Below are 115343 nucleotides of genomic sequence, written 5' to 3'. Positions count from 1 at the left end.
GGCGATTTCACGCAGCGCGCCCAGTTGGTAGAGCATGTCGTCGACCAGCTCCTGGGCCGAGGCATTGATGTGTCGCCGGCCGAAACCGACCAAGTCACGAAAGCCCGGGTGTGCCCCGACCGCCACCCCTATCGCCTTGGCCCGCTCGACAGTGCGGCGCATGGTGCCCGGGTCGCCGGCATGGAAGCCGGTGGCGATGTTGGCCGAGCTGATGAAACCCATCAACTCGTTGTCGACGCCGTCACCAATGGTCCACGGGCCGAAGCCCTCGCCCATGTCCGAATTGAAATCCACCACCTGCATGAACGTATCTCCTGGTGCTTGTGACTGCCTGAATGCCACGTTAGATTCTCCTCACCCCCTTGGGAAGATCTATAAACAGATAGGGTGTCTTCTGAAAATCAGATACACCGGGAGCCAACCGTGTCACTGACCCTGCGCCAGGTCCGCTACTTCGTCGCCACTGCCGAGATCGGCCAGATTTCTCAGGCGGCGATCCACCTGAACATCTCTCAATCGGCCGTGACCACGGCGATCAAGGAACTGGAGGCGATGCTCGGTGTGCTGCTGTTCCAGCGCTCGGCCCAAGGTATGAGCCTGACCGAGGCTGGCCGGCATTTTCTCAACCGGGCCTATGTGATTCTGCGCAGCGTGGACGACGCGCTGAACAGCCCGCTGCCTGACGTGCGCGCCAGCGGCCTGCTGCGCCTGGCCGCCAGCTATACCGTGATGGGCTACTTCCTGCCGCACCACCTGCAACGGCTGGAACACTGGCACCCGGACGTGACCCTGCACGTGCATGAACAGGAGCGCAGCGCCATCGAACAGGGCCTGCTTGAGGGCCGTTTCGACATGGCTGTGGTGCTCACCGCCAACCTCACCCACCCGGACATCGTCTCGGAAACCCTCTTCAACTCCGAACGCCGACTGTGGCTGCCCGGCCACCACCCGCTGTGCGAGCGCTCTGCGGTGAGCCTGGCGGATGTGGCCGGCGAACCGTTCATTCTGCTGACGGTGGACGAGGCCGAACAAAGCGCCATGCGCTACTGGGAGCAGGCCGGGCAGCGGCCCAGCGTGCGCGTGCGGACCAGCTCGGTGGAGGCCGTGCGCAGCATGGTGGCCAATGGCAGCGGCGTGGCGATCCTCTCCGACCTGGTGCACAGGCCCTGGTCGCTGGAAGGCAAGCGGATCGAGACGGTGACCATCAGCGACCCGGTGACGCCGATGAGCGTGGGCCTGGCCTGGCACCGCGAGCGGGCGTTCAGCCCGGCCATGCAGGCGTTGCGCAACTACTTCCACAGTGCGTTTCTGGCACCGCAGCAGCTGTCGGCGCGGCGCTGACCCTTTTCCCCCTGGGAACACGCCGCGCAGGCATTGCGAACGTTCCGCGTGCGAAGCCGTCATAACTGTGGCCGGTGCCGACACACAGAGAGGACGCGAGATGACTCAACCCGACCCGTCATACATCCAGTGGCTCGAAGACCGTTCCATGCTCAAGGCCTCCCAGCAGCGGGCCCTTTTGTATTCGGGGCAATCGCGCCTGTGGCAAAACCCCTATGCCGAGGCCCAGCCCCGCCGCGCAACCGAGATCGCCTCGGTGTGGCTCACTGTCTACCCTGACGCTATCATCGCCCCCGATGACTGCTCGGTGCTCTCGGCCCTGGCCCACGAAGCCTTGTGGAAGCGCTTGTCGGAGATCGGCATACAAGGCGTGCACACCGGCCCGATCAAGCAGTCAGGCGGCGTGCGCGGCCACGAGTTCACCCCCAGCGTGGACGGCAACTTCGACCGCATCAGCTTCGACATCGACCCGCTCTACGGCAGCGAGCAGGAGCTGATCCAGATGAGCCGCATGGCTGCGGCGCACAACGCCGTGACCATCGATGACCTGATCCCCTCGCACACTGGCAAAGGCGCCGACTTCCGCCTGGCAGAACTGGCCCACGGCCACTACCCCGGGCTTTACCACATGGTCGAGGTGCGCGAAGAAGACTGGCCGCTGCTGCCCGACGTACCCGCAGGGCGCGATTCGGTCAACCTGCTGCCGGCCGTGTGCGATGCGCTCAAGGCACGCCATTACATCGTCGGCCAGTTGCAGCGGGTGATCTTCTTCGAACCTGGGGTCAAGGAGACCGACTGGAGCGTCACCCCGCCGGTCACCGGCGTCGACGGCAAGACCCGGCGCTGGGTGTACCTGCACTACTTCAAGGAAGGCCAGCCGTCGCTCAACTGGCTCGACCCGACATTTGCCGCCCAGCAGATGATCATCGGCGATGCCCTGCATGCGCTGGACTGCCTTGGCGCGCGTGGCCTGCGCCTGGACGCCAATGGTTTTCTCGGGGTGGAAACCCGCCTTGAGGGCACTGCCTGGTCCGAGAGCCACCCCCTGTCGATCGTCGGCAACCAGCTGATTGGCGGCATGATTCGCAAGGCGGGCGGTTTCAGCTTCCAGGAGCTGAACCTGACGATCGACGACATTGCCCTGATGTCCAAGGGCGGCGCCGACCTGTCCTACGACTTCATCACCCGCCCGGCCTACCAGCACGCGCTGCTGACCGGCGACACCGAATTCCTGCGCCTGATGCTCAAGGAAATGCACAGCTTCGGCATCGACCCGGCTTCGTTGATCCATGCCTTGCAGAACCATGACGAGCTGACCGTCGAACTGGTGCACTTCTGGACCCTGCACGCCCACGACATGTACCTGTACAAGGGCCAGACCCTGCCCGGCAACATCCTGCGCGAGCACATTCGCGAAGAAATCTACGAACGTCTGTCGGGCGAACATGCCCCTTACAACCTGCGCTTCGTCACCAACGGCATCGCCTGCACCACCGCCAGCCTGATCACGGCCGCCCTCGGCATCCGCGACCTCGATCAGATCAACGCAGCGGATATCGAGCGTATCCAGAAGATTCACCTGCTGCTGGTGATGTACAACGCCATGCAGCCTGGCGTGGTGGCGCTGTCCGGCTGGGACCTGGTCGGAGCCCTGCCCTTGCCCGCCGAGGCGGTGGCAGAACGCATGCTCGATGGCGACACCCGCTGGATCCACCGCGGCGGCTACGACCTGGCCGGCCTTGCCCCGCACGCCGAGGCCTCGGTGCGCGGCATGCCCCGTGCCCGCGCGCTTTACGGCAGCCTCGACAGCCAGCTGGAACACCCCGATTCATTCGCCAGCAAGGTGAAGAAGCTGCTTGCCGTGCGCCAGGCCTACGGTATCGCCACCAGCCGCCAGGTGCTGGTACCCGAGGTCAGTAGCCCTGGCTTGCTGGTGATGGTGCACGAGCTGCCGGCCGGGCGCGGGGTGCAGATCAGCGCGCTGAACTTTGGCCAGACGGTGATCAGCGAAACGCTGCACTTGACCGGCTTCACGCCGGGGCCGGTGGTGGACATGATCAATGAAACGGTCGAGGGCGACTTGACCGAAGATGGGCGGCTGGTGGTGAACCTGGACCCTTACGAGGCACTGTGCCTGCGCATCGTGAACAGCAGCGGGCATGTCTGAACGGTCGCGGCCACCTTGCTTTTACCGCTTCACAGGCTTAGTTTCCGGGTGACTTCATTTTCCCGTGCCCAGGAGCAACTTCCATGTACACCGGCATCGTCCAGGCCGTCCGCCCTCTGCTTGCGGTGAACACCTACCCAGGCCACAAGCAGTTCACCCTCGACCTCACCCCGGAGCTGCTCGACGAACTCAAGATCGGCGCCAGCGTCAGTGTCGAGGGGACCTGCTTGTCGGTTACCGAGATCGACGGCACCGAGGTGAAATTCGACGCCATGAACGCCACCCTGGAGCGCACCAACCTGCGCTGCTTGAAGGCTGGCCAGGGCGTGAACATCGAACGCTCGGCCAAGATGAACGCCGAGATCGGCGGCCACTTGATGGCGGGCCACATCGCCACCACCGCCGAGATCGTCGAGCTGTCGATCGAACCTACCGGTGCGTTCATCAAGTTCCGCATGCCGCCCGAGTGGGCCAAGTACGTGTTCCCCCGCGGGTTCCTTGGTGTGAACGGCTGCAGCCTGACCGTCGCTGATGTCGAAGACACCGTCATCACCATCAACCTGATCCCCGAAACCTTGCGCCAGACCACCTTCGCCAACTACCAGGCCGGTGAGCTGCTGAACATCGAAGTGGACCACCAGACCATGGTGTTGGTCGATGTGGTCGAACGCACCCTCAAGGGTACCCTGGCCCGCGAAAAGCTGTTGCCCTGAACATGCTGCCCAACGCGTTGACATCGCACAGTGCGCGGCGGCTGAAGCTGCGCAGCCTGCGAGGCCGGGTGGGCCTGGGGCTGGTGGCCGGGCTGTCGGTGCTGGCCGGCATGACCGATGCCATCGGCCTATTGGCCCTGGGCGACTTTGTTTCGTTCATGAGCGGCAACACCACCCGCCTGGCCGTCGCGATCAGTGAGGCGGATGCGGCCATGGTGCTGCGCCTGAGCGGGGCGGTACTCGGCTTCGTCGCCGGTAATGCACTGGGCGTGTTGCTGGCCCGCAGCTTCCGGCGCCGGGCCTGGCCGGTACTGCTGGTGGTCGCGGGGCTGCTGGGTGGCGCTGCGGCCTGGCCGCTGGCCGCGACCTTTCCGGCGTTGCTTGCGGCGACGCTGGCCATGGGCATGATCAATGCGGTGGTCGAGCAGGTGAATGGCCTGCCCATCGGCCTGACCTATGTCACCGGTGCCCTGTCCCGCTTCGGCCGCGGCCTGGGCCGCTGGGTGCTGGGCGAGCGGCGCAATGGCTGGCGGGTGCAGCTGGTGCCTTGGGCCGGCATGCTGCTGGGCGCCGCCCTTGGCGCCTGGCTGGAGCACCGCTTGGGCTTGCAGGCGCTGGCGGGCAGTTGCGCGCTGGCGTGCCTGCTGGCCCTGGTGACGCGGTTCATTCCGCGCTCATGGCAACTGGGCTACATGCCACGCTGATCAGATGCTGCGCGTGATACGGCCATCGACCTTGATGCAATAGACGATAGAAAAACTACTGACCAGATGCCTGCGCCTGTTGCAACAACCAGCTGCGCACCCTCTCCAGTGCTGGCGCTTGATAGGCATTGCGCGGCCAGACCAGGTAAAACGCCTGCTCCAGCACCAATTGCTGCTCGAACACCAAGGCCAACCGCCCTGCTTCAATGTCGTTGCGTACGAAGAAGTCGCTGGCCAAGGCGAGCCCCTGCCCGGCCACTGCAGCATTGATCGCCAACGATGTCTGGTTGAAGCGCACATTCTTGGCCCCAGCCAACAGCGGCTGCGCAAAGACCTCGCCGATAAAGGTTGGCCAGAAATTGTGCGCATCGTGCAGCAGCGCGAAGCGGTGCAAGTCGTCAAGGGAAGCCGGCTTGCCCAGTTGCGCTAGTAGCCCAGGGCTTGCCACGGCGACGATGCGTTGCTTGAGGAAAGGTTCGACATGCAAGGCCGGGCCGAACGGCGGGCGGCCGTAGCGCACCGCGATATCCACGCCCTCAGGGCGGAACTGCGAGAGGCGATCAGTGGCCAGTACCTGCAGGTCGATATCGGGGTGGTCATGGGCAAGTGACGCCAGCCGAGGGATCAGCCACTTCGCCGCAAAGGTGGGCGTAACGCTGACCGTCAGGTGGGACCCATCGGGGCGCAGCGCCTGGGTAGCCGAAGCGATCAAAGCGAACGCACTGCGGATATCGGCGCTGTAGCGCTGGCCGGCGCCGGTAAGGCTCAGGCCCCTGGGCAACCGTTCGAACAGTTTGACCCCAAGGTTCGCCTCCAGCCCGCGAACCTGCTGCGCCACCGCCGCCTGGCTTACCCCCAGCTCGTCCGCTGCCAGGCGGAAGTTGAGGTGGCGTGATACCACCTCGAACACCCGCAAGCCATTGAGTGGCGGTAGCGCCGAAAAGCCCTCGGCCATATAAATTATCTACTGAGTAAAGGGCCTTGTACCTTACTCGATACGCGGATGTTGCTGCACCAGCAATTTGCGTTTGGCCTCAAGCTCTGCAATCTGCGTGTCGATGTCTTCGATTTTCTGCTCGATGTTGTCGTGGTGCTCCTGCAGCAGCTCGCGTGCTTCCTCGATGTCAGACGCGGCAGGCGCCGCACCGCGCAGGGGTTTGTTGGCGGTTTCCTTCATGGTCAGGGCGGTGACCAGGCCGACGGCCGCAATCACCATCAGGTAGTAGGCCGGCATGTACAGGTTGCCCGTGCTTTCTACCAGCCAGGCGGCCAGGGTCGGGGTAAGGCCGGCGATCAGTACCGAGATGTTGAACGCGCTGGCCAGGGCGCTATAACGAATGTGCGTTGGGAACATCGCTGGCAATGTCGAGGCCATTACGCCGATGAAGAAGTTCAGCAGCACGGCAATGATCAGCAGCCCGGCGAAAATCAGCCCAAGCACGCCGCTGTTGATCAGCATGAAGGCTGGGATAGCCAGCGCGAACAGGCCGACACTGCCGACCATGATGAAAGGCCGGCGCCCGAACTTGTCACTGAGCAGCCCGATGATCGGCTGCACGAACAGCATGCCGACCATGATCGCGATGATGATCAGCACCCCGTGGTCTTCGCTGTAGTGCAGGTTGTGCGACAGGTAGCTGGGCATGTAGGTGAGCAGCATGTAGTACGTGACGTTGGTGGCGATCACCACGCCAACGCAGGTCACCAGGCTGCGCCAGTGCTGGGTGGCCACCTCTTTGAACGACACCTTGGGGCCGGAGGCCAGGCCTTCGCGGTCGCCTTGTTCGAGCTTTTCGACGTGCTGCTGGAATGCCGGTGTCTCTTCGAGCGCGTGGCGCAGGTAGAGGCCGATGATGCCCAGCGGCAAGGCCAGGAAGAACGGCAGGCGCCAGCCCCACTCAAGGAACTGCTCCTCGCCCAGCACGGTGGAAATCAACACCACCACGCCCGCACCGAGAACAAACCCTGCGATGGAGCCAAAATCCAGCCAACTGCCGAGGAAGCCGCGCTTGCGGTCGGGCGCGTACTCGGCGACGAAAATCGAAGCCCCGGTGTATTCACCGCCTACCGAGAAGCCCTGGGCCATCTTGGCCAGCAGCAACAGGATCGGCGCCCAGATGCCGATCGAGGCATAGGACGGTATCAGGCCGATGGCAAAGGTACTCAACGACATGATCACGATGGTGGCGGCGAGAATCTTCTGCCGGCCGAACTTGTCGCCCAGTGCCCCGAAGAACAACCCGCCCAGCGGGCGGATCAGGAAGGGTACCGAGAACGTGGCCAAGGCGGCGATCATCTGCACGCTGGGGTCGGCGTTGGGGAAGAACACCTTGCCGAGTGCGTAGGCGACGAAGCCATAGACGCCGAAGTCGAACCATTCCATCGCGTTACCCAAGGCGGCGGCGGTGATCGCTTTGCGCATCTTGGCGTCGTCGACGATGGTGATGTCTTTCAGGCCGATCGGTTTGACGCTTTTCTTGCGAGATTTCATGCTTATATCCCTGTCGCTGAATGCTCTATGGCATCAGAGACTAAGGGACACTAAATAATTCAGCGCTTAATGAATTTTTGTAGTTTCAGGGCGGGCTGGGGGCTTGTAGGAGCGGCCTTGCGTCGCGAAAGGGCTGCGTAGCGGCCCCAGGTTCTGTGGCGCAGCAAAAATCGCCGGGGCCGCTACGCGCCCCTTTCGCGACGCAAGGCCGCTCCTACAGGCCGCCCCCACAAGGCAGCCGGCCCTATCAGATACCTTCGCGCGCCAGGTCCATGGCGAAGTAGGTCAGGATCAGGTCGGCACCCGCCCGCTTGATGGCACCGATGCTTTCACGCATCACGCGCCCTTCATCGATGGCACCGGCCAGGCCGCCAAACTTGATCATCGCGTATTCACCACTGACCTGGTAGGCCGCCAGTGGCAGGCGCGAAGCAGCGCGGATGTCGGCGATCACGTCAAGGTAGGCGCCGGCCGGTTTGACCATCAGCACATCGGCCCCTTCCTGCTCGTCGAGCAACGATTCGCGCACGGCTTCGCGGCGGTTCATCGGGTTCATCTGGTAGCTCTTGCGGTCACCTTTGAGGGCGGTACCGCCAGCCTCGCGGAACGGGCCATAGAGCGACGAGGCGAATTTGGTCGAATAGGCCATGATTGCCGTGTCATGGAAGCCTGCGGCATCCAGCGCACCCCGAATCGCCTGGACCTGGCCGTCCATCGCCGCCGATGGCGCGATGAAGTCGGCGCCGGCGGCGGCCGCGATCACGGCCTGCTTGCCCAGGTTGACCAGGGTGGCGTCGTTGTCCACACCGTGGTCGTGCACCACACCGCAATGGCCGTGGCTGGTGTATTCGCAGAAGCAGGTGTCGGACATCACCACCATTTCCGGCACGGTGTCCTTGCAGATCCGCGCCATGCGCGCCACCAGGCCGTTTTCGTTCCAGGTGTCACTGCCGACCTCGTCCAGGTGGTGCGAGACGCCAAAGGTCATCACCGACTTGATGCCGGCACGGGCGTAGCGCTCGATTTCTTGCGCCAGCAGTTTTTCAGGGATGCGATTGACACCCGGCATGCTGGTGATCGGCACGAAATCATCGATGCCTTCTTCGACGAAGATCGGCAGGATCAGGTCTTCAAGGCGGAACTCGGTTTCCTGGAAGATCGAACGCAGGGATTCGTTCTGGCGCAAGCGACGAGGACGAACGGAGGGGAAACGGTTGGACATGACAGCTCCAGGGAATATGGACGGCGTACACCATATGCCTGTTGAGCCCCAGTGAAAAGGCTGAATGAAGAGATTGTGTCTTGCATCAAGGGTAATAGCCTGGATTAGTCGTGCCTCTTCGCGGGTAAACCCGGGAAGAGGCCGGTATAGGCACTTCACTCCACCAACCGCGGCGCCCCCACATCTGCCGCCTGCCGATCCAGCCCATGCGCCTCAAGTATGCGGGCAATCTCGCCACTGCCATGCAACGCCTGGATGTTGGCATCGAGCGCCTTGCCCAGTTCGACGTTGCTCAGCATGTAAGGGATGCTGGTCTGCCCCGGTTGCTCGGTCGCCTTGACCCGTGGATCCGGCTCGGACACTTTGATGCTGGCGCCCTTGTACGCCCCCTTCTGCTGCGAGGCGACGGCCACCGCATGGCTGTCGATGCCGGCCTCGATGCGCCCCGAGGCCAGGTCCTGGGCCATGGCCACCGGGTTGGGGTACAGCACCAGGTCGTCGCCCAGCACCGTCTTCAGGTCACTGACCCACAGGTAGCCCTGCACCGTCCCCACGCGCTTGCCCTCCAGCTCGCTGACCTTGGCATAGCCCTGGGGCGAGATGATGCCCATCACGTCCAGGTACAACGGCGCCGACAGCCCCAGCACCTTGCCGCGCTCCGCCGTGCGGTACCAGTCGCCAATGACCACGTCGGCACGGCGGGCCACCACCGACTGGATTGCCGCCGAGGGGTCGAGCACGCTGGCCTTGATGGTCAGGCACTCCCGGGCCGCGATCTGCTTGATGATCTCGCCATCAACGCCGCCCAGTGCCTGGCCGGTGCCAGGGATCGAGTACGGCGGGAAGACCCAGGCCGCGACGGTGAGCACACCAGGGGTCAGGGTTTCGAACGTGTGGGTGGGTTTGCACTCGGCCATGGCCTGGGCGCTGCCGACCAGGGCCAGGCACAGGCTCAGGCAACGGGTAACGCGCTTGAATGGTTTCATCACGGGTACCTTTCAGGAAGTGAATGTAAAAGCAGCATCAGCAAGCAGGTTGCACGCCGGGCGCCAAGCGTCGCTCCAGGGCAGCCACGCCCAGGCTGGCCGGCGCGCAGACTGCCGCGTACATCAGCCCGGCCAGCACCAGCACCGGCATGTACTGGAACGTCGAGGAGCCGATGGCCGAGGCGCGGCTGACGATCTCAGGCAAGGCGATGGTGAAACACAGCGAAGAAGCCTGGAACATCATGATCGAGAAGCCGAGCAACGACGGCAGCGCCACCCGCAAGGCCTGGGGCAGGATCACATAGCGCAGGGCATCGACCCGGTTCAGGCCAATCACATCAGCCGCCTCGTGCTGGCCACGGGCAACCGCCTCGATGCCGCCGCGGATGATCTCGCTGGTGTACGCCGCCGTGCAGTACGCCAACGCCAGCACGGCCGCCCAGAACGAGGTCAAGGTCAGGTTCACCGACGGCAGGCCGAAGTAGAAGTACTGCAACAGGATCAATGCCGGCGCACCCCGCCCCAGTTCGACGATGATCAACGTCGGGTAGCGTATGGCCTTGCCCCTGGCGACTACGCCCAGGGCCAGCAGCAGCCCCAGCGCGATGCCCAGCAGCAGGCTGACGGCGGTCACCTGCAACGACAGGACAAAGCCCTTCCATAACTCCGGAAACCACTGCGCCCACAGTGTCACCAGCGCGTTCATAGGCTGATCCTCCGTTGCAAGGTGCTCGACAACCAGCGCGAAGCCAGCGCCACCGGCACGCTGAGCACCAGGTACACCAGCGCAGCCGCGCTGTACACGCCCAGCCCCTGGAAGGTCTGCTGCGAAACCTGGTACGCCTGGAAGCTGATATCCGCGACACCCAGCGTCGACGCCACTGCAGAGTCCTTGAGCAGGCCGATGGCGTAGGTGGCCGCTGTCGGGATGGAAATGCGCACCAGCTGCGGCAACACCACATCGAAGAAACGCTGCGGCGCTGACAGGTTGAGCACATGGGCCGCTTCATACTGGCCATCGGGGATCGCCGCAAAGGCGCCCCGATAGACCTCGGCCATCTGCGCGGCGGTAATCAGGCCAAGGCCGACCACCGCTGCGACAAACGGCGACAACGTGACATAGCCGCCGCCAATGCCGAAAAAGATGAAGAACAGCCAGACGATCGGCGGGATCGAACGCAAGGTCAGCACCAGTGCCGCGCCCAATACCCGCAACGACGGCACCTGTGACATGCGCAGCGCGCACAGCGGGAACCCCAGCACCACACCGACGGCAAAGGCGCAGACGGTCACACCCACGGTCCACGGCACGCCCGTCAGCAGCATCATGAGGATATCGTTCATCAGCGGTTCCTCACGGCCTGGAGGAACTTGCTCACCCGTTCATGGCGTGGCTGGCGCATCACCTGGGCACTCGGGCCCTGTTCGATGATGCGGCCCTCGGCCATGACCACCACACGGTCGGAGACGGTCTCGGCAAAGTGCATTTCGTGGGTCACGACGATCATCGACATGCCCTCCCCGGCCAGCTCCTTCATCACCGCCAGCACCTCCAGGCCGAGCTCCGGGTCCAGTGCCGATGTCGGTTCATCGAACAGCATCAACTGCGGCTCCAGCGCCAAGGCGCGGGCGATGGCGATGCGTTGCTGCTGCCCGCCCGAACAGCGCGCCGGATAATGCCCGGCTTTGTCCGCCAGGCCCACGCGCTCCAGCAACTGCATCGAGCGCGCATCGGCCTCGCGCTCACTGCGCCCCAGGGTACGGACCTGCGCCAGGCTGACATTGCGTAGCACCGTCAGGTGCGGGAACAGGTTGAACGACTGGAACACCATGCCGATACGCCGGCGCAGTTTCAAAAGGTCCGCCCGCGCCATCGGCGTGGCGGCGTCGATGTCCAGCTCATCAAGGCGGATACGCCCACGCGTCGGCGGCTCAAGCTGATTGATGCAGCGCAACAAGGTGCTCTTGCCCGAGCCGCTGGGGCCAATGATGGCCACGACCTCGCCCTTGCTCATCTCGAAGTTGACGTCGTGCAGCACCTCGTATTTGCCAAACTGTTTGTAAAGCGCTTCCAGGCGCAGAAACGCAGGCTTCACTGCAGGCACTGGCGGCACCTGACGCAGGGGGATACTCATCGGGTTCATGTGCAGGCCCTCCCCTCAATAGCGGTCGTCGTCGACCAGCGGCGTGCTCGACAGCTTGACCGCACCCTGGGCGGTGATCAGCACCTGCTCTTCAAGCTTGACGCCCTCGCGCCCGCCTTGCTCGCCGATGTAGCTCTCGACCGAGACCACCATGTTCTCCTCGAACACGCCGTCGTAGCCCCATTCGGCAAAGTCCACGGCGTAGGCCACGCTGGGGTACTCGTCGACCAGGCCCACCCCGTGCAGCATCATCATGTAGCGGTTGTGCTCGAACCGCTGCGGCACCGGCCAGCAGTGCGCGGCGAACTCGCGGAATGAAAGCCCCGGGCGCAGCAGCTGGAGGTTATGGCTGACCTGCTGCGAGGCAATGTCGAGCAGCGCACGCTGGGCCCCGGTCACTGGTTTGCCAGGGCAGACGAAGCTGCGCGAGATGTCCGACAGGTAGCCGCCGGGGCCGACCATGTCGGTGTCGAAGCAGACCATCTCGCCCGCCTCGATGACTTTGTCGGTGGCGTCCTGGAACCACGGGTTGGTGCGCGGACCGGAGCTGAGCAGGCGGCTCTCGGCCCACTCGCCGCCCTGGGCCACGTTGGTGCCGTGGAGGATGCTCCACAGCTGGTTTTCGGTAATACCCGGCACCAGGCTGGCCCGCATGCGGGCGATGGCCAGGTCGCACACGGCCATGGACACCCGATGGCTGGCGATTTCCTCGGCGGACTTGATCAGCCGCGCCTGCTCCATCAACGGCTGGGCGTCGAACAGCGCGATGCCTTTGGCCTTGAGCTTCTCGGCCCCCCAAGGGTCGCAACGGTCAACCGCCAGGCGGCGATTGCCGCCACTGTGGCGCAGCATCAGCTCGGCCACTTCCGCCGCCCACAAGGCCGCCTTCTCATCGACCCTGGGGCCGGCCAGAAAGTACAACCAGGGCAGCGCCGGGCGGATCTCGTCGATGGTCTCGACGTGCTCGCTGTTGTGCCGGCTGCTGGTGAACTCGAACAGCACCACCGGCCCTTCCGTGGGCACGAACACATAACGGCTGGGCGAGTGCATCACCCACAGGCCAAGGTTGTTGGTGTCGGTGGCATAGCGGATGTTGATCGGGTCGGCGAGCAGAATGCCGCCATAGTCGTGCGCACGCAGTTGCTGGCGAATACGCTGCAGGCGGTATTCGCGCAGGGCCTTGCGGTCGATGGCGGCCTGGGCCGCGAGCAGGCCGCTGTCTACCGGTGCCAGGGCATGGCCGGTGACGCTGGCGTCGGTGCGAAACTGCAGGGATGACGGGGCGAGCAGGCAGGGCTGCTCGGTCGGTTGGGTACCGATGTGCATGGTTACACTCTCCACTGGATATCGTTGTCGTTGTTGGAGCCAGGGCAGTAACAGCGGGTGGTGCTGGGTTTATTGTTTTAAGGTGCAGCGTACCGATCAGAGGTCTTTCACCAGGCGCAGCGCGTCATAGATGGCCGCGTGGGTATTGCGCGAGGCCACCGCGTCGCCGATGCGAAACAGCTGGAAGCGCCCGTCGTTGCGCCGGGCCACGGTTTGCGGGCGGCCGGCAATGAGGTCCATGTACTCCACCGCCCCTTCATTGCTGGACAACGGGCACAGCTGGAAATACAGCTCGTCCAGCGGGCGGGTGCCATGGTTGACCACCACCTGGTCGACTTGCCGGGTCTGGCGCAGCTCGCTGTAGTCGGTGCCGATGCTGGCCAGCAGGCCGCCTTCGCCCTTGTGTACCGCCTTCAGCCGCCAGGTGACGGTGAAGGTCGTGTCCAGTTGCTGCAGGGTGCGCATGTAGGGCACCAGGTTCATGCCCATGACTTCTGGCGAGAAGGTTCGGTCGGGGGTCATGATCTCGGTGCGTGCGCCGCTTTGCGCAATGAACTCGGCGGCCTGCAGGGCGGCATGGTCCCCGGCATCGTCATACACCAGCACGTTGCGCCCAGGCTTCACGTCGCCGGAGATGATGTCCCAGCTCGACACCACCAGGTCGTTGCCGTGTTCCAGCACTTCGGTATGGGGAAGCCCACCGGTGGCGACGATGACCACATCGGCGGCCTCGTCGAGGATGATCTGGCTGTCGGCCCACACGTTGTAGTGGAAGGTCACGCCCAGGCGCTCGCACTGGGCCAGGCGCCAGTCGACGATGCTGATCATTTCCTTGCGCCGCTCGGACTGCGCGGTCAGGCGGATTTGCCCGCCGGCCTTGTCGGCCACCTCGTACACCACCACTTCATGGCCACGCTCGCCCGCCACCCGCGCCGCCTCCAGCCCTGCCGGGCCGGCACCGACGATGACCACCTTGCGCCGCACCGGCGCCTTGGCGATGTCGTGGGGCATGCTGGTTTCGCGCCCGGTGGCGGCGTTGTGAATACAGTAGGCGGCACCACCGTGGTAGATGCGGTCCAGGCAATAGTTGGCGCCGACACAGGGGCGGATCTGGTCTTCGCGGCCTTCGATGATCTTGCGCACGATGTGCGGGTCGGTCATGTGCGCGCGGGTCATGCCGACCATGTCCACCAGGCCTGCGGCGATGGCATGGCGGGCCGTGGCAACGTCCGGGATTTTCGCCGCATGGAAGGTCGGGAAGCCGGTCAGCGAACGGATCTCGCCAGCGAAGTCCAGGTGCGGGGCGTTGCGCATGCCCTGGATCGGGATGATGTCGGTAAGGCCTGCGTCGGTGGCGATATTGCCGCGTATCACGTTGAGAAAGTCGATCATCCCGCTGTTTTTGAGCAACTGCGAAATCTGCAGGCCTTCCTGCCGGGTCAAGCCGCCGGCCAACACTTCGTCGCCGGTGTAGCGGATACCGACGATGAACGCGTCGCCCACCCGCTGGCGAATCGCGGCGAGCACTTCGAAGGTGAAGCGCAGGCGGTTTTCCAGGGAGCCGCCGTAGACGTTCTGCAACTCGTTGGTCAGCGGTGACCAGAACTGGTCCATCAGGTGGCCGTAGGCCTGCAGCTCGATGCCGTCGAGCCCGGCGGCCTGCATGCGTTCGGCAGCGTCGGCGTAGTCCTTGATGATGCGCTCGATGTCCCAGATCTCCAGGCGCTTGGGGAAGGCCCGGTGCGCCGGCTCCTGGTTGTGCGACGGTGACACCACTGGCAACCAGTCGCCTTTGTCCCAGCGGGTACGCCGGCCCAGGTGGGTGAGCTGGATCATCACCGCCGCGCCATGCTCGTGGCACTCGTCGGTGAGGTCTTTCATCCAGCCGACCACCTCGTCCTTGTAGGCCAGCACGTTGTTGAACACTGGCGGGCTGTCTCGGGAAATGGCGGCGGAGCCGGCGGTCATGGTCATTGCCACGCCGGCCTTGGCGCGCTCGACATGGTAGGCACGGTACAGCTGCTTGGGCATGCCGTCTTCGGGGTAGGCCGGTTCGTGGGAGGTGGTGATGATGCGGTTGCGCAAGGTGAGGTGCTTGAGTTGGTACGGCTGAAGCAACGGGTCATTTGACATGATTGTTCTCGCGTTCAGGGCATCAGGCAAAAACGACATTAGCCCCCATGTACATAGGTGTCAATTAATTAGACACAGGTGTACATTGCGCTTGCCAGCCTGCCCTGGATACGAAAGAATGCGCCCATGAACATGACTTCGAAGACCCCAGAACTCGCCGCCCGCGGTTCGCTCGAAAGCTGGCTGAACGCCGCTTACGAAACCCTCAAGGAATCGGGGGTGGATGCTGTGCGGGTATTGCCGCTGGCGAAAAAACTCAACCTTGCCCGCACCAGTTTCTATTGGTACTTCGAGGACCGCGAGGCGTTGCTGGCAGCGCTGATCGAGCAGTGGAAGCGCAAGAACACCAGCAACCTGGTGAGCCATTCACAGGCGTATGCGGCGTCGATCAGCGAGGCGATACTCAATGTGTTCGATTGCTGGCTGAACAGCGAACTGTTCGATTCGCAGTTCGAATTCGCCATGCGCAGTTGGGCCCTGCAGTCGGAGCAGGTGGCCGCCGAGATCGTCGAGGCCGACGCCCTGCGCATGGAGGCCTTGAAACAGATGTTCGACCGCTTTGGCTTCAGCGAGGACGCCGCCGCCACGCGCGCCCGCTCGATCTACCTGGCGCAGATCGGCTACATCAGCATGAAGACCTACGAACCGCTGGCGCTGCGGATGCGCTTCATTCCAGAGTACCTGCGGATTTTCACCGGGGTAGAGCCTGAGGCCCATGAGCTGGAGCGGTTCTACCAGCGCAACGGGTTTGTGCCGCCAGCGAACTGAACCTCGCCAGCGCCACAGGGTTGGGCCGCCAGGCGGCCCCAATGGACTACTGCATCCAGGGCGGAGGGGGTTCTTCACCCTTGACCGGGCCACGCTCGGCGTCCGCCAAGGCGGCGCGGCGGCGGGCGTCATCGAACCGCGCGGCTTCGATTTCACGCAGCACGCCGTCCACGTCGGCTTGCTCGTCGTCGTCAGCGAACACGCCGGTCAACGGGCTGTCCGCTTTCAGTTCGCCCGCTTCGAACAACGCCCACATTTCCTGGGCATAGCGGGTGTCCTTGAGCTCCGGGGCGAAGCGGCCGAAGTAATGGGCCATGTTCGACACATCACGCTGCAACATGCTGAAGGCATGGTTGTTGCCGGCTGCATCCACCGCTTGTGGCAAGTCGATGATCACCGGGCCGTCAGGGCCGAGCAGCACGTTGAACTCGGAGAGGTCGCCGTGCACCAGCCCTGCGCAGAGCATCAGGACGATCTGGCGGATGACGAATGTGTGGAATTCGCGGGCTTCTTCGGCTTCCAGGTGCACATCGTTGAGGCGCGGGGCGGCGTCGCCGTCGGCGTCCGTCACCAGCTCCATCAACAGTACGCCATCCTGGAAATCGTAAGGCTTGGGCACCCGCACACCGGCGCTGGCCAGGCGGAACAGGGCCGCCACTTCAGCGTTCTGCCAAGCATCTTCGGCCTCTTTACGGCCGTACTTGGAGCCTTTGGCCATGGCGCGGGCCTGGCGGCTGTTACGTACCTTGCGGCCTTCCTGGTACTCGGCGGCCTGGCGGAAACTACGCTTGTTGGCCTCTTTGTAGACCTTGGCGCAGCGCACCTGGGTACCGCAGCGCACCACGTAGACCGCAGCTTCCTTGCCGCTCATCAGAGGTCGCAGTACTTCGTCGACCAGGCCGTCTTCGATCAGGGGTTCGATTCTTTTTGGAGTCTTCATCAGGCTTGAGTTCTGGGGTCCTGTGGCCGAGCCGTGGAGGTGGCGGCCATCCTCTCACAGCCTGATGGATCTTGCTCGTCTGAGATGCAACGTTCGTCTGTTACCGGCCGCCTAGGCGCCCTGCCCCACGGTGCTGCCTGGCGCCACCCGCGCCCGTCGGCGCGTGATCAGCAACCCCGAGCACACCACGAAGACCGCCAGCACCAGGGTGGAAACCACCTCAAGGCGATGGTCCGGGCGCAACAGCATCACCACCAGCACGCTGCTGATGAACAGGATCACCGCCCAGGTCAGCCATGGGAACAGCCACATGCGGTAGTTCAGTGTCTTGCCTTGCGCAGTCAGGCGCTTGCGCAGGCGCAGCTGGGAAATGGCAATCACCAGGTACACCAGCAAGGCGATGGCGCCGGAGCTTGCCATCAGGAAGCCAAACACCTTGGCCGGCACCAGGTAATTGGCGATCACCGCCAGAAACGCCGCACCGGTGGACAGCAGCACCGCGACAATCGGCGTACCGCTGCGGCTGGTCACTTGGGCACAGGCCGGCGCATCACCACGACGGCTCAGCGAATAGACCATGCGCGACGCGGTGTACAGCGACGAGTTCAGGCAGCTGGTGACCGAGGTCAGCACGACGAAGTCGATGATGGCCTTGGCATGCGGCACACCAAGCGTATCCAGCACCGTGACGTAGGAGCCCTCGGTGGCCAACCGCGGGTCGGTCCAGGGCACCAGCGCGATGACGATGAAGATCGACAGGATGTAGAACAGCGTGATCCGCCAGATCACCGAGTTGGTGGCCTTGGAGATATGCTTGCCCGCCTCGTCCGACTCGGCGGCGGCAATGGTCACCACCTCGGCCCCAAGGAACGAGAACATGGTGATCAGCATGGCACTGAGTACCGCGCCGAAGCCATTGGGCATGAAGCCGCCGGTGTCCCACAGGCGCGAAACACCGCTGACGCCGGCGCTGGGCAGCAGGCCGAAAATGGCGCAGGCGCCCAGAATAATGAAGGCGACGATGGCAATGACCTTGACCAGCGCCAGCCAGAACTCGAACTCGCCGTAGTTCTTCACGCTGAACAGGTTGGTGGCCGTCAGCAGCAGCGTGATCACCAACGACAGCACCCAGATTTCCATCTGCGGCACATAGGTGTTGATGATGGTGGCGGCAATGTTGGCCTCGATGGGGATGATCAGCACCCAGAACCACCAGTACAGCCAACCGATGGTATAGCCGGCCCACTTGCCGATGGCGAGGTCGGCATAGGTGGAAAACGAGCCGGTATCCGGTGAGGCGACCGCCATTTCGGCCAGCATGCGCATGACCAGCACCACCAGCCCACCGGCCAGGATATACGCGAGGATGGTGGCGGGCCCGGCCTCGGCGATGGCCCGACCGGAGCCGACGAACAGGCCGGCGCCGATCACCCCGGCGATGGACAACATGGTGACGTGCCGCGATTTCAACCCATGACTCAAATTGTTCTTGTCTGTTTGCATGGCCTTACCTTCTTGTTCTTGTCATGCCCGCGCTGCGCCGTCTAGCGAACACGGGCGCGAAAAAGCCCACCCGGCCCTAAATGGTGAGTAGGGCCAGGCGGGTTGAGTAAAACGAAACGCAGATCCGCTGGGGTTGCCGGCCTGCTCAGCCGGCAGCGCGCTGCTTGCCGGCCAGGTCTGGCTTGGGCAAGCCGCCCCCCTGCAGGGCGACTTGTGCGCAGACCTTCTCGACGATGTAGGCGCCGATCGGGATGGCCGAGGTGGCGGCAGGCGATGGCGCATTGCAGACGTTCACGCTGCGCGCCGAATTGACGAAGAGGAAATCGTCGATGAGCTTGCCATCGCGTGACACCGCCTGTGCCCGGACACCCGCCGGGTAAGGTGTGAGGTCATCCTTGGTGATGCTCGGGCAGTACTTCTGCACCTGCTTGAGGTAGCCGCCCTTGAACAGTGAATTCTTCATCTCGATCAGGCCCGGGCGCAGGTTCTTGGCCAGCACCTTGAGGATGCCGGGAGTGGTCAGGGTCTGGAACATGTCCGCCACGCTGACGTCGGCCTTGCGGTAGCCTTCGCGCTTCATCGCCAGCACCGCGTTGGGGCCCACGGTCACGGTGCCGTCGATCATGCGCGTCAGGTGCACGCCCAGAAACGGCATGGACGGGTCCGGAATCGGGTAGATCAGGTGGTTGACGATCTGGTCGTGCTGCTTGGGCAGCAAGTAGTACTCGCCGCGGAACGGGCAGATCACAAAGTGGGTGCGGATGCCAAGCATGCTCACCACGCGGTCGGCCATCAGCCCCGAACAGGTGACCAGGAAGCGGCTGTGCACCTCGTCGCTGCGGGTACGCACGACCACTTCGCTGGCGCGCTCCTCGAGGCCGACCACTTCGGCGCTGTAGCGGATCTCGCCACCGGCACGCTGGAACTCACGGCCCATGGCCGCCGTCACCTCGGCATAATTGACGATGCCGCTGGAGGGCACGAAGATCCCGCCCAGGCCGACGATATTGGGCTCGCGCTCATGCAGCTCGTCGGCCGACAACCACTGGCGCTCCAGGCCATTGGCCGCGGTGCGTTCCCACAACGCCTTCATGCGTTGCATTTCCAGGTCGTTGGTGGCCACCAGCAACTTGCCGCATTCATCGAAGGCGATGCCGTGCTGGGTGCAGAAGGCCTTGGTTGCCTTGTTGCCTTCCAGGCAGAAGCGTGCCTTGAGGCTGCCGGGGGTGTAGTACACCCCGGCATGGATCACCCCGCTATTGTGCCCGGTCTGGTGGCGCGCCGGGCCGGACTCCTTCTCCAGCAGGAGAATCTTGGCGTCCGGGTACACCTTGATCAGGTGCATGGCGGTGGACATGCCCACAATGCCACCGCCGATGATGATGAAATCGTACACAGTGTTACCTCCCGCGCCGTGTTTACTGGCCGCGTTGGTACAGCGGCTTGGGGAAGGCGACATAGCCGCGTTGGCGCATCAGCTCGCGGCGCAGGCCGTCGTGCGGTGTGAAGCGGTCGCGGCCGTGGAGCCAGAACAGATTATTGATCAAGACGAAGCTGCCCACCGCCACCGGCACGGACAGTTTCTTGTCGCTGCCCTCCAGCGATTCGGACAAGGCGTTCAACCAGACGCCTTCCTCGAAGTTTTCCGGCTGCACGAACTGGTCGATGTAGCGCATGGTCGGCCGGCCTTCAGCGTCGTTGTCGAATACCGAATGGAACACGTCCTCGGCCACGTTCTTGCTGGGCGGCGCGGTCCAGCGCATCTCGCGGCGCGCCAGCGGGTGGCGGAAGAACGCCTCGCACTGCTCCCAATCGTCCAGGTGCAGCAGCAGCGAGTTGCCGCCTTCCATGTTCCTTTCGTCGATTTTCAGCATCAGCACGTAGTCGGTGATCTGGTTCACGAAGGTGCCGTCGTTGTGCAGCTCCATGACGCGGTGCGGCTGGCGCAGGTAGCTGTCGGAGTTGTCGCTGTTCACCACCACGAAGCGGGCGTAGTACTGGCCGCTCATGGCGTCGTAGTTGGAGCGGCCGATCAGGTGCGCACAGGCGGTGGTGAACTTGACCATGTCCTCGGCCTGGCTCACGTCATCCAGCCCCAGCGGGGTGATCAGCATGCCGCCGCTGGCGCGGTCGAGGATGGTGTTGAGCAGTACCGGGCGCAGCGTGCCCTGGCACAGCTCGTCGAGGATCTCGCCCACCCGAAAACGCAGAAACGACTTGTATTCCAGCGCCTGCACCGGCCACTGGGCCACAGCCTCGACGAACGCCTGCACGGTCTCGCGGGCAAAGGTCAGTTCAAGCAGACGAGGCGACTGCTTCGACGGGGCGATGGTGTAACCACGCGGTTCGAGCGGCAGCGGCAGCACAGGTTGGTTGATCTGCGTAAAAGCGTTCATGGCGAGGTCCTGGCAGAAAAAGGAGATAGCACGGTCCAGTCGTGATCTGGATCAGTGCGGGCGAAGCAAAAATATCGCCACCCAATGAAAATGTCTACATTTTTATAAAACGAAGACACTTAGACAGTATGTCCATTGTTTTTCGTCCGCCAGCGGTTTCGGTATGATCGGCAAAACGTTTTGAGGAACAGGACTTTGGAAGCGCTCGCTCCCCGACAAAACTCAGCATTCAGCGGGTATGAGAGGCTCAAGAAGGACATCATCCGCGGCGTGTTCAAGCCTGGGGAGAAGCTCTTGATGAGCACCCTCAAGGACCGCTACGAACTGGGAGTGGGGCCGCTGCGCGAGGCGCTTTCGCAGTTGGTGGCCGAGCACCTGGTGATTGTCATCAGCCAGAAAGGCTACCGTGTCGCGCCCATGTCACTGGCGGAGATGAACGACATCTACGATGCCCGCGCCAACCTGGAAGCCATGATCATCAGCCTGGCCATCGAACGCGGCGATGACGCTTGGGAAGCGTCGGTGCTGGCCTGTTCGCATACCCTGGCCAAAGTGGTGGAGGTGAAAACCCGCGAGCAACGGCTGGATGTGTGGGATGAACGGCACAAGGCGTTTCACACCGCCATCGCCTCGGGGTGCGGCTCCAAGCACCTGCTGCAGGCCCGCACCTACCTGTTCGACCAGGCTGAGCGTTACCGCCATTTGTGGCTGACGCAGACGGTGTTTTCCGAGCAGGCGCTTGAACTCAAGCGCCAGGAGCATTCGGCGCTGGTCGAGGCGATCCTGGCCCGCGATGCCAAGCGCGCCAGCGCCATGATGCACTCGCACCTGATGACCCCGGTGCCGATCATTGCGCAAATCATGCACACCGAGGGCATCGGGCGGTCGTAGCGGCGGCCTTCAGGCCGCTGCCTGGCGCTGGGACACATGGTGCCGGAGCTTGTCGAACACCCAGTTGTACACCACGGTGTAGGGCAGGATGATCACAAAGAAGCCCAGCTCGACCATGAACGCCTGCAGCAGCGAAATATCCAGCATCCAGGCCGCCACAGGCAGGCACCACACCACCAACCCCGCCTCGAAGCCCAGGCCATGCACGACGCGCGCACGGGCTTTCCAGTCAACCCGCTCGGTCTGCACGAAGCGGTCGACCAATGCGTTGTAGACCATGTTCCACACCATGGCGATTACCGACAGGGTGACCGCCAGTGTGCCCGCGGTGGCCAAAGACTTACCCAGCACCCAGGACAACAGCGGTGCGCACAGCAGCACGGCGAACACTTCATAACCCACCGCATGGACCATACGCTCGGTGAAAGAGACCTTTTTCATTACTAGTTCCATCGATTGCTTAAGACGTGCTTTCTATTTTCTTTGATAGAACAGATACTCGCGACATAGCACCCATCGATTTTATCAATACCTATGCGCTACTCACCGGAAGCCTTGCTTGCCTTTGTCGAAGCTGCCTCACTCGGCTCGTTTTCTGCGGCGGCGCGCAAACTCAAGAAAAGCCAGTCCACCGTCAGCATCGCCATTGCCAATTTCGAGGCCGATATCGGCTGCCCCCTGTTCGACCGAGGTGGGCGCCACCCCACGCTCAATGCCGCAGGCCGCCAGGTGTTGCCGCACGTCGAAGCGATCCTCGATGCCAGCGCCGGGCTCGACGCCCTGGCGCTGAGGTTGGGCGAGCATGTTGAAGCGCTGGTCTCGGTGGTGATGTCGGACAGCTACAGCGTCACGTTCCAAAGTGCGGTCATGGCCGGCTTCGCCGACCGCTACCCGCACACCGAACTGCGCTGCGGCCCGTCTGAAGACGCTGATGTGATCGAGCTGGTGCAACTGGACATGGCCCAGATCGGCATACTGGCCGCACAGCCCCACTACCCTGCCGACGTCGCCGTGGCGCGCCTGCCTGAACAGGCGGAGTTTTGCGTGTATGTCAGCGCCGACCACCCGCTGGCGGCCCTGCGCACGGTGCAGCGCCAGCAGCTGGAGAGTGTGCGCCAGCTGTACATCAAGACGTACGCCCCCAGCTTGCATCACGACCGCGGCCAAGCCTGGTCGGCACCGGATTACCTGACCTTGCTGGAGTTCGCCGACCGTGGTTTTGGCTGGGCAGAACTGCCCAAAGCGCTGGTCACCCGCTTTGGCAGCGGCCTGGTGCAATTGCAGGTGGCCGGTTACCCGCGGCGGGTCGACATGGATATCGCCTGGTCACGCCGCCGCGCCCTCGGCCCGGCCGGGCAGTGGCTGGTGCAGCAGTTGCTGGGCCGATAGGCCGCCGCCACAGAACCCCAGCGGAATAATTGCCCGCACCCGTGCACCCACGCGCAACAAGCAGTACACCCACCGACAAGTCAGCCGCCCCCTCCCCCCGTAGCCTGTCACCACGCGCCGAGCTCTGCGGCACGCACCCAAAGCACAACAAGAAACGTTGGTGACCCATGAAAACAGTAGATCCGATCACCCTTGCGGTTGTCCGGGGTGCGCTGGAGACAGCGCAGCGGGAAATGACCTTGACCCTGGAAAAGACTGGCCGCTCCAGTGTGTTCAACCTGGCCCACGACTACTCGAACTCGCTGTTCGACCACCTCCCCGAAATGATCCTGCAAGGCCAGGACATCCCCATCCATCTGGGTTCGCTGATCCCCGCGATGAAGTGCGTGGCCGAATGCTTCGGTGACGACATCGCCGAAGGTGACGTGATCTACCACAACGACCCGGCGTACAAGGGCAGCCACATCCTCGACTGCTGCATGTACAAGCCGGTGTACTACCAGGGCGAGCTGGTGTTCTGGACCGTGTGCAAGGGCCACCTGACCGACATCGGTGGGCCGGTACCCGCTGGCTACAACCCGGACGCCAAAGAGATTTACGCCGAGGGCCTGCGTATCCCGCCCGTCAAGCTGTGGGAAAAGGGCAAGCGCCGGGAAGACGTGATCAACTTCATGCTCACCAACATGCGCGCCCGCCCTTACCAGGAAGGCGACCTCAATGCCCAGTACGGGGCCTGCAAAGTCGGTGAACGGCACTTGCTCGACTTGCTCGACAAGTACGGCGTCGAGCAAGTTCGCGCGTGCATTGCCGAGCTGAAGAACATGGCCGACCGCCACATGCGCGCCCTGCTGCGCGACGTGCCGGACGGCCAGTACAGCGGCACCGCCGTGCTCGAAGACTCCGGCCACGGCCTGGGCGAGCTGGCCATCACCGCCCATGTCGAGATCCGTGGCGACCAAGCGCACGTGCGTATCGAAAGCCCACCGCAGGTGCCCTACTTCATCAACTCCTACGAGGGCAACTCGGTTTCCGGCGTGTACCTTGGGCTGATGATGTTCGCCCAGGTCGCACCGCCCTACAACGAGGGCCTGTATCGCTGCGTCACGGTCGATGTCGGCGCCAAGGGCACCCTGTGCAACGCCCAGGAGCCGGCACCGCACGTCAACTGCACCACCACCCCGATGGAAACCCTGGCCGATGCCGTACGCACGGCGCTGGAGCAAGCCTCGCCGCAGCGGGTCACCGCCTCGTGGGGCCATACCAGCGGCATCAACATCGCCGGCCACGACCCGCGCAACGACAACAGCGAGTACGTCACCATGGTACTGGCCTCGATCATTGCCGGCGCCGGCGCCAACAAGGTCATGGATGGCTGGCACGCATGCGGGCCGTTGTGCTGCTTTGGCGCGCTGATGAGCGGCGACATCGAGTTGCTCGAGCACGCCTACCCGGTGCTTATCCACCGCTACAGCCTGATGGCCGACAGTGGCGGTGCCGGTGAGTTTCGCGGCGGTTCCGGCACCCGCCTGGAGATCGAACCGCTGCAACACGCGATGACCGTGGTCGGCTTCGGCGAAGGCCGCCAACTGCCCACGGCCGGCGCAGCCGGAGCACGCAATGGCCTGCTCGCACCCAAGCTCGGCCGGTTGATCCACCAGCACGCTGATGGCACACAAGACCACTACACCCAGAACCCCATGCTCACCCTGCAGCCCGGCGAGCGGATCATCAACATCAACCCTGGCGGTGGTGGCTACGGCGACCCGTTGCGCCGCCCGGTAGCTGCCGTGCTGCAAGACCTGCGCAACGGCCTGGTGTCGCCCCAGGGCGCAGCCCTGGACTACGCAGTAATCGTCGATGCCGACGGCCAGCTCGACGAAACCGCCACCCGCCTTGCCCGCGACCTGCACTGACCGGAGACCCATCATGCGCAATCAATATCGCCTGGGCATCGACGCCGGCGGCACCTTCACCGACTTCATCCTGGCTGACTGCGACGGTGGCGTGCAGCTGTTCAAAGCCCCATCCACGCCGCAGGATGGCACCCTGGCCATTCGCGCCGGCCTGGCGCAGATCGCCGACGCCACCGGCCGCACGCCGGCCGAGATCATCGCCAACTGCGACCTGTGCATCAACGGCACCACGGTCGCCCTCAACGCCCTGATCGAGCGCACCGGGGTCAAGGTCGGCCTGCTGTGCACCGAAGGCCACGAAGACAGCCTGGAGATCCGCCTCGGCCACAAAGAAGAGGGCCACCGCTATGACGCCCACTACCCGCCGGCGCACATGCTTGCCCCGCGACACCTGCGCCGCCCCATCGGCGGCCGGATCCTCGGTGATGGCCGCGAACACACCCCGCTGGACGAACGCGCGGTACACGAGGCCATCGATTACTTGCGTGCCGAAGGCGTGCAGGCGGTGGCCATCTCCTTCCTCTGGTCGGTGCGCAACCCCAGCCATGAGCAGCGCGCCGCCGAGCTTGTACGGGCGGCGCTGCCCGGGGTGTTCGTCTGCACAGGCGTTGAAGTGTTCCCGCAAATCCGCGAATACACCCGTACCTCCACCACCGTGGTCAACGCCTACCTGAGCCCGGTGATGGCGCGTTACGTGGCACGCATCGACAGCCTGTTCGAGGAACTGGGCGCGCAGCAACCGGTACGCTACTTCCAGTCCAACGGCGGCCTGGCACCCGGCCACCTGATGCGTGAGCGTGCGGTCAACGCGATCAACTCGGGGCCTGCCTCGGCGCCCCAGGCCGGGCTCGCGGTAGCGCGCCCGTTCGGCATCGACAACGTCATCACGGTGGACATGGGGGGCACCTCGTTCGACATTACCCTGACCAACGCCGGGCGCACCAACTTCAGCAAGGACGTGGACTTTCTGCGTCAGCGTATCGGCGTGCCGATGATCCAGGTGGAAACCCTGGGCGCCGGTGGTGGCTCCATCGCTCACCTCGACGAATTCGGCATGCTCCAGGTCGGCCCACGCAGCGCCGGCGCCACGCCCGGCCCGGTGTGCTATGGCAAAGGCGGCACTGAACCCACCGTCACCGATGCCAACCTGGCCCTGGGTTACCTGCCCGATGGCGCATTGCTCGGTGGCAGCATTCGCTTGAACCGCCAGGCGGCGCTGGACGCCATCCGCATCAAGGTCGCCGAGCCGCTGGGCATCAGCGTGGAACGCGCCGCGTTTGGCATTACCACCCTGGTCAACCTGAACATGGTCAACGGTATCCGCCGGGTGTCCATCGAACGCGGCCACGACCCTCGCGACTTCGCCCTGATCGGGGCGGGCGGCGCGGCGGGCATGCACGTGGTGCGCCTGGCCGAAGAAATCGGCATGCACACCGTGCTGATCCCCAAAGTGGCCTCAGGGCTGTGCGCCTTCGGCCAGATCCTCTCGGATGTGCGTTATGACCAGCTGACCAGCCTGTCGATGCGCCTGGACGCGCAGCACGCTGACCTGGCGCAGCTCAACCATGCCCTCGCCGAGCTGCGCCAGCAGGGCCTGGCGAACCTGCGCGAAGACGGTTTCGGCGACCAGGCCAGCAGTTGCCACTACACCCTGGAAATGCGCTACCGAGGGCAGATCCACGAATGCAGCGTGCAGCTGGAACGCCACGCCCTGGACAGCAACGGGCTGGCAGCACTGATCGAGGCTTTCCACGTGCGCCACCAGACGCTCTATTCGTACAGCGAACCAGAGAGCCCGGTAGAGCTGGTCAACCTGGAGTGCTCGGTCATCGGTCACCTGCCCCGCCCGCCACAGCCAACGCTGCAAGGGCCGGCCCAGCCACCGGCGGCAGCCCCGGACAGCGAGCGCCCGATGCTGTTCAGTGCCGACAGTGAGTGGCAACGCACGCCGGTGTTCAACGGTAACCGCCTGCTGCCTGGGCAGACCGTGCAGGGACCCTGTGTGATCAAGGAGGACACCACCAACATCGTCGTGCCGCCAGGCTGGCAAGCTTGCCTGGAGCCGTCTGCCACCTACCGGGTGACACGCGGCGCTTGATCCGAAGGTCGGCACGCGCCGATCATGGGCGTGATACCTGCCCGGCCGCTTTGCGCAGCCGGGCTTTTTTGCACAATAACAAGAGCTGCTTGAGTAGCTTGCCTGCAGTTCCTTTTTTCAATGCTGCCCTCTTTGAAAAAGGACCCACCATGCCCACAGAACTCTCGACCCACGGCTGGGCGCAGCCCGAACGCCAGGCACGCTGGGCCGAAGCGATCAGTGATACGTACTTCCCGTTGAGCCTGGAATTTGCCGCCGAACAGCCATTCGACGGCCACTTACAGCGCTGGAGCACGCCCACCACCCCGCTCAGCCTGTCACGCCTGCGCTCCAGCCAGCTCGGCTATTCACGCAACAAGGCGCACATCGGCCAGGACTCTGACGCGTTCTACCTGGTTACCGTCCCTAGCCGCAGCGAGGTGCATTTCGAGCAGGATGGCCACCAACTGAGCTGCCGCCCTGGCGGTTTTATCGTCGAGCGCGGCGACGCCCCTTACCGCTTCCACTACCGCGCGGACAATGACCTGTGGGTACTGAAGCTGCCGGAGCGTGCGCTGAAGGCAAACCTGCTCGGGCACAGGCGCTACACCCGCCACTGCTTCGACGCCAGCCAAGGTTTGGGGCGCATCTTCGTCGAGCAGCTGGACCTCTGCGCGCGCCACTTCGACGCCAGCCCCGCAGCGGCACGCCACCTGCTGCTGGAGCAAGCAAGTGCGACTCTGCTGCTGGCCCTGCAACAGGATGAGCGCGTGCTGGGCAGCGAAGGCTCCAACCTCAGCACGCTGCACCTGACCCGGGTGGAGCGCTATGTACTGCAAAACCTCGGCGACCCCGAGCTTTCACCGCAAGCCATCGCCAATGCCTGCGGCCTGTCACTGCGCTACCTGCATAAACTGTTTTCGATCACGCCCTACACCCTCGGCGAATGGGTGCGCCAACAGCGCCTGGAGGCGGTGCACCAGCAACTGCGCGACCCGCACTGCCACCTGGCGATCGGCGAGCTGGCGTTTCGCTGGGGCTTCACCGACCAGGCCCAGTTCACCCGCGCCTTTCGCCAACGCTATGGCTGTACCGCACGCGAGGTGCGCGCGGTGCGCACGCACTGAATGCGGCAGCGCAAGGATGCGCCGGCTTCAGCCGCCAACAGGGGTATCGACCAGCTTCCAGCTGTCGTCGGGGTCGAAGCGCTTCATGGCCTTGGCGAGCTTCTCTCCTTCTGGCCCCAGGTCCTTTTCGAAGACCTGCCCGTCGTGGCTGATCATGAAACTCATCACCCCGCTGTCGTCATATTTGGCAGGCCAGGCAACCAGGGCGAAACCACGGCTCATCTGGTTGCCGATCAGGTAGCTGTAGGCGCCCCCGGGCGCTGACGGGCCTTGTGCAGCGAGGATGCGGAAACGGTAGCCGTACCAGTCATCACCGACCACATCCCGGCCGAACAGTGGCCCCAATGGGCTGACCTGGCCATCGCCGGCATCTTCCCAGTACAGGCCGTCGTGCTTGCCGGGCGTACTGAGGATCTTCTGTGCATACTCGAGCGCACCGTTGCCATTGCGGTCCTGCGCGGCGTAATCGAGCTGCGCGTCGTGGTAGGCCAGCACCGACTGCAACGCCGCCAGCTCGTTGCGGCCGATGCGCCTGGCGCGGATTTCGGCGCTGCCGGCCTTGAGGTCGAAACGCCAACCGCGGCTGCCTTGGATAATGGGAATGGGCAGTTTCCATCGTTCGTGCCCCACCGCCAGGATGGCCTGGTGCTCATGGGGCCTTTCAACGCGGTGCGCTTCGCGGTACTGCTGCAGGAACGCATCCACGTCGCTGCGCTGTACGCCGCCGCTGGGAATATAGGTTCGCCAGTCATCCCCCAGCAACTGTGCCAAGCGTGTCTCGTCGGCGTGCTCCTTGCCCAGCGCTACAACAAAGGCTTCGGCGGCCTTTTCGGGCGTCGGGAAGGCCTCCTGCGCCGTCACCAGGCACGAGCTCGCCATCCCTGCGACCAACAACCAGCAACGGGCACAGGCAACCCACCCTGATCGACTGTTCATCGACGGCCCCCTCCACCACGGCGCATGGGCGCACTGGGCCTGGAAATCTGATGCCCGGCGGCTCGCGCAGTGTGCGGCCGCTGGGCAAACGACTGGCTGATGCGACCTCGGTCGGCCTGCGCACGGGTGCTCGATGGCGAGCGCACGCCATCGAAGGCGTTATTGCGGGCACGGCCAGCGCTGTTGGCCGGCCGCGCTTGCGCCACCTGCTGCCTGGCCTGCAGGTTGTCACGGTTACTGCCCGCCTGCGCTCGCCGCTCGGCAGGCCGTGGGGTGTTCGCCTGCGCCTCGCGCACCCGGTCGCGCGCCTCGCGGTTGCTGGTGGCAGGCCGTTCGATGCCTGCCCTGTCCATCGAGGCGCGCGCCTTGTCCCGTGCCTGGGCACGCTGGGCGTCGTCACCCCGGAAGGCGGTGCGCTGCGCGGCGCCGTCCAGTTGCCGGCCATATTGCTGACGGCTGCGTGCATCGCGGTATGGCACGCCTTCGCGATTTACCGCATTGTGCTGCCACTTGTTCTGGTTGTTGCTGATGCGATTGTTGACGTTGATGTTGTTGTAGCGATTGACGTCGATATCGATGTCGTTGTGGCCCCAGTCGCAATTGCCCCACAGCGAACTGACAATCGCTACGCCGGTACCGAACGCCAGCCCCGCCACCAGTGCGGAGCCTGCGTAATACATCGGCGGCGGCGGGTAATACACCGGCGGTGAGGCCGGGTAGGCCCAGGTGCCGTAGGCGGTGGTCGGGTTGTAGCTGGGCACGTACACCACCTGCGGTTCGGCAGGCTCGATGATGATGGTGGTCGGCGCGCTGCTGGCCGGAGCACTGGCCTTGGGCGCCGGTGCCGCCTGCACAGTCACCTGCTGGTACTGGTTGCTCTGCAGGTTACCGGCAGCCTGGGCCTGGTGACGCAGGCGCTGCACGCCATTCATGACATCGTCGGGTTGCGCGAGGAAGGCATCGCCCAGACGCTGGACCCAGACCGGGTCCTGGCCGAGGGTTGCCAGCACCTGCGGGAAGGCGACCAGCGCCTGCACACTCGGGTCCCAGGCCTGGTTGGCCACTTGCTTGACCGCAGCGTCGCCAGTGGCCTTAGGGTTGGCCTTGGACCAAGACACCGCCTCGGCCACTTGCCCGGGGTAGGTCGCCGCCATCAGCACCTGCGCCAGCAGCGCATCCGGGTAAAGAGCAAGGGGCGCCAGCATCTGGTCCAGTTGCTCCTGGGTGAACACCGCCTCCTTGGCGGCGACTGCGGCGGTTTGCGGCGCCGCAGCATCCTCGGCCTTGACCAGCCCCGGTACGCCTTGCAGGCACAGCACCGCCGACAAGACCCCGAACAATGGCATGCGCATGACTTATCCCTATGTGGTCGAACCGCGTGGGTTAACGGTAGCAAAGCTCAGCCGTATTGCCCGCCAGAAGGTGCTGTCGATAGTCACTATCGAGCAAGGCAATTTCTACTGATCGAGGATGCCCAATAACCTTGCTCCATCACTTCGATCCCTGCGCCCCCCAAACTCTGGAGCTGCTCGATGAACACCTCGGCCCGCCTGTTGCTCACTGCCCTGATTGCCACCGCCATGACCGTGTTGAGCGGCTGCGCCAGCCACCCTGAACTGCGCGCCTACACCGCGGAGGAAACCCGGCAGTTGCAACTCGAAGCGTTGCAACGCCAGGGCCTTTCCCTGGACGAATACGAACAACGGCGGTTGGTGATCCAGCGCGCTGGCAGCGATCAAGTGGTGACAGAGGTTGCCGAACGCTCCCCCTCCAGCCAAGGCTAGGCCTGGCCACGTTCAGTGCGCGCGAAAATTCCAGATGATTTCCACCACCCGCGACGCCAGAACCAGGTACAGCAAACACAGCGCAACCTGCAGCGCCGTGTGATACGGCAGCTTGGCCAAGCGGTGCAGCGTATCGCTGACATTCAACAGCAGCAGCAATGCCGACACGATGATCAACCCCCAGCCGGTCACGCTCGGTACCCACAGCCCGAGGAACACGGGGTCGCTGTTGTGCAGGGCATCCGTACCGGCGGCAAACAGCAGGCCGCAGACCAACAGGTTCTTGAAATTGTCAAAAACCTTGGTGCTCAGGTCCGCATCCAGCAGGTCGAGGTATTTTCGCCACAGTCTGCGCATGGCCTGGGCCTTGGAGTGGAAAGTGTTCAGGCAATTCTAGAAGAGAATGTGCGACGCTCGGGCGTAAACGCACGATCAGCGCTAGCCCTGCCGCCTGAGTGGCGCGCCGAACGGTTTGCACCCTTGGCCGACACGGGTATCCTTGGGCGCTCTACAGCAAGCCTTCCAGGACGGTGACCATGACCAGGCCCCTTCTGTTGCTGAGCGCGGCGCTGCTGTTCAGCGCCGCGCTGCAGGCCCAGCAGATACAGCGCCAATTGGGCGATTTCGACTTCAAACTTGGCACTACGCCGACGCGCAGCATGGCCCAGGGGCTTATTTCGCCGAGCGCCGTGGGGGCGTTTCATGGCGGCCTCGACCTCAGCCACCTCAACGGCTGGTACTTGGGGCAATACGCCCCGAGCATGGGCCTGTCGCCCGACTCCACCCTGCGCCTGGACAGCTACATGGGCTACCAGCACCACTTCGACAGCACCCTGGGCTATGAAGTGGGGTTGATCCACTACAGCCAACCCAACCTCTCAGGCCCTGACAGCTACGCCGTCTACGGGGGCATCTCGGTATACGGCAGCCGTTTTGGTGGCGCGTTGCGTGACAACCCCGACAACCGCACCAGCACCCTGTTCGCCGACCTCGGTCAACTGCCCCTGCTCGACGCCGACTTTACCGTCAAGCTGGCCCATCATCGCTTGGGCACGCCGTTCACGATTGGCGATGGCAGCCAGGTCAGCGCGTTTTCCGACTGGTCGCTGGAGCTGTCGCGGCCTTGGCTGGGCATCGACCTCAATTTGATCTACAGCAACTCCAACCTCAGCGGTACCGGTTGCGATGCCTATGCCGGTATCAATGCGTATTGCGAGAGTGTGGTCACGTTCAAGGCGCAGCGCAGTTTCTTCTAGCCTGAGGCGCTGATCAGTCCGTTGCCGCCACGGCCTCGATTTCCATGAACATCCCGTCCAGCGCCAAGCGCGGTAGCGGTATCTTGGCCGGCGATATACAGCAACTCGCACGGGGGAAGAAAGGCCCGAGTATCAGACCTCGCGTTAGCTTGGGGTCAAGAACGCCGTAAGACTTTTCTGATAGCGAAGTCGGAGCATTGAACCACGTGTGTGTTTTCAGCGAGGTCTGTCAGCCGCTAGATTGCAAGCCCCGGCACGGAGGCCAGCCTGCAACAAGGAAAGCGACAATGACCAAGCATCATTTTCAACTCGCCTACACCATCAACCCACGGCATGAAGGCGATGAGGACGAAGCCGCGAGCGCACGCCTGCATTTGCGCAAGATCGGTTGGGATACCGTTGAGCACATTGAAACCACGCTGTTGGGTGTGGTTCACCTCTACCATGCGACGACGGCGGACCGGATCGACGAGGCCGAGAAGCAGATACGCGACCGCATCCACGAAGAGCTCAAGAGCTTGCGTGTGCTGTCGCGCGTCAGGTTTCACGGCTGCTTGATGGTGGATGGCCTGGGCCAGGCCATCCGTTTCAGCATCCTGCCCTGAGGCGTTGACGGTGGCCGCATCAGGCGCCCCCGCGCCTGATGCTCTGGCTATTACTTTTCCTGCAATACCGCCCTGCCCTTCACTGCGCGCGGCCCGCGCCAAGCCCAGAACAGCAAGCCTGGCAACGGCGCATAGACCACGAATACGACCCAAAGCATCTTGCGCTCGGCGCGCCGGTCACTGCCGATGATGTGCCAGATGGCCCAGATTTCCAGAAGAATCACGACGGCTGCGAGGATGATCCAGATCGTTCCGATTTCCATGAGCGCTCTCCCATTGGCGTGTAATGCGTTGGGCTGTGGCAGGCGCTGAGGGTTCAATTTGGTTAGAAGGTCCGCCGTCAGGGTTTCGGCGCCTATGAGATCGAGCGCCGCGCGGGCGGCGCTCGATCTCATAGGCGCTGGAAAATTCAAGCCATGCACTCCCCCCGCCCAATTGCCTGAACACGACCTCAAATACGACACCCCCACCCCGGAGATTGTCTTTCCCCCTGCCACCGAGCACACTCCCCAGGCCAGCCAGGAAGCGGAGTCCAGAGTGCCCACCCCACGTCAGTTCAGCAAAAAGACCAGCACCAGCAACATGCTGCGGCTCAAGTCCACCACCGCAAATGCCCAAGCGCCCTATCGGGTCGACTTCGTATTGCTGGAACACTTCTCCATGGCCAGCTTCACCGTGGCCATGGATGTGCTGGTCACCGCCAACCTGCTGCGCACCGACAGCTTCCAGTTCACCCCGCTGTCGCTGGACGGTGACCGGGTGTTGAGCGACCTGGGGCTGGAGTTGGTGGCCAGCGACCTGTCGGCCGAAGCACTGCGCGAGCTGGACCTGCTGATCATCTGCGGCGGCCTGCGTACGCCGCTCAAATACCCTGAACTCGATCGACTGTTGCACGACTGCGCGGCCCATGGCATGGCCCTGGGCGGCCTGTGGAACGGCGCCTGGTTCCTCGGCCGCGCGGGCGTGCTGGATGACTATGGCTGCAGCATCCACCCCGAGCAACGCGCCAGCCTCTCGGAGCGCAGCCCGCAAACCCGCATCACCCCGGCCAGTTTCACCCTCGACCGTGACCGCCTCAGCGCCGCCAGCCCCAATGGCGCCATGGAGCTGATGCTCGGCCTGGTTCGCAGGCTCTACGGCGACGGCCTGGCCGAAGGCGTCGAAGAAATCCTGTCGTTCTCGGGCGCGCGCTATCGCCAGGTCGGCCCGGGGGCGAAAAAGTCCATGAGCCTGCACATGCGCACCATCGTCGAGCTGATGGAGAACAACCTCGAAGAAACCCTCAGCCTCGATCAGCTGGCCGCCTACAGCGGGCGCTCGCGGCGCCAGATCGACCGCTTGTTCCAGGCCCAACTGGGCACCTCGCCGCGGCGCTACTACATGGAATTGCGCATCACCAAGAGCCGCCGCCTGCTGCAGTACTCCGACCTGTCGGTGATGGACGTGGCAGTGGCCTGCGGGTTCGTTTCGGTGTCGCACTTCAGCAAGTGCTACGCCGCATACTTCGGCTACCCGCCGTCACGCGAGCAACGGCTGGGCGAATGACACCGCTCAGGCGCGGATGTAGCGAATGACCGCGTCACCGATCATGGTCTTGTGGCGCTGCTTGATGGCTTCGTCGGCGAGGTCTATCTGGAAGATCTCGCCGAAGGTGTGGCGGTTCGACACCCGGTAGAAACAGAACGAGCTCATCAGCATATGCAGGTCGATGACCTCTATACCGGCACGGAACACGCCTTCCTGCTCGCCCCGGCGCAGGGTACTGCCAAGGGCTTCGAGCACCAGGCTGCTCATTTCGCGAATGACCGGCGACTGTTTGACGTACTCGCCGTAGTGAATGTTCTCGGTGCAGATGATACGCACGAAATCGACATTGCGGTCGTGGTGATCGAAGGTGAACTCCACCAGACGGCGGATCGCCTGCTCGGCCGGCAGCGACTCCAGGTCCAGGCTTTGCTCGGTCTTGCGGATATCACCGTAGAGTTTGACCAGGCACTCGACGTACAACTGCTCCTTGCTGCCGAAGTAGTAGTAGATCATGCGTTTGGAGGTGGCGGTGCGCTCGGCGATGGCATCGACGCGCGCGCCGGCCAGGCCCTGCTGAACGAACTCGTTGATGGCGGCCTGAAGGATATCCTCGCGCGTTTTCTCGGGGTTGTTCTTGCGCGACTTGCGCACCCCTTCGATCTCAGGCTGGCCGAGGCTGACTACGGAATCACTCATACCCACTCACAGGCTGTTTATTGGAATACGGTGATTATCCGTGAGCGCGGCCATGCAGGGAAGCACGCTGTTGGTCGGGTAGCCACGAAACGGCATTACAGGCAAACCGCCGACGGCGCTTGAAGTCGCGCCCCGCAACCCGCTAGCCTGCGTCCCTCTGCCCTGGACGGACCCTGCCCCATGCAACCGCGTGACTTTGCCGCCTACCTGTTTCTGGCCATTGCCTGGGGGTTTTCCTTTCTGGTCCTGCTCAAGGTGGTGCACGCCTTCGGCTGGGTCGGCGCGGTCAGCCTGCGGGCGCTGATTGCCGGCAGCACCCTGGCGATTCTGGCAGCCTTGCTCGGCCGCACCCTGCGCCTGCGCCCGCTGTTGAAACCGCTGCTGGTGATCGGCGCTACCACCGTGGCCGGGCAGTTGATCGGCATGTCCTATGCCACCCCGCGGATCGGTACGGCCATGGCGGCGATCTTCGTGGCCACCATCCCACTGTTCTCGATGATCATCGGCCGTGTCTGGGGGCTGGAGAAAATCACCTTGCAGGGCCTGGCGGGCCTGCTTCTGGGCTTCGTCGGTATCGCCATGCTGGTGGGGTTTCCGGCCCAGCCGGTCAGCGACGTGTTCATCCACGGCTGCATCGCTTCGCTGTTCGGTGCCTTGAGCGCCGCGTTCGGCAGTAATTACGCCAGCCTGCACCTGCGCGGCCAGGACCCGTGGACCGTCACCGGCGGCGCCTTCCTGGCCGGCGGCCTGCTGACCCTGCCCCTGCTGTGGGTGGTGCCGTTGCCCAGCGTGCCGCAAGCCAGCGACTGGCTGTACTTGATGATCAGCGGCGCGGTCATGAGCGCCACCACGTACGTGCTGTATTTCGGCCTGGTGGCGCGCATCGGCGCCACCCGTGCCCTCAGTGTCGAGTTCGTGGTGACGTTGGTCGCGGTACTGGTGGGCGCGATGTTCCTCGACGAAGCCTTGAGCCTGCTGCAACTGGCGGGCGGCGCGGTGGTGCTGGTCGGCTGCCTGCTGGTGCTGGGCCTGCTGCCAGGGCGCAAACCGCGCCTGCCAAACTGAGCCCTCAGTCGCGCTGCGCGGTATTGCGCTCTACCGGAGGGGACAGGTGCAGTACGCGGTTACGCCCGCCTTCGGCAAGCAGGTAACCACCTTTGCCATCGGCAACGATTGCCTGGGGCGCCTTGAGGAACGACAGCACCGTCTGGCGCGTGCCATCGGCGTCGATGCGCAGCAGGCGGGCGCGGTGCGTGTTGTCTTCGCTGATCCACAAGCCGCGCTGGTCGCAAAACAGGAAGGTCGGGTTGCGCAGGCCATCGACCACCACCGGGTCCTGGCCGTCCTCGGACAATGCGCGAACCTTGCCGTTGGCTTTCTCGGTATACAGCAGGCGGCCATCGTTGCAGCGGGTCAGGCCTTCGGTTTCGCTGAGCCCTGTGCGCAGCACATCCAGCTGGCCGCTGCGCCAGTCATAGCGCATCAACCGCCCATTGCCCTTGCGGTCTTCGATCGCATAGAGGTGATCGCCATCGTTCCACAACCCTTGCACGCTCTCGCCTTCGAACAGGTGGGTGACCTGGCCGTCGCGAGACAGGCTGACCGGCGCAAGGCCACCCTCCTGGCTGAAGACCCAGCCGCCCTCGGCCGCGACCATGCCGTCGGGCTTGGACAGGTTGTCAATCACCACCACACGGTCACCTTGGGCAGTAATCTTGAGGATGCTGCCACGGCCGTCGTCCAGCTCGCGGCTGACCAGCAGGCTGCCGTCGGCCTGCGGCAACAACGACGCGGCCTTGGTCACATCGCGGTGCAACACCTCGACATCCCAACCGCTGGCAGCCTGGACGGGGTAAAAACTCTGCCAGGCGAAGAAGCCCAGCGTGGCAGCGAGCAGGCTGGCGGTGGCGGTCAGGGCGATGCGGGTGCTGCGTTTGCGCAGGATGTGCGGCATGAAAAAGGGCTCCTCGAGAGTGCGGGGATCCTAGCAAGAAGATGTGAAAAAAAGGTCATGGCACACTGCAATTTGCCGTGTAACGGGTGCTGAATCATGAATTACAAAAAGGATATAAAAATAACTAAACATTCTAACTAAATGGAATAAAGAAATTGAAAGCCAAACGCCACCTCCTTAGTCTGGGCGCATCGATTGCCACCCCATTCAAGGAATACGCCTCATGCCCGTCCGTACCTTCTCGCCCCTGCGTCGCCTGCTAATCGGCGGCCTGCTGGCCAGTGTCGCCAGCGCCCTGTTGCCCTGGTCCAATGCCCTGGCCGAAGACGCCAAGACCCTGCGTATTGGTTACCAGAAGTTCAACAGCATCAATATTCTCAAAGGTAGCGGCGCCCTGGAGAAAGCCCTCGCCCCGCAAGGCGTGACCGTCAGCTGGCACGAGTTCGCCGCAGGCCCGCAATTGCTCGAAGCCCTGAGCACCGGCGCCATCGACCTCGGCCACGCCGCCGACGCCCCGTCAGTATTTGCCCAGGCCGCCGGTAAACCGGTGGTCTACCTGGCCGCCGAACAACCCTACCCACGCGGTATCGGCCTGGTGGTACGCGAGCAAGACCACCTCACCCGCGTGCAGGACCTCAAAGGCAAGCGGGTAGCCACCGGCCGCGGCTGGAACGCCCAGTACCTGCTGGCCGTCGCGCTGGAACAAGCCGGCCTGAGCTACCAGGACATCACCCCCGCCTACGTCAATAATGCCGCCGACGCAGTGGCGGCCCTGCAATCGGGCAGCGTCCAGGCCGTGACCCTGTGGGACCCGTTCCTCGCGGCAGCAGAAAGCCAGCCAGGGCTCAAGAACCTGCGCGACGGCAGCGGCCTGACCAACAACCGCACGTTCTACCTTTCCACTGCTGCGTTCGCCGACCAGCACCGCCCGCTGCTCAAGGCCTTCTTCGGCGAACTGGGCAAGGTCAGCCAATGGGCCAATGCCGAGCCTGCGCAAGTCGCCGCGCTGCTGGCGCCGCAGTTGGGGATCAAGGCCGACGTGCTGCAAGTGGCCAGCGAACGCCGTAACTACAACGCCGTCGCCATTACCCCGCAGATCGTCGCCGAACAGCAGAAGCTGGCCGACACCTTCCAAGGCCTGGGCCTGATTCCGCGCAAGTTGCAGGTAGCCGATGCGGTCTACCCGGCTTCCGTGCTGCCGTGACGGGAGACTGACCGCCATGCCCCGCCCGATCCGCTTCAACGCCTTCAGCATGAACGCTGCCAGCCACCAGTCCCCTGGCCTGTGGCGCCACCCGCGTAACACCAGCGTGGCTTTCAACCGCCTGGACTACTGGACCAACCTGGCCCGCCTGCTGGAGCGCGGCCTGTTCGATGCGCTGTTCATCGCCGATGTGCTGGGCATCTACGACGTCTATCAGGGTGGCCCCAAAGCGGCCTTGCGCGGCGGCGTACAGGTGCCGGTCAACGACCCGCTGCTGCTGGTTCCGGCCATGGCCGGGGTCACCGAGCACCTGGGCTTTGGCGTGACCTTCTCACTGACCTACGAGCACCCCTACCCCTTTGCCCGGCGCATGTCCACGCTTGACCACCTGAGCAATGGCCGAGTCGGCTGGAACATTGTCACCGGCTACCTGGACAGCGCCGCGCGCAACCTGGGCCTGGCTCGCCAGCTTGGCCACGACCAGCGTTACGACCTGGCCGAGGAGTACCTGCAGGTGCTGTACAAACTGTGGGAAAAAAGCTGGGACGACGATGCGGTGGTGCTTGAGCGTGACAGCGGCCGCTACATCGATCCTGCCCGGGTACACCCGATCAGCCATGCCGGCGAGCACTTCCAGGTGCCTGGCATGCACCTGTGCCAGCCCTCGCCGCAGCGCACGCCGGTGCTGTTCCAGGCGGGGGCCTCGGCACGCGGCCAGCAGTTCGCCGCGCAACATGCCGAGTGCGTGTTCATCAGCGGGCCTACGGCCACGGTGCTGCGCCGCTATGTCGACGGCATCCGCCAGGCCAGCGAGGCTGCCGGGCGTGGCCGCGACGAGGTACTGATCTACGCCCAGGCCCTGCTGATCGTCGCCCCCACCCGTGAAGAAGCCGAAGCGCGCTTCGCCGAGTACCGTGGCTACGTTGACCTGGACGCCGCCCTGGCCCTGCTGTCGGGCTGGACCGGCATCGACTTCGCCGGCCTCGACCCGGATGCCCCCATCGAATATGTCGAGAACGATGCCGGCCGCGCGGCCCTGGCCGCCTTCACCGCAGCCGACCCCAACCGCCGCTGGACCGTGCGCGAGGCCGCCGAGTTCGTTGGCCTGGGGGGCCGCGGCCCGGTGCTGGTGGGCGCAGCCAGTGATATTGCCGATCAGTTGGAAAGCTGGCTGGACGAGACCGGCATCGACGGGTTCAACCTCACCTACGCCGTGCAACCTGATGACCTGGCCAATGTGGTCGAGCTGCTGATACCCGAGCTGCAACGTCGCGGCCGCTACCCCCTGCACTACCAGGACGGCACCTTGCGCCACAAGCTGTTCGGCCAGGGCAACCGCCTGCCAGAGCAACATGCAGGGCGCCAGGTTAGCATTCAGCCGGCAAATACCGGGTATTCCAACATTTAATTTGTAGATGGCACGCGCTCGACCCTATTCTGTCGGCACATCCCCTGCGCCGCACCGGCCGGTGCGGTTCACGGCACGGGGAGAGAACAACAAGTCGAGATCGTCCATGTCGAATCATTCCTACTTCGCCCCCCACGGTGGGCACCCGGCTCAAACCGAGCTGCTGACTGACCGTGCCATGTTCACCGAAGCCTATGCCGTCATCCCCAAGGGCGTGATGCGTGACATCGTCACCAGCCACCTGCCGTTCTGGGACAAGATGCGCATGTGGGTCATCGCCCGCCCGCTGACCGGCTTTGCCGAGACCTTCTCGCAGTACATCGTCGAAGTTGCCCCGGAAGGCGGCAGCGAGCGCCCGGAACTGGACCCCAACGCCGAAGCCGTGGTGTTCGTGGTCGAGGGTGAGCTCGACATCACCCTGGAAGGCAAGCACCACACCCTGACCCAGGGCGGCTACGCCTTCATCGCCCCAGGCGCCGAGTGGAGCCTGCGCAACCACAGCAAGGCCAACGTCACCTTCCACTGGCTGCGCAAGCACTACCAGAAGGTTGAAGGCCTGGACCTGCCAGAGTCCTTCGTCACCCACCGCGACAATGCCACTGTCATTGAAATGCCGGGTACCGAAGGCCGCTGGATCACCACCCGCTTCGTCGACATGGCCGATATGCGCCACGACATGCACGTCAACATCGTGACCTTCCAGCCAGGCGGCGTCATTCCGTTCGCTGAGACCCACGTCATGGAGCACGGCCTGTATGTGCTGGAAGGCAAGGCGGTGTACCGCCTGAACCAGGACTGGGTCGAAGTCGAAGCCGGCGACTTCATGTGGCTGCGCGCCTTCTGCCCGCAAGCCTGCTACGCCGGTGGCCCAGGCAACTTCAGCTACCTGCTGTACAAGGACGTCAACCGGCACGTGCACCTGACTCTCAACCCACAGCGTTGAGCCCAGGCTGATGGTCCGAAGCCCGCCACCTGGCGGGCTTTCTGTTTGCCGCTCATACTGATCACCCCTGCCCTGCGCGGTGCTCATCATGAACCGCTATCGCCTGCTTGCCGCCCTGTTGCTGGCGCTGTCCGGCGCTGCTCAGGCAGCCGATGACTGGAACCTGGCCTACGACAGAGAAGGCATCCGCGTCTACCTCAGTGCCGCTGCCGGCTCCCCTTACCAGCAATTTCGCGGTGTCAGCACCATGAAGGCCAGCGTGCGCACGCTCACCGACCTGCAGGAAAACCTGCGGGTGGCGTGCAAATGGCTGTACGCCTGTGCCGAAATGCGCCTGCTGGAGGTCGACGGCGACAGTACCTGGGTGTACCTGACCACCGACCTGCCGTGGCCGACGATGCCGCGGGATATCGTGCTCAAGGTCACCACCGAACTGCGCGACGATGGCACCCTGTTGCGCCACCTGCGCGCCGACCCCGGCAAGGTCCCCGAGGTGGCCGGGCTGATACGCGTGCAGCGCCTCACAGGCGAATGGGTGATGAAACCGCTGGGTGAACGGCAAACCGAGGTTACCTACCAGCTCAAGGCAGACCCTGCCGGGGATGTGCCCGGCTGGCTGGCCAACCGCTTCGTGGTGGATGCGCCGGTGGTCACCCTGCGCACCCTGCGGGCGGTGGCCGAGCGCCAACGCTGAGGCCCGCTCGCCGATACCAGGGGTTTCAGGACACCGTGGCAGCCATCTGCCGGGCACACACCTTGACCCGGCGCCGGTAGGCCAGCAGCAAACCGATGTACCACAGCGGCATGACATACAGCGCCGTACGCGTATCAGGCTCCAGGGCCAGCAGGCACAACACGAAGATCAGAAACAGCTGCGCCATGGCCGCCGTCGTCTTGCCACCCGGCAGCTTGAACCTAGACTGCTCATGTGCCTTGGGGTTCTGACGGCGGTAGGCGAAGTAGGACATCAGAATCAACGACCAGGTGACGATGATCATCACCGCAGAAATGGTCGACACCAGGGTAAATACGGTCATGACCTCGGGGATCACGAACAGCAGCGTCAGCGCAATCGCCATGCACACCCCCGAGAACATCAACGCCCTGACCGGCGTACCCGACCCGGACAGGCGCCCGAATGCCGTGGGTGCCTGCTGTTGATGCGCCAGGCCATAGAGCATCCGCGACCCCGAGTACACACCGCTGTTGGCGGACGAGGCCGCAGAGGTCAACACGACAAAGTTGATGATCCCGGCAGCAGCCGGCAGGCCGCCGAGCAGGAACAGCTCGACGAATGGGCTGCGATTGGCAGGCACGTTGGCCCACGAGACCACACTGATGATGCACACCAGCGAACAGATGTAGAACAGCAGGATACGCACCGGAATGGTGTTGATCGCCTTGGGCAGGGTCCTTTCGGGGTCCTTGGCCTCGGCTGCCGCCGTACCGATCAGTTCGGTGCCGACAAACGAGAAGATCGCGATCTGGAACCCGGCAAGGAAACCGAGAATGCCGTGGGGCATGACCACACCGGGCGCCACCAGGTGGCTGAAGGAGGCTGTGACGCCGCCTGGGGAGGTGTACGACGTGGCGACCATCACCAGCCCCGTCACCACCAGCAACACGATCGCGACGATCTTGATCAGCCCGAACCAGAACTCGACTTCGCCGAAGGCCTTCACGGCAAGCATGTTCAGGCCCAGCAGCAGGAACATCGTGGTAAAAGCCGGTAGCCAGGTGGGCACGCCGGGGTACCAGTACTGGACGAAACCTGCCACCACCACCACATCGCCCACCGCCGCCACCACCCAGCTGAGCCAGTATGACCAACTGAGGATGTAACCGGCACGCGGCCCCAGGTAGTTATGCACCAGGTCTGCGAACGACTCCATGTGCAGGTTGGCGAGCAGCATCTCCCCCATCGCACGCATGATGCAGAACACGAAAAAGCCGATGATGGCGTACACCAGAATGATCGAGGTGCCTGATAGCGCGATAATCTTGCCCGACCCCATGAACAGCCCGGTACCGATCGCGCCACTGATCGAAATGAGCTGAATATGCCTGTTTTCCAGCCGTCGCTTCAGTGTGCGGCCAGCCTCCGGAGTCGCGTCTTGCGAGTTGCACGTTGGATGCATAGTTGACCTCTTATTCTTTTTCTGTAAATCCCCCGCCCTCGCCACTGCGGCCGTTAGTTGGCACGAAAGTGCAAACGCCTTGATAACAAGCGTCAGGAGGTAGGGGTATTAATGCAGATGGATAAGCACGCCCAGATGAACTTTTCATCAGGCCTGAGAGTGATTGAAAGCCCACCACAAGTGCACGCCCATTATTCGGGGAGATGCCTGGCAAGACAGTGTTGAACGTGAAATACATGGCGCTGAAGCCGTTTCATTTTGCCAGCCGATAAGGTCAATCGGAACGCTACAGAGTGCGCACACGAAATGGGATATGTTGCACAGTGAAAAGCCCGGGTGACAGTTTGCTCTACGCCGCTACCCAATTGGGTTATCGACCTGATCACATCTTGTAGGTGGAGAGCAAAATGCTGGTCTCGGTGTTTTCGATGTGCGGTATCGAGCGGATGGTGTTCAGCGCCCGGTCGAAGGCTTCGAGGGTGTCGGCCCGCAGCTCGGCCATCAGGTCCCAGCGGCCATTGGTGGTGTGGATGGCCACGACATTGGGATGCCCGCGTAGCGCGTGCTTGACCTCCGCCGCGTGATGGCCACTGATGCCGATGCTGGTAATCGCCCGCACGCCCTGGTCCAGGGCATCAGACCTCAGGCGTATCGTGTAACCGATGATCACCCCTTGTTCTTCAAGCTTGGTGATGCGGTTTTGCACCGTTGCCCGGGCGACCTTGAGCTTCTTCGCCAGGGTCAGGATGGGCGTGCGCGCATTATCACGCAATAGCGCGATCAGTTCCCGATCTACAGTGTCCATGGTGCCTGCCAAGTAATCAGATTGTTATTCTGGGGTAACAGATTGTCTAGAAAGTTGACGAAACTGGCAACCTGCGCTCTTCAATTTGACGCAACCTTTCATCAAAATTGTCGTGCTGGCAACCCCTCAACAATCGTAAGCGTTCACCCTGCGGCAACGGGTGAGAACGCACACAATAAGGTGCAAGAGCATGACGTATTTCATTGATGTTCCAACCATGTCCGACTTGGTGCATGACATTGGCGTAGCGCCGTTCATGGGTGAACTGGCCGCCGCCCTGCGCGAAGACTTTAAACGCTGGCAGGACTTTGATAAGTCCGCACGCGTTGCCAGCCATTCGGACGTCGGCGTTATCGAATTGATGCCAGTCGCGGACACACATCGATATGCCTTCAAATACGTCAATGGGCACCCGGCCAACACTGCCAAAGACCTGCATACGGTCATGGCATTTGGCGTGCTGGCCGATGTGGCCACGGGGTACCCGGTGTTACTGTCGGAACTGACCATCGCCACTGCCCTGCGCACCGCCGCAACCTCGCTGATGGCCGCACAGGCACTGGCCCGGCCAAACTCGAAGAAAATGGCGCTGATCGGCAATGGCGCGCAAAGCGAATTCCAGGCGCTGGCCTTCCACAAGCACCTGGGGATCGAAGAAATCGTCGCCTACGACACCGACCCGCTGGCCACCGCCAAACTGATTGCCAACCTCAAGGAATACACGGGCCTGAGCATTCGCAAAGCCGGCTCGGTGGCAGAAGCGGTCAAAGGTGCCGACATCATCACCACCGTGACCGCCGACAAGGCCTACGCAACCATCATCACCCCCGACATGCTCGAACCTGGCATGCACTTGAATGCGGTAGGCGGCGACTGCCCAGGCAAGACCGAACTGCATGCCGACGTACTGCGCAATGCGCGCGTGTTCGTCGAGTACGAACCGCAAACCCGCATCGAAGGTGACATCCAGCAGTTGCCCGCTGACTTCCCGGTGGTTGACTTGTGGCGTGTACTGCGCGGTGAAACCGAAGGCCGGCAAAGTGAAAGCCAGGTGACAGTGTTCGACTCGGTGGGCTTCGCGCTGGAAGATTACACCGTACTACGGTACGTACTACAGCAAGCCGAGAAGCGCGGCATGGGTTCGAAGATAGACCTGGTACCGTGGGTGGACGAAGACCCTAAAGACCTGTTCAGCCACACCCGCGGCCGCGCTGCAAAAAGCCGTATCCGACGCGTTGCATAACTCTCCTACTCTCGGTATTCCAGATGGCATTTCCAACGCGTTCCATTCAAGCACCTGCGGCCGTGGTCATGGTCAGGCCGCACGCCTTCACCCCCAACCCGGAAACAGCAGCAGACAATTCGTTCCAAAGCACCCACCCCGACATCACCGCCCAGGCCTTGGCCAATGTGGCGCGCGACGAGGTTACCCAGGCAGCAGGCAGGCTCGAAGCAGAGGGTGTGCGGGTGCACCTGTTCGATGACTTCGGCGAGCAGAACACGCCGGACTCGGTGTTCCCCAACAACTGGTTCTCTACCCACCCGGGCGGCCATGTCGCGATCTACTCGATGTACTCGCGCAACCGTCGGCGCGAGCGCCGCGCGGACGTCATCGAAATGCTCAAGCATGAGTACCGCGTGCAGGATGTGATCGACTATTCCGGCCTGGAGCAGGACGAGCTGTTTCTGGAGGGTACCGGGGCGATGGTGTTCGACCATCTGTCCAGGGTTGCCTATACCGCACGCTCCAACCGCGCCGACCCGATCGCCCTCGAGCGTTTCAGCACCCACTTCAACTTCGAGCCCATGGTGTTCGACACGGCAGACGAGCACGGCACGCCGATCTATCACACCAACGTGCTGATGTGCGTAGCCACCGAGTTTGCCCTGGTCGGCTTTGGCACGTTCACCAACCCCGCCCGCGCACAGGAGGTGCGCATGCGGCTGATCGAGTCGGGCCGGGATGTCATCAACCTGAGCAACCAGCAGATCAGCCAGTTTGCAGGTAACGCCATCGAGCTGTCGGGCAGCGATGGTCGGATTCTGGCGCTCTCGCGCAAAGCGTTCGACAGCCTTACCGGTGAGCAGCGTCAACGCATCGAGCGTTCGGCGCGGCTGGTGCCGCTGGATGTACCGACCATTGAAATGGCCGGCGGCTCGGTGCGCTGCATGATCGCCGGGATTCACCTGTCACCGAGGGGCGCGCGGGGGCGGTTGACTGATCTGGGGTGTATTGCTGAGTTTTGAGGATCGTCTGTGAGGTGATTGGGGCTAGCGGTGCCTGTCTTGGTTTCTTTAGGGGGGCGGATATCGAGCGCCGCCCGCGCGGCGCTCGATCTCACAGGCGCTGAAAATGTTGTGGCGAACACCTATTACTGCACAACCCCACACGCCACGCGTGCACCGCCACCACCCAGTTTTTCGGGGTGGTCGCTGTGGTTGTCGCCACCGGCATGCACCATCAGCGCATGGCCTTTGAAGTCCTCGGCCTTGAGGCGGGGCGCAAGCACGGGGTAGGTGGCCTTGCCGTCGGCACCGACGTACAACGCCGGCAGGTCGCCACGGTGGCCGCTGTCATCGAACGGGCCCTTGTGCGCCTGGGTCGAATCCGGGTCCCAGTGGCCGCCCGCGCCACCTGCAGGCACAGGTTTGCCGTTTTCCTCGGTAGGCGCGCACGACCCCTTCTGATGCAAGTGGAAGCCGTGCACGCCAGGCGGCAGGTCCTTGAGATCAGGGGTCAACAGCGCGCCGTACTTGTTCTGTTCGATGCTGATGGTGCCTATCGACTTGCCTGGGCCGTCGGGGCCTGCCAGCTTGAGCTCCACCTTCTCGGCGGCCTGGGCGAGGCCGGCGCTGGCCAGCAATGCGATGAAAAGCGCTGCTTTCATGTTGTTTCTCCATGGCATGGGGAGGACGGGTGTCGTACCCGGATAACAAGTGGGACTGCACAGCCCCTCAGGCATTCCATCCGGCCATAGCCTGAAACACTTTACCTCCATGAGCCTGCACCGGGCTCTAGATCCCGCCGCCAGCCAGCAACTGTGTCATGACCTCGGCCAATGCCTTGACCATCACGTCCGCCGTGGGCCGGTGCACGATGACGATCTCGTAACTGTCGACTTCGGGCAGCCCTTGCTCGCCCCCCAGTACCTGGTGTTCACGCGTTGCCGCCCGAGGTGGCAGCAGGCTGATACCCATGCCATCGGCTACCGCAGCCTGGATGCCGCTGAGGCTGGAACTGGTGAAGCTGATACGCCAGCGCCGGCCCATGCCTTCGATGGCGGTGATCATGTCGTCGCGGTACAAACCGCGCGGCGGAAAGGTCACCAACGGAATCGGGTCGAGCTCGAAAGACGGCATGCGTGCACTGTCTATCCACTGCAGGCGCTCTGGCCAGCACGCCACCCCTTCGCGGCTGTTGCGCCGTTGTTTGAGCAGCACCAGGTCTAGCTCGCCATTGTCATAGGCCTGGCTGAGGTCGCGGCACAGCCCGCTGGTCACCTCCAGTTTGACCTGCGGGTGCAGGCGGCTGAACGCCGACAAGGCATTGGTGGTGCGCCCACCGACGAAGTCCTCGGGCACGCCCAGGCGCACCGTGACACCCACCATCGCCCCGGCCAACGCTTCGAGCATCTGGTCGTTCAAGGCCAGCATATGGCGGGCATAGCCGAGCAAGGTCTGCCCGGCGTCGGTCGGCAGCACATCACGGTTGCCGCGCACCAGCAGACGGTGGCCGACCATTTCTTCGAGGCGCCGCACCTTCTGGCTGATGGTGGATTGGGTCGAATGCAGCCGCGCGGCGGCGGTGGTGAAACTGCCGCAATCGGCCACCACGACAATAGCGCGCAGCAGGTCGAGGTCGAACAGGGCTCTATTCGATTTCACGCTGATAGACATCTTGATATTCAACTTCTAAATGACAAGGGTGATTTCTACCACGCTACCTGATGCCCCGCAACGCGCGCCCTCAATCGCCGAGCGCCACGCCTTCGCGCCGCGGGTCGGCGCCGCCTGACCAACCGTTGGTATCGCGCTGGATGATCTGCATGCCACTGGTCATGGTCATGGGCGTGACCTCGTGCCCCCAGGCCGCCAGCTGGCGGATCAGCGCCGGACTGGTCAACTGTGCTTCGACCTCGGTAGCGGCATTGCGGCTGCCGAAGTTGGGCAGGCTGCTGGCCTGCTGTGGGTCGAGCTGCCAGTCCAGCAAGCCGACCAGGGCCTTGTTCACGTAACCGATGATCTGCGACCCACCGGGCGAACCGAGGCTGGCCACCAGCTCCCCCGAGTTACGTGAAAACACCAGGGTCGGCGCCATGGCCGACAAGGGCCGCTTGCCGGGTTCGACCCTGTTCGCCACCGGCTTGCCATGCGCCTGCGGCAGGAAGGAAAAGTCGGTCAGGTGGTTGTTCAGCAGGAAGCCCTTGACCATCAGATGCGCGCCGAACGCGGCCTCCACCGACGTGGTCATCGCCAAGGCCTGCCCACTGTCGTCCACTGCAGAAAGATGCGAGGTGGAAATGCGCAGCGGTGAACGGTCAGGGGCCATGGCCAGGTCCGCGCCCTGCGGGGTGCCTGGGCGGGCGCGCTTCATGCTGTACTCGCCGATCAGCGCTGCTCGGCTGGCCAGATAGGTAGCGTCGATCAGGCCCTTGACCGGGACCGGCACGTAATCGCTGTCGGCCAGGTACTGAGCGCGGTCGGCATAGGCCAGGCGCTCGGCCTCGGCGATCAGGTGCACGGCCAGCGGCGATGCCTCCAGGCCTGCCGGTGACGCGTTCGCCAGCGGCCGCAATGCTGCCAGATCGCGTTGTGGCGTGGCGCGCTGCATGGCTTCAAGCACGCCCAGCGTCTGCAACACCGTCACCCCACCCGACGATGGCGGCGGCATGCCGCAGATACGCCAGGCCTTGTAGGGGCCGCACACCGGCTCGCGCTCTTTGGCGCGGTACTGCTCAAGGTCCTGCAACGACAGGTAACCGGCATTGGCATGGCTGCGCACCTTGGCCACGATGGCCACGGCGATTTCACCGGTATAGAACGCTCGGGGACCGTGCGCGGCAATCTGCTCGAAGGTTTGCGCAAGCTCGGGGTTGCGCAACGTCGTGCCCACCGGCAACGGCTTGCCCTTTTCATTCAGGAAGTAGCGGGCCATGGAGGGTGAGCGGGCAATATACGGGTCGCCCGCCACCAGGGTGTGAAGGCGTTCGGAAACCGGGAAACCGTTACGTGCCAGCGCAATGGCCGGGGCAAAGAGTTGCTGCCAAGGCAGCTTGCCGTGCTGCTCGTGAGCCAGTTTCAGCGCGCGCAGTACCCCCGGCACACCCACTGAGCGCCCGCCGATCTGCGCCGCCTTGAACGGCATCGGCGAACCATCGGCTTGCAAGAACAGTTTTTCCGTTACCTGCGCCGGGGCAGTCTCTCGGCCGTCGAAAGCCTGCACGCGCTTGCCGTCCCAGTACAGGATAAAAGCCCCACCACCGATGCCGCTGGATTGCGGCTCGACCAGGGTCAGCACCATTTGCATGGCGATGGCCGCGTCGATGGCGCTACCGCCGGCACGCAGCATCGCCCGCCCCGCTTCGGTGGCCAGCGGGTTGGCGGCGGCGGCCATATGCCGGTTGGCGTGCACCGGCTGCAGGCCAGTGCGATAGCCGGAAGCCAGCTCGGGTGGTGCGGGCATCACCTGGTCGGCACAGGCCCACCCACTCGCGACCGCCAGGCACAGCGCGCTCATCAGCGGTGTAGAGAACTTCATCGTTTTGCTTCCTGCCTTGTCTATTCAGCAGACCACTGTCGGTCATGCGCAAACTTAACTTCAAGGGCTGGTGTGATTTTTCTAGGATGCAGACAGGTCACCAAGGAGCCCATCCCATGCGTATACCACTCGCAACCATGCTGTTCGCCCTGTTCACCAGCCTTGCCGCCCACGCCGAGAACACCCCCCTGGACAACCGCCTGCACAACGCTGCCAGTCACGATGACGTGCGCACCTTGCAACAGTTGCTGACACAAGGTGCCCGACTGGAAAGCCGTGATGAGCAAGGGCGCACTGCCCTGCTGGTGGCCACTCACGGCAACCAGGTTGCGGCGGCCCAAGCGCTGATCGAGGCCGGTGCCGACGTGAACGCCAAGGACAATATTGATGACAGCCCTTATCTGTATGCCGGCGCCCGGGGCCTGAACGGCATCCTGCGGCTGACCCTGAACCACGGTGCCGACCTCCGGAGCACCAACCGATACGGGGGAACTGCGTTGATCCCTGCGGCGGAGCGTGGGCACGTCGAGACCGTGCAGATGCTGATAGACGCCGGGGTGGACGTGAACCACCTGAACCGGCTGCACTGGACCGCGCTTATGGAGGCAGTGATCCTGGGGGATGGCGGGCCGCGGCATGTGGAGATTGTGCGCCGGCTGCTGGCTGCGGGGGCGGATCGGCAGATTGCCGACAAGGACGGGGTTACCGCGCTGGAGCATGCGCGCCAGCGGGGTTACCGGGAGATGGAGGCGCTACTGACTCGCTAATTTCGAGGCAGGCACAATTCGTTTGCGCAATGGCAGGTCAGACTACTGCTTCGTACGGCAGCCCCACATAGTTCTCGGCAATGTTCAGCAGCCCCGCTGGGGAGTTCAGGAAGTACTCGCGGTCTGCCTCCTGCATCTTCTGGTCCCAGGCATCCTTGTGGCTGCCGAAGTCATGCAGCAGCTGGGTCATGAACCAGCTGAAACGCTCGCCCTTCCATACCCGACGCAGGGCCAGCGGCGAATATTGCTGAAGCAGGTCGGTACGCCCTTCGCCGTACACCTTGACCAGGATGCGGTAGAGGTAGTTGACGTCCGAAGCTGCCAGGTTCAAACCTTTGGCACCGGTGGGTGGGACGATGTGCGCAGCGTCACCGACCAGGAACAGGTGGCCGTACTGCATCGGTTCGACCACCAGGCTACGCAGCGGCGCGATGCTTTTTTCCAGGGCTGGGCCAGTGACCAGGTCAGCCGCAACCTCGGCGGGCAAACGGGCCTTGAGTTCGTCCCAGAAACGCTCGTCTGACCAGGCTTCGACCTTATCGTCCAGCGGCACTTGCAGGTAATAGCGGCTGCGCGTCTGCGAACGTTGGCTGCACAGCGCGAAACCCCGCTCGTGGTGGGCATAGATCAATTCGTGATTGACCGGGGGCGTATCGGACAGCAAGCCAAGCCAGCCAAATGGATAGACCCGCTCGTACTGCTTGAGCACGCCCTCGGGAATGCTCTGCCGGGAAACCCCGTGGAAACCATCGCAACCGGCGATGTAGTCACACTCCAGGCGGTGGGCCTGGCCGTCCTTCTCGTACGTCAGGTAAGGCCGCTCGCCTTTGAGCTCATGCGGCTGCACATTGTTCGCCGCGTAGATGATTGGCGCCCCACTGGCTTCACGCGCCTGCATCAGGTCACGGGTGACCTCGGTCTGGCCGTAGACCATCACTGTCTTGCCGCCGGTCAGGGCCTTGAGGTCCAACCGCTGGCGACGCCCGCCGACCAGCAGTTCGACACCTTCATGCACCAGGCCTTCACGGTCCATGCGCGCCGCTACACCGGCCTCACGCAACAGGTCGACGGTGCCTTGCTCAAGCACCCCGGCACGGATGCGCCCAAGCACGTATTCAGGGGTCTGGCGCTCGACGATGACGGTCTCGATACCGGCATTGTGCAGCAATTGGCCGAGCAGCAGGCCAGACGGACCTGCACCGATAATTGCAACCTGAGTTTTCATTGTTGTTGTCTCTAGTCGGGCGATGCCGGCCTGGACTGGCAGTGGCCGGGCATCTGCTGTTAGGGTTTGCACCTGCATTTTTACGGGCAACGGCAGCCGTTTAAGTGTGCTATTCCATGCAAAACCTGCACTTTTACAAAAAACGTTCGATTAACGGACAGGCATCCCCGCATGAAATCCACCCTCCCCGGCATTCCGTTGTTCCAGCTGTATGGCGAAAACCAGGCGTGGCCCGGCACCGACCTGCTGCACTGCGAGTCGATCCCGGCACGCAGCCGCCTGCACCACTGGGAAATCAAACCGCACCAGCACGCCGAACTGTTCCAGGTGTTGTATGTGCAACGTGGCCAAGCCGAGGTGGAGATCGAAGGTGTTCGCCGCGCGATCAGCCAAGCCTCGATCCAGGTAGTACCGCCACTGACCGTGCACGGCTTTCGCTTCAGCGCCGACATCCAAGGGCATGTGCTGACCTTCGGCACCGCGCTGGTGGCGGGCCTTGAGCAGCAACTGGGCGCGCCGCTGGGCATGCTTGCCGCGCCAGCGTGCTATGCGCTGGGCAAGGACCGTCAGCGCTTGCGCAGCCTGGTCGACACCTTGCAGCAGGAGTACCAGGGCAATGCCCCAGCGCGGGCGACGATGCTACAGGCGCTGGTCACAGCATTGATGGTGTGGATCAGCCGCCAGCAGCAACTGGGGCAGACGCCACGCAACCGTGACGAACGAGACCGGCAATTGCTCGGGCAATACCTGCGCCTGGTCGAGGCGCATTACCGCGAGCACCTGTCCGTGGAGGATTTTGCTGCGCGGCTGAACGTCTCGAGCCTGCAGCTGAACCAGCTGTGCCGCGCTTTGAGCGGGCAGACCGCCTTGCAGGTGGTGCATCAGCGCCTGCTGCTGGAGGCGCGCCGCAACCTCCTCTATACCCGCATGAGCATCGGGCAGTTGTCGGATACCCTGGGGTTTACCGATCCGACTTACTTTGCGCGGTTTTTCAAGCGACTAAGTGGGCAGACACCCAATGCGTATCGGCGCACAGGCGTGCCAGATTAGAAACCCTCACACGCCTTCAAGCCCTGCTTGACGTATACGTCAACCTGCATTCAGGATACCTGCATACTCCACGCCGAGCCCCAGCATGAGCCTTCAGACCTACAGCATCTCCGACCTGTCCCGCGAGCTGGACATCACCACCCGCGCCATCCGCTTCTACGAGGAACAGGGCTTGCTGAGCCCCGAGCGGCGCGGCCTGGAACGCATCTATTCGGCACGTGACAAGGTCAGCCTGAAACTCATCCTGCGCGGCAAGCGCATCGGCTTCTCCCTCGCCGAATGCCGCGAGCTGATCGAGCTGTACGACCCCACCAGCGGCAATCTCAAGCAGCTCAACAGTATGCTGGTGAAAATTGCCGAACGACGCGCCCAGCTGGAACAGCAGATGCTGGACATCCACCAGATGCAGCTCGAACTCGACACCGCCCAGGAGCGCTGTGAACAAGCCCTCGCCGCGACCTTGAACAATAAAGACAACCGTTGACCCGCCACAGGAAACCCGCCATGCCCTTGCCCAAAGAAGTCCGTCTGGTCGAAGTCGGCCCCCGCGACGGCCTGCAAAACGAAGCCCAGCCCATCAGCGTCGCCGACAAGGTACGCCTGGTGGACGACCTCACCGAGGCGGGCCTGGCCTACATCGAAGTCGGCAGTTTTGTCTCGCCCAAGTGGGTACCGCAGATGGCCGGCTCCGCCGAAGTCATCGCCGCAATCCAGCAAAAGCCCGGTGTCACCTACGCAGCCCTGGCCCCCAACCTGCGGGGTTTCGAAGATGCCTTGGCGGCAGGGGTAAAGGAGGTAGCGGTGTTCGCCGCAGCGTCCGAGGCGTTCTCGCAGCGCAACATCAACTGTTCGATCAGCGACAGCCTCAAACGCTTCGAGCCGATCATGGAGGCCGCGCGCAGCCACGGCGTGCGCGTGCGGGGCTATGTCTCCTGCGTGCTGGGCTGCCCCTATGAAGGCACGGTCAGCGCCGAACAGGTTGCTCCGGTCGCCCGAGCCCTGCATGAAATGGGCTGCTATGAAGTGTCGCTGGGTGACACCATCGGTACCGGTACCGCCGGTGATACCCGTCGGCTGTTCGACATCGTCTCGGCCCAGGTGCCCCGCCAGCAGCTGGCCGGGCACTTCCACGACACCTACGGCCAGGCCTTGGCCAATGTGTATGCCAGCCTGCTTGAAGGCATCAGCGTGTTCGACAGCTCGGTAGCGGGTTTGGGGGGGTGCCCCTATGCCAAAGGCGCCACCGGCAATATCGCCACCGAAGACGTGCTGTACCTGCTCCAGGGGCTGGGCATCGAGACCGGCATCGACCTGGACCGCCTGATTGCTGCGGGGCAACGCATCAGCCAGGTGCTTGGCCGGGCCAACGGCTCGCGGGTGGCGCGGGCACGCAGCGCGCAGTAAGTCATACGGGTGTCACACGAATGTGGGTGGAGTGTTACCTCCCCCACGTTTCACAGCAAAAAATCGGGTAACAGGGAAACAAATCGACAAAATTTCAGGTCCGGTGTTTTTGCCCTAAGCGCTTAAGTGATTGATTTTAAAGGGTTTGCAAAAGTTGGCACGGGCCCTGCTATATCTTTGGTACAAGAACAAGAAAAACGACGCACTCAATAAAAACAACAGGTAACGGCTCTGACATAACAAGAACAACACGGCAGAGGCGTAGCAAGCAGATTTTTTTGGAGTAGGCACGCTTTTCAGGGGTACGCCCCGCGGTCTGACACAGAACAATAAAACTACCTCAAGGTAGCAGCAGTCAGCACCGGACCAGACATGGTGAAAGCAGGTCAGCGCTCAAAAAAATACGTTTGCTCTTGACCCCGCATGGGGGTCGCTCGCAACACAAAGACAGGCTTACAAAAACAACAAAAGGCCAGTCTTCAATAATAAAAAAGAGCAGGCAACATCACTTTGAGGGGAGCTTAGGCTCCCCTCAGTGCTTCCTGCGCTCCTCCTCTTCCTCCTGCTTCGCCTCATCCACATTCTCGACCTTCTCCACCAGCAAAGGCATCGTGCCCAGCACCAGCAAGGCCAGCACCGTGCTGATCAATGCCGTGGCCTCACGCCCCATGCCGGCAGCCGTGCCGATGGCGGCGGTCATCCACAACCCGGCAGCGGTAGTCAGCCCTTTCACATGGCTGGTGTCCTGGCCGTTACCCTTGAGAATGGTCCCCGCGCCCAGAAAGCCGATACCGGCGACAATGCCCTGGATCACCCGGCTCAGCGCCTGCTCGTCAGCGCCGGCCATGCTCGGTGACAACACAAACAGTGCAGCGCCAAGCGAGACCAGCATGTGCGTGCGCACGCCGGCAGACTTGCCTTTGTGCTCGCGCTCGAAACCCAGTACCGCACCGAGCAGCGCGGCCATCAGCAGGCGCACGAGGACCTGGGTCACTTCGCGCTCGTCGGTGATGTCGGCGAACTCGGCTTGTATGGCCTGCCAGATGGGGTGCCACCAGGGGTTCATAGTGATGCTCCTCGACCGGCTTGGCGTGCGGCCCTTCTGAGGGTTGACCCACTGCGCGCTGACAAGTGCGATGCCGCCCGCCCGGCGGAACGATGCAGCAACCTGCCATGTGCTGCGGTCACAAGCTGTAACCGCCACCAAGAGGATGTTCCCATGCCGGTTGAAATCGACGAAAGCACCCGCCGCTGCACCCTCATCGGCGAGGATGTGCATCTGGAAGGCGATGGCCCAGCCATCGAAATCATCACCGACGAACAGCTGCGCATGTCGGTGGCGCTACTCGCCGGGCAACGCGTACCAATCACCGAGGCAGAGGCCGATGCCCTGACCGTGGCGGGTGCGGTGGATAGCCGCAGGCATCTGAAGACAAGCGTGCCAGGCTCGGTAATATGAGGCCTGGCGGCCTTCAGCTGCGCATCTGATACGGTTTTTATCGCAAAACCTGAGCCTGTGCTGATAACAGCTCGGGGGCCATAGTGCTCATGCCTGATCGAGGCCTGATGAGCACCGAGCCATGAACGATAGAATTCAATTTACCGAGATTGCCGCGCCCGTAGTCACCGCCGCCAAACGCCATGTCGACAGCGGCATTCACACCCGCAGTTTCACCGGGCTGTACCGCAACCTGCGCATCGGCTTCGCCGGGCTGTTGTTTCTCCTGTTTTTCGGCACCGTCTGGCTCGACTGGAACGGCCGCCAGGCCGTGCTGTGGGACTTGAGCAGCAGCAAGTTCCATATCTTTGGCGCCACCTTCTGGCCGCAGGACTTCATCCTGCTGTCGGCGCTGTTGATCATCTGCGCCTTCGGCCTGTTCGCCATCACTGTCTACGCCGGCCGTGTGTGGTGCGGTTACAGTTGCCCGCAAAGCACCTGGACCTGGCTGTTCATGTGGTGTGAAAAGATCAGCGAAGGCGACCGCAACCAACGCATCAAGCTCGCCGCAGCCCCGTGGGGCCTGGAGAAGCTGGCCCGCCGCTCACTGAAGCACGGGTTGTGGCTGGCCATCGGCCTGCTCACCGGCCTGACATTCGTTGGCTACTTCACCCCGATCAAGCCCCTGGCGGCGGAGCTGTTCACCCTGCAACTGGGTGGCGTCGCGCTGTTCTGGGTGCTGTTCTTCACCGCCGCCACCTACATCAATGCCGGTCTGTTGCGCGAAGCGGTCTGCCTGCACATGTGCCCGTATGCCCGTTTTCAGAGCGTGATGTTCGACAAAGACACCCTGGCGGTAGCCTACGACCCGCGTCGGGGCGAAACCCGTGGCCCGCGCAAGAAAAGCAGCGACGCCCAAGCCCAAGGCCTGGGCGACTGCATCGACTGCACGATGTGCGTGCAAGTCTGCCCCACCGGCATCGATATCCGCGACGGCCTGCAAATGGCCTGTATCGGTTGCGCGGCCTGCATCGATGCCTGCGACGGGGTCATGGACAAGATGGGTTACGCCCGCGGCCTGATCGGTTACAAGTCCGAACACAGCCTGCAGGGCGGCACCACCCACTGGCTGCGGCCGCGCCTGCTGGGCTATGCCGCCGCGCTGGTGGTGATGGTCGGCGCACTGGTGCTTGCCTTGCAGTGGCGCCCGATGGTGTCGCTGGACGTGATCAAGGACCGTGGCCTGTTCCGCGAAAACGCCCTGGGCCAGATCGAGAACATCTACCTGCTCAAAGTCATCAACAAGACCGAAAGCACCCAGCGCTATCACCTGCGGTTGCTGGACGCCGACGGCTTCACCCTGCAGGGCAAGACCGAGTTCATCATACCGGCCGGCGAAATGAGCGAACTGCCTGTCTCGGTGGCGATGCTCGCCGAGCGCCCCACCAGCAGCTCGCAGACCTTGAGTTTCGAGGTGCAGGACAGCGACGAACCTGCTGTACGCAGTGTTGCCCAAAGCCGCTTCGTCGCGCCGATCAACCGCTGATCCCTTAAACTGTTTGTCTACCTTGCCTGCCAGGCTTCGACAGAAGGCCAGAATGAAACGCTACGAACGATTCGCCGACGACATTGCCGAACTGATCCGCTCGGGTGTGCTGGGCCCCGGCCAGCGCGTACCCTCGGTACGCTATGCCAGCCAGACTCACGGGGTCAGTCCGTCCACGGTGTTCCAGGCCTATTACCTGCTTGAGCGGCGCGGGCTGATCCGCGCCCGGCCGCGCTCGGGGTATTTCGTCAACGCCCATGCACCGCGCCAGTTCAGTGAGCCGCAGGCGTTGCAGCCGGTCAGCGAGTCCACCGATGTCGACGTCAGCGCGTTGGTCTTCTCCATCCTCGACTCGATCAAGGACCCCAACACCGTGCCGTTCGGCTCGGCGTTCCCAAGCCCCGAACTGTTCCCACTGCAGCGCTTGTCGCGCTCGCTGGCCAGCGCCAGCCGCGCAATGGACCCGCGCATGGTGGTCACCGACCTGTCCCCTGGCAACCCCCAGCTGCGCCGGCAGATTGCCCTGCGCTACATGGTCGGCGGGCTCATGCTGCCGATGGAAGAGCTGTTGATCACCAACGGCGCACTCGAAGCCCTCAACCTGTGCCTGCAGGCCGTGACCGAACCCGGCGACCTGGTGGCGATCGAAGCACCGGCCTTCTATGCCTGCCTGCAGGTGCTGGAACGGCTGAAACTCAAAGCGGTGGAAATCCCCGTTCACCCGCGCGAGGGCATGGACCTGAGTGTGCTGGCGCAGACCCTGGAGAAGCACCCGGTCAAGGCCGTATGGTGCATGACCAACTTCCAGAACCCGGTGGGCGCGAGCATGCCGGAGGCCAAGAAGCAGGCGCTGGTCGAGCTGCTGGCACGCCACCAGGTGCCGCTGATTGAAGACGACGTCTATGCCGAACTGTATTACGCGCAACAGGCGCCCAAGCCAGCCAAGGCCTTCGATACGCAGGGCCTGGTGATGCACTGCGGTTCGTTCGCCAAGAGCCTGGCGCCCGGCTACCGGATCGGTTGGGTGGCCGCCGGGCGCTTCGCCCAGAAGATCGAACGGCTCAAGCTGATGACCTCGCTGTGCGCCTCGATGCCCGCCCAGGCAGCCATCGCCGACTACCTGCAGCACGGTGGCTATGACCGCCACCTGCGCAAGCTGCGTTACGCCCTGGAGGGCCAGCAAGCCAACATGCTCGCAGCCATTTCCCGGTACTTTCCGGCACAGACGCGGGTCAGCCAGCCCTCCGGCGGCTACTTCCTGTGGCTCGAACTGCCAGAGCAGATGGACGCACTGAAGCTGTTCCACATGGCCTTGGCCCAAGGCATCAGCGTTGCGCCGGGGCCGATCTTTTCGCCGACCCGACGCTTCGGCAATTGCATCCGCCTGAACTACGGCAGCCCTTGGCATGACGGTGCCGAACGGGCAATGGAGACCCTGGGGCGCATCATTCGTTCATTTTGATGGCTGGGGGCATTGAGACACGACTATAGTTTATGCGAATTGTTCAACGGATCGAACAGCATGCCGCCAGTCACTCAACCCTCCTACCAGCAGCTGCAGGCACGTGTCGCAGAGTTGGAAGCTCTGCTGAGCGAGCGCGAGGACATCGCGCAGGCCAACAACAAACTGCTCGGTCAACTGGTCGACAGCAGCCTGGCCAACGTGTTTGCGGCCGACCGAAAGATGCGCCTGGTGGCAATCAACCGCACTGCCCGCGAAACCTTCCAGCGTTTGCGCGGTTTTGTGCCACAGATCGGCGATTACATTCCGCAGTTCCTTGCCAACCAACCGGACATCATGGGCCGGTTGGCCCCGGTATGGCCGCGCCTGCTGGCCGGCGAAGCGTTCATCGATACCATCTCCCTCGGGCCACCTGACGACCTGCGCCACTACGAAATCCGCTACAACCCGCTGCGCGATGAGCAGCAGCGCATTCAGGGTGGCTACATGTTCGCCTATGACATCACCGAACGGGTTGCCGAGCAGGGGCGCCTGCGCCAAACCGAAGAAGCCCTGCGCCAATCGCAGAAAATGGAAGCGGTCGGCCAGTTGACCGGCGGCATTGCCCATGACTTCAACAACCTGCTGGGGAGCATGCTTGGCGCACTGGAGCTGGCTGAGCAACGCCTGGGCCAACAGCGCTACTTCGACACTGCCAGGATGCTCGACGTCGGCAAGCACAACGCATTGCGCGCGGCTTCGCTGGTGCAACGCCTGCTGGCATTTTCGCGCCAGCAGACACTGTTGGCGCAACCGGTCGACGTGCAGTTGCTGGTGGCTGACATGAACGACCTGATCCGTAGCTCGATTGATTCGCACATCGACTTCCAGGACCTGACCCAGGCAGGACTGTGGTCGATCTGCATCGACCCTCAGCAGCTGGAAAATGCCCTGCTCAACCTGTGCATCAACGCCCGCGACGCCATGCCGCTGGGCGGCACATTGCGCATTGGTTGCGAAAACACCGAACTCGACAAAGACCAGGCGAGCCGCATGGACCTGCCGTCGGGGCAGTTCTTGCATATCCGCGTGGACGACACCGGCATAGGCATGAGCAAGGACATTATGCAGCGTGCGCTTGATCCCTTCTTCACCACCAAGCCCATGGGCCAGGGTACTGGCCTTGGGTTGTCGATGGTCTACGGCTTTGTACGCCAGTCGGGCGGCCAGTTACGCATCGACAGCACGCCGGGCCAAGGCACCACCGTTCACCTGTATCTGCCTCGAGACGAAAGCATCACCCCCCCAGCGCCCTGTGTGGCACCCGAAGAGATCCTCGAAAAGCCGCAACACAGGCCTTATCGGATCATGCTGGTTGAAGATCAGGCGACCATGCGCCTGGTGCTCAGCGAAGTGCTGCAAGAACTGGGGCACGAGGTCCAGGTTTGCGAGGACGGCCTTAGCGCCTTCAATGCATTGCGGGAGGGGCCGTTGCCGGATTTGCTGATCACCGATGTCGGCCTGCCCGGCGGCATCGATGGGCAGCAACTCGCCGGGGCCTACCGAAGCCTTGCCAGTGAGGCGCCGGTGATACTGATCACCGGTTATGACATCACCAGCAGCGTGGCCAGCAGTCTGCCTGCCGGCCCTACCGAAGTGCTTTGCAAGCCGTTCGAGCTCAAGGCACTTGCGCAGCGCATCGATCGCCTGCTGGGCGTTGACGCGCATTTGCGTTGAGCGGCTTTTCGCCCTCGCCGTAAACGCGTTAAGCCTTTGTGGCAACGTGCGCTGTCGGGCGAACAGTTCACCTTGACCCAGCATTTAGGCAATGGGGCTGCACAGCGGCATTACGAGCTGTGCTTCAATTGCTTGCGTGCCCCTGATGGCGTTGTTCAAGGCGCCTACCTGTTCGCCTACGACATCAGCGAACGGGTCACGGCCCAACAACGTCTGCTCAAGGCTGAGGAGGCATTGCGTCATGCCCAGAAGATGGAGGCCGTTGGCCACTTGAGTGGCGGCATTGCCCAATACCGCGTACGTCACCCGCACAGCAAAGTACTGTTCATTACGGGTACGATGAAAGCGCCGTACTCAGCAACGGTCAGCCACTGGAGGCTTCCAGCGTGCTGACCAAACCTTTCGACCTGGCTGATTAACTAACGGCCACCGGATAGCGATGGAGCGCAAAGGATGCCCAGTGACTCTCGCTTGAGCACTACCGATGAATTGAATTTTCTACGCCAACGGGTTGATCAACTCGAACGACGCAACACCGAGTTGAGCAGCGAATTGTCGCGGTTGCACGAGCGCACTCAGGAGGCGGAAGGTTACCGATTCCTGTTCGAGAACATGGAAGAAGGCTTCTGCATCATCCAGTTCATCGACGGCCCTCTGGGGCCATTGAGCGACTACGTGCACTTGATGGCCAACCCCGCTTACTGCCGCCATGCCGGGCTGCCCGATGTGGTGGGCCGCACCCTGCGTGAAGTGATCCCCGACGAGGCCGAGGTCTGGCTCGACTATTTCGGTACGGTGGAGCGCACCGGCAACCCCCTGTATTTCGAGCACGAGCTGCTGGCCACCGAACGCTGCCTGGGCCTTGCGGCAATCCGTATTGAGCCTGCTCACCATCATCAGGTTGCGGTCATCTTTCGTGACGTGACGGCACGCAAGCGCGCTGAAAGCGCCCTGCAACACCTCAACGCAGAGCTCGAACAGCGCGTGGAACTGGCCGTGGCGCAGAGCCAGAAGGCCGAGGAAGCGTTGCGCCAGGCGCAAAAGGTCGAAGCCGTGGGGCAATTGACGGGGGGCATCGCGCACGACTTCAACAACCTGCTCGGCGGCATCCTCGGCGCTCTGGAACTGGCCAGAGACAGGCTTGCAGCCGACCCGCGCAAAGCAACGATCAGCCCGCTGCTCGACAGCGCCCACGGTGCTGCGCAACGGGCAGCTGCGCTTGTGCATCGGCTACTGGCGTTCTCGAGACAGCAAACCTTGCAACCTCGCCCGACGGATGTCGCCGAGTTGGTCAGCGGCATGCTGGACCTGATCAGCCGCAGCACCGGCCCCCACATCGCAATCGACTACCAGTGCAAAGACGCCCTCTGGGCGGTACGTATCGACCCTCCTCAGCTTGAGAGTGCCCTGCTCAACCTGTGCATCAATGCCCGCGATGCCATGCCCAATGGGGGCCGGGTCCGTATCGCGCTGTGCAATACCTCGCTCACGCTTGACCACGCCAGCGAGCTGGAACTGGTACCTGGCGACTATCTGTGCCTGAGGGTCGAGGACACGGGTGGCGGCATGACGGATGACACGCTCAGCCGCGCCGTGGACCCTTTCTTCACCACAAAACCACTGGGCCGCGGCACAGGCCTGGGCTTGTCGATGACCTACGGCTTTGTGCGGCAATCCGGCGGGCAGTTGAAAATCACATCGACGCTTGGGCACGGCACACAGGTGCTGCTGTACCTGCCGAGGTACCACGCGCAATTTGCCCCTGCCGCGCTCAAGCCCCTGGCGCCGGCAGCGCGCCCGAGCAGCGGCGCCGCAAAGCGGATCGTCGTGGTCGAGGATGTAAGCGCGATGCGCCTGGTCATTGCAGAAGTGCTGCATGACCTGGGCCATGAAGTGGAGATGTACGAGGATGGCCCCATGGCGCTTGCCGGGCTGGAAAACCAGCCGCCACCTGACCTGCTGGTCAGTGACGTGGGCTTGCCGGGTGGCATCAACGGGCGCCAGTTGGCCGACCGGCTGCGCCTACGCTACGTCGGCCTCAAGGTGCTGTTCGTCACAGGTTACGACGAGAGCACGGCGCTTGGCCAAGGCGACCTCGACACGGACATGCGTGTGCTGACCAAGCCCTTCACCCTTGAGGCGCTGGCCGAGCAGGTCGGCCAGTTGCTGGACGGCTGATAGCCCTCAGCGCCCGCCGCCCAGGTCGACGAAGCTGCCGGTGGAATAGGACGCTTTGTCCGAGAGCAACCAGATGATCGCCTCGGCGACTTCTTCAGGCCGGCCACCACGGCCCATGGGCAAACCGGGTTCGAGTTTGGCGACGCGGTCGGGGTCGCCGGAAAGCGCATGGAAGCCAGTGTGTATGTAGCCTGGGCGCACGCCATTGACTCGCACACCGTCCCCCGCCACTTCCTTGGCCAAGCCAAGGGTGAAGGTGTCCAGTGCGCCCTTGGAGGCGGCGTAGTCGACATACTCGTTGGGCGAGCCCAGGCGAGCGGCCACCGAAGAGACGTTGACGATAGCCCCGCCCTGCCCGCCATGCCGGCGTGCCATGCGCAGCAGGGCATGTTTGGCGCAGAGCATGGGGCCGACGACGTTGGTCTTCATCACCTTGAGCAGGCGAAACTCGGACATCTCCTCGACGCGGCTTTGCTGGCCAATGGTGCCAGCATTGTTGACCAGTGCAGTGACGGGACCAAGTTCCTGGTCGACGCGCTGAAACAGCTGGATGACCTCATCCTCGACGCTGGCGTCGGCGCGCACGGCGATCGCCTCGGCGCCCAATGCCCGCACCTGGCTGAGGATATGCTCGGCGGCCTGGTCGTCGGCGTGATAGTTGATGCAGATGCGATAACCCTGCTGTGCTGCCAGCAGCGCGGTGGCGGCGCCGATACCTCGACTGGCGCCAGTGATGACGATGACATTCTCCATGGGTCTGCCAATGTGTTCGAAAGTGGGGCTTCGACAATAGGGGAAATGCCAACTCAAGGGAATGACATCAACCCTGCAAAGCGTGCTATCCCCCCCGCTCTTGATCTGGCTCTTGATCTGGCTCTTGATCCAGCTCTTGATCTTGATCTTGATCTTGATCTTGATCTTCAGCGACTCAGGAGGCCGAGCGCAGGCGTCTGGAGGGCCAGGTGCGCAGCACCCTTCGGCGTAGCCGAAGGCGCGAGATGTAGGTTTGCGCAGCAAACCGTAGGCCGCGCGGGCCCGGAAGGCGCCGGAGCGAGGGAACCCCGAAGCGCAGCGTAGGGGCCGTATGATGGAGCGCAGCCCTTTTTGGTTACTTTTTGGGGCGTTTGCCAAAAAGTGACCCGCTGTAAGAGCGGAACGGTGACTAAGCGTCACCCTCGCAAATGGACTCCGCCAGATATCAATACCAACCGATCAATATCACCGACTAGTATCACCGACCAATATCACCGACCAACCAATCAATGCCCAGCCGAAGCCGGCCCAGCCTTGGCCGTAAACGGCGGCCGCGCAAACCACACCAACAAGATCAACCCAGCAAACACCCACGTCATCATCATGAAGTAGTCCACCGTCGACATCATGTAAGCCTGCGCATTCAGAATCTGCTCCAACTGCGCATAATGCTGCGGGCTAGCCCCCCCAAGCTGCTCGAGCGTATGCCGAGTCGCCGGGTCAAACTGGCTGATGTTCTCGCTCAAGTAGGCATGATGCTGATCAGCCCGGCGAATCCAGATCCAGGTCGTCAACGACGCCGCAAAGCTCCCCCCCAGCGTACGCAGGAACGTCGCCAGCCCCGAGCCATCGGCAATCTGATGCGGCGGCAGGTCCGAAAGCAGAATGCTCAACGTCGGCATGAAGAACAGCGCAACGCCAATCCCCATGAACAACTGCACCAACGCCACATGCTGGAAGTCCACCTCACTGGTAAACCCGGCACGCATGAAGCAACTGGTGCCAATGGCCAGAAACGCCAACCCTGCCAACAGGCGCAAGTCGAACCGGTGCGCGTACTTGCCGACAAAGGGCGACATGATCACCGGCAACAGACCGATGGGCGCCACCGCCAGCCCCGCCCAGGTAGCCGTATAGCCCATCTGCGTCTGCAGCCACTGCGGCAGGATCAAGTTGATACCGAAGAACCCCGCATACCCCCCGACCAAGACGATGGTGCCGACCCGGAAGTTGCGGTGCACGAACAACCGCAGGTTCACCACCGGGTGCCGGTCGGTCAGTTCCCAGATCACGAACACCGCCAGGAACACCACCGAGATCAGGCTGCCGATGATGATGAACGACGACTCGAACCAGTCCAGGTCATTGCCTTTGTCGAGCACCACCTGCAACGCGCCGACACCGACGATCAGCGTCAGCAGGCCGATGTAGTCCATCGGCTGACGGCTGGTCACCACCGGCCGCGTGCGCATCTGTTGGCGTACCACGGCGGCGGCGAACAGGCCGATGGGGACGTTGATGAAGAAGATCCATGGCCAGCTGTAACTGTCGGTGATCCAGCCCCCCAGTATCGGCCCGGCAATCGGCGCCACCACCGTGACCATCGCCAGCAGCGCCAGGGCCATGCCCCGCTTGGCCGGGGGGTACACGGCAATCAGCAAGGTCTGGGTCATCGGGTACAACGGCCCCGCCACCACCCCTTGCAGCACACGAAAGCCCACCAGCTCCGGCATCGACTGGGCGATCCCGCACAGGAACGATGCCAGCACGAACAGCAACGTGGCCCAGATGAACAGCTTCACCTCACCAAAGCGCCGGCTCAGCCAGCCCGTCAGCGGCAAGGCGATCGCGTTGCTCACCGCGAACGAGGTGATCACCCATGTGCCCTGCTCGTAGCTCACCCCCAGGTTGCCGGAGATGGTCGGCAAGGCCACGTTGGCGATGGTGGTGTCGAGCACCTGCATGAACGTCGCCAACGACAGGCCGATGGTGGTCAGCAACAGGCTCGGCGGGGTGAACTGGGCGGCGGCCTGGTTGCTCATCGCTGCGCCGTCTTGCCGGATGCGCTGTTGTCGTGAATCAGCCGGGCAATCAGGTGGTCGGCTTCGACCAGTTGGCGGTCATACACCTGGGTGGTGTAGCTGGCCTGTTGTGGCGGTTGCTGGGCCAGGGTCGGGCCGCTCTGGTCATGCAGGTCGACCTCGACCACCGTGGACAGGCCGATACGCAGCGGATGGTCCTTGAGCTGATCAGGGCTCAAGTGAATACGCACCGGTACCCGTTGCACGATCTTGATCCAGTTGCCGGTGGCATTTTGCGCCGGCAGCAGCGCGAAGGCGCTGCCCGTACCTGCACCGAGGCTGTCCACCGTGCCGCTGTACTTGACCTCGCTGCCGTACAGGTCGGCGCTGATTTCCACCGGCTGACCGATGCGCATGTCGCGCAGCTGGGTTTCCTTGAAGTTGGCATCGATCCACACCTGGTCCAGGGGGATCACCGCCATGGTCGCGGTGCCAGGTTGCAGGCGCTGCCCCAGCTGCACGGTGCGCTTGGCGATATAACCGGTCACCGGCGCCACCAAGGTGGTGCGGGCATTGTCCAGGTAGGCCTGGCGCAGGTCGGCCGCAGCCGCCATGACTTCGGGGTGCGAGGACACCACGGTGTCATCGACCAGCGCGGTGCTGGTATTGAGCTGCTGGCGGGCGCTGGTGAGGGCGCTCTGAGCGACGCTCAGGTCGTCGCGAGCGTGGGAGATTTCTTCCGCCGCAATCGCCCCGCTGTCGGCCAGCACCTTGCGCCGGTTGTAGTTGTCCTGGGCCTTCTGCAACTCGGCCTGGCGTGTCTGCAACTGGGCCTTAAGCGCATCCACGTTGCTGTACAGGCCGCGCACCTGGCGCACCGTGCGCGCCAGCTTGGCTTCGGCGGACTGTAGCGCCACCTCGCTGTCGGCCGGGTCGAACTGCAGCAACACCTGGCCGGCATGGACCAGGTCGCCGTCATCGGCACCAATGCTGGTGACGGTACCGGTCACCAGCGGGGTGATCTCTACCACGTTGCCGTTGACGTAGGCGTCATCGGTGCTCTCGTGCCAACGCCCGACCAGGGAGTACCAGGCCCAGGCGCCGATGCCGCCAACAATCAACAGCAGCAGCAGGCCGAGCAGCCAGGCCTTGCGTTTGCGCGACGGCTCGGGCGCGTCGGCGGGGGGTGTGGTGTCTGTGGGAGTAGCCATGACAATACCTTGGAAAATGCGTAACAGGGATCAACGATCGCCGAAGCGGCGGATCGTCAGAGGGTCGCCAGCGCTGAGCAGCACCTTGGCCAGCAAGCCCTCGAGGGTCTTGAGTTCTTCAGGTTGCAGCACGCCGCACAACTCGTTCATCGCCGCCGCACCGATCTCTGGCAGCCGATCAGCCAGGCGCTGGCCATCGTCGGTCAGGGCCAGGCGCACCTGGCGGCGATCGTCAGCGCAGCGGTTGCGTACGATCAGGCCCTTCTGCTCGAGGCGATCGAGCATGCGGGTCATCGAACCACTGTCCAGGCCCAGGTAGCGGCACAGCTCGGCCGGGGTGTCGACCTGGTACTGGGTGACGATGATCAACACTTTGAACTGCGCGGCGGTGACGCCCTCGGATTCAAGGTGCCAGTCAAGAATGCGGTCCTTGAGGATCGCCGCGCGGCCCAACAGCATGCCAATGGCACAGGTCTGGAAATTCTCGGGAGAAAAATGCGCCATAGGATCTGCCGTGGGTAATTGTGTGGAAATGTTACTGCCTAGGCAGTGAATGTCAAAGCTTTGATTAGGCTGCTATGCAAAACTTCATGATTTGACGCTCATGACTTGCTGATGTGGTTGCGCTGCTACGCCAACGCCGGCACCGCGCCACAGGCAATCGCCATGCCCACCAGCTCGGCCAGGCTGCCGGCCTGCAGCCGTTTCATCACCCGCCCCCGGTACAAGTCCACGGTCTTCACGCTAACCCCCAACTGCACGGCGATCTCGCGGTTGCTCAGGCCTTGGGCCAGCGGCACGAACACATCGCGCTCGCGCGGTGTCAGGCCATCGATGCGCGCCTGCACCTGGGCCAGCGCCTGGTTGCCCTGACGCGCGCGGCCGGCGCGCTCAAGCGCTTCCTGCACACTGTCGAGCAGCAACTGGTCACTGTACGGCTTCTCGATGAAGTCGCAGGCACCGGCCTTGAATGCCCGCACCACGATCGGCACATCGGCATGGCCGCTGACGAAGATCACCGGTAAGTCCAGGCCCCGCTCCCTCATCAGCTGCTGCACCGCCAGCCCACCCAGCCCCGGCATCCGCACATCCAGCAGCACACAGGCGGGCCCATCATCCCGGCACGCGTCCAGAAACGCCTGGCCACTGGCAAACGACAGGGCCTCAAGCCCCACCGACTGCAACAGCCAGACCGTGGAATCACGCATGCCCTGGTCGTCGTCGACCACATACACTTTCGCTTGCACCCTGACCTCCTCTTAGCCCCTGCTCACCGCCAGGCGGCAGCACACTACCAAACCGCCCTGCTCGCCCGCACGTGCCCACACACTGCCGCCAAACCCTTCGACAAGGCTGCGACTCATGCTCAAGCCCAGCCCCAGGCCATCGGCCTTGCTGGTGGTGAACGGGGTAAAAATGTCTTCCAGGCGTTCGGCCGCAACCCCTGGTCCTTGGTCGGCCACCTCCACCAACACCCCATCACCCTCGCGCACGGCGGCCAGGAGGATACGTGACGGGCGTTCGCCATGCTGCTCGCGGTTGGCATCAATGGCGTTGCGCAGCAGGTTCAGCAGCACCTGCTCAAGCAATACCCGATCGGCATACACCGCCGGCAATTGCGCGCTCACGCGCAGCTCGATGCTGACCTGGTCACGCGCCGCCTCCCAGGCGCACAGGCGCATGGCCTCGTTGACGACATCCAGCATGTCCAGTGCCTGTAGCCGCCGCGGCCCTTTACGCAGAAACACCCGTAGCCTGCGGATCACTTGCGCGGCGTGGGTCGCCTGCTCAGTGATGCGTTGCAGCCCCTGCCCGACCCGCACGCGTGCCTGCGGGTCGCGCTCCAGGCCCTGCAGGTAACGCTGACTGGCATTGGCATAGTTGACCACCGCAGCCAACGGTTGATTGATCTCGTGGGCGATGCCCGAGGCCAACTCGCCGAGGGTGGCGAGCCGGGCACTGTGCGCCAGGTTCTCCTGGGCCTCGATGCGCAAGGTGATGTCACGCGAGACACTGACGATCTCCACCACGGCCCCGGTATAGGTTTCGCGGATGGCGCGGCTGGCGATCTCGAACCAGCGGTAGCCGCCAGCGGCCTGGCGCACCCGGCAGGTCATGGTGTGATAACCGTCCTGGTCCAGGGCGGCGGCCGCCTGAGCCAGCACCTGGCGGCGCTCGCGCGGGTGCAGCAAGGTCCGTACGGCCATGCCTCGCAGTTGCTCGGGCCACAGGCCCAACAGGCGGAACGCCGCCGGTGAGGCATCAAGAAAACGGCCATCGGGGCTGTGCCGGGAAATCAGGTCGGTGGTGTTCTCGATGATCAAGCGGTACAGGCGCCGGGCGCGGCTGGCTTCACGCGCTCCCTGGCGCTCGGCACTGGCGTCACGGCAGCGGCCGAGTACCTGCTGGCCTTGGTCGTCGGGGATGAACGTCCACAGCACGATGCGCTCGCCCACTTCTACTTGCACATCGGCAATTGCCCGGTGCTGTCGCAGGCAGGCGCGCACCAGTGCGGCGCAGTTGGCCGGCAGCCAGCAGGCCAGCGCAGGGCCTTCATCAACCCAGGCCTGCAAGGCCGGGTTGCAGGCCAGCGGCCTGGCATCGGCGGCCAGCAGCAGGCTGGGCTGGGGGTCTTTGGCGAGCAAGGGAGAGAGGGTCTTGTCCACGATGTGAGGCTCGTTGTTATAGTAGTTTTACTATATTGCTATAGTCGATATTCCATCTACCATAGCGACTCGCGTAAAACTGCGACAGGGGAATTGCGGCCAACCGTACGCCTTCCCACACCCTGAACAGAGCTAACAATCAGCCACCGGGGGCCAAGCGCACAGGCTGCGCCTGCCTCCCCAACAGGATTACCGCATGTCGATCTATGCCCAGGGCCTGATGCCCGCTGCCGTCAACCACGTCGCCCTCACCCCACTGAGCTTCATCGAACGCACCGCAGCCGTGTATGGCAACTACCCGGCTGTCATCCATGGCGCCATCCGCCGCACCTGGCAGGAAACCTACCAGCGCTGCCGGCGCCTGGCCAGCGCACTGGCCGGCCGTGGCGTCGGGCGTGGCGACACGGTAGCGGTCATGCTGCCAAACACCCCGGCCATGCTCGAAGCGCACTTCGGCATCCCCATGACCGGTGCAGTGCTCAACACTCTCAACGTTCGCCTGGACGCCGAGGCCATCGCCTTCATGCTGCAACACGGCGAGGCCAAGGTGCTGATCACCGACCGCGAATTCCACTCGGTCATCGAAGCTGCCCTCGCCTTGCTCGAACACCCGCCCCTGGTGGTCGATGTCGATGACCCGGAGTACGGCGAAGGCCGCGCGGTCAGCGAGCTGGATTACGAGGCCCTGCTGGCCGAGGGTGACCCGGACTTCGCCTGGGAATGGCCCGATGACGAATGGCAGGCCATTTCGCTCAACTACACCTCCGGCACCACCGGCAACCCCAAGGGCGTGGTCTATCACCATCGCGGCGCTTACCTCAATGCCCTGGGCAACCAGATGACCTGGGCCATGGGCCACCGCCCGGTGTACCTGTGGACCCTGCCGATGTTCCACTGCAACGGCTGGTGCTACCCCTGGACCATCACCGCCCTGGCAGGCACCCACGTGTTCCTGCGCCGGGTCGACCCGCAGAAGATCCTCACCCTGATCCGCGAACACCGGGTCACGCACCTGTGCGGCGCACCCATCGTGCTCAACGCCCTGGTCAACATGCCTGAGGCCGCCAAGGCTGCCATCGAGCACCCGGTGCAGGCGATGGTCGCAGGTGCCGCGCCACCGGCCAAGGTGATTGGTGCAGTGGAAGAAATGGGCATTCAGGTGACCCACACCTACGGCCTGACCGAGGTATACGGGCCAGTGACGGTATGCGCCTGGCATGAAGCGTGGGACGGGTTGCCGCTCGAGGAACGTGCGCGCATCAAGTCGCGCCAGGGCGTGCGCTACCCGACCCTCGACGGCCTGATGGTCGCCGACCCGCAAACCCTCGCGCCGGTACCGCGTGACGGTAACACCCTGGGCGAGATCTTCATGCGTGGCAACACAGTGATGAAGGGCTACCTGAAAAATCCCGAAGCCACGGCCGAAGCCTTCCGCGGTGGCTGGTTCCATACTGGGGACCTGGCCGTGTGGCACGCCGATGGCTATGTCGAGATCAAGGATCGGCTCAAGGACATCATCATCTCCGGTGGCGAGAACATCTCTACCATCGAGGTCGAGGACGCCCTGTACAAGCACCCGGCGGTGCTTGAAGCCGCCGTGGTGGCACGCCCCGACGAGAAATGGGGCGAGACGCCGTGCGCCTTCGTTGCCCTCAAGCCTGGCCGGGAAGACACCCGCGAAGCCGACATCAGCAGTTGGTGCCGGGAGCACCTGGCCGGCTTCAAGGTGCCCAAGACGGTGATCTTCGGCGAACTGCCGAAGACCTCCACCGGCAAGATCCAGAAGTACCTCCTGCGCGACCGGGCCAAAGCCCTCTGACCGTTCATTGGCCTCGTCGTCGGCAATCCGCCGCCGAGGCCAGCACCACACCCGTTGCTTCTACACCTACCGAGCCGCTGATGACCGACTACATCGCCCCCCTGCGCGACATGCGCTTTATCCTGCGTGACGTTTTCAACGCCCCTGCCCTGTGGGCACGCCTGCCCGCCCTGGCCGAGCGCATCGACGCCGACACCGCCGATGCCATCCTCGAAGAAGCGGCCAAGGTCACCGGCCAACTGATCGCCCCGCTCAGCCGCAACGGTGACGAACAAGGCGTGCACTTCGAGGCCGGCCGGGTGAGCACCCCGGACGGTTTCCGCGAAGCCTGGCGCACCTACCGGGAAGGCGGCTGGGTCGGCTTGGGGGGTAACCCCGAGCATGGCGGCATGGGCATGCCGAAGATGCTTGGCGTGCTGTTCGAAGAGATGCTCTACGCTGCCGATTGCAGCTTCAGCCTGTATTCCGCCTTGAGCGCCGGCAGTTGCCTGGCGATCGATGCCCACGCCAGCGAGGCGCTCAAGGCCACCTACCTGCCACCGCTCTACGAAGGCCGCTGGGCCGGCACCATGTGCCTGACCGAGCCCCAGGCCGGCACCGACCTGGGGTTGATCCGCACCCGCGCCGAGCCACAAGCCGATGGCAGTTATCGCATCACGGGCAGCAAGATCTTCATCACCGGTGGCGAGCAGGACCTGACCGAGAATATCGTCCACCTGGTGCTGGCCAAGCTGCCGGATGCCCCCACTGGCGCCAAAGGTATCTCGTTGTTCCTGGTGCCCAAGTACCAGGTCAATACCGATGGCAGCCTGGGTGGGCGCAACGCCGTGCATTGCGGCTCGGTCGAGCACAAAATGGGCATCAAGGCCTCGGCCACCTGCGTGATGAACTTCGATGGCGCCACGGGCTACCTGGTGGGCGAAGCGAACAAGGGCCTGGCGGCCATGTTCACCATGATGAATTACGAGCGGTTGTCCATCGGCATCCAGGGTATCGGCTGCGCCGAAGCGTCGTACCAGAGCGCTGCGCGCTACGCCGGCGAACGCCTGCAGAGCCGCGCCGCCAGCGGCCCGCAGGCACGGGGCAAGGTGGCCGACCCGATCATCCAGCATGGCGATGTGCGGCGTATGCTGCTGACCATGCGCACCCTCACCGAGGGCGGCCGGGCATTCGCGGCCTACGTGGGGCAACAACTGGACCTGGCCCGTTATGCCGAAGACACAGGCGAGCGTGAACATGCCCAACGCCTGGTGGCGCTACTCACGCCGGTGGCCAAGGCCTTTTTCACCGACAATGGCCTGGAAAGCTGCGTGCTCGGCCAGCAGGTGTACGGGGGCCATGGCTACATCCGCGAATGGGGCCAGGAACAGCGTGTGCGCGACGTGCGCATCGCGCAGATCTACGAAGGCACCAACGGCATCCAGGCCCTCGACCTGCTCGGGCGCAAGGTACTGGCCGATGGTGGCCAGGCCCTGGCCAGCTTCACCGCCGAAGTGCGCGCGTTCAGCGTTGCCGCGCCGCTGCATCGCGAAGCTCTACAGGCCAGCGTTGCGCGCCTGGAGGCGACCAGTGCGTGGCTGCGGGCCCAGGCCAGTGAAGACGCCAACCTGGTCAGCAGCGTGGCCGTGGAGTACCTGCACCTGTTCGGCCTAACCGCCTATGCCTACATGTGGGCGCGCATGGCAGCCGTGGCGCAGGCCAAGCATGAACAAGACCCCGCTTTCCATGGAGCGAAGCTGGCCTGTGCGGCGTTCTTCTTTCAGCGCATCCTGCCGCGCAGTCTTGGGCTGGAGGCAAGCATCCGGGCGGGCAGCGCCAGCCTTTATGGCATGACAGAAGCGCAGTTCTGATCGGCCCAGGGGGTGCGCAGCGCCCCCTGGCATTGCCCGCGAAGGGTTCTCAAACGCTGAAATTCCATTGCAAATCCGACGAAAAACCGTCACAACTGATAGTCATTCGCCATTACCTCGGTTCTCGGGACCCCTTAGCAAGGGTAGAATGCGCAAAACCCGGAGCCGCAATGAACCACGACCGCCTCAATCCCAGCTCAGACGATGCCATCACCGACGCCGCCGCGCATTGGTGCATGCGCCTGCACGCCGAAGATTGCACTGCGGCCGAGCGTGAGGCGTTCGCCCGCTGGCTGGCGGCCGACCCACGGCACGCCGAGGAATACCACGCGATGCTGGAGATCTGGCAAACCGCCGACCTGCTGCCACGCAACGCCACCGTGGTCGATTTCAACCCGCCTGCACGCCAAGCACCGCGGGTACGCAACTGGCGCCCGCTGGCCTCGGCCGCGGCCATTGCCCTGGCGGTGCTGCCCTTGGCCGGCTGGCTAGGCTGGGAACAAGGCTGGCTGCCGAACCACTACCAGCACTTTGAAGCCAGCAACCGCATGCAGACGGTGGAGCTGAGCGACGGCAGCACGGTGGAACTCAACCTCAACACCGAGCTGACCTACCTCAACTACAAAGACCAACGTCAGGTCACCCTCAAGCGCGGCGAGGCGTTTTTCAAGGTGCAGCACGACAGTGCACACCCGTTCATCGTCCGCGCAGGCCGCGGCCAGACCCGCGTCACCGGCACCCAGTTCAACGTGTGGAAGTACCAGGACCAGGTCAAGGTCACGCTGGTGGAAGGCTCGGTGCTGGTCACCAGTGACGGCAGCGCGGGCGGTTACCGCCTCGGCCCTGGGATGCAGGCCAGCTATCACAAAGGTGATTTCGAGCCACAACTGGAGCAGAGCGACGATTACGGCAATACCCTGGCCTGGCGCAGTGGCAAGCTGGTGCTCGACAACCTGAGCCTGGAGCAGGCGTTGCCGGTGATCAACCGCTACCTCGACGCCCCGCTGCTGCTGGCTGATGCCAGCACCGGCCGGATCCGCATCAGCGGCATCTACAACACCCGTGAAGTCGGGCGCCTGGTCAACAACCTGCCCAAGGTACTGCCGGTGTACCTCACCCGCAGCAAGGACGGCAGCACCGTCCTCAACCGCATTTCGCCGCCGCCCGGCAAGGGCTGACGCCTTACAGCGTCATCGCCGCCAACCAGCCGAAGGCCAACAGCGGCAGGTTGTAATGTAGGAAGGTCGGCACCACGGTGTCCCAGATATGGTGGTGCTGGCCATCCACATTCAGGCCCGAGGTCGGCCCCAGGGTCGAGTCCGACGCTGGCGAACCAGCATCCCCCAACGCCCCCGCGGTGCCGACAATACACACCGTGGCCAGTGGGTCGAAGCCCAGCTGCACGCACAGTGGCACGAAGATCGCCGCCAGGATGGGCACGGTGGAGAACGACGAGCCGATGCCCATGGTCACCAGCAGGCCCACCAGCAGCATCAGCAAAGCGCCGACGCCCTTGCTGTGGTCGATCCACTGCGCTGACGCCTGGACCAGGCTGTTGACCTCGCCGGTGGCCTTCATCACATCGGCAAAGCCCGAGGCGGCAATCATGATGAAGCCGATCATGGCCATCATCTTCATGCCTTCGGTGAACAGGTCGTCGGTGTCTTTCCAGCGCACGATGCCAGACAGCGAGAAGATCAGGAACCCGACCATGGCGCCGATGATCATCGAGTTCAGCCACAGCTGAACAATGAACGCTGCGGCGATCGCCAGGCCCGCGACCATCAGGGTCAACGGGTTGTATTGCACGCTCACCTGCTCGACCTGCTCGATACGCGCCAGGTCGTAATCGCGCTTCTTGCGGTAACTCCACAACACCGCCAGCAATAGGCCGGCGAGCATGCCCGCAGCCGGAATAGCCATGGCATGGGTGACGTTGACGCCACTCACATCGACCCCCGCCCGGGCGACGTTGGCCAGCAGAATTTCGTTTAGGAAGATGTTGCCAAAGCCCACCGGCAGGAACATGTACGGCGTGATAAGGCCAAAGGTGATGACGCAGGCGATCAGCCGGCGGTCGATGCGCAAACGCGTCACCACATACAGCAGCGGCGGCACCAGCAACGGGATGAAGGCGATGTGGATGGGCAGGATGTTCTGCGACGACACCGCCACCACCAGCATCAGACCGATCAGCAGCCACTTGACTTTGTCGCCATTGGCGTGGCCCTGGCGATCGATCATGGCCAGGGCACGGTCAGCCAGGGCGTGCGCCAGCCCGGACTTGGCGATGGCTACCGCAAAGGCACCCAGTAGCGCATACGACAACGCCACTGTGGCGCCCCCGCCCAAGCCGCCATTGAAGGCCTTGAGCGTCCCCTCGATGCCCAGCCCGCCGACCAGGCCACCGACCAGCGCGCCGATGATCAGGGCGATGACCACGTGCACGCGCGACAGGCTGAGTATCAGCATGATGCCGACTGCGGCGATCACTGCATTCATGGTTTGGCTTTCCTCGTAGCTGCGGACAAAAAAGCGGGCACTCTGAAGCAGTGGGCGGCAGATGTCAAAAGCGCCACGTGTCGGCGCATTACCCAGCCCCTTCGAGTTTAAATTGAACGTTTGAATAAAGAAAAAAGCGCCACGGCCGACACAGTCGTCAGCCAGCACTATTACAAGGGATTCGCCCATGCCTTTGCGACAACTTTCCATCCAGTGGAAGATCACCCTGCTTGCCGGTCTCTGCCTGGCCGGTATCGTCACCCTGCTCGTCGGCCTCTCGCTGTACCGCATGGACCACAGTTCAGACCTGGTCAAGGCAAGCAGCATGCAGATGCTCACCGAGGCGGCCCAGGGGCGCATCGAGTCGCAAGGTGAAGTGCAGGCCTTGAACATTCGCCGTCAGTTCATGGACGCCTACCAGTACGGCGCCGGCTTCGCCCGCCAGGTACTGTTCCTGCGCGAGCAGGCCGAAAAGCGCTTTCTCGATGCCTACGACCTGCGCGAGGACATGACGCGCCAGGTACGTGCCGCGCTGCAGGCCAACCCTGACCTGCTCGGTTTGTCGCTGGTGTTCGAGCCCAACGCGCTGGACAACAAGGACAACCTGTTCACCGCCAAGCCCGAGCTGGGCAGCAACGAAACCGGGCGTTTCGCCCTGTACTGGTCGCAACCGCGTGCCGGCCAGCTGACGGCCATGGCCCTGCCCGAACAGGACATGGCCAACACCGAGATCGGCCCCAGCGGCCAGCCCGCCAACACCTGGTGGGTGTGCCCGCGCAACACTGGCAAGGTCTGCGTGGTGGAGCCCTACTTCTATGACATCGATGGCCAGCGGGTGCTGATGACCAGCATCGTCTTCCCCCTGGCAGTCAACGGCAAGGTGATCGCCACCCTGTCCATCGACATCAACCTCAACAGCCTGCAGGCCTTGACCCAGAATGCCAGCCGCAGTCTGTACGAAGGCCGCACCACCGTCGGCATCCTCAGCCCGGTGGGCCTGTTGGCCGGTTACAGCGCCGATGCCGGCAAGCTGGCCCAGCGCTTCGACCAGGTCGACACGGCCAAGGGTGCCGAACTGGTGCGCAAGCTGGCCGAAGGCAAGTTGAGCATCCTGCATGACCAGCAGCGCCTCAAGGTGCTTGCTGCCTTCGAGCCGATCCCCGGCGCCCAGCCCTGGGGCGTGCTGCTGGATGTACCGGAAAACGCGCTGACCGGGCCTGCCGAAACGCTGAAGCAGGAACTGGACGCACTGAACACCAGCGGCACCCTGCTGGAGCTGGGCCTGGGCCTGGCCGCTGCGATCGCCGGCCTGCTGCTGGTGTGGTTGATGGCCCGCGGTGTTACCCGGCCGATTCTCGGTGTGGCAGCGATGCTCAAGGACATCGCCAGCGGCGAAGGTGACCTGACCCGTCGCCTGACCTACCAGAAGCACGACGAACTGGGCGAGCTGGCGGGTTGGTTCAACCGCTTCCTCGACAAGCTGCAGCCGACCATTGCCGAGGTCAAGCAATCGGTACAGGCCGCCCGAGGCACCGCCGACCAGTCCTCGGCCATCGCCAGCGAAACCAGCGCCGGCATGGAGCAGCAGTACCGCCAGGTCGACCAGGTGGCGACTGCCTCGCACGAGATGAGCGCCACCGCCCAGGACGTTGCCCGCAGCGCCGCCCAGGCCGCGCAGGCGGCCCGTGAAGCCGACCAGGCCACCCGTGAAGGCCTGGCCGTGATCGACCGCACCACCCACAGCATCGACGCCCTGGCTGCCGACATGAACAACGCCATGGCCGAAGTCGAAGGCCTGGCACAGAACAGCGAGAAGATCGGTTCGGTGCTGGAAGTGATCCGTTCGATTGCCGAACAGACCAACCTGCTGGCGCTCAACGCCGCGATCGAAGCTGCCCGCGCCGGCGAGGCAGGCCGTGGTTTTGCCGTAGTCGCCGATGAAGTGCGCAACCTGGCCCGACGCACCCAGGAATCGGTGGAAGAAACCCGCCAGGTGATCGAAGCCCTGCAAGCCGGTACCCGCGAAGTGGTCGGCGCCATGGACAACAGCCACCGCCAGGCCCAGGGTGGCGTGGAACAAGTCGGCCAGGCCGTCACCGCGCTGCAGCGCATCGGCCAAGCAGTGACGGTGATCACCGACATGAACCTGCAGATCGCCTCGGCCGCCGAAGAGCAAAGCGCAGTGGCCGAGGAGATCAACAGCAACGTCGCGACCATTCGTGATGTGACCGAGTCGCTGTCAGGGCAGGCCAACGAATCGGCGCGGGTCAGCCAGTCGCTCAATAGCCTGGCCAACCAGCAGCAGGCATTGATGGATCAGTTCCGGGTCTAGGCCTGAGGCGCGCACTCGTCGCCGCAGAAACCATCGTCCGGCAAGTGAAACCGACCGGCCTGGAGGATTTGATCGAGCAACACCAAGGCGCCCAGCACATTCGGCCGGGCGCCCATGGGTAGCCTGCTGGCGTCGGGCAACGTAGCGTCCCTATACCCCGATTGCATCACCAGCAGGTGCATCTGGTCGGCGTTCAGGTACAGGTGGTGCTGCTCGATGGCATACGACTGGATCAAGGCCAGGGCACCGGTCACCATCGGCGTGGCACTGGAGGTCCCCCCATAGGTGCTGGTGTAGTCGCGATCGTGCCCGTTCTTGTCCTGCAATGCCCCATACCCTAGCGTTGCGACGCTATCCCCCCAGCCATTGAGCATGCGGTAGCGATAGTTGTAATTGGAGTACTGATGCGGTTTGCCATCCCAGGAATGGCAGGCGCCCACCAGAATTGCATCGGCCTCACCATGGTCGTCGAAGTAACGCCACTGCTCCAGGTCGACGCCGTAACCTTGAGTGGTACGGGCGTTGTGATCGGACACGCTGGTACCATTGCACGCCGCATTGAGCACCACTACGCCTCGCTCGGTCAGCGACCGGGTGACATCCCACCAGGTCCTGTCATGCAAAGAGGGCAGGAAGGTCCCCAGGACATTCACATTGGCTGTCTGGCGGTTGACGCCAACGATATCGCCAGCCCTTGCATAAGCCAGCAGCTTTTTCAGTGTCTGAGAATACCCACGTGCATCGTAGGCACGGTTGTCATACAGGAACAACTCCGCGGCATGGCAAATACCGGTCATGCCCAACCCATTGTCATGTGCCAGCAACACCCCCACCGAAGCCGTGCCGTGGTCAGGCTCCGAATCGACTGTTGGCGGGATGACTTTGAGCCTGGGGTTACCACGCAAGTCTTCGTGATTGGCATAGAGCCCACCGTCGGAGAAATGCACGCGTACCCCTCTGCCCTGCACACCCGCCTGCCATGCGTTGCGGATGTTCAAGCCTTTGGCGCTGCTGTCTGGCTCGCTCAGGTAGCGCTGCAGCGCTTCAAAGTCGGGTGTGGGCTGCGCTTGCTCATTGGCATTGGTGCCAGCGGCGTAGGCGCCGCCAGTCAGCAGCGTCGCGATGACAGCGGCAGCAGCGAAGGCCAGCAGATTGCCCGGTTCGAGTTGCGGTGGGAGCAGTGCGGTGTCTTCAACGTACGCAAGCCCATTCAGGCTTTGGACCAGGGCGCTGAAGGTTGCGTTGGGCATGCCCTGCGGCTGCTCGACCCAGTAGTGGTTGGCGAGTACCTGCAAGTGCTCATGCTCACGCTCGTGAGGTTCCAGAAACGGTTGCAGGTCAATGATTTGCTGAAGGCCGGGCCAATCATGGGCCAATGACGAGCTGGCATCAGCTTGCACGTCAGCCATGAAACGCGCATGCCCCCTTCACTGAACACCAGAATCAGCGCGGGGTAACGCTGCCCTTCAGGCAGAGGCGGGAGCGTTGCGCCCTCCTGCGTGGCCCGCCTTCGCCGGGTGTTGGACGACGACAGCGGCACCGTATCAAGAATGCGCCGGGTCAGTTCACCTTCACTGACCTCGATCAGCAATGGCCCCTCACGCAAGGTAGCGTCTGCATCAGCGTCCAGGTCCTGCTTGATGACTTCGCTGTCGATCAGCGTGACCAGCGGGGTGACCCTGTAGGTACCTGCCAGCACCTCGCAACTGAGGGTGGCCGGGCATCCATGATTGGCGACCGTGCCACTGTGAACCTGTGAAAGCACGTTAACGGCATCCAGCTGAACCACACCTTCGGGGACCTCGCGCTCAAGTAGATACTGGATGGACTTGACCTTGTGCAGGTCGTCCCCTGTGCAACGCACATGAAACTTCCCATCGAACCTGAAGTTGCGGTAATACACGAAATCCAGATTGAAACCCATTGCGTACTCCTGTCAGCGCTACATGCCCAGCGGCCGCGGGCACAGGTGCTTAGCCTTGCAACCTGTATCCAACGCGCCTAGACAGAAGCGGTTCCTGCTGGTGCAGCAGGGGCCGCAGCAACTTCGGCTACAAGTACCTTCGACTACACTTTCGCGGCAACTGGAATGACAACCCACGAGGCCCCGATGAAAAAAATTCCAACGTTGCTGGCCAGCCTGCTGCTCGCCGCCGGCCTGGCCAGCACCGACAGCGCCGCCTCAGCGGAGCGCACCACGCCCATTCACTTTGGCGCCATTGGCTGGGAAAGCGGCGCCCTGACCACCGAAATACTGCGGCTGATCGTCGAGCGTGGGTATGGCTACCCCACCGACACCCTGCCTGGCAGCACCGTGAGCATGGAAGTGGCGTTGGCCCGCAACGACCTGCAGGTGATCGCCGAGGAGTGGGCCGGGCGCAGCCCCGCCTGGGTCAAGGCCGAACAGGCCGGGCAAGTGTTCGCTCTGGGCGATACCGTCAAGCACGCCGAGGAAGGCTGGTGGGTGCCGGCTTACGTGATCGAAGGCGACCCTTCGCGCAATCTCAAGGCCCTGGCGCCGGACCTGCGCAGTGTCGATGACCTCAAGCGCTACCCACAGGTGTTCCGCGACCCCGAGTCGCCGGCCAAAGGGCGCTTCCTCAACAGCCCCAGCGGCTGGACCTCCGAAACGGTCAACAGCCAGAAGCTCAAGGCCTACGGGCTCAGCGACAGCTATAGCAACTTTCGCAGTGGCTCCGGCGCGGCGCTGGATGCCGAAATCGGCTCCGCGATCCGGCGCGGTCAACCGGTGTTGTTCTACTACTGGAACCCGACCCCATTGATGGGGCGCTACAAACTGATACGCCTGCAAGAACCGCCCTTCAATGCCCAGGCCTGGGCCACCCTGACAGATGCCAGCAACCCCAACCCGCAAGGCAGCCAGTCACTGCCGGCCAAATTGTCGATTGGCGTGTCCAAGGCGTTCCACGAGGGTTACCCGGATTTGGTGGCCGTGTTCGAAAAGGTCGACCTGCCGATCGATCGGCTCAACCGCGCCCTGGCCGAGATGAGCGAAAAACGCACACCGCCGAACAAGGCTGCCCTCACCTTCCTGCGTGACAACCCAGACGTCTGGAAAGCCTGGTTGCCGGCAGAGGTCGCCGCCAAGGTCGAGGGCAGCCTATGAGTGGCGGCTTTCCCGAAGCGCTGCAGTTTTCCTTCGCTGAACGCGTCAACCAACTGGTCGACTGGCTGGTGCTGAACTACGGCGATCACCTGCGCAGCGTCTCGGACCAGCTGCTGCAACTGTTGGTAAGCCTGGAGAACCTGCTGCGCCTGCTGCCCTGGTGGGCACTCTTGCTGCTGGTCGGGCTGCTCGCCTGGCATGCCAGCCGCAGCGTGCTGCGCAGCGTGGCGATGGTTGCTCTGCTGGCCTTGATCGGCGTGCTCGGGCTGTGGGACAAGCTGCTGCAGACCTTGGCCCTGGTGCTGGTCAGCACCGGCCTGTGCGTGCTGGTCGGGGTGCCGCTGGGCATCCTGCTGGCGTCACGCCCGCTGGCTCGGCGGTTGTTGATGCCGGTGCTGGATGTGATGCAGACACTCCCCGCCTTCGTCTACCTGATCCCGGTGCTCATGCTGTTTGGCCTGGGCAAGGTACCGGCAGTGTTCGCCACCCTGATCTACGCCTTGCCGCCACTGGTGCGGCTGACCGACCTGGGCTTGCGGCAGATCGACCCGTCGTTGCTGCAAGCCGCACACGGTTTGGGCGCCAGCCGCTGGCAGCGGCTGCAGCGCATTGCCCTGCCGTTGGCCCTGCCGAGCATCATGGCCGGCCTCAACCAGTCAGTCATGATGGCGTTGTCGATGGTGGTGGTGGCTTCGATGATCGGCGCGCGCGGCCTGGGTGAGGATGTACTGGCCGGTATTCAGACCCTCAACGTCGGCCAGGGCATTGAAGCAGGGCTGGCGATCGTGGCCCTGGCCATGGTGATTGACCGCATCAGCCAGGCGTATGGGCAGGTCAAACGCTGATCTCGGCATCTGCCGGCTTGCCGGCGACCGGGCCGGCGCTGACAATGCGCTACCGTCCGCTCAGCCCTGGAGGCTTTCAGCGTGTCCCTCAAAGCCCTGCGCACCTTGGTGACCATCGCCCGCCACGGCACCTTTGCCCGAGCGGCAGACCTGCTCAGCCTCACCCCTTCAGCCGTGAGCCTGCACATCAAGAGCCTCGAAGACGAGCTGCAGGTCAGCCTGTTCGATCGCAGCCGGCGCCAGGTGGTGCTGACCGAAGCCGGCCAGCTGGCAGTAGCGCGCGCCGAGGGCATCCTCGGCGCCTATGACGAATTGGCCGACGCCTTGACCAGTGGCCCGAGCCTGCGCGGCCGCTTGCGCCTGGGGGCGATCCACACCGTGCTGGCCCGGCGCCTGCCCAAGGCGCTGCTGTGGATCAAGACCCATCACCCGCAGCTGCATATCAGCGTCGCTTCAGGCATGTCGGCGGAACTGGCGCGGCGCGTCGAAGACGGCGAACTCGATGCGGCGATCACCACCGAGCCAATCAGCCCCTACCCCCAGAGCCTGGTCTTCACACCCTTGTTCGCTGACCGCTTCTGGGCCATCGCCAGCCCCGAGCTGGCGGGCCAGAGCCTGCCAGCGCTGTTGGCCAGCCAACCGTTTTTGCGCTTCGACAAGCGCGCCTGGGCCGGGCGGCAGATCGAACAGGAGCTGCGCCGCCAGCACCTGCAAGTGAGCGAACAGATGGAGCTGGACAGCCAAGAAGCCCTGGCACGCATGGCGGTGATGGGCCTGGGGGTGGCGATTATCCCCATGGCCGACGAAGACCTGCAACGCTTGCCGGCGGCCACCTGCCTGCCCTTTGGCGAGCCGCAACTGACGCGGCGGGTGGTGCTGCTGGAACATGAAAAAAGTCAGCGGCGCCACTTGAGCGCGGTACTGAAGACAGCACTTGAGGCCTGAGCCCAAAGCAACCGTGCATTTATTCTCAACGGTCGCTGAAGAAAACAACGTTTTTCCAAACCAAAGCGCCCCCGTAGGCTGTAGCAGTACCCGACTACGGAAGGCCGACCATGCTCCACCTGCTGCTGACCACGCTGTTACCGATCATCCTGCTGATCGCATTGGGCACCTTTCTGCGTGTTCGCGGTTTTCTTGCCGAAACCTTCTGGCCCGGTGCTGAACGCCTGAGCTATTACGTGCTGCTGCCGTCGCTGTTCCTCCACGGCCTGGCCACTGCCAACCTCGACGGGGTGCCGGTGCTGGGCATGGTCGGTGTGCTGATGCTCTCGACCCTGCTCGGCGCCCTGCTGTTGGTGCTCTACCAAGGTGCGGTCAACCATGACGGCGCCGATTTCACCTCGGTATTCCAAGGTGGCGTACGCTTCAACAACTACATCGGCGCCACCCTGGCCGCCGGTATCTATGGCAGTGCCGGCATCGCCCTGGCGGCGGTGGCCAATGCCGCCATCGTGCCCTTGGTCAACCTGCTGTGCGTCCTGGTGTTCGCCCGTTTCAGCGCCCGCCACAGCTCACCGGCCACGGTGTTGCGTGCGATTTTCGCCAACCCACTGATCGTTGGCTGTGCCGGCGGCCTGCTGCTGCGGGTCACCGGGCTTGGCTTGCCCGCAGGGCTTGAGCCTACCGTCAAGGCCCTCGGCCAGGCCGCCCTGCCCCTGGGCCTGCTTTGCGTGGGCGCGGCCCTGGGGGGCGCCCGCGTCGGCCAACAGGTGCGCCCGTTGATGGCGGCGTCGGCATTCAAGTTCCTGGTGATGCCGCTGACCACCTGGGGCCTGTGCCGCGTGTTCGGCCTGAGTGGCCAGGCGGCGGTGGTGGCTGTGCTGTTCCAGGCGCTGCCTACCGCATCCTCTTCCTATGTGATGGCTAGGCAGATGGGCGGCAATGCACCGCTGATGGCCACCATCATCGCCCTTCAGACCGTGGCCGCTGCCGCAACCCTTCCTTTGGTGCTAATGCTTACGCTTGGCTAGACTGTGATTCAACCCACAGTTCGGAAGCTCGGCCATGCGCTTTTCGTGGATGCTGATCGGTTTGACTAGCGCCCTGCTTGCAGGCCCAGTGCACGCAGTTGACACGGCCAAGGCCGCCGTCGCCGAAGACAAGGCCGAAGTGCTTGAGGAAAAGGTGGTGGAGGATGCCTCGCCACCGAAAAAGGCCGAGACCATCACCCCGGGCGAGGTGAAGGCCGTCGACCCGGCCGGCAAGTCGCCGCTGGACGACAGCATCACCTGTCTGGCCCGTACCATCTACTGGGAAGCCAAGGGTGCCGATGCCAAGGACATGACCGCAGTGGCCAGCGTGGTGCTCAACCGCCTGGGCCACGATGGCTTCCCAGACACCATCTGCGGCGTCGTCAAGCAGGGCGTGGAGACCAAGGCCTGCCAGTTTTCCTGGTGGTGCGACGGGCGCCCCGATCAGGTTGAAGAGGCGCAACGCTACGACATCGCCAAAGAGATCGCGCGCAAGGCGCTGAACCAGCAGCTCAAGGACCCCACCGGCGGGGCGCTGTACTTTCACGACCGCAATGTGCACCCGCAGTGGGCCAAGGCCTACCGCAGGACGGCCGAGACCACGCACTTTCTGTTCTACAAGCCTCACCAGGCGCTCGCCCGCTGATCGGCGCGGTCAGAAGTCAATCGAGCCGGAGAACTTGACCAGGCGCGGGTCGCCCTGGGTCAGGTAGCCGCCGTTGGCGGAAGCCCAATAGTGCTTGTCGGTGAGGTTTTCCACGTTCATGCGCAGGGTGACCTCTTTTTGCTGCACCTTGAAGCGGTAGCGTGCGCCCACATCGAAGCGGTTCCAGGTCGGCAGGCTGAGGGTGTTGGCCGGGTTGGCGTACTGCCCCCCGGTACGTAGCATACGGGCGTTGAGCGCCACGCCCTGCAAGCCAGGCACGTCCCAATCGACGCTGGCGTTCAACTGGAAGGTCGGCACCCCGACCGCATGGTTGCCGTCATCGGCCCCGCCCTGGGTGTTTTTCAGCTCGGTGTCCATGCGCGTTCCGCCGGCCATCAAGCGCAGCCCCTGCACCGGCTCGCCGAACACACTCAGCTCGACGCCCTTGTTGACCTGCTCGCCATCCTGGACGAAAACATCGCCCTGAACAAAACCGTCGGTGGGCCGCTCGATACGGAACAGCGCCAGGTTGGCACCGAAGGTCTGGTAGTCGAGCTTGACCCCGGCCTCGACCTGCTTGGTCTTGGCCGGCGGGAACACCTCCCCGGCATTGATCACCTGGCCCGATGCAGTCGCACCTTGGGCCAGCCCTTCGATGCGGTTGGCGTACAGCGAGATCGACGGGTTGACCTTGTAGACGATGCCGTAGACAGGCGTGGTGACCGACTCATCGTAGAAGGCGTTGCGGCCAAGGTCCGGCCCCTCGCCGTCATAGGCATAGCCTTCGACGCGCAACTGCTGGCGCCGCACGCCGACGGTGACCAGCAAGGTATCGTCGAACAGGCCCAGCGTGTCAGACACGGCAAGGCTGCGGTTGCGCGTCTTGCCGGTAACCCCGGGATCGTCCAGCTTGCCACCGGTGAAGGTGGGGGTGGTGGGTTTGGGCAACGGGTCGGTGTGGTAGAGGTTGGTGGCCTGCGAATTGTAGAAGACGAACGCGTTTTCTTGCTGGGTCCAGATGCTGGCAGCGCCGAGGTTCAGTTGGTGGCTGACCGGGCCGGTCTGCAAGCGGCCGTTGATGCCGCCCATGAAGGTGGTGTTGTCTTCGTTATGGGGGATTTTCGAGCCGCCGATGGTGGCAGCACCGCTGGCGGCGTCAGTGAGAACCGGCGTGCCATAAAAACCGTTTTCGTGGGTGTGCTTGACGCCACCCGCCAGGTAACCGCTCCAGTTGTCGTTGAAGTCGTAATCGCCGCGGACCATGCCGAAGGTGTCTTCGGTCTCGGTCCAGGCCCAGTCCTGGCCATAATTATGGTCGGCATCCGGCGCCCGGGGGATATCGCTCAGGCCAGCCCCCAGGCGTACCGAGTTGCGCATATGGTTGACCCGCTGCTTCTGGTAGCCGATGTCGGTAGACAGGCGCAGCTTGTCGCCACGGTAGTCGAGGCCGACGATGAACAGCTTGCTGCGTTGGTCCTGGTCGTCGACTGCGGTTTCACCTTCACGTTGCGACAGGTTCAGGCGCACGCCAAAGCGATTGTCCTCACCAAAGCGCTGGCCGAGGTCCAGGTGCTCACCCAGGCGGCCATCGCTGCTGATGTCCTGGGTGTAGCGGCGGGTCGGCGTATCGCCGGCACGCTTGGGCTGCAGGTTGACGTTACCGCCCAGGCCAGTACCCGTGGGGCTGGCGCCGTTGAGAAAGGCGTTCGGCCCTTTCAGCAGCTCGACCCGCTCCACGGCATCGGTGCTGATCATCTGCCTGGGCAGCACGCCATACAGACCATTGAACGCCACATCATCGCCGTTGAGCGGCAACCCCCGAATGACGAAGACCTGCGACTGGTTGCCGAAACCGAACGACTGGCGCACCGACGGGTCATTGAGCAGTACATCGCCGATGTCCTCGGCTTGCTGGTCTTCGATCAACTGCGAGGTGTAGCTGGTCATGGTGAACGGCACGTCCATCATGTCCTGATTGCCCAGCACGCCCATCTGGCCACCACGGGCAACCTGGCCGCCGGCAAAGGCTTCCGGGGCTTCGCCCTTGCGCTTGGCGGACTCGGCATTGATGGCGGTGGCGTCCAGCTGGATCACACCGTCAGCCGCCTGGGCGGTAACGGCCACGGAACAGCAGACGGCGAGAAGGGTCGATTGATACTGACGGGATCGTGCCATGCAAGGCGCCTCGATAACGGGATGGGGCCTTCCTGGCACGGTGAAACTGCGGGCATAGGGTATAAGCGATTGAGTATTGTTTCTAGCCGAAACTAAGAATGATTACCAAGTGATCGCACTTTTTGCCCGACCAGTGGTCTACTCCCTCTTTTGCCGCCTGCAACGATTGCCGGCGTTTTCATTGCTTTACACGATACCGGGCCAAAAACCCTGGGCTTGTGTAGGATGAGCAGCGCTTACCACGACGCTGCCAGTCATAGGGAGATTCACATGCGCGTCCTGTCATCTGTTGCCGCCTTGTCGCTGGGCCTGGTCATCTCGACCGGGGCCTTCGCTGTGACTGGCGAAGAGGGGCAACTGATCGATTCGATCAATGCCTACCGCAGCAAGGCCCAGCCTTGCGGTGGCGAAGCGTCGCTGGAGCTTCCCCCCCTCAACAGCGACACCCGCCTGGCATTGTCACCCGAGGGCACCCGCGACTTGCAGCAGGCCATGACCCGCGCTGCCTACCCGATGGTCAACGTGCAGGCGATCAGCCTCTCGGGCCCGCGTGATGCACAAGCGGCCATGCATGCTATCGAAGAGAGTTTCTGCCAAGTGGTGCTCGACCCGCAGTTCGTCGATATCGGCGTCAGCCAGGAAGGCCGCGACTGGCGCATCGTCCTCGCCCGCCCGTTGCTCAGCGGGCGCCTCGGTGACTGGCAAGCCGAGGGGCAGAAGGTGCTGCAGGAAATCAACGCTGCGCGCAAGTTGCCGCGCCAGTGCGGCGGCCAGCCCTTTGCTGGCGCCCCGGCGCTGACCTGGAATACCACCTTGGCCGGCGTGGCCGCCGACCACACCCGGGCCATGGCCAACCAGAACTTCTTCGACCACATCGACCAGGACGGCCGTACCCCCGGCGATCGAGCGGAGTTGGCCGGTTACCTGTATCAGCAGGTCGGCGAGAACATCGCTGCCGGCCGCGACAGCGCGCACAAGGTAGTCGACGGCTGGCTGGCCAGCCCTGGGCATTGCGCTACGTTGATGAACCCTGATTTCCGCGAGTTGGGGGCCGCCTATGCGGTGGACCCGAAGAGTGATGCCGGGATCTACTGGACGGCCTTGTTCGGTACCCCGCAATAAGCACCTGAACAGCCTGGGCGGCCTCAGCCAGCAGCCGCCCCGCTGCGCAGCTGCAACGCCGTACAGCCAAACCGCCGTCGCACGCACTTGCCCAGGTGGCTGGCATCGCCCAACCCGACTTCATCGGCAATCTGCGCCAGGCTGTGGCTGGAATTGAGCAACCGCCAGCGCGCCTGCTGCAAGCGCATTTCCCGCCACCAGGCCTTGGCGCTCATGCCCTGGCTGGCCAGGAACTGTCGATCGAGCTGCCGACGGCTGATGCACAGCTCTGCCGCCAGGTGCTCGACCGACAACGGTGAACCCAGGTGATGGCGCATCAACGCCAATGCGCGCTGAACCTGCCGCCCCTGCCCCACCCCCAGCTCCAGCGAGCGCAAGGCGTGGCGGCTATCGCGCGTTTCGTCTACCAGCATGTCGGCCAGGCCCTTCAGCGCTCGGGCTCGCCCACAGGCGCGCGACAACAGTTCTACGGCCAGGTCGACGGCCGCCGTCCCCCCAGCACAGGTGATGCGCCCACCTTGAATGCAATAAAGCTGATCGCGCAGGACCTTCAGATGAGGGAACGCGGTACGGAACTCGGCCTCATGCCGCCAGTGGACCACCACGTCGTGCCCCTCCAGCAGGCCGCACGCGGCCAGTAGAAACGCCGCGTTATCGACACCCACCAGCTTGACGCCAGCCTTGGCGGCCCGTTTCAGCAAGCCCTTGTAAGACGGTGCCAGCTCGGCGGTGGCCATGGCGTTGCGGCCGCCAAACAGCACCAGGTAATCGTACTGCTGCAGGTCGAGCTGTTCGGCGATGGCCTCTACCTGCACCACCACGCCACTGCTGGCGGCCACCGGCTCGCGGGTCAGTCCTGCCAGGGTCCAGCTGCAGTAGCGCTGACGGCTGTAGTCTTCGTCATCGGCGCTGAAGCGGAGCTTGTCGAGAAACGCCCCGAACGGCAGCAAGGCGAACTCCGGCAGCGGCACGATCAGCAGGCGGATATCAGGGGGCATCGCAGGGCGTCCGGATTGAACCATAGAATGTCCAGATAATACCCTCTAAAAACGTCGTCGTGGCCTAGACTGGCGCCCTGTGACCCTACAAGGCATTGCCCATGGCACTCGACACTTGGCTTATCTACCTGCTGGCCAGCATTGGCCTGTCGCTGACCCCAGGCCCTAACAGTTTGCTGGCCTTGACCCACGGTGCACTGTATGGCGCGCGCCGCACCCTGTTCACCATCGTTGGCGGGGTATTCGGCTTCAGCGCCCTGATCGCCCTGGCGATGTTCGGCCTCAGTGCACTGCTGCAAACCTCTGCATCGGTGCTTGGCATCCTAAAGTGGGTGGGTGGCGCCTACTTGGTCTGGCTGGGTGTGCAGCTGTGGCGCAGCCCGGCGCTGCACCTGGAGGTGACCCAGCGAACCCCGCGCTTGAGCAATGCGAGCCTGTTCCGTCAGGGGCTGCTGTCGGCCATGGCCAACCCCAAGGTGCTGTTGTTCTATGGCGCGTTCCTGCCGCAGTTCCTCGACCCCCAACGGGGGCTGTTGCTGCAGTTCGTGGTGATGGCGGCGACCTTTGCCAGCGTGGAGTTTGTGGTCGAGTACCTGCTGGCACGGCTGGCGTTTCGCATTCGGCCCTGGCTGGCCAAAGGCGGCAAAGGGTTCAATCGCTGCTGCGGGACATTGTTCGTCGTGATTGGCGTGGCGTTGCCCCTGGGCCGCTGAGCGGCCGTTTGTAGGAGCGGCCTTGCGTCGCGAAAGGGCTGCGCAGCGGCCCCAGATTTCAGCTTCGCCGCATAGATTGTCGGGGCCGCTACGCAGCCCTTTCGCGACGCAAGGCCGCTCCTACAAACCCCGCCGGGCCTGGATGAGGAACACGATCAGCGCCACCCCGGGCAACCCGGCGCCCACCAGCGCTACCCCGTGCCAGCCGAACTGGGCAAACAGCGCACTGGCCACCGCCGAGCCCAACGCCCCGCCCAGAAAGATGCTGGTCATGTACACCGCGTTCAGCCGCCCACGGCTTGCCGGGTCCAGGGCATACACTTCACGCTGGCCTATGACCATGTTCATCTGCACCGCGAAGTCCAACAGCACGCCTGTCAGCGCCAGGCCGATCACGCTGAAGCCAGGCGAAGTCAGCCCGATCAGCAGCGCCACCGGCGCCAGCAGCAAGGCCGCCAGCGAACCGGCACGGGCATGCCCGGCATCGGCCATGCGCCCGGCCAAGGGCGCGGCCACAGCGCCCACCGCACCGACCAGGGCAAACAGCGCGATCTGGCTCTGCGACAGGCCGTACTCCCCTGCCAACGCCAGTGGCACCGCGGTCCAGTACAGGCTGAAGGCCGCGAACATCAATGCCTGATACAGCGAACGCTGACGCAGCACCGGATAACGGCGCAGCAGCGCGATCAGCGACATCATCAGCGCGGCATAGCTGGCCTTGTGCTCGGGCACTCGCCGCGGCAGGGTCAGGGCCAGCAGCACGATGATCGCCAGCATCACCCCTGCCGCGCCGATGAACACGGTTCGCCAGCCGAAGTGGTCGGCCACTAGGCTCGACAACGGCCGCGCCAGCAGAATGCCCAACAGCAGCCCGCCCATGATATTGCCGACCACACGCCCACGCTGCTGCTCAGGTGCCAGGTGCGCCGCCAGCGGGATCAGCATCTGCACCGCCACCGAACTGAACCCGATCAACAGCGCATAGCCCAGAAACAGCTGGCCCTGGCCACTGCCGCTGGTGCCTGCCAACAGCAGGCTGATGCAGGCCAGCACCGCAGTGGCGATCATCAGTCGGCGGTTTTCCAGCAGGTCGGCCAGCGGTACCAGCAACAGCAGGCCCAGCGCGTAACCCAGCTGGGTCAGGGAAACGATCAGGCTGGCGTGCTCGTTGGAAAGCCCCAGGTCTGGCGCGATCAGCCCGACGATGGGCTGGGCATAGTAGATATTCGCGACGATGGCGCCGCAACAAAACGCCAGCAGTGTCACCAGGGCCCGGCTCAGGCCGATGGCCGAGGGCTGCTCTGCAGCTAGGGAGGGGTTCATAGGATGTGCCTCGACATGGGACGAAATATGCCGCACACCTTACCCAGGCGTGCCGCAGGCGAGAATCCGGCCAGCACGCAACAGGGCTTTGCACCCTGCGCAACGCTGGTGTTTCAGGGGGCCAGCAAGCCTTCACAGAAGCCGATGAACGCCTGCACCCGACGCGAGCCGCGGTGGTTGGGCAAGTACAACGCATTGATCCTTTCATTGGCGGTGCCGGGGCTGACCTGCCAATCAGCGAACACGCGCTGCAGTGCGCCGCCAGCCACATCCTCACGCACCAGCCAGTCGGCCAGCAGGGCAATCCCGCTACCCGCCAGCGCGGCTTCACGCAACAGGTCGGCATTGGCGCTGCGCAGCGGCCCGCTCACGTCCAGCTCCAGCACCTGCTGCCCGCGAGACAGGCGCCAGGGGCGAGCTTTTTGCCCATAGCGAAAACGCAGGCAGGCGTGCTCCATCAACTGTTGCGGGTGGGCCAGCGTTTCGCGACCGCTCAGGTAGGCGGGGCTGGCCACCAGCCAACGCTCGAACCGACCTAGAGGGCGGCACACCAGCTCATCATTCGGCGCAGGGTCGCCCAGGCGGATCGACAGGTCGTAACGGCCATCGAGCAAGTCATCCAGGCGATCGCTCAGGTCGATGTCCAGCTCCAGGGCCGGGTGCCTGGCCAGAAACGCCCCCAGGTGCGGCGCGATCACCCGGCGCCCGAATTCCACTGGCAGGCACAGGCGCAGCACGCCGACCGGCTCCTCGCCCCGGTCGGCGACACTGGCATCGGCTTCGTCCAACGCTTCGAAGATGCCCCGGGTACGCGCGTAGTAGCGGGCGCCCGCCTCGGTCAGGCTGACCTGGCGGGTCGAGCGGTTCAACAAGGTCGCCCCAAGCTCCGCCTCCAAGGCATCGACCAAGCGTGTCACCGACGATGTCGCCAGCCCGAGCTTGCGCGCTGCTGCAGAAAACCCCTGAGCATCGACGGTCGCCGCGAACATCTTCATGGCCAGGAGTTTGTCCATTTTTCGCCCATCGTTGAAAACTCGGAACGGTCCTACAATCTAGTGGGCGGGTCAAGAAGCGCGCGGCCCGGCAATCACGTCCATAGTGGAAGCACCTCCCTTTGAACGAGATGACACATGGTGCCCCTCAACGTGCTCAGCCCCCTCCCGCCCTGCGACCCGACCTCTGCCGAGCGGGTCGACGAGCTGCTCAGCCGCCCCTGTGTGCGGATAGAGCGCATTGTCTCGAGCGGCCAATGCAGCCCAACGGGGTACTGGTACGACCAGGCCGAAGGTGAATGGATCGTGCTGCTGAGCGGCGCAGCCGGCCTGCGCTTCGAGCATGAAAACCATACCCGGCTGCTGGAGCCTGGCGATTGCCTGGACATCCCGGCGCATTACCGCCACCGCGTGGAATGGACCGCACCCGGTACCCCGACTGTTTGGCTCGCGGTGTTCTACAGCAGCACCACCCCGTGGCCCGACTGAGGCTGTGCGGTGCAATCGGGGCCTGCAGGTGCTGCAGGCTTTCGTGGGCAGCGACTCGACCAAAGTATGAGTACCGATTGCATAGCCCGCATGAACGCATGGTTTACTGCAATTTTCAGCGCGTGATCTAGACTTTTGCCGACACCTTGGCCAGTTCAGCCCTGCGACAATCAGCCTCACAAAACTTTGTACTAACTTGTTAATTAGCTTGCTAAGGGCTTAAACTGCGCACATTCCACCTGCTGAGATCCCTGGCATGAAAGAAACACCGCGCGCCTCTGGCGCCACAACCCTCATTCTGGTCGGCCTGGGCGTTATCGTCGCCCTGCTCGGCCTGCTCCTGGCCGCTGGCGGCATCAAACTGGCCGGCCTCGGCGGCTCCTGGTATTTCCTGGTCGGCGGGCTGGCCATGGCCATCGCCGGTATCCTCATCGCCCGTCGCAAGGTCGCTGGGGCCTGGCTGTATGCCGTGTTCCTGATCGGCACCGCGATCTGGGCACTGATCGACGCGGGCCTGGTGTTCTGGCCGCTGTTCTCCCGCGTGTTCATGTTCGCCGCGATCGGTATGGTGGTGGCGCTGGTCTACCCGCTGCTGGTCCGCGCCAACGGCGGCACCACCGGGCGTGGCGCCTACGGTATCGCCGGTGTGCTGGCGGTGGCGCTGGTGGTTGCTGCAGGCAACATGTTCGTCGCCCACCCAAGCGTCGCCCCTACCGGCAAAGGCCCTGGCATGACCCCGGTCGAAGCGGGCAAGGAGCAGAAGGACTGGGCCCACTACGGCAACACCGAAGGTGGCAGCCGCTTCGCTGCGCTCGACCAGATCAACCGTGACAACGTCAACAAGCTGAAGGTGGCCTGGACCTACCACACCGGTGACGTCGCCATCAGCGACGGCAACGGCGCCGAGGACCAACTGACCCCGCTGCAGGTTGGCAACAAGGTGTTCATCTGCACCCCGCACAACAACCTGATCGCACTCGACGCCGACACCGGCAAAGAGCTGTGGAAGAACGCAATCAACGCCCAGTCCAAGGTCTGGCAGCGTTGCCGCGGCATGGCCTACTTCGACGCCACCGCGCCGCTGGCCCAACCGACCCAGCCGAACAGCTCGCCGATTGCCTCGGCCACTGTGGCGGCCGGTGCCAACTGCCAGCGCCGCTTGCTCACCAACACCATCGACGGCCGCCTGATCGCAGTCGATGCCGACACCGGTGAGTTCTGCCAGGGCTTCGGCAACAACGGCCAGGTCAACCTCATGGCCGGCCTGGGTGACGTGCCGGACTCCTTCTACCAACTGTCGTCCGCGCCGCTGATGGCCGGTACCACCGTGGTGGTTGGCGGTCGCGTTGCCGATAACGTCCAGACCGACATGCCAGGCGGCGTGATCCGTGGCTTCGACGTCATCACCGGGGCCATGCGCTGGGCGTTCGACCCAGGCAACCCGGAAGACCGCAACGCCCCGGCCGACGGCAGCAGCTACGTGCGCAGCACCCCGAACAGCTGGGCACCGATGTCCTACGACCCGGCCATGAACACCGTGTTCCTGCCGATGGGTTCGTCGTCCACCGACATCTATGGCGTTGAACGCAACACGCTGGATCACACCTACGGTGCGTCGGTACTGGCGCTGGATGCCACCACCGGCAATCAGAAATGGGTCTACCAGACCGTACACAACGACCTCTGGGACTTCGACCTGCCGATGCAGCCAAGCCTGATCGACTTCACCAAGGACGACGGCAAGACCGTGCCTGCGGTGGTGATCGGTACCAAGGCCGGGCAGATCTACGTGCTTGACCGTGCCACCGGCAAACCGCTGACCCAGGTCGACGAAGTACCGGTCAAACCGAGCAACATCCCCAATGAGCCGTACTCCCCGACCCAGCCGAAATCGGTAGGCATGCCTCAGATCGGCGCGCAGACCCTGACCGAATCGGACATGTGGGGCGCTACCCCGTATGACCAGTTGCTGTGCCGCATCGACTTCAAGAAAATGCGCTACGACGGCCTGTACACCGCGCCGGGCACCGACCTGTCGCTGAGCTTCCCGGGCTCGCTGGGTGGCATGAACTGGGGCAGCATTTCCACCGACCCGGTGCATGGTTTCATCTTCGTCAACGACATGCGCCTGGGCCTGTGGATCCAGATGATCCCGTCGCAGAACAAAGGCGATGCCGCTTCGGGTGGCGAAGCACTGAACACCGGCATGGGCGCCGTCCCCCTCAAGGGCACGCCTTATGCGGTGAACAAGAACCGCTTCCTGTCGGTTGCCGGCATCCCCTGCCAGGCACCGCCATTTGGCACCCTCACCGCCGTCGACATGAAAACCCGCCAGATCGCCTGGCAGGTACCGGTCGGCACCGTCGAGGACACCGGCCCGCTGGGTATCCGCATGCACCTGCCGATCAAGATCGGCCTGCCCACCCTGGGCGGTACGCTGTCGACCCAAGGCGGCCTGGTGTTCATCGCCGGCACCCAGGACTTCTACCTGCGCGCCTACGACAGCAGCAACGGTAATGAAGTGTGGAAGGCCCGCCTGCCGGTGGGTAGCCAGGGTGGCCCAATGACCTACGTTTCGCCGAAAACCGGCAAGCAGTATGTGGTGATCACCGCCGGTGGCGCGCGTCAGTCAACTGACCGTGGCGACTACGTGATTTCTTACGCACTGCCATAAACCGCGTCACCCCCCTCGCTGGCAAGCCGGCTTCCACAGGCCCTACACGGAACCTGTGGGGGCCGGCTTGCCAGCGATGAGGCCCTGAAAGATCAATCGAGACCCCGCAATGCCATCCGCAATTCGCATCACGTCTTCCCTGCTGCTTGCCCTGGCCAGCAGCAGTGCCCTCGCCGACGGCGACCTCATGAACCGCAGCACGATGACCGGTGACTGGGGTGGCCTGCGCCATCAGCTCGAAGAAGACGGCGTCAAGTTCACCGGCGACTACAGCGGTGAAACCGCCTACAACGCCCACGGCGGCCTGCACCGTTCGGCCCGTTACTCGCAGAACCTCAAGCTTGGCGTACAGTTCGACCTGTCGAAACTGTATGGCCTGGAGAACGGCGGCAAGGTTCAGCTGACCATCAACGACCGCCGCGGCAACAGCGCCTCGGAAGACCTGGTGGGCAACCGCCTGCCGATCCAGGAGAACTTCGGTGGCCTGTACACCCGCCTGACCGAACTGAGCTACGAGCGCACCCTGTTCACCCCGGCCCTCAACGTCAAGCTCGGCTACATGGCCATGGGCAACGACCTCGGCGGCCTGGACAGCGGCATTCTGTGCAACTTCATGAACGCCGGTTTCTGCGGCCACCCGCTGAACATGTCCGGCGGCAGCGGCTGGACCAACTACCCCAACGCGCACCTGGGCGTGCGGGTCAAATACGACCTGTCGCCGTCCTGGCAGCTGCGGGTGGCGGCGTTCAACGTCGACCCCGAAAGCAACGGCAACTCCAGCCGTGCCTGGCACCTGGGGCCCAAGCACACCACCGGCACCGTGGTGCCGGTGGAGCTGGTGTACAAACTGCAAGGCGAGCTGCCAGGCGAGTACAAGCTGGGCTACTACTACGACAGCTCCGATGTGAAACGTATCGGCAGCGACAAGGACGTGTCCGGCCGTGGCGGCCATTACCTGTTGATCGACCAGGCCGTGTGGAACGACCAGGGCTCGCCGGGCCGCAGCCTGCATGCCTTTGGCCAGTACTCGGCATCGAGCAAGGCCGCTTCGCCGTTCACCAAGTGGTATGGCGCCGGCGTGGTGCTGTACAAGCCGTTCGAAGGCCGCCCGCGCGATACCGTGGCCCTGGGCTATGGCCGCGCCGTGCCTAACCCGCGCAGCCGCGATGTGCTGGAAGACGCCGCGTTCGACGCAGGCCAGCAGTTCCCGGACATCGACAGCGCTGAACAGTTGATCGAACTGAGCTACGGCTACCAGGCCACCCCTTGGCTGAACCTGCGGCCGGATGTGCAGTACATCATCGAGCCTGGGGCGTTTTCGGGCAAAGCCATCGACAATGCGTTGGTCGTCGGTTTGCAGGTCAAAGCGACGTTCTGACCTTAATTGGCAGTGACATCCTGGGGCCGCAACGCGGCCCCCGTTTTTCAGCCCTGCCGCAGGTAATCCACCAGCCGCAGCAACATGGCATCACACCCCTGCAACTGCTCGACACTGACAAACTCGTCCGGCTTGTGACCCTGCTCCATACTGCCAGGCCCGCAGACCACCGTCGGGATTCCCGCCTGATCGAACAGGCCGCCTTCGGTACCGAACGCTACCGTGCCGAACGCTTGCGAACCACTGAGCAACGCCACCAGCTGCGCCGCCTCGCTGTCAGCCGGCGTGGCCAGCCCCGGGTAGGCACTGAGTGCTTGCAGGCGGATATCGGCGCCCTCGTTGACGGCGCGCATGCGGGGCAGCAACTCGGCCTCGGCGTAACCCTGCAACTGGTCAGCCACCCCTTGCGCGTCGAAGCCCGGCAAGGCACGCACCTCGAAGTCGAACTCGCACTCCTCGGGCACGATGTTCAGCGCCCTGCCCCCCTTGATCACGCCGGTCTGCACCGTGGAGAACGGCGGATCGAAACGCACGTCATGCTGCTCGGGCTGCGCCAGCCCCTCACCCATCTCGCCCAGCTTGCCGATCAGGCGCGCCGCGTACTCGATGGCATTCACCCCATAAGGCGCATAGGCCGAATGGCAGGCCGCGCCATGGACCTGACAACGCATGGCCAGCTTGCCCTTGTGGCCTAGCACCGGCTTGAGCTCGGTCGGCTCGCCAATCAGGCACAGCCGCGGTTTATGGGGCCGCTGTTCAAGGGCCGCGAGCATCGAACGTACCCCCAGGCAACCGACTTCTTCGTCATAGGAGAACGCCAGGTGCAGCGGCATACGCAAAGGCCGCGCGAGAAACGCCGGGACCGCCGCCAGCACCGAGGCAATGAAGCCCTTCATGTCCGCAGCGCCGCGCCCGTACAAGCGCCCATCACGTTCGCTCAGGGCAAACGGCTCGACCGTCCAGGCCTGGCCGTCCACCGGTACCACGTCGGTGTGCCCCGACAGCACCACACCGCCCACGTCCTGCGGGCCGATGGTGGCAAACAGGTTGGCCTTGGTGCCTTCGGCGTTATGGAACAACTCGCAGTCCACGCCAAGACCCGCCAAGTAGTCACGGATAAAGCCAATCAGCGCCAGGTTGGAATCGCGGCTGACCGTGGCAAAGCCGATCAGCCGGGCAAGCAGCGCGCGGCTGGCGAACTCACTCATTCCCCGGTACCCCGTAGCTTGGCGCTGCCGTGGGGTCGAGGGCGCGGGTCACGTAGTCCTGCATCTGGGGGCGATAGGCCTGCCACAGACCCTCCAGTTGCCCGATCGGGTCCTCATCGGCCCAGTCGACACGCAGGTCCACCAAGGGCCAGGTCAGCTCCCCGGCAATCTTCAATGCCGCAGAGTGCACAGGGCCGGCCTCGCCCCCCGCCGCCATGGCCGCGTGCATGGCCGCCAGCAGGCGGTCGGCCAGATGCCCCTCGGCCTGTTCGAAGGCGTGCACCATGGCCTCGATCACCTGCCGGGAAGACAGCAAGTTACCGGCCGCAGCGCACTGCTCGCCCGCCACGGCATCATGTACACCCAGGGCCTGCTTGCCGGTGAACAGCGCAACTTGGCCATGGCTGTCGATCACCGTGACCTGACGGTATTCGCTCCAGCCGTTGGCATTGAGCACCCGGTCCAGCGCGGCAGGCGGCAACTGCCCCTGCTCCAAGGCATCGAGCAGCTGCGGCCCGAGTGCCGGCAAGGTGATGTTCTGGGTCGCGACCGCCCCCACACCTGCACGAACCCAGGGGCAGCGTGCCCCTACCGCAATGCTCGACGAACTGATGGCGATACCGACCTGGCCGGTTTCCTGGCAGCGACCGATGATGGAGAAAGTCATGTCATGGCTCCTGTTGTTCTGTCCAATGCACGCCATTCTGGGTGGAAGCATCCAGCACGCGAAACGACCTTTTTCCGAGGGCTTGAACAGGAAAAAACTAAGCCCCTCGCCCGCCCTGCGAAAAACCGCCAAAACACCGTTGCAAGCCGCACGAATCAAGGCCTTCGCCGTTTTATCGGCAAGCACCAGCTAAATACTATTTTCGCCATTTGTGCTGCATCCCTAGTCTGGCCCCAGGCAACGGCGGTCCTCCAAACCGACCTTACAAAAATCGCCAGAAAAGGGCTCGGACATGACTCTGAACAACATCGAAATCGACACCCTCGTCGTCGGCGCCGGCCAAGCCGGCGTGGCCATGAGTGAACACCTGAACAAGCTCGGCGTGCCGCACCTGGTACTGGAGCGCAACCGCATCGCCGAAGCCTGGCGCACCGGCCGCTGGGACTCGCTGGTCGCCAACGGCCCGGTCTGGCATGACCGCTTCCCGGGGCTCGAATTCAACCTCGATGCCGATGCCTTCGCCGGCAAGGACCAGGTCGCCGACTACTTCGAACATTACGTGCGCAAGTACAACCTGCCGGTACGTACCGGCATCGAAGTGAAGAAAGTGGTGCGCAACAGCGACCGCCCCGGCTTCACCATCGAAACCAACGAGGGCGTGATCCGCGCCAACCGCGTGGTCGCCGCCACCGGCCCGTTCCAGCGCCCGGTGATTCCGGCCATTGCGCCGCAAGACCCACGTCTGCACCAGATCCACTCCGCCGCCTATTTCAACCCCGAGCAGTTGCCCGCAGGCGCCGTGCTGGTAGTGGGTGCGGGTTCTTCGGGCGTGCAGATCGCCGAAGAACTGATGCGCGCCGGGCGCCAGGTGTACCTCTCGGTCGGCGCCCATGACCGCCCGCCACGGGCCTACCGCAACCGCGACTTCTGCTGGTGGCTGGGCGTGCTGGGCGAGTGGGACGCAGAAATCGCCAAGCCCGGCCGTGAGCACGTGACCATTGCCGTTAGCGGCGCACGCGGCGGCCACACGGTGGACTTCCGCGCCCTCGCCCACCAAGGCATGACCCTGGTCGGCCTCACTCAGTCGTTCAGCGAAGGCGTTGCCCGCTTCCAGGACAACCTGGCGGACAACATTCGCCGTGGCGACGAGAACTACCTGGCCCTGCTCGATGCCGCCGATGCCTACATCGAACGCAACGGCCTGGACTTGCCAGAAGAGCCCGCAGCTCGCGAGCGGCTGCCCGACCCAGAGTGCGTCAGCAACCCGCTGCTCGAACTCGACCTGATGAAGGCCGGCGTCAGCAGCATCATCTGGGCCACCGGCTATGGCGTGGACTTCAGCTGGTTGCAGGTCGACACCTTCGACGCCAACGGCAAGCCTCAACACCAGCGCGGCGTTGCCCGCGAACCGGGCGTGTACTTCCTCGGCCTGCCCTGGCTGTCACGCCGCGGCTCGTCGTTCATCTGGGGCGTGTGGCACGACGCCAAGCACGTCGCCGGCCACATCGCCACGCAACGGACCTACCTGGCCTACCGCGACAGCGATCAACGCGCAGCGGATGACCAGCAACAACCCACGATCAGCAACGTCAGCACCCTCGGAGCCCACTGATGCCTACCCATACCCGTATCCGCATGTTCAACACCAAGGTCACCTACCCCAACCAGACCCTGGACAACGACCTGTGCCAGGCAGTGCGCGCCGGCAACACCGTCTACGTACGCGGCCAGGTGGGCACCGACTTCGAAGGGCGACTGGTGGGCCTGGGTGACCCACGGGCACAAGCCGAACAGGCGATGAAAAACGTCAAGCAGCTGCTTGAAGAGGCAGGCTCGGACCTGTCGCACATCGTCAAGACCACCACCTACATCACCGACCCGCGCTTCCGCGAGCCGGTGTACAAGGAAGTCGGCAAGTGGCTCAAGGGCGTGTTCCCGATTTCCACCGGGCTAGTGGTGGCAGGCCTTGCCCAGGCCGAGTGGCTGATGGAGATCGACGTGATCGCCGTGGTGCCGGATCAGGCTTGAGCCACCGCCTGCGCACTCAGCCAGGCCTGCGTTACCCGCGCAGCCGCCGTTAGCCGCTGTGCCCCGTGCAACTGGGCTGACGGCACTTCCACGCTGAGGCTGACGCCTTTGGGCAAGGCTGCGAGCAACTGCACCAACGGCAGTTGCCCGTCGCCCGGCAACTGCCGGCCCTGGCGCGCTTCCTGGATGATGCCGCTCTCGGGTGGCGCCTGCAGGGGCGCATCGCATAACTGCACGGCCTGCAAGTAACGCGGGTCCATGTGGGCAAGGTCCGCCACCTGCCCCCCCGCGCGAAACAAGTGCAGGGCATCGACCAGCACACCGCTGTTGCCTTGCCCCGCCCCTGCCACCACGCTGTAGGCCTGCTGCACGGTCGCCACCGGCCGCCAGCGCATGAACTCAAGGTCCACGCGCAGGCCATAACCCCGCGCCAGCACGCACAAGGCCGCGAAGTGCCCGGTCAGCCGCGCGAAATCGGCGTCATCCCCCGACACCGTCAAGCTCACCGCCCCCAGCTCTGCACCTGCCGCCAGCAACGGCTCGTAATCGGCGACCACCACCTCGGGCGTCAATGACACGAACTCGATGTCAGCGACCCGCACGCCCTCGCCCGCCATCACCGCCTTGAGCTCACGCAGCGCCTGGCTACCCGCCGCTTCCGGGTAAGCCAGTGCACCCGGGAGCACCGGGTGCAAGCGCAGCCCCACCGAACTGAAGCCGGCACGGCGCGCCTCGCGCACCAGCACCGCAGGCGCCAGGTCCAGCGCCGTCAGGTGAGCGACGCCGAGGCCACTCAATAGGTCGCCCTCCCGCCGCTGAGGTCGAACACGAAGCCGGTGGTGAAACTGCACTCGGGCCCGGCGATCCAGCTCACCATGTTGGCGATTTCCTCTACCTTCAGGAACCGCCCCATGGGGATCTTGGCCTTGCTCGCGGCAATGTGCTCCGGGGTCATCTCGGCCATCAGCGGTGTTTCGACCATGGCCGGCGCCACGCAGTTGAGCAACACGCCATCCTGCGCCAGCTCCTTGGCCGCGGCCTTGGTGAAGGCGATCACCCCTGCCTTGGCTGCCGAGTAGGCCGAGATGTATTGCACGCCATCCTTGCCGGCCATCGAGGCGACATTGACGATGCGCCCGTAGCCGCGCTCACGCATGTGCGGGATGGCGGTGCGGCAGCAATAGAACACGCCGTTCAGGTCAATGGCGATGACCTTGTCCCAGGCCGCTGGCGGGTATTCCCAGGCGGGCACCACCGGGCCATTGATACCGGCGTTGTTGACCAGGATCTCGACCTGCCCGACCTGCGCCAGCACATGGGCGAAGGCCGCCTCTACCGAAGCCAGGGACGACACATCGACAGACTGACGCAGCACAGGCTCGAAACCGTGCTGGGCCGCGTCCCAGCCATCGACCGCGAGGTCCCAGATCACCACCTGGGCGCCGGCAGCGTGCAACCGCTGCGCAATGCCCAGGCCGATGCCACGCATGCCGCCGGTGACGATTGCAGTCTGCCCTTGCAGGTATTGGCTCATTGCTTTGCTCCATTATCGAGAGAGGGAACGTCTGGCAGGCGACGCAGGTCGCTCACCATGAACAGGTAACACAGCGCACCCAGGACGGTGATCGACGACACGAAGACCAGGGCCCAGACAAACGAGCCGGTCATTGACACGATGATGCCGATGGTCAATGGGGTGACGATGCCCGCCGCGTTGGCGAACAGGTTGAACAGGCCGCCACTCAAACCCAGCAGGCCTTTAGGCGCGATATCGGAGACGATCATCCAGGCCAGCGCCGACATGCCCTGGGCAAAGTAGGCGATGCAGAGAATGGCGATCACCAGCGCGTCGGATTCGACATAGTTGGCCAACACAATGACCGAGGCCGTGAGCAGGCCGGCAATCACCGGCAGCTTGCGCGCCACGTTCAGCGAGTAGCCACGGCTCAGCAAGGCGTCGGACAACCAGCCGCCGACCAGGGTCCCCAGCGACGCGGCGATGAAAGGCAGGACTGCGACCCAGCCGACCTTCAGCCACGGCATGTGCCGCTCGGTCACCAGGTACGTCGGAAACCAGGTCAGGAAGAACACGTTGGTCGAGTTGCAGGCAAACTGCCCCAGGCAGATACCCAGCATGTTGCGGTGCTTGAGCAACGCCGGGATCTGCGACCAGCGGAACACCGTGGCTTTCTGGCCACCGTCGACCACGCCGCCGCCGGCGGCGATGTAGTCGAGTTCGGCCTGGTTAGCCGTGGTGGACTGGTGCGGTTCATGGTATTTGCGCCACCAGACCAGGCCATACAGGATGCCCATCAGCCCGACCGCCATCAGCAGAAAACGCCAGCCGTAGGCATGCAGCACCCAGAACAGCAGCGGCGTTAAAAAGGCCAGCCCGGTGTACTCGGCGAAGGTGTAGATACCGGTCGCCCTGGCCCGTTCACTCTGCGGGAACCAGGTCGCCACTACGCGACTGTTGGTGGGGAAGCACGGTGCTTCGGTCACCCCCACCAGAAAACGCATGCCCAACAGCGACAGAAAGCCCTGGGCCAACCCCTGCAAGCCGGTGAACAGCGACCACAGCGTCAAGGCCAGCCAGTAGGTAAACTTGGTACCCAGCCGGTCGATGAGGATCCCGCCCGGGATCTGCGCCGCCGCGTAGGTCCAGGAAAACGCCGAAAAAATCACCCCCATCATCGCCGCATTCAGGCCCAGGTCGGCACTGATACTGGGCGCCGCTATGCCCATCACGCTGCGGTCGAGGTAGTTGATCATGGTGCCGCCAGATATCAGCGCCAGGATCATGAAGCGCGTGCGGGTGCGTTGTTGCAGGCGTGCTGGGGTGTCGAACACCCCCAAGCCGATGTTCTGCTCAGTGTTCATGACGGTTGCTCTCTTGTTATTGGAATGGCAAAGGGCGCTGCGTCAGGCGAACCCGAACAGACGTCGCGGCGTGTCCCACATGACCTTGCGGCGCAGTTGCGCGTCCGGCATCAGGCGCTCGGCCAGTTTCAGCAAGGGCCCGTAGTCCACCCGCGCGCGCTGGCGAATGAACGGCCAGTCGGAGCCCCACACACAGGCAGCCGGGCCAAAGGCCTCGATCAGGGCATGGACGTAGGCACTGCTCTGCGCCAGCAGTGCATCGGCCGCGGCAAACTTCTGCATACCGGACAGCTTGACGCTGGCCCGGCCGCTGCCAGCCAACTGCAGCAAGGCCTGGAAGCCCGGCTGCTGGACGCCGGCGCATACGTCTGGTCGGCCGCAGTGGTCGATCAACAGGCGTGCCGAGGTACGCTGCAGCAGCCCGCGCAACGCCAGCAACTGGTCTTCGCAGACCTGCACCTGGGCAAACAGGTCGAGTTCGGCGAGCTTGCCGAACAGCCCGTCGACCGCGTCGAGGCTCGCCACACCGTACAGCGCCGGGTTGAAAGCCACCCCGACCACCCCTTGGGCCCGCAGCGCGGCCAGCGCATCGAGGGTGATGCCAGGGTCGACCACCGCCACGCCCTTGAAACGCCCCTGCCCCACGGCCAGGGCGTGCAACAGGCAACGGTTGTCGGTGTGGTAGCCGCTGTTGGGGCCTACCAGCAAGGCATGCTGCACACCGTAGGCTTCCATCACCCGGTTGAACTGCTCGAGGGTGGCGACCTCCTGCCCGGAAGGTGCATAGGGCGCGTCGGGGTGATAGGCAAAGCGGGCGGGGTCAAACAGATGGTTATGGCAATCGATCTTGGGTTCGTCAAAGATGTTCACGCAGCACTCCCCTCAAGCGCCGCTGCGCTTGCCTGCAGATCTTGTTATGGTGCGCCGCAAAGGCGGCTCGACTCGGTTCAAGATACTGCGAGCCCAGCGGAAGCGCTCATACCCAGATGGCGAATACCATAACCAAAGGTAATGCTCATGCCCCTCGACAACGAAGGCCCGGAAACCCGCGCGCTGGTGTTCAAACTGCGGCACATGGAAGTGTTTCGTGCGGTGATGCTGACCGGGTCGATCAGCGCGGCGGCGAAAATGCTTTATGTGTCGCAGCCGGCGGTGAGCAAGTTGATCCAGTACATCGAGGGGCGCCTGGCGTACCGGTTGTTCGAGCGCATCAACAACCGCCTGGTGCCTACCCACGAGGCGCAGATTCTCTTTCGCGAAGTCGAGCGGGTGTATCAGGCGGCGCTGGAGGTCAATGAATGTGCGTTGTCACTGGCCAGTGGCGGCCATCGCAACCTGCGCATCTCGTGCAGCGCATCACTGTCGACCGTGGTCATCCCGATTGCGCTGGCCCAGCTCAAGCGCGAGTCGCCCTCGCTGAACATCGAGTGGCAAACCTCGCTGATGGGTGAAATGCCGAACCAGATCCTGTCGAAGAAGGTCGACCTGTCGATTGCCGCCTTGCCGGTGATCCACGATCACCTGCATTCACGGGCGTTCATGCGTGGCCGCATGGTGGTGGTGATGCCGCCGGAGCACGCCCTGGCGCGGCAGGCATCCCTGACCCTGGAGCAACTGCAAGGCCATGACTTGCTGTTGTTCAGGCCCGACATGCCGTTTGGCAAACTGCTGGCCGAACACATCCACCAGCGCGGCCTGCAGCTGCAATCATTGTTGTCGTTCACCAATGCCAACGAAGCCGTGGCCCTGGTCAAGCAAGGCATGGGGCTTACCCTGATCGACGAGTTCGTGGCGCAGGACAGCGGCTTGGCGGTGGTGCCACTGGCCGAAGAAATCCACTTCGACATCAGCTTTGTCTATTCGCGCTTCGAACCGCCCTCGCACTCGGCGCTGCACCTGATGCAGGTGCTGCATGCGCAGGCGTTGAAGCTTGGGCGTGGGGTTGCCGGGTTCGAGCTGCCTACCGCCTGAGGCAGAGAAGCGGCCCGGCAAGGCCGCCTCTGCAGGGAATCAGGCGATGGCGGCGTCCACCAACACCTGCGCTTCCTGCACCAGGCGCTGCAGGTGCGCCTCGTCGATGAAGCTCTCGGCGTAGATCTTGTAGATGTCCTCGGTGCCCGACGGCCGCGCGGCAAACCAGCCGTTGGCGGTCATCACCTTCAACCCGCCAATCGCCTGGCCGTTGCCTGGCGCATGGCTGAGGATCTGCACGATCGGCTCACCGGCCAGTTCGGTCGACTTGACCTGTTCGGGTGCCAGCTTGCTCAGCAACGCCTTCTGCCGTACATCGGCCTTGGCCTCGACACGCGTAGCAAACGGCTTGCCCAGTGCCGCCGTCAGGTCCGCATAGGCCTGGCTCGGATTACGCCCGGTTCGTGCGGTCATCTCTGCGGCCAGCAAGGCCGGAATCAACCCGTCCTTGTCAGTGGCCCAGACCGAGCCATCGCGGCGCAGGAACGACGCCCCCGCGCTTTCCTCGCCACCAAAACCCAACGAACCATCGAACAGGCCTTGGGCAAAGAACTTGAAGCCCACCGGCACCTCATACAGTTCGCGGCCCAGGCGCTCGGTGACGCGGTCGATCAGGCCGCTGGACACAACGGTCTTGCCCACTGCCGCGTCGCTGCGCCACTGCGGGCGGTGACGGAACAGGTAGTCGATGGCCACAGCCAGGTAGTTGTTCGGCTGCAACAGGCCATCCGGGGTGACGATGCCATGGCGGTCGTGGTCCGGGTCGCAGGCAAACGCCACGTCGAAGCGCTCGCGCAGGCCAATCAGGCCCTGCATGGCGTGGGGCGAGGATGGGTCCATGCGGATCTGGCCGTCCCAGTCGACGGTCATGAAGCGGAAGGTCGGGTCGACCTCGGTGTTGACCACTTCCAGGTTGAGCTTGTAATGCTCGGCGATCGCCGCCCAGTAATGCACCCCGGCCCCACCCAACGGGTCAACACCCAGGCGCAGGTTGGCGCTGCGAATCACATCGAAGTCGATGACATTGCCCAGGTCTGCCACGTAGTGGCTCACGTAGTCGTGGCGATGGGTGGTGGCCGCTTGCAAGGCCTGGGCATGGTCCATGCGCTTGACGCCCGCCAGGTTCGCCGCCAGCAGTTCGTTGGCCTTGGCCTCGACCCACTTGGTCACGTCGCTGTCGGCCGGGCCTCCATTGGGCGGGTTGTACTTGAAGCCGCCGCTTTGCGGCGGGTTGTGCGACGGCGTGATGACGATGCCGTCGGCAAGGCCTTGTTCGCGGCCACGGTTGTAGCAAAGGATGGCGTGGGACACCGCCGGGGTCGGCGTGTACTCGTCGTCTTTGGACAACATCACCTGCACGCCGTTGGCCGCCAGCACTTCCAGCGCACTGGCCGAGGCCGGTGCCGACAGCGCGTGGGTGTCGGCGCCGATGAACAGCGGGCCGTCGATGCCCTTCTCCTGGCGGTACAGGCAGATGGCCTGGGTGATGGCCAGCACGTGGTACTCGTTGAAACTCAACTCGAAGGAAGTACCTCGGTGCCCCGAGGTGCCGAAGGCCACCCGCTGGGCCGCCACCGCCGCGTCGGGGCGGCCGGTGTAGTAAGCGGTGAGCAGTCGGGGAATATCGACCAGCACGCTGGCCGGAGCCAGCTTGCCTGCCAAAGGACTGAGCGTCATGCAGAAACCTCGAGTTCAACGGATGTTGGTGTTGGAGCCTGCAGTGTACTGAGAGTTGCAATGCCGCGCGATGGTCTAGAGTATTTGCCATCACTCCCCGGCAACGAGGCCCCATGGCTGTCCACCGCCTGACCCGCACTCACCCCCGCCTCACGCTCGCCGCCCTGGTCGGCATCATCGGCGCCTGGCTGGTCCCGGCAGGTGACACCGTCCAGCACATCCTCGTCGGCTGGAACCTCGGTGTCTGGCTTTACCTGCTGCTGGTGCTGTGGCTGACCTGGAACGCCAACCCGGATAAAGTCCGCAAGGTCGCCCAGATCGAGGACGAAAACGCCGGGCTGGTTCTGTTTACCGTGTGCATCGCCGCCATCGCCAGCCTGGCCGCGATCACCCTGCAACTGGTCTCCAGCCGCGGCCTGCAAGGCAATGCGCTGACCCTGCACTACCTCTACACCGGCTTGACTGTGGCCGGCTCCTGGCTGCTGATCGGCTGCATTTTCAGCCTGCACTACGCCCGGCTGTTCTATAACGGGCAAAACCACGAACCCCCACTGCGCTTCGCCGATGGCGAACGCAACCCCGATTACTGGGACTTCCATTACTTCTCGTTCACCATCAGCGTGGCGGTGCAAACGTCCGATGTCGGCGTCGCCGGGCGCGGGCTGCGGCGGGTGGTGCTGGCGCACTCCGTGGTCGGCTTCGTGTTCAACACGGCGATTCTGGGGTTCACCATCAATATTGCGGCGGGCCTGCTGGGTTAATTACCCTGACAGTTCTGCCAGTAGACGGCCCGTCAACAGGCAGAAAGAATAAGGAATTCGTTATCCGCTGCAGGTCGAAACCATGACTATTTTTGCCCAACCTCCAACGTCTACGCGATTCTTCTACGAGGCAAATCGCTTATGCAGTATCAAGGGTGCCTCATCCGAGCGTATCCTGCGGGCTCAGGGAATCGGGATCGGGCAAAAATCTGATACCACGAATGTGCAGCTTTACCAGTTAGACGACGCACGCTCCATTATAGGAAGCGCTTCAACACGCTCGGCATTTCCCTACACACCTTATGGTGGCGGGAGCTCGGATGAACCCTTGCTTTCGTCATCTTTCGTCGGCCAACGCTTCGACACTGCTTCTGGCGGTTATCCGTTGGGCAATGGACTGCGTCTCTATAAACCCGGCATTTTCCGGTTCGCCTCATCGGACGCGCTGTCTCCCTTTGGAAAAGGGGGATTTAATTCATACAGCTATTGCCAAGGCGATCCAGTCAATCGACATGATCCAAGCGGTCAGTTTTGGATAGTTCGATACCTACTCCGTGCTACCCGCGGGTTAATTCGCACTGCCACTCATGTCATTAAGGAGACTTGGGGCCATCTGGCTGACCAGATAGCGCCAGGCTTTAGGGTACTCGGCGACGTGGCAATGGCTGCCGCGTCTGTCCCAACCGAGCAGTCGATGAGGGCCAGGACATTGATTCTACGGGAACAGCCCACCCTTCAGCCGCCATTAGAAATTGCATCTCAATTCAACCGTCCACGCGTATCAGATGCCATCGGCGGACTGCCCCATATTCAATCGAGCGTCAGAAATGGCACGCCGCACCATTCGTCTGAAATTACTACGTACTGATTGTGCAGAATAAAGTTGTATCCGCGCGCTGTTGCCCAAGGAAAACGTTTGCCAAGACGTCATTAGCCCAGTGCGGTCCATGAAAAGGATGTGACCACGGTCATGCATTGGCACATTAACCCTATCTGCAGCCGGGAATTCCCCATGGCAGGTGCTATGGTTACATTCCCGGCGGCCGTGCCTGCGGCCACCCGCTCACCGCGTCCAGGTAAGGACAAGGAGGCTGGCATGAACAAGATGACGTTCCCGAACGCCTGCCAGGTGATGCGCTGGCATTTCCACCCGTTGGGCTTCGAGGCCAGCATGGATGCGCCGCGCAGCATGATCGCGCGCCTGTTCGACCGCGCCACCGGGGAAACCCTGCTGGCCATCGCCGGCATCCCTTGCGCCGCCATCATGGCCGCAGCGGATGTCGAGCGCATCATCGAAGCGGTCGAGGCCGAAATGGACGCCTTCGTACCGGTCTTCGCCTTGCGCGACGCAGGCTAAACCGGCACCTCGGGTTCCTGGCGCAGCGACTGCAAATTGCCCATGAACTGCTCTGCCGGCACCGGCTGGCCCAGCAGATAACCTTGCAGCGAATCGCACCCCAGGCGGGTGAGGAAGTCTTGCTGTTTGTCGGTCTCTACCCCTTCGGCAACGATGCGCAACCCCAGTGCCTGGCCCAGGGCAACGATTGCAGAGACAATCGCGGCGTCATCGCTGTCCTGCTCCAGGTCACGCACGAAACCACGGTCGATCTTCAGTTCGTTGGCCGGCAGGCGCTTGAGGTACATGAGGCTGGAGTAACCAGTGCCAAAGTCATCGATTGACAAATCCACGCCCATGTCGGACAGGCGTTGCAGCACCGTCAGGCTGGCATCGGCGTCGTGCATGGCGGTGGTTTCGGTGATTTCCAGGGTCAGGCAGTTGGCCGGCAGGCCATTCTCGCTCAAAGCCCGGGCCACGCTTTCGACCAGCCCAGCGTGGCAGAACTGGATGGCCGAAAGGTTGACCGCCATGCGCCAGCCCAGGTGCCCTTGGTCCAGCCACTGACGCATCTGCCGGCAGGCTTCGTCGAGCACCCATTCGCCAATGGGGATGATCAGGCCGGTCTTTTCCGCCAGGCCGATGAACCGATCAGGCAGCAACAACCCCTGCTGCGGGTGCTCCCAGCGCAGCAGGGCTTCGGCACCGATCGGCTGGCAGGCCTGGGCATCGAACTTGGGCTGGTAATGCAGGCGGAACTGGCCCTGCTCCAGCGCCTGGCGCAGGTCCTGCAGCAACTGCAGTTGCTGCCGGGCGTTGCTGTTCATCGACACGTCGAAGAAGCTGTAGCCATTCTTGCCTGCGCTTTTGGCGTGGTACATCGCGGCATCGGCATTGCGCAGCAACTCGTGCTGGTCCAGGCCATTGCCGGGGTACAAGACGATGCCCAGGCTGGCCGTGAGTTGCAGATCATGCTCGGCGACACGGAACGGCCGCGACACCAGGTTGACCTGTTTGACCGCCACGTCCATGGCATCGTTTGGCTCCTGCAATTCCACCAGCAGCACGAACTCGTCGCCGCCAATGCGCGCCAAGGTGTCCTGGCTGTGCAAGTGGCCACGCAAACGTGCGGCCACGGCCTTGAGCAACAAGTCGCCGACATGATGACCAAAGGCATCGTTGACCGGTTTGAAGCCATCCAGGTCGATGAACATCAAGGCAAAGCACCCGCCCTGCTCCGCCACCTTGCCGATGGCCTGCTCGATGCGGTCGGCCAGCAGGGTACGGTTGGGCAGGTCGGTGAGCGTGTCGTGCAGGGCCAGCTGGGTCAGCTCCTGGTTGGCCAGGGTCAGCGAGCGGGCAAGTTCAGCGGTGCGCGCTTCCAGGCGCGCGTCCAGCACCGAGGTCAGCAACGCCACCGCCAATACCGCCAGGGTGGTGATCAGCACCAGGTAGACCAGCCCGTCGCCTTGCAGCCCGCCGCCCAGCGCACCACAGAAGCTACCCGCAGGGAAATTGGCCGCCGCCATGCCGGTGTAGTGCATGCCCACTATGGCAACCCCCATGATCACGGCCGCCAGGCCCCGGATCTGGCGCACGTAAGGGGTGTGCCTGCGCAAGCGAAACGCGATCCACAGCGCCGCCGCCGAGGCGCCAACGGCGATCAACAGCGAAGCGCCGAACAGCGTTGGGTCATAGTCGATGCCCGGTAGCATGCGCAGCGCGGCCATACCGGTGTAGTGCATGCAACTGATGCCTGCCCCCATGATCAACGCACCCAAGCCCAGTTGCAGCCAGGGCAGGCTTGGCTGGCTCACCAGCCACAAGGCAAAGCCTGACGACAGCACAGCGATCAACAGCGAAAACGCCGTGAGCCCTAGGTCGTAGCCCAGGTCGATGGGCAGGCTGAACGCGAGCATACCGATGAAGTGCATCGACCACACGCCGATGCCCATGGCCAGCGCGCCGCCCCCCATCCACAGGTGCACAGCCCTGCCTTTGGCCGTGGCAATACGGCCGGTCAGGTCAAGGGCGGTATAGGACGCCAGGATCGCCACGCACAGCGAAATCAACACCAACGAAGAGGAGTAGCTGCCTGTGAGCATTGGGAGTTCCAGCGACAGGCCAGGGGCCCGGAAAAAGCTGACGATTGTACTCAAGCTTTGGCGAAACGCACGGGGTTTTTGCGAATGGGAATGGATCCAACATCCCCTTCTTAGGCCCTGCCCAGGCGCGGCCTGTGGGAGCGGGCTTGCCCCGCGAAGCAGGCACCGCAGAGAATGGCACGGGCTTCGCCCGTATTCGCGGGGCAAGCCCGCTCCTACTGGGTCATGCGTGTTTTCTGAGTTTCGAGCAAGACCGGTGCTCACACAGCCCTAGGGCTGGGCGAGCTCCTACTCGGCAAACGCCTGCTCGGCATCCCAACCGCCGCCCAGCGCGGCAATCAGTTGCACACTCGCCACCAACCGCCCTTGCAGCAGGTTCAGCACACTGCGCTCGTTACTCAACGCCGTGGTCTGCACGTTCACCACATCCAGGTAGCCGATCAGCCCCGCGCGGTACTGGTTCTCCGTCAGGCGAAGCGACTCACGCGCCGCGTCCAACGCCTCCTGGCGTACCACCGCTTCATCGCCGTATACCTTCAGCTGCACCAGGTAGTTTTCCACTTCCTTGAAGCCATCGAGCACGGTCTGGCGATACTGCGCTACGGTCTGGTCATACACCGCCACGGTACGGTCCACCTCGGCGCTGCGCTTGCCCGCATCGAACAGGGTCATGGCCAGCGAAGGCCCTACCGACCAGTACCGGTTCGGCAGTTCGATCCAATTGCTGAAGCTGCTGCTGGAATAGCCCCCACTCAGGCTCAGGCTCAGGTCGGGGAAGTAGGCAGCCCGCGATACGCCGATATTGGCGTTGGCGGCCATCACGTTGCGCTCGGCCGAGGCAATGTCCGGGCGGCGCTCGAGCAATTGCGAGGGCAATGTCACGGGGATGTCCGGCAGCGCCGGGATGCTCTTGCTGTCGGCCAATGCAAAGTTAGCCGGGGCCTTGCCCAGCAACACGGCAATGGCATTCTCGAACTGCGCACGCTGCCAGATCAGGTCGATCAGGTCCGCCTGGGTGCTTTTCAGCTGGGTCCGCGCCTGCGCCACCGCATCTGGCCCGGACACACCGGCGCGGTACTGGTTTTCGGTCATGCGCAGCGAGCGCTCGTAGGTGGCCACGGTCGCTTCCAGCAGGCGCTTCTGCTCATCGATCACACGCAACTGCAGGTAGTTCTGCACCAGCTCCGACTGCTGGCTCAGGCGGATCGAGGCAAGGTCGGCAAAGCTGGCTTCGGCACTGGCTTCGTTGGCGTTCAAGGTTTCACGCAGCTTGCCCCACAGGTCGATCTCCCAGCTCACGCCGAGCTGCGTGTTGTAGGTGTTGCGAATGCCGCTGCTGTTGTTCGACAGGCTGGAGCTGGAGCTGCCAGTGCCTTGAGCCGAACGGTTCTTGCTGGCGCTCAGGTCCAGGCTCGGGAACAGCGCGGCGCGGCTGCTGCGCACCAGCGCCTGGGCCTGGCGGTACTGGGCTTCGGACTGCGCGACGGTCTGGTTGCTGCGGTTGAGCTCTTCGACCAAGGCATTGAGCCCGGCATCGCCATAGACCTCCCACCAGGCGCCACGGGCAATGGCGTCCGACGGCTTGGCCTGGCTCCAGCCCTCGGCCTGCTTGTACTGCGCCGGGGTGCTCAGCTCGGGGCGGTGGTAGTCCGGGCTCAGGGTACAGGCACTGAGCAGCGCCACACACAGGCTGGCGCCGAGCAGGCGCGAGCCACGCCCCAGGGTCAACGACTGCAGGGTACGGTGAAGGGGTGTCTGGGCAAAGTTCATAGCGGGGTATCCAGAGCGGCGTCGGTGCGCACGCCGCGCCAATGGTTGAAACGGTGACGCAGGCGGTCGAGGTACAGATAGACCACCGGTGTCGTATAAAGGGTGAGGATCTGGCTGAAGACCAGGCCGCCGATGATGGTCAAACCCAGCGGCTGGCGCATTTCCGCGCCTTCGGCACGGCTGACCAGCAGCGGCAAGGCGCCAAGGATGGCCGCCAGGGTGGTCATCAGAATCGGCCGCAAGCGCAACAGGCAAGCGCGGCGGATGGACTCTTCCGGCGACAGGCCCTGGTGGCGCTCCAGTTGCAGCGCCAGGTCGATCATCAAGATCGCGTTCTTCTTCACCACGCCAATCAGCAGGAACAGGCCCAGCAGCGAGATGAGGCTGAACTCGCCGCCGGTGACATACAGCGCCAGCAAGGCACCGACGCCCGCCGAGGGCAGTGTCGAGAGAATGGTCAGCGGGTGAATGTAGCTTTCATAAAGAATGCCCAGCACCAGGTACACCAGCACCAGCGCGCCGAGGATCATGAAGGGCTGGCCTTCCTGGGTCTTGGCGAAAGCGTCGGCGGTGCCGCCGAGCTTGGCGATGACTTCTTCGGGCAGGCCCAGCTTGGCCACCGCCCGCTCCACTGCAGCCATGGCCTGGTCGGGGCTGTAGCCTTCGGCAACGTCGAAGGCAATGTCTTCGGAGGCAAACTGGCCCTCGTGGCTGACCCGGTCATTGGCCAGGCTGTTCTCGTAGTGGGCAATGGTCGACAACGGCACCCGGGCGCCATCATTGGTGATCACCTGCACCTGCTCCAGGGTACTCGGGTCCCAGGCGTATTTCGGGTTGATCTCCAGCACTACCTGGTACTGGTTGAGGCTGTCGTAGATGGTCGAGATCTGCCGCTGGCTGTAGGCGTTGTTGAGCACCGTGGTGACCATGTCCATGTCGATGCCCAGGCGCTTGGCCTGGTCACGATCGACCACCAGGGTTACCTGCTGGGTGCCGGCGCCGTCACGGGCGTCGATGGCGGTCAATTCGGGCAAGGCACGCACCGCCGCGACCACTTTCGGGAACCACTCGCGCAGGGCTGCCAGGTCGCCGCTCTGCAGGGTATAGAGGTACTGCGACGAAGTCTGGTCACGCCCGCCGCCACCCAGTTGCAAGTCCTGGTCGGCCATCAGGAACAGGCGCCCGCCGGGCACCTTGGGCATCTCTTTACGCAAGCGCTCGATAACCTTCTGGGCATCGATCTTGCGCTCGTTGATCGGTTTCAGGCGCACGAGCACCATGGCATTGTTGGTACCACTGTTGCCGCCGATAAAGCCCGCCACGCTCTGCACCGCAGGGTCGGCGAGCAAGGCGCGGCGGTAGATTTCCATCTTCGGCTGCATCACGCTGAACGACAGGCCATCGTCACCTCGGATAAAGCCCATCAACTGGCCGGTGTCCTGCTGCGGCATCAGTGTCTTGGGCACCACCACGTACAGGGCAATGTTGATGCCGATAGTGGCCAACAGGCTGAGCAGGGTCAGGCGCTTGTGGCGCAGCGCCCAGCCAAGGCTGCGGTCATAGCCATTGACCATGCGCTGGTGCAGCTTGTCGCTCCAGCGCTGCACGCGCGTCTGCTGCGCCTGGTGCGGCTTGAGCCAGCGCGCGCAGAGCATCGGTGTCAGGGTCAGCGAGACCACCAGCGAGACGATGATCGCCGCCGCCAACGTGATCGAAAACTCCTGGAACAGGCTGCGCACGATGCCGCCCATGAACAGGATCGAGACGAATACCGCCACCAGCGACACGTTCATCGACAACAGCGTGAAGCCCACTTCCTTGGCACCCAGGAACGCCGCACGCATCGGCGGCTGGCCATCCTCGATGTGCCGGGAGATGTTCTCCAGCACCACGATGGCATCGTCCACCACCAGGCCCGTGGCCAAAATCAGCGCCATCAGCGACAGGTTGTTGAGGGAGAAACCGCACAGGTACATGACGGCAAAGGTGCCCACCAGCGACACCGGTACCGCCAGGCTCGGGATCAACGAGGCACGCAGGCTGCCAAGGAACAGGTAGACCACCAGAATCACCAGGCCTACCGCGATCAACAGGGTGTGCTCGGCCTCCTTGAGGGTCGCCTTGATCACCGGCGAGCGGTCCATGGCCACGTTCAGCTGGACGCTGGCCGGCAGTAGCGACTGCAACGCTGGCAACTGCGCCTTGATCTGGTCGACCGTCTCGATGATGTTGGCCCCGGTCTGGCGGTTGACCACCAGCAGCACCGCGCTCTGGTCGTTGAAGAAGCCGCTGTTGTAGCGGTTCTCGACGCTGTCGGTGATGGTCGCCACGTCGGACAGACGCAGAATGGTGCCGTTCTGCTGGCGGATCACCACCGGCTCGTAGTCCTTGGCCGTTTCCAGCTGGTCGTTGGCCCGCACCTCCCAGCTACGCTCGGCATCCTCGACGAAGCCCATGGGCCGGCGCTGGTTGGCGTTGGCCACGGCGGTGCGCACCTCGTCCAGCGACACGCCGTACTGGTTGAGCAACTGCGGCTCCACCGAAATGCGCACGGCCGGCAGCGAACTGCCGCCGATCTGCACCTCCCCTACCCCGGATACCTGGGCCAGGCTCTGCGACAGGATGGTGTCTGCCAAATCGTACAGCTGGCCCTTCTGCAGCACATCGGAGGTCAGCGACAGCACCATGATCGGTGCCTGCGACGGGTTGATCTTCTTGTACGTGGGCATGCTGCGCATGCCGCTGGGCAGCAGGTTGCGGGTGGCATTGATGGCCGCCTGCACCTCACGCGCCGCGCCGTCGATGTCACGGCCCATTTCAAAGCCGATGATCACCCGCGTCGAGCCCTGGTTGGAGCTGCTGGTCAGCGTGGTAACGCCGGCGATACTGCCCAGCTTGCGTTCCAGCGGCGTGGCCACGGTGGCGGCCATGACTTCAGGGCTGGCACCGGACAGGTTGGCCTGCACCACGATCACCGGGAAGTCCATCTGCGGCAGCGGCGCAACCGGCAGCAGGCCGAAGCTGACCCCACCCAGCAGCATGATCGCCAGGCTCAGCAGCATGGTCGCTACCGGGCGCCGGATGAAAGGACCGGACAGGTTCATTTGTAGCTCCAAGCTGCAAGTTGCAAGCTACAAGTGGGCGTGCGAGCAGGCTCGGAACTCCGGCTCACGCCAATCAGCTTGCAGCTTGCGGCTTGATGCTTGAGGCCGCTCATGCCGGCTCCTCCGCAACGTCCTGCCGACCAAAACGATGCGCAAGCCGATCAAAATAAAGGTAGATGACCGGCGTGGTGAACAG

Annotated in this window: 103 protein-coding genes and 1 pseudogene (2 of these 104 only partly in view); 52 read left to right on the top strand and 52 right to left on the bottom strand. The window is 63.7% G+C overall.

Annotated features, from left to right (window positions below; all coding sequences use genetic code 11):
• Positions 1-303, bottom strand: partial view of a 5-oxoprolinase subunit PxpA gene (locus HU770_RS10395; RefSeq protein ID WP_186663608.1) — the start only. The gene continues 456 nt to the left of window position 1, outside the view; 303 of the gene's 759 nt are visible here — the first part of the coding sequence; it begins with the start codon at positions 301-303; its stop codon lies off the left edge, out of view.
• 120 nt (positions 304-423) lie between these two features.
• Between HU770_RS10395 and HU770_RS10390 the strand changes: the two genes are divergently transcribed.
• The 4 genes from HU770_RS10390 (at position 424) to HU770_RS10375 (ending at position 4925) form a co-directional block, all read left to right on the top strand.
• Positions 424-1341, top strand: a complete 918-nt coding sequence (locus tag HU770_RS10390; RefSeq protein ID WP_033697548.1) for a LysR family transcriptional regulator — start codon at positions 424-426, stop codon at positions 1339-1341.
• Between the two features lie 100 nt (positions 1342-1441).
• Entirely contained in the window at positions 1442-3508 is a 2067-nt protein-coding gene (gene treS, locus HU770_RS10385; RefSeq protein ID WP_186663607.1) for a maltose alpha-D-glucosyltransferase, read from the top strand.
• Between the two features lie 83 nt (positions 3509-3591).
• The gene (locus tag HU770_RS10380) at positions 3592-4221 is read left to right on the top strand and encodes a riboflavin synthase subunit alpha (RefSeq protein ID WP_186663606.1); all 630 of its coding nucleotides are present in this window, start codon (positions 3592-3594) and stop codon (positions 4219-4221) included.
• 2 nt (positions 4222-4223) lie between these two features.
• Complete coding sequence (locus HU770_RS10375; protein ID WP_033697545.1) at positions 4224-4925, top strand: YoaK family protein; 702 nt, start codon at positions 4224-4226, stop codon at positions 4923-4925.
• 55 nt (positions 4926-4980) lie between these two features.
• On the opposite strand, the gene HU770_RS10370 is transcribed toward HU770_RS10375, so the two are convergent.
• From HU770_RS10370 to HU770_RS10330, 9 genes are all read right to left on the bottom strand, one after another.
• Positions 4981-5880: a LysR substrate-binding domain-containing protein gene (locus tag HU770_RS10370; protein ID WP_186663605.1), complete on the bottom strand. Its 900-nt coding sequence runs from the start codon at positions 5878-5880 to the stop codon at positions 4981-4983.
• 33 nt (positions 5881-5913) lie between these two features.
• On the bottom strand, positions 5914-7416 hold the full coding sequence (proP, locus tag HU770_RS10365) for a glycine betaine/L-proline transporter ProP (protein ID WP_186660324.1): 1503 nt from the start codon (positions 7414-7416) through the stop codon (positions 5914-5916).
• A 247-nt stretch (positions 7417-7663) separates the two neighbouring features.
• A complete protein-coding gene (gene hemB / locus HU770_RS10360) occupies positions 7664-8638 on the bottom strand; it encodes a porphobilinogen synthase (protein ID WP_033697542.1) in 975 nt (324 codons plus the stop codon).
• A gap of 155 nt (positions 8639-8793) precedes the next feature.
• Positions 8794-9627, bottom strand: a complete 834-nt coding sequence (locus HU770_RS10355) for a transporter substrate-binding domain-containing protein (protein WP_033697541.1) — start codon at positions 9625-9627, stop codon at positions 8794-8796.
• Positions 9628-9661: 34 nt separating this feature from the next.
• Positions 9662-10330 carry an amino acid ABC transporter permease gene (locus HU770_RS10350; protein WP_186663604.1) on the bottom strand — a complete coding sequence of 223 codons (669 nt, stop codon included), beginning with the start codon at positions 10328-10330 and terminating at the stop codon, positions 9662-9664.
• A complete protein-coding gene (locus HU770_RS10345) occupies positions 10327-10968 on the bottom strand; it encodes an amino acid ABC transporter permease (RefSeq protein WP_186663603.1) in 642 nt (213 codons plus the stop codon). The genes HU770_RS10350 and HU770_RS10345 overlap by 4 nt, the downstream gene beginning before the upstream one ends.
• The gene (locus HU770_RS10340; protein WP_186660443.1) at positions 10968-11759 is read right to left on the bottom strand and encodes an amino acid ABC transporter ATP-binding protein; all 792 of its coding nucleotides are present in this window, start codon (positions 11757-11759) and stop codon (positions 10968-10970) included. The genes HU770_RS10345 and HU770_RS10340 overlap by 1 nt, the downstream gene beginning before the upstream one ends.
• Before the next feature lie 24 nt (positions 11760-11783).
• Entirely contained in the window at positions 11784-13094 is a 1311-nt protein-coding gene (locus HU770_RS10335) for a Xaa-Pro peptidase family protein (protein ID WP_186663602.1), read from the bottom strand.
• Between the two features lie 96 nt (positions 13095-13190).
• Positions 13191-15227 (bottom strand): NADH:flavin oxidoreductase, encoded by a 2037-nt coding sequence (locus HU770_RS10330; protein ID WP_186660334.1) that lies wholly within the window; start codon positions 15225-15227, stop codon positions 13191-13193.
• A gap of 126 nt (positions 15228-15353) precedes the next feature.
• Between HU770_RS10330 and HU770_RS10325 the strand changes: the two genes are divergently transcribed.
• Positions 15354-15995: a TetR/AcrR family transcriptional regulator gene (locus HU770_RS10325; protein WP_047583361.1), complete on the top strand. Its 642-nt coding sequence runs from the start codon at positions 15354-15356 to the stop codon at positions 15993-15995.
• A gap of 46 nt (positions 15996-16041) precedes the next feature.
• Here HU770_RS10325 and HU770_RS10320 read toward each other — a convergent pair whose 3' ends face one another.
• From HU770_RS10320 to glaH, 4 genes are all read right to left on the bottom strand, one after another.
• Positions 16042-16935 (bottom strand): PA4780 family RIO1-like protein kinase, encoded by an 894-nt coding sequence (locus HU770_RS10320; RefSeq protein WP_186660336.1) that lies wholly within the window; start codon positions 16933-16935, stop codon positions 16042-16044.
• A 111-nt stretch (positions 16936-17046) separates the two neighbouring features.
• On the bottom strand, positions 17047-18438 hold the full coding sequence (gene gabP / locus HU770_RS10315; protein ID WP_033697528.1) for a GABA permease: 1392 nt from the start codon (positions 18436-18438) through the stop codon (positions 17047-17049).
• Positions 18439-18583: 145 nt separating this feature from the next.
• Positions 18584-19834 carry an L-2-hydroxyglutarate oxidase gene (gene lhgO / locus HU770_RS10310; RefSeq protein WP_186663601.1) on the bottom strand — a complete coding sequence of 417 codons (1251 nt, stop codon included), beginning with the start codon at positions 19832-19834 and terminating at the stop codon, positions 18584-18586.
• A gap of 22 nt (positions 19835-19856) precedes the next feature.
• On the bottom strand, positions 19857-20834 hold the full coding sequence (gene glaH / locus HU770_RS10305) for a glutarate dioxygenase GlaH (protein ID WP_033697526.1): 978 nt from the start codon (positions 20832-20834) through the stop codon (positions 19857-19859).
• A 195-nt stretch (positions 20835-21029) separates the two neighbouring features.
• Here glaH and csiR point away from each other — a divergent pair, with 195 nt between their 5' ends.
• On the top strand, positions 21030-21725 hold the full coding sequence (gene csiR / locus HU770_RS10300; protein ID WP_047583363.1) for a DNA-binding transcriptional regulator CsiR: 696 nt from the start codon (positions 21030-21032) through the stop codon (positions 21723-21725).
• A 9-nt stretch (positions 21726-21734) separates the two neighbouring features.
• Here csiR and HU770_RS10295 read toward each other — a convergent pair whose 3' ends face one another.
• Positions 21735-22166, bottom strand: coding sequence for a multidrug/biocide efflux PACE transporter (locus HU770_RS10295; RefSeq protein ID WP_186663600.1), 432 nt, complete (start codon positions 22164-22166; stop codon positions 21735-21737).
• Between the two features lie 93 nt (positions 22167-22259).
• Between HU770_RS10295 and HU770_RS10290 the strand changes: the two genes are divergently transcribed.
• The 4 genes from HU770_RS10290 (at position 22260) to HU770_RS10275 (ending at position 28231) form a co-directional block, all read left to right on the top strand.
• The gene (locus tag HU770_RS10290; RefSeq protein ID WP_186663599.1) at positions 22260-23114 is read left to right on the top strand and encodes a LysR family transcriptional regulator; all 855 of its coding nucleotides are present in this window, start codon (positions 22260-22262) and stop codon (positions 23112-23114) included.
• Positions 23115-23281: 167 nt separating this feature from the next.
• The gene (locus tag HU770_RS10285; RefSeq protein ID WP_186660346.1) at positions 23282-25027 is read left to right on the top strand and encodes a hydantoinase B/oxoprolinase family protein; all 1746 of its coding nucleotides are present in this window, start codon (positions 23282-23284) and stop codon (positions 25025-25027) included.
• A gap of 13 nt (positions 25028-25040) precedes the next feature.
• Positions 25041-27125 (top strand): hydantoinase/oxoprolinase family protein, encoded by a 2085-nt coding sequence (locus HU770_RS10280; protein ID WP_186663598.1) that lies wholly within the window; start codon positions 25041-25043, stop codon positions 27123-27125.
• A 149-nt stretch (positions 27126-27274) separates the two neighbouring features.
• Positions 27275-28231, top strand: a complete 957-nt coding sequence (locus HU770_RS10275; RefSeq protein WP_186660350.1) for a helix-turn-helix domain-containing protein — start codon at positions 27275-27277, stop codon at positions 28229-28231.
• Positions 28232-28258: 27 nt separating this feature from the next.
• On the opposite strand, the gene HU770_RS10270 is transcribed toward HU770_RS10275, so the two are convergent.
• Together HU770_RS10270 and HU770_RS10265 are read right to left on the bottom strand one after the other, a co-directional pair.
• Positions 28259-29167, bottom strand: a complete 909-nt coding sequence (locus HU770_RS10270) for a DUF2950 domain-containing protein (RefSeq protein WP_186663597.1) — start codon at positions 29165-29167, stop codon at positions 28259-28261.
• Positions 29164-30519 (bottom strand): DUF3300 domain-containing protein, encoded by a 1356-nt coding sequence (locus HU770_RS10265; RefSeq protein WP_186663596.1) that lies wholly within the window; start codon positions 30517-30519, stop codon positions 29164-29166. Before HU770_RS10265 ends, HU770_RS10270 begins: the two co-directional genes overlap by 4 nt.
• A 180-nt stretch (positions 30520-30699) precedes the next feature.
• On the opposite strand from HU770_RS10265, the gene HU770_RS10260 reads away from it, so the two are divergent.
• Positions 30700-30951: a hypothetical protein gene (locus HU770_RS10260; protein WP_186660356.1), complete on the top strand. Its 252-nt coding sequence runs from the start codon at positions 30700-30702 to the stop codon at positions 30949-30951.
• Between the two features lie 12 nt (positions 30952-30963).
• Here the strand turns inward: HU770_RS10260 and HU770_RS10255 are convergent, their stop codons facing one another.
• Entirely contained in the window at positions 30964-31308 is a 345-nt protein-coding gene (locus tag HU770_RS10255; protein ID WP_033697502.1) for a hypothetical protein, read from the bottom strand.
• Between the two features lie 179 nt (positions 31309-31487).
• On the opposite strand from HU770_RS10255, the gene HU770_RS10250 reads away from it, so the two are divergent.
• Together HU770_RS10250 and HU770_RS10245 are read left to right on the top strand one after the other, a co-directional pair.
• Complete coding sequence (locus HU770_RS10250; RefSeq protein WP_186660358.1) at positions 31488-32207, top strand: TorF family putative porin; 720 nt, start codon at positions 31488-31490, stop codon at positions 32205-32207.
• A 287-nt stretch (positions 32208-32494) separates the two neighbouring features.
• On the top strand, positions 32495-32812 hold the full coding sequence (locus HU770_RS10245; protein ID WP_033697500.1) for a hypothetical protein: 318 nt from the start codon (positions 32495-32497) through the stop codon (positions 32810-32812).
• A gap of 50 nt (positions 32813-32862) precedes the next feature.
• Here the strand turns inward: HU770_RS10245 and HU770_RS10240 are convergent, their stop codons facing one another.
• Entirely contained in the window at positions 32863-33075 is a 213-nt protein-coding gene (locus tag HU770_RS10240; RefSeq protein ID WP_033697499.1) for a PLDc N-terminal domain-containing protein, read from the bottom strand.
• Positions 33076-33349: 274 nt separating this feature from the next.
• Here HU770_RS10240 and HU770_RS10235 point away from each other — a divergent pair, with 274 nt between their 5' ends.
• Positions 33350-34357, top strand: a complete 1008-nt coding sequence (locus tag HU770_RS10235) for a GlxA family transcriptional regulator (RefSeq protein WP_047583754.1) — start codon at positions 33350-33352, stop codon at positions 34355-34357.
• Between the two features lie 6 nt (positions 34358-34363).
• Here the strand turns inward: HU770_RS10235 and HU770_RS10230 are convergent, their stop codons facing one another.
• Positions 34364-35035, bottom strand: a complete 672-nt coding sequence (locus HU770_RS10230; protein WP_095065147.1) for a TetR/AcrR family transcriptional regulator — start codon at positions 35033-35035, stop codon at positions 34364-34366.
• Positions 35036-35215: 180 nt separating this feature from the next.
• Here HU770_RS10230 and HU770_RS10225 point away from each other — a divergent pair, with 180 nt between their 5' ends.
• Entirely contained in the window at positions 35216-36100 is an 885-nt protein-coding gene (locus HU770_RS10225; protein ID WP_186663595.1) for a DMT family transporter, read from the top strand.
• Positions 36101-36104: 4 nt separating this feature from the next.
• On the opposite strand, the gene HU770_RS10220 is transcribed toward HU770_RS10225, so the two are convergent.
• Positions 36105-36989: a hypothetical protein gene (locus HU770_RS10220; protein WP_186660363.1), complete on the bottom strand. Its 885-nt coding sequence runs from the start codon at positions 36987-36989 to the stop codon at positions 36105-36107.
• 223 nt (positions 36990-37212) lie between these two features.
• Between HU770_RS10220 and HU770_RS10215 the strand changes: the two genes are divergently transcribed.
• From HU770_RS10215 to HU770_RS10200, 4 genes are all read left to right on the top strand, one after another.
• A complete protein-coding gene (locus HU770_RS10215; RefSeq protein ID WP_186660365.1) occupies positions 37213-38193 on the top strand; it encodes an aliphatic sulfonate ABC transporter substrate-binding protein in 981 nt (326 codons plus the stop codon).
• A gap of 16 nt (positions 38194-38209) precedes the next feature.
• Positions 38210-39601 carry an LLM class flavin-dependent oxidoreductase gene (locus tag HU770_RS10210; protein ID WP_186663594.1) on the top strand — a complete coding sequence of 464 codons (1392 nt, stop codon included), beginning with the start codon at positions 38210-38212 and terminating at the stop codon, positions 39599-39601.
• A 106-nt stretch (positions 39602-39707) separates the two neighbouring features.
• On the top strand, positions 39708-40544 hold the full coding sequence (locus HU770_RS10205; protein WP_047583757.1) for a bifunctional allantoicase/(S)-ureidoglycine aminohydrolase: 837 nt from the start codon (positions 39708-39710) through the stop codon (positions 40542-40544).
• Positions 40545-40632: 88 nt separating this feature from the next.
• Positions 40633-41238 (top strand): START domain-containing protein, encoded by a 606-nt coding sequence (locus HU770_RS10200; RefSeq protein ID WP_033697488.1) that lies wholly within the window; start codon positions 40633-40635, stop codon positions 41236-41238.
• A gap of 25 nt (positions 41239-41263) precedes the next feature.
• Here the strand turns inward: HU770_RS10200 and HU770_RS10195 are convergent, their stop codons facing one another.
• Complete coding sequence (locus HU770_RS10195; RefSeq protein WP_186663593.1) at positions 41264-42682, bottom strand: amino acid permease; 1419 nt, start codon at positions 42680-42682, stop codon at positions 41264-41266.
• A 382-nt stretch (positions 42683-43064) separates the two neighbouring features.
• The gene (locus HU770_RS10190) at positions 43065-43487 is read right to left on the bottom strand and encodes an Lrp/AsnC family transcriptional regulator (protein WP_033697484.1); all 423 of its coding nucleotides are present in this window, start codon (positions 43485-43487) and stop codon (positions 43065-43067) included.
• A 190-nt stretch (positions 43488-43677) separates the two neighbouring features.
• Between HU770_RS10190 and HU770_RS10185 the strand changes: the two genes are divergently transcribed.
• Positions 43678-44730 (top strand): ornithine cyclodeaminase, encoded by a 1053-nt coding sequence (locus HU770_RS10185; protein ID WP_186660373.1) that lies wholly within the window; start codon positions 43678-43680, stop codon positions 44728-44730.
• Between the two features lie 68 nt (positions 44731-44798).
• Positions 44799-45734 carry an arginine deiminase-related protein gene (locus HU770_RS10180; RefSeq protein ID WP_202883659.1) on the top strand — a complete coding sequence of 312 codons (936 nt, stop codon included), beginning with the start codon at positions 44799-44801 and terminating at the stop codon, positions 45732-45734.
• 125 nt (positions 45735-45859) lie between these two features.
• Here HU770_RS10180 and sodC read toward each other — a convergent pair whose 3' ends face one another.
• The 3 genes from sodC to ggt all read right to left on the bottom strand — a co-directional run bounded on the left by sodC (position 45860) and on the right by ggt (position 49245).
• Positions 45860-46375, bottom strand: coding sequence for a superoxide dismutase family protein (sodC, locus tag HU770_RS10175; RefSeq protein WP_186663592.1), 516 nt, complete (start codon positions 46373-46375; stop codon positions 45860-45862).
• A gap of 127 nt (positions 46376-46502) precedes the next feature.
• On the bottom strand, positions 46503-47384 hold the full coding sequence (locus HU770_RS10170) for a LysR family transcriptional regulator (protein ID WP_033697476.1): 882 nt from the start codon (positions 47382-47384) through the stop codon (positions 46503-46505).
• 70 nt (positions 47385-47454) lie between these two features.
• Positions 47455-49245: a gamma-glutamyltransferase gene (ggt, locus tag HU770_RS10165; RefSeq protein ID WP_186663591.1), complete on the bottom strand. Its 1791-nt coding sequence runs from the start codon at positions 49243-49245 to the stop codon at positions 47455-47457.
• Between the two features lie 116 nt (positions 49246-49361).
• Between ggt and HU770_RS10160 the strand changes: the two genes are divergently transcribed.
• Positions 49362-50012, top strand: coding sequence for an ankyrin repeat domain-containing protein (locus HU770_RS10160; protein WP_186663590.1), 651 nt, complete (start codon positions 49362-49364; stop codon positions 50010-50012).
• Positions 50013-50049: 37 nt separating this feature from the next.
• Here the strand turns inward: HU770_RS10160 and pobA are convergent, their stop codons facing one another.
• Entirely contained in the window at positions 50050-51237 is a 1188-nt protein-coding gene (gene pobA, locus HU770_RS10155) for a 4-hydroxybenzoate 3-monooxygenase (RefSeq protein WP_186663589.1), read from the bottom strand.
• A gap of 171 nt (positions 51238-51408) precedes the next feature.
• Here pobA and HU770_RS10150 point away from each other — a divergent pair, with 171 nt between their 5' ends.
• The 3 genes from HU770_RS10150 (at position 51409) to HU770_RS10140 (ending at position 53691) form a co-directional block, all read left to right on the top strand.
• A complete protein-coding gene (locus tag HU770_RS10150) occupies positions 51409-52287 on the top strand; it encodes a helix-turn-helix domain-containing protein (RefSeq protein ID WP_186663588.1) in 879 nt (292 codons plus the stop codon).
• Positions 52288-52372: 85 nt separating this feature from the next.
• Positions 52373-52771, top strand: coding sequence for a MerR family DNA-binding transcriptional regulator (locus tag HU770_RS10145; RefSeq protein WP_027593543.1), 399 nt, complete (start codon positions 52373-52375; stop codon positions 52769-52771).
• A gap of 20 nt (positions 52772-52791) precedes the next feature.
• Entirely contained in the window at positions 52792-53691 is a 900-nt protein-coding gene (locus tag HU770_RS10140; RefSeq protein WP_186663587.1) for a hydroxymethylglutaryl-CoA lyase, read from the top strand.
• Positions 53692-54223: 532 nt separating this feature from the next.
• Here the strand turns inward: HU770_RS10140 and HU770_RS10135 are convergent.
• The gene (locus HU770_RS10135; protein WP_186660389.1) at positions 54224-54757 is read right to left on the bottom strand and encodes an MgtC/SapB family protein; all 534 of its coding nucleotides are present in this window, start codon (positions 54755-54757) and stop codon (positions 54224-54226) included.
• 153 nt (positions 54758-54910) lie between these two features.
• Between HU770_RS10135 and HU770_RS10130 the strand changes: the two genes are divergently transcribed.
• The 6 genes and pseudogenes from HU770_RS10130 (at position 54911) to HU770_RS10105 (ending at position 62031) form a co-directional block, all read left to right on the top strand.
• Positions 54911-55150, top strand: a complete 240-nt coding sequence (locus HU770_RS10130) for a DUF3203 family protein (RefSeq protein ID WP_186660391.1) — start codon at positions 54911-54913, stop codon at positions 55148-55150.
• A gap of 121 nt (positions 55151-55271) precedes the next feature.
• Complete coding sequence (gene ccoG, locus HU770_RS10125; protein WP_186663586.1) at positions 55272-56675, top strand: cytochrome c oxidase accessory protein CcoG; 1404 nt, start codon at positions 55272-55274, stop codon at positions 56673-56675.
• Positions 56676-56727: 52 nt separating this feature from the next.
• On the top strand, positions 56728-58137 hold the full coding sequence (gene mapR, locus HU770_RS10120) for a GntR family transcriptional regulator MpaR (RefSeq protein WP_033697460.1): 1410 nt from the start codon (positions 56728-56730) through the stop codon (positions 58135-58137).
• Positions 58138-58197: 60 nt separating this feature from the next.
• Entirely contained in the window at positions 58198-59853 is a 1656-nt protein-coding gene (locus HU770_RS10115; protein ID WP_186663585.1) for a PAS domain-containing sensor histidine kinase, read from the top strand.
• Positions 59854-59880: 27 nt separating this feature from the next.
• Positions 59881-60141, top strand: a pseudogene (locus tag HU770_RS10110) (PAS domain-containing protein); the annotation flags it as partial.
• Between the two features lie 165 nt (positions 60142-60306).
• Positions 60307-62031, top strand: a complete 1725-nt coding sequence (locus HU770_RS10105) for an ATP-binding protein (protein WP_186663584.1) — start codon at positions 60307-60309, stop codon at positions 62029-62031.
• Positions 62032-62037: 6 nt separating this feature from the next.
• On the opposite strand, the gene HU770_RS10100 is transcribed toward HU770_RS10105, so the two are convergent.
• The 6 genes from HU770_RS10100 to HU770_RS10075 form a co-directional block, all read right to left on the bottom strand.
• The gene (locus tag HU770_RS10100; protein ID WP_186663583.1) at positions 62038-62784 is read right to left on the bottom strand and encodes an SDR family oxidoreductase; all 747 of its coding nucleotides are present in this window, start codon (positions 62782-62784) and stop codon (positions 62038-62040) included.
• A 506-nt stretch (positions 62785-63290) separates the two neighbouring features.
• Positions 63291-64826, bottom strand: coding sequence for a DHA2 family efflux MFS transporter permease subunit (locus HU770_RS10095; protein WP_186660406.1), 1536 nt, complete (start codon positions 64824-64826; stop codon positions 63291-63293).
• A complete protein-coding gene (locus tag HU770_RS10090; RefSeq protein ID WP_186663582.1) occupies positions 64823-66016 on the bottom strand; it encodes an HlyD family efflux transporter periplasmic adaptor subunit in 1194 nt (397 codons plus the stop codon). Before HU770_RS10090 ends, HU770_RS10095 begins: the two co-directional genes overlap by 4 nt.
• Positions 66017-66046: 30 nt before the next feature.
• Positions 66047-66520, bottom strand: coding sequence for a MarR family transcriptional regulator (locus HU770_RS10085; protein ID WP_033697451.1), 474 nt, complete (start codon positions 66518-66520; stop codon positions 66047-66049).
• A gap of 125 nt (positions 66521-66645) precedes the next feature.
• Entirely contained in the window at positions 66646-67263 is a 618-nt protein-coding gene (locus HU770_RS10080) for a response regulator (protein ID WP_033697449.1), read from the bottom strand.
• A gap of 12 nt (positions 67264-67275) precedes the next feature.
• Complete coding sequence (locus HU770_RS10075; protein ID WP_186660411.1) at positions 67276-68682, bottom strand: ATP-binding protein; 1407 nt, start codon at positions 68680-68682, stop codon at positions 67276-67278.
• Between the two features lie 196 nt (positions 68683-68878).
• Between HU770_RS10075 and HU770_RS10070 the strand changes: the two genes are divergently transcribed.
• The 3 genes from HU770_RS10070 to HU770_RS10060 all read left to right on the top strand — a co-directional run bounded on the left by HU770_RS10070 (position 68879) and on the right by HU770_RS10060 (position 73529).
• Entirely contained in the window at positions 68879-70501 is a 1623-nt protein-coding gene (locus tag HU770_RS10070; protein ID WP_033697445.1) for an acyl-CoA synthetase, read from the top strand.
• 80 nt (positions 70502-70581) lie between these two features.
• Positions 70582-72351, top strand: a complete 1770-nt coding sequence (locus HU770_RS10065; protein WP_186663581.1) for an acyl-CoA dehydrogenase C-terminal domain-containing protein — start codon at positions 70582-70584, stop codon at positions 72349-72351.
• Positions 72352-72521: 170 nt separating this feature from the next.
• A complete protein-coding gene (locus tag HU770_RS10060) occupies positions 72522-73529 on the top strand; it encodes a FecR family protein (RefSeq protein WP_047583763.1) in 1008 nt (335 codons plus the stop codon).
• A gap of 4 nt (positions 73530-73533) precedes the next feature.
• On the opposite strand, the gene HU770_RS10055 is transcribed toward HU770_RS10060, so the two are convergent.
• Positions 73534-74853 carry a Na+/H+ antiporter family protein gene (locus HU770_RS10055; RefSeq protein ID WP_186660418.1) on the bottom strand — a complete coding sequence of 440 codons (1320 nt, stop codon included), beginning with the start codon at positions 74851-74853 and terminating at the stop codon, positions 73534-73536.
• A 187-nt stretch (positions 74854-75040) separates the two neighbouring features.
• On the opposite strand from HU770_RS10055, the gene HU770_RS10050 reads away from it, so the two are divergent.
• Positions 75041-77185: a methyl-accepting chemotaxis protein gene (locus HU770_RS10050; protein WP_186660420.1), complete on the top strand. Its 2145-nt coding sequence runs from the start codon at positions 75041-75043 to the stop codon at positions 77183-77185.
• On the opposite strand, the gene HU770_RS10045 is transcribed toward HU770_RS10050, so the two are convergent.
• Together HU770_RS10045 and HU770_RS27040 are read right to left on the bottom strand one after the other, a co-directional pair.
• Positions 77182-78435: a S8 family serine peptidase gene (locus HU770_RS10045; protein ID WP_238347480.1), complete on the bottom strand. Its 1254-nt coding sequence runs from the start codon at positions 78433-78435 to the stop codon at positions 77182-77184. The genes HU770_RS10050 and HU770_RS10045 overlap by 4 nt on opposite strands.
• Positions 78396-79109: a hypothetical protein gene (locus tag HU770_RS27040; RefSeq protein ID WP_238347479.1), complete on the bottom strand. Its 714-nt coding sequence runs from the start codon at positions 79107-79109 to the stop codon at positions 78396-78398. The genes HU770_RS10045 and HU770_RS27040 overlap by 40 nt, the downstream gene beginning before the upstream one ends.
• Before the next feature lie 186 nt (positions 79110-79295).
• Between HU770_RS27040 and HU770_RS10040 the strand changes: the two genes are divergently transcribed.
• From HU770_RS10040 to HU770_RS10020, 5 genes are all read left to right on the top strand, one after another.
• Positions 79296-80312: an ABC transporter substrate-binding protein gene (locus HU770_RS10040; protein ID WP_186663580.1), complete on the top strand. Its 1017-nt coding sequence runs from the start codon at positions 79296-79298 to the stop codon at positions 80310-80312.
• Positions 80309-81157, top strand: coding sequence for an ABC transporter permease subunit (locus HU770_RS10035; protein WP_186663579.1), 849 nt, complete (start codon positions 80309-80311; stop codon positions 81155-81157). The genes HU770_RS10040 and HU770_RS10035 overlap by 4 nt, the downstream gene beginning before the upstream one ends.
• An 81-nt stretch (positions 81158-81238) precedes the next feature.
• A complete protein-coding gene (locus HU770_RS10030; RefSeq protein WP_186660427.1) occupies positions 81239-82102 on the top strand; it encodes a LysR family transcriptional regulator in 864 nt (287 codons plus the stop codon).
• 110 nt (positions 82103-82212) lie between these two features.
• Complete coding sequence (locus HU770_RS10025; protein WP_186660430.1) at positions 82213-83130, top strand: AEC family transporter; 918 nt, start codon at positions 82213-82215, stop codon at positions 83128-83130.
• A gap of 34 nt (positions 83131-83164) precedes the next feature.
• Positions 83165-83776: a cell wall hydrolase gene (locus HU770_RS10020; protein WP_186663578.1), complete on the top strand. Its 612-nt coding sequence runs from the start codon at positions 83165-83167 to the stop codon at positions 83774-83776.
• Between the two features lie 9 nt (positions 83777-83785).
• On the opposite strand, the gene HU770_RS10015 is transcribed toward HU770_RS10020, so the two are convergent.
• Positions 83786-85951: a TonB-dependent siderophore receptor gene (locus HU770_RS10015; protein ID WP_186663577.1), complete on the bottom strand. Its 2166-nt coding sequence runs from the start codon at positions 85949-85951 to the stop codon at positions 83786-83788.
• A 270-nt stretch (positions 85952-86221) separates the two neighbouring features.
• On the opposite strand from HU770_RS10015, the gene HU770_RS10010 reads away from it, so the two are divergent.
• The gene (locus HU770_RS10010; RefSeq protein ID WP_186663576.1) at positions 86222-87073 is read left to right on the top strand and encodes a CAP domain-containing protein; all 852 of its coding nucleotides are present in this window, start codon (positions 86222-86224) and stop codon (positions 87071-87073) included.
• A 23-nt stretch (positions 87074-87096) separates the two neighbouring features.
• Here HU770_RS10010 and HU770_RS10005 read toward each other — a convergent pair whose 3' ends face one another.
• Positions 87097-88071: a helix-turn-helix domain-containing protein gene (locus HU770_RS10005; RefSeq protein ID WP_186660439.1), complete on the bottom strand. Its 975-nt coding sequence runs from the start codon at positions 88069-88071 to the stop codon at positions 87097-87099.
• A 101-nt stretch (positions 88072-88172) separates the two neighbouring features.
• Between HU770_RS10005 and HU770_RS10000 the strand changes: the two genes are divergently transcribed.
• Entirely contained in the window at positions 88173-88784 is a 612-nt protein-coding gene (locus tag HU770_RS10000; protein ID WP_186660441.1) for a LysE family transporter, read from the top strand.
• A gap of 120 nt (positions 88785-88904) precedes the next feature.
• Here HU770_RS10000 and HU770_RS09995 read toward each other — a convergent pair whose 3' ends face one another.
• The gene (locus HU770_RS09995) at positions 88905-90107 is read right to left on the bottom strand and encodes an MFS transporter (RefSeq protein WP_186663575.1); all 1203 of its coding nucleotides are present in this window, start codon (positions 90105-90107) and stop codon (positions 88905-88907) included.
• A gap of 113 nt (positions 90108-90220) precedes the next feature.
• Entirely contained in the window at positions 90221-91120 is a 900-nt protein-coding gene (locus HU770_RS09990; protein WP_186659588.1) for a LysR family transcriptional regulator, read from the bottom strand.
• A gap of 117 nt (positions 91121-91237) precedes the next feature.
• Here HU770_RS09990 and HU770_RS09985 point away from each other — a divergent pair, with 117 nt between their 5' ends.
• The 3 genes from HU770_RS09985 (at position 91238) to HU770_RS09975 (ending at position 95640) form a co-directional block, all read left to right on the top strand.
• Positions 91238-91588 carry a cupin domain-containing protein gene (locus HU770_RS09985; RefSeq protein WP_186663574.1) on the top strand — a complete coding sequence of 117 codons (351 nt, stop codon included), beginning with the start codon at positions 91238-91240 and terminating at the stop codon, positions 91586-91588.
• Positions 91589-91844: 256 nt separating this feature from the next.
• Entirely contained in the window at positions 91845-94262 is a 2418-nt protein-coding gene (locus HU770_RS09980; RefSeq protein WP_186663573.1) for a glucose/quinate/shikimate family membrane-bound PQQ-dependent dehydrogenase, read from the top strand.
• A 109-nt stretch (positions 94263-94371) separates the two neighbouring features.
• Complete coding sequence (locus tag HU770_RS09975; RefSeq protein ID WP_186663572.1) at positions 94372-95640, top strand: carbohydrate porin; 1269 nt, start codon at positions 94372-94374, stop codon at positions 95638-95640.
• Positions 95641-95687: 47 nt separating this feature from the next.
• On the opposite strand, the gene argE is transcribed toward HU770_RS09975, so the two are convergent.
• Together argE and HU770_RS09965 are read right to left on the bottom strand one after the other, a co-directional pair.
• A complete protein-coding gene (gene argE / locus HU770_RS09970) occupies positions 95688-96848 on the bottom strand; it encodes an acetylornithine deacetylase (protein WP_186663571.1) in 1161 nt (386 codons plus the stop codon).
• Positions 96841-97515: a DUF1028 domain-containing protein gene (locus tag HU770_RS09965; RefSeq protein ID WP_186659575.1), complete on the bottom strand. Its 675-nt coding sequence runs from the start codon at positions 97513-97515 to the stop codon at positions 96841-96843. Before HU770_RS09965 ends, argE begins: the two co-directional genes overlap by 8 nt.
• Here HU770_RS09965 and HU770_RS09960 point away from each other — a divergent pair.
• The 3 genes from HU770_RS09960 (at position 97514) to HU770_RS09950 (ending at position 99543) form a co-directional block, all read left to right on the top strand.
• The gene (locus HU770_RS09960) at positions 97514-97708 is read left to right on the top strand and encodes a hypothetical protein (protein WP_186663570.1); all 195 of its coding nucleotides are present in this window, start codon (positions 97514-97516) and stop codon (positions 97706-97708) included. The two genes, HU770_RS09965 and HU770_RS09960, sit on opposite strands and share 2 nt — an antisense overlap.
• 99 nt (positions 97709-97807) lie before the next feature.
• Positions 97808-99127, top strand: coding sequence for an NAD(P)/FAD-dependent oxidoreductase (locus HU770_RS09955; RefSeq protein ID WP_186663569.1), 1320 nt, complete (start codon positions 97808-97810; stop codon positions 99125-99127).
• Positions 99127-99543 carry a RidA family protein gene (locus HU770_RS09950; protein ID WP_033697417.1) on the top strand — a complete coding sequence of 139 codons (417 nt, stop codon included), beginning with the start codon at positions 99127-99129 and terminating at the stop codon, positions 99541-99543. The genes HU770_RS09955 and HU770_RS09950 overlap by 1 nt, the downstream gene beginning before the upstream one ends.
• Here the strand turns inward: HU770_RS09950 and HU770_RS09945 are convergent.
• The 4 genes from HU770_RS09945 to HU770_RS09930 are packed head-to-tail and all read right to left on the bottom strand — an operon-like array spanning position 99534 to position 103293.
• Positions 99534-100340, bottom strand: a complete 807-nt coding sequence (locus HU770_RS09945; protein WP_186663568.1) for a sugar phosphate isomerase/epimerase — start codon at positions 100338-100340, stop codon at positions 99534-99536. The two genes, HU770_RS09950 and HU770_RS09945, sit on opposite strands and share 10 nt — an antisense overlap.
• A complete protein-coding gene (locus HU770_RS09940) occupies positions 100337-101077 on the bottom strand; it encodes an SDR family NAD(P)-dependent oxidoreductase (RefSeq protein WP_186663567.1) in 741 nt (246 codons plus the stop codon). Before HU770_RS09940 ends, HU770_RS09945 begins: the two co-directional genes overlap by 4 nt.
• The gene (locus HU770_RS09935) at positions 101074-102423 is read right to left on the bottom strand and encodes an MFS transporter (protein ID WP_186663566.1); all 1350 of its coding nucleotides are present in this window, start codon (positions 102421-102423) and stop codon (positions 101074-101076) included. The genes HU770_RS09940 and HU770_RS09935 overlap by 4 nt, the downstream gene beginning before the upstream one ends.
• A 42-nt stretch (positions 102424-102465) precedes the next feature.
• Positions 102466-103293 (bottom strand): amidohydrolase family protein, encoded by an 828-nt coding sequence (locus tag HU770_RS09930; RefSeq protein WP_186663565.1) that lies wholly within the window; start codon positions 103291-103293, stop codon positions 102466-102468.
• Between the two features lie 147 nt (positions 103294-103440).
• On the opposite strand from HU770_RS09930, the gene HU770_RS09925 reads away from it, so the two are divergent.
• Positions 103441-104394, top strand: a complete 954-nt coding sequence (locus HU770_RS09925; RefSeq protein ID WP_186659560.1) for a LysR family transcriptional regulator — start codon at positions 103441-103443, stop codon at positions 104392-104394.
• A gap of 39 nt (positions 104395-104433) precedes the next feature.
• Here HU770_RS09925 and pgm read toward each other — a convergent pair whose 3' ends face one another.
• Positions 104434-106071, bottom strand: a complete 1638-nt coding sequence (gene pgm / locus HU770_RS09920; protein ID WP_186659558.1) for a phosphoglucomutase (alpha-D-glucose-1,6-bisphosphate-dependent) — start codon at positions 106069-106071, stop codon at positions 104434-104436.
• Between the two features lie 113 nt (positions 106072-106184).
• Here pgm and HU770_RS09915 point away from each other — a divergent pair, with 113 nt between their 5' ends.
• From HU770_RS09915 to HU770_RS09905, 3 genes are all read left to right on the top strand, one after another.
• A complete protein-coding gene (locus HU770_RS09915; RefSeq protein ID WP_186659556.1) occupies positions 106185-106832 on the top strand; it encodes a DUF1345 domain-containing protein in 648 nt (215 codons plus the stop codon).
• A gap of 82 nt (positions 106833-106914) precedes the next feature.
• Positions 106915-107700, top strand: coding sequence for an RHS repeat-associated core domain-containing protein (locus HU770_RS09910; protein WP_186663564.1), 786 nt, complete (start codon positions 106915-106917; stop codon positions 107698-107700).
• Positions 107701-107928: 228 nt separating this feature from the next.
• Positions 107929-108189 (top strand): DUF1652 domain-containing protein, encoded by a 261-nt coding sequence (locus HU770_RS09905; protein ID WP_027593589.1) that lies wholly within the window; start codon positions 107929-107931, stop codon positions 108187-108189.
• On the opposite strand, the gene HU770_RS09900 is transcribed toward HU770_RS09905, so the two are convergent.
• The 4 genes from HU770_RS09900 to HU770_RS09885 all read right to left on the bottom strand — a co-directional run.
• Entirely contained in the window at positions 108186-110273 is a 2088-nt protein-coding gene (locus HU770_RS09900) for an EAL domain-containing protein (protein WP_186663563.1), read from the bottom strand. The two genes, HU770_RS09905 and HU770_RS09900, sit on opposite strands and share 4 nt — an antisense overlap.
• A gap of 288 nt (positions 110274-110561) precedes the next feature.
• Complete coding sequence (locus HU770_RS09895) at positions 110562-112043, bottom strand: efflux transporter outer membrane subunit (RefSeq protein ID WP_186659550.1); 1482 nt, start codon at positions 112041-112043, stop codon at positions 110562-110564.
• Positions 112040-115147, bottom strand: a complete 3108-nt coding sequence (locus HU770_RS09890; protein WP_033697405.1) for an efflux RND transporter permease subunit — start codon at positions 115145-115147, stop codon at positions 112040-112042. Before HU770_RS09890 ends, HU770_RS09895 begins: the two co-directional genes overlap by 4 nt.
• Before the next feature lie 109 nt (positions 115148-115256).
• A protein-coding gene (locus HU770_RS09885; protein WP_186663562.1) for an MdtB/MuxB family multidrug efflux RND transporter permease subunit crosses the window boundary here: on the bottom strand, positions 115257-115343 show its final stretch. 3009 nt of this gene lie beyond the right edge of the window; the window shows 87 of its 3096 coding nt (coding positions 3010-3096); its start codon lies beyond the right edge, outside the window; the stop codon is at positions 115257-115259.

It is taken from the genome of Pseudomonas sp. SWRI68 (genome assembly GCF_014269165.1).
In the GTDB taxonomy this organism is placed as follows: Bacteria; Pseudomonadota; Gammaproteobacteria; order Pseudomonadales; family Pseudomonadaceae; genus Aquipseudomonas; species Aquipseudomonas capeferrum.
Note: the sequence above shows the minus strand (reverse complement) of the source record. Positions and strands in the feature narration are given on the sequence as shown.

Coding starts and splice junctions, on each gene's coding strand:
- mapR (WP_033697460.1), top strand. CDS start 56,728: ATGAAACGCTACGAACGATTCGCCGACGACATTGCCGAACTGATCCGC.
- HU770_RS10060 (WP_047583763.1), top strand. CDS start 72,522: ATGAACCACGACCGCCTCAATCCCAGCTCAGACGATGCCATCACCGAC.
- HU770_RS10220 (WP_186660363.1), bottom strand. CDS start 36,989: ATGCCGCACATCCTGCGCAAACGCAGCACCCGCATCGCCCTGACCGCC.
- HU770_RS10265 (WP_186663596.1), bottom strand. CDS start 30,519: ATGCGCATGCCATTGTTCGGGGTCTTGTCGGCGGTGCTGTGCCTGCAA.
- HU770_RS09940 (WP_186663567.1), bottom strand. CDS start 101,077: ATGAGCCAATACCTGCAAGGGCAGACTGCAATCGTCACCGGCGGCATG.
- HU770_RS10160 (WP_186663590.1), top strand. CDS start 49,362: ATGCGTATACCACTCGCAACCATGCTGTTCGCCCTGTTCACCAGCCTT.
- HU770_RS09910 (WP_186663564.1), top strand. CDS start 106,915: ATGACTATTTTTGCCCAACCTCCAACGTCTACGCGATTCTTCTACGAG.
- HU770_RS10185 (WP_186660373.1), top strand. CDS start 43,678: ATGACGTATTTCATTGATGTTCCAACCATGTCCGACTTGGTGCATGAC.
- HU770_RS10270 (WP_186663597.1), bottom strand. CDS start 29,167: ATGAACAGTCGATCAGGGTGGGTTGCCTGTGCCCGTTGCTGGTTGTTG.
- HU770_RS09895 (WP_186659550.1), bottom strand. CDS start 112,043: ATGAACTTTGCCCAGACACCCCTTCACCGTACCCTGCAGTCGTTGACC.
- pgm (WP_186659558.1), bottom strand. CDS start 106,071: ATGACGCTCAGTCCTTTGGCAGGCAAGCTGGCTCCGGCCAGCGTGCTG.
- HU770_RS09960 (WP_186663570.1), top strand. CDS start 97,514: ATGTCATGGCTCCTGTTGTTCTGTCCAATGCACGCCATTCTGGGTGGA.
- gabP (WP_033697528.1), bottom strand. CDS start 18,438: ATGCAAACAGACAAGAACAATTTGAGTCATGGGTTGAAATCGCGGCAC.
- HU770_RS10180 (WP_202883659.1), top strand. CDS start 44,799: ATGGTCAGGCCGCACGCCTTCACCCCCAACCCGGAAACAGCAGCAGAC.
- HU770_RS09980 (WP_186663573.1), top strand. CDS start 91,845: ATGAAAGAAACACCGCGCGCCTCTGGCGCCACAACCCTCATTCTGGTC.
- HU770_RS09975 (WP_186663572.1), top strand. CDS start 94,372: ATGCCATCCGCAATTCGCATCACGTCTTCCCTGCTGCTTGCCCTGGCC.
- HU770_RS09950 (WP_033697417.1), top strand. CDS start 99,127: ATGCCTACCCATACCCGTATCCGCATGTTCAACACCAAGGTCACCTAC.
- HU770_RS10240 (WP_033697499.1), bottom strand. CDS start 33,075: ATGGAAATCGGAACGATCTGGATCATCCTCGCAGCCGTCGTGATTCTT.
- ccoG (WP_186663586.1), top strand. CDS start 55,272: ATGAACGATAGAATTCAATTTACCGAGATTGCCGCGCCCGTAGTCACC.
- HU770_RS09890 (WP_033697405.1), bottom strand. CDS start 115,147: ATGAACCTGTCCGGTCCTTTCATCCGGCGCCCGGTAGCGACCATGCTG.
- HU770_RS10115 (WP_186663585.1), top strand. CDS start 58,198: ATGCCGCCAGTCACTCAACCCTCCTACCAGCAGCTGCAGGCACGTGTC.
- HU770_RS10040 (WP_186663580.1), top strand. CDS start 79,296: ATGAAAAAAATTCCAACGTTGCTGGCCAGCCTGCTGCTCGCCGCCGGC.
- HU770_RS10345 (WP_186663603.1), bottom strand. CDS start 10,968: ATGAACGATATCCTCATGATGCTGCTGACGGGCGTGCCGTGGACCGTG.
- HU770_RS10200 (WP_033697488.1), top strand. CDS start 40,633: ATGAACCGCTATCGCCTGCTTGCCGCCCTGTTGCTGGCGCTGTCCGGC.
- HU770_RS09925 (WP_186659560.1), top strand. CDS start 103,441: ATGCCCCTCGACAACGAAGGCCCGGAAACCCGCGCGCTGGTGTTCAAA.
- HU770_RS10215 (WP_186660365.1), top strand. CDS start 37,213: ATGCCCGTCCGTACCTTCTCGCCCCTGCGTCGCCTGCTAATCGGCGGC.
- HU770_RS10380 (WP_186663606.1), top strand. CDS start 3,592: ATGTACACCGGCATCGTCCAGGCCGTCCGCCCTCTGCTTGCGGTGAAC.
- HU770_RS27040 (WP_238347479.1), bottom strand. CDS start 79,109: ATGGGTTTCAATCTGGATTTCGTGTATTACCGCAACTTCAGGTTCGAT.
- HU770_RS10170 (WP_033697476.1), bottom strand. CDS start 47,384: ATGTCTATCAGCGTGAAATCGAATAGAGCCCTGTTCGACCTCGACCTG.
- glaH (WP_033697526.1), bottom strand. CDS start 20,834: ATGAACGCTTTTACGCAGATCAACCAACCTGTGCTGCCGCTGCCGCTC.
- pobA (WP_186663589.1), bottom strand. CDS start 51,237: ATGAAAACTCAGGTTGCAATTATCGGTGCAGGTCCGTCTGGCCTGCTG.
- HU770_RS10280 (WP_186663598.1), top strand. CDS start 25,041: ATGCGCAATCAATATCGCCTGGGCATCGACGCCGGCGGCACCTTCACC.
- HU770_RS10325 (WP_047583361.1), top strand. CDS start 15,354: ATGAACATGACTTCGAAGACCCCAGAACTCGCCGCCCGCGGTTCGCTC.
- sodC (WP_186663592.1), bottom strand. CDS start 46,375: ATGAAAGCAGCGCTTTTCATCGCATTGCTGGCCAGCGCCGGCCTCGCC.
- hemB (WP_033697542.1), bottom strand. CDS start 8,638: ATGTCCAACCGTTTCCCCTCCGTTCGTCCTCGTCGCTTGCGCCAGAAC.
- HU770_RS10050 (WP_186660420.1), top strand. CDS start 75,041: ATGCCTTTGCGACAACTTTCCATCCAGTGGAAGATCACCCTGCTTGCC.
- HU770_RS10145 (WP_027593543.1), top strand. CDS start 52,373: ATGAGCCTTCAGACCTACAGCATCTCCGACCTGTCCCGCGAGCTGGAC.
- HU770_RS10000 (WP_186660441.1), top strand. CDS start 88,173: ATGGCACTCGACACTTGGCTTATCTACCTGCTGGCCAGCATTGGCCTG.
- HU770_RS10130 (WP_186660391.1), top strand. CDS start 54,911: ATGCCGGTTGAAATCGACGAAAGCACCCGCCGCTGCACCCTCATCGGC.
- HU770_RS10260 (WP_186660356.1), top strand. CDS start 30,700: ATGAACACCTCGGCCCGCCTGTTGCTCACTGCCCTGATTGCCACCGCC.
- HU770_RS10250 (WP_186660358.1), top strand. CDS start 31,488: ATGACCAGGCCCCTTCTGTTGCTGAGCGCGGCGCTGCTGTTCAGCGCC.
- HU770_RS10035 (WP_186663579.1), top strand. CDS start 80,309: ATGAGTGGCGGCTTTCCCGAAGCGCTGCAGTTTTCCTTCGCTGAACGC.
- HU770_RS10370 (WP_186663605.1), bottom strand. CDS start 5,880: ATGGCCGAGGGCTTTTCGGCGCTACCGCCACTCAATGGCTTGCGGGTG.
- HU770_RS10105 (WP_186663584.1), top strand. CDS start 60,307: ATGCCCAGTGACTCTCGCTTGAGCACTACCGATGAATTGAATTTTCTA.
- HU770_RS09990 (WP_186659588.1), bottom strand. CDS start 91,120: ATGGACAAACTCCTGGCCATGAAGATGTTCGCGGCGACCGTCGATGCT.
- HU770_RS10070 (WP_033697445.1), top strand. CDS start 68,879: ATGTCGATCTATGCCCAGGGCCTGATGCCCGCTGCCGTCAACCACGTC.
- HU770_RS09965 (WP_186659575.1), bottom strand. CDS start 97,515: ATGACTTTCTCCATCATCGGTCGCTGCCAGGAAACCGGCCAGGTCGGT.
- HU770_RS10195 (WP_186663593.1), bottom strand. CDS start 42,682: ATGCATCCAACGTGCAACTCGCAAGACGCGACTCCGGAGGCTGGCCGC.
- HU770_RS10010 (WP_186663576.1), top strand. CDS start 86,222: ATGCGCGTCCTGTCATCTGTTGCCGCCTTGTCGCTGGGCCTGGTCATC.
- HU770_RS10230 (WP_095065147.1), bottom strand. CDS start 35,035: ATGAGTGATTCCGTAGTCAGCCTCGGCCAGCCTGAGATCGAAGGGGTG.
- proP (WP_186660324.1), bottom strand. CDS start 7,416: ATGAAATCTCGCAAGAAAAGCGTCAAACCGATCGGCCTGAAAGACATC.
- HU770_RS10020 (WP_186663578.1), top strand. CDS start 83,165: ATGCGCTTTTCGTGGATGCTGATCGGTTTGACTAGCGCCCTGCTTGCA.
- HU770_RS10225 (WP_186663595.1), top strand. CDS start 35,216: ATGCAACCGCGTGACTTTGCCGCCTACCTGTTTCTGGCCATTGCCTGG.
- HU770_RS10340 (WP_186660443.1), bottom strand. CDS start 11,759: ATGAGTATCCCCCTGCGTCAGGTGCCGCCAGTGCCTGCAGTGAAGCCT.
- HU770_RS10135 (WP_186660389.1), bottom strand. CDS start 54,757: ATGAACCCCTGGTGGCACCCCATCTGGCAGGCCATACAAGCCGAGTTC.
- HU770_RS10330 (WP_186660334.1), bottom strand. CDS start 15,227: ATGTCAAATGACCCGTTGCTTCAGCCGTACCAACTCAAGCACCTCACC.
- HU770_RS10255 (WP_033697502.1), bottom strand. CDS start 31,308: ATGCGCAGACTGTGGCGAAAATACCTCGACCTGCTGGATGCGGACCTG.
- HU770_RS09900 (WP_186663563.1), bottom strand. CDS start 110,273: ATGCTCACAGGCAGCTACTCCTCTTCGTTGGTGTTGATTTCGCTGTGC.
- HU770_RS10100 (WP_186663583.1), bottom strand. CDS start 62,784: ATGGAGAATGTCATCGTCATCACTGGCGCCAGTCGAGGTATCGGCGCC.
- HU770_RS09915 (WP_186659556.1), top strand. CDS start 106,185: ATGGCTGTCCACCGCCTGACCCGCACTCACCCCCGCCTCACGCTCGCC.
- HU770_RS09995 (WP_186663575.1), bottom strand. CDS start 90,107: ATGAACCCCTCCCTAGCTGCAGAGCAGCCCTCGGCCATCGGCCTGAGC.
- HU770_RS10335 (WP_186663602.1), bottom strand. CDS start 13,094: ATGCACATCGGTACCCAACCGACCGAGCAGCCCTGCCTGCTCGCCCCG.
- HU770_RS10005 (WP_186660439.1), bottom strand. CDS start 88,071: ATGCCCCCTGATATCCGCCTGCTGATCGTGCCGCTGCCGGAGTTCGCC.
- HU770_RS10085 (WP_033697451.1), bottom strand. CDS start 66,520: ATGGCGCATTTTTCTCCCGAGAATTTCCAGACCTGTGCCATTGGCATG.
- HU770_RS09985 (WP_186663574.1), top strand. CDS start 91,238: ATGGTGCCCCTCAACGTGCTCAGCCCCCTCCCGCCCTGCGACCCGACC.
- HU770_RS10205 (WP_047583757.1), top strand. CDS start 39,708: ATGTCGAATCATTCCTACTTCGCCCCCCACGGTGGGCACCCGGCTCAA.
- HU770_RS10140 (WP_186663587.1), top strand. CDS start 52,792: ATGCCCTTGCCCAAAGAAGTCCGTCTGGTCGAAGTCGGCCCCCGCGAC.
- HU770_RS09935 (WP_186663566.1), bottom strand. CDS start 102,423: ATGAACACTGAGCAGAACATCGGCTTGGGGGTGTTCGACACCCCAGCA.
- HU770_RS10095 (WP_186660406.1), bottom strand. CDS start 64,826: ATGAGCAACCAGGCCGCCGCCCAGTTCACCCCGCCGAGCCTGTTGCTG.
- HU770_RS10320 (WP_186660336.1), bottom strand. CDS start 16,935: ATGAAGACTCCAAAAAGAATCGAACCCCTGATCGAAGACGGCCTGGTC.
- HU770_RS10290 (WP_186663599.1), top strand. CDS start 22,260: ATGCGCTACTCACCGGAAGCCTTGCTTGCCTTTGTCGAAGCTGCCTCA.
- HU770_RS10045 (WP_238347480.1), bottom strand. CDS start 78,435: ATGCCCAACGCAACCTTCAGCGCCCTGGTCCAAAGCCTGAATGGGCTT.
- HU770_RS10015 (WP_186663577.1), bottom strand. CDS start 85,951: ATGGCACGATCCCGTCAGTATCAATCGACCCTTCTCGCCGTCTGCTGT.
- HU770_RS10375 (WP_033697545.1), top strand. CDS start 4,224: ATGCTGCCCAACGCGTTGACATCGCACAGTGCGCGGCGGCTGAAGCTG.
- HU770_RS10190 (WP_033697484.1), bottom strand. CDS start 43,487: ATGGACACTGTAGATCGGGAACTGATCGCGCTATTGCGTGATAATGCG.
- HU770_RS10275 (WP_186660350.1), top strand. CDS start 27,275: ATGCCCACAGAACTCTCGACCCACGGCTGGGCGCAGCCCGAACGCCAG.
- HU770_RS10285 (WP_186660346.1), top strand. CDS start 23,282: ATGAAAACAGTAGATCCGATCACCCTTGCGGTTGTCCGGGGTGCGCTG.
- HU770_RS09955 (WP_186663569.1), top strand. CDS start 97,808: ATGACTCTGAACAACATCGAAATCGACACCCTCGTCGTCGGCGCCGGC.
- HU770_RS10295 (WP_186663600.1), bottom strand. CDS start 22,166: ATGAAAAAGGTCTCTTTCACCGAGCGTATGGTCCATGCGGTGGGTTAT.
- HU770_RS10245 (WP_033697500.1), top strand. CDS start 32,495: ATGACCAAGCATCATTTTCAACTCGCCTACACCATCAACCCACGGCAT.
- HU770_RS10065 (WP_186663581.1), top strand. CDS start 70,582: ATGACCGACTACATCGCCCCCCTGCGCGACATGCGCTTTATCCTGCGT.
- treS (WP_186663607.1), top strand. CDS start 1,442: ATGACTCAACCCGACCCGTCATACATCCAGTGGCTCGAAGACCGTTCC.
- HU770_RS10055 (WP_186660418.1), bottom strand. CDS start 74,853: ATGAATGCAGTGATCGCCGCAGTCGGCATCATGCTGATACTCAGCCTG.
- HU770_RS10150 (WP_186663588.1), top strand. CDS start 51,409: ATGAAATCCACCCTCCCCGGCATTCCGTTGTTCCAGCTGTATGGCGAA.
- ggt (WP_186663591.1), bottom strand. CDS start 49,245: ATGAAGTTCTCTACACCGCTGATGAGCGCGCTGTGCCTGGCGGTCGCG.
- HU770_RS09905 (WP_027593589.1), top strand. CDS start 107,929: ATGAACAAGATGACGTTCCCGAACGCCTGCCAGGTGATGCGCTGGCAT.
- HU770_RS10025 (WP_186660430.1), top strand. CDS start 82,213: ATGCTCCACCTGCTGCTGACCACGCTGTTACCGATCATCCTGCTGATC.
- HU770_RS10350 (WP_186663604.1), bottom strand. CDS start 10,330: ATGAACGCGCTGGTGACACTGTGGGCGCAGTGGTTTCCGGAGTTATGG.
- HU770_RS10090 (WP_186663582.1), bottom strand. CDS start 66,016: ATGGCTACTCCCACAGACACCACACCCCCCGCCGACGCGCCCGAGCCG.
- HU770_RS10210 (WP_186663594.1), top strand. CDS start 38,210: ATGCCCCGCCCGATCCGCTTCAACGCCTTCAGCATGAACGCTGCCAGC.
- argE (WP_186663571.1), bottom strand. CDS start 96,848: ATGAGTGAGTTCGCCAGCCGCGCGCTGCTTGCCCGGCTGATCGGCTTT.